The following is a 115,343-nucleotide window of genomic DNA, read 5'->3' on the forward strand; positions in this document are numbered from 1 at the left end:
CAGCACTGGCAGGGCCGGCACCAGCATGTGGATCGCCATCGATCCGAGCGCGGCCACGCTCGCCAGGATGGCGATCGTAGGCAGGCCGTGGCGGCCCCGGCCTGACCGTTCACGCAGCGGCCTGTGCGCGCGCGGCGACCGTCCGGGCGATGAGCGTCAGGCTGGCGCACAATGCCGCGATGCCGACCAGCAGGAGCGTCGGCGGCGTGAACGAGCCGGTTGTTTCCTTCAGGTATCCCATCATGGGGGGCACGGTGGCTCCGGCAAGGCTGCCGGCCATGTTGATGACGACGATGCCCATTGGCAGGCTTGCGGGCTTCAGCATCCGCGTCGGTATTGCCCAGAATGCCGCGACCGTGCAGCCGGTGCATGCGCCCCCGATGATCAGCGCGATCAGTCCGGGCAGGCTGGCGCCGGCCCAATCGGCAACAAGCAGGCCGAGTCCGCCGAAAAGTGCGGGCACGGCGACGTGGAGATAGCGTTCTCCCGTCTTGTCCGAATGGCGCGCATTGAGGACCAGGCCGATGCCGCTGGCCGCCCACGGTAGCGCGACGACCAGCCCCGTGGCGCCGGCGCTCAGGCCTGAAAGGCCTTTCACGATCTGCGGCAGCCAGAACATGATCCCGTAGTTGGAAGCCAGGATGCAGAACCAGATGGCGCAGCACAGCCAGCCGACCGGATCGCGCAGCACCGCCCAGCGCGCGCCGGTGGCGTGCGCGTCCGGCATGGCGCCAGGCTTCGACGCGCCTTTGATGTTGCCGCGGATCCACGCGCGTTCCTCGGGCGTAAGCCAGCGGGCATCGTCCGGCGAATCCGGGAAATGCAGCCATGCGAATGCCGCAAGCGCGAGGGCCGGGAGCGCTTCGGCCAGGAACATCAGGCGCCAGCTTGCCATCCCAAGCGGGTGATCCAGATCGAGAAGCAACCCGGAAACCGGCGCGCCGATGACCTGGGCCACCGAGATGGATGTGATGGGGATGGCGAGGATCGATGCACGGTACCGCTCGGGTGCCCACTGGCTCAGATAGAGCATCGTGCCCGACGAAAGGCCACCTTCGGCGAAACCGATCAGCACGCGCAGGCCATACAGTTGCCATTCGGTGGAGATCATCGCCATCGCGCAGGACGCCAGCCCCCACGCGGCGGTTATCGCCGTGAGCCAGCGGCGCATCCCGATGGCCTCGTACAGCAGCACGCTGGGATATTTCGCCAGCATGTAGCCCACGAACAGGACGCCGGCGCCGAAGCCGTACTGGGTGCCCGACAGGCCGAGGGCGCGGTTCATATCGAGGGCGGCAAACCCCACGTTCGTGCGGTCTATCGCGCCCATCAGCACATAGAACGCCGCCGGGACGACCAGATGCAGCAGTACCTTGCGACCCACCGATCGTTCAACGGCGGGCACGCCCTGCGCTTCGTGGTGCTGTTTCACGCATTCTCCCCATTTTATCGGCGGCATCGGTGTCCGTGAGGGGCGATGATAGCGCTTGCATATGCATTCGTCGATACTTATGCATCGCGCCATGAAAACCACCGTTCCGCAGGATTTCGATCCAGAAAAGCCCGAGGACTTCGACAGCGCGCATCGCGAATATGCGCGTTTGCGACGGGAATGTCCGGTGGCGCACACCGATGGCCTGGGTGGCTTCTGGGCGTTGACGCGTTATGACGATGTCAAGCGTGCGGCCTCGGATTCTTCCACGTTCATCACGTCTGTGCAGAACGTGGTGCCCAAGGTGGCGTACACGGGCCGCCGGCCTCCGCTTCACCTCGACCCGCCCGAGCACACGCCCTATCGTAAGGCTCTTAATCCGCTGCTTTCGCTGGAAAAATCGGAAGCTTACGCGGACAAGGCGCGGGCGCTGGCGCAGCGGCTGCTGACCCCCATGGTCGCGAAGGGTGGCGGCGACATCTGCGTCGAATTTTCCAGCTATCTGCCGGTCCATATCTTTGGCGAATGGATGCGCATGCCCGATGCCTGGCTCGATACCCTGCATGACGCGGGCCGGGCCTTCATCCTGGCGGTTCATTCCAACACGCCGGAGCGGATGAAGGAAACCAGCTTGCGCCTGTATGAAATGGCGCGCGGGCTGATCGCCATCCGGCGCGAGCAGCCGCAGGACCCCGAAATCGACCCGACGAGCGCGCTGCTGGCCGCGCGGCACGAGGGTGAGCCTTTCCCCGAGGAACTGCTGGTCGGCACGGTGCGTCAGGTTCTGGTGGTCGGCATGGTCGCGCCGATGGTGATGATCGGCAACATCTGCGTCCATCTTTCGCGGGACCCGGAGTTGCAGCAGCAATTGCGGGCGGACCCTTCGCTGATTCCGGCCGCGATCGAGGAATTCCTGCGCCTTTACACACCCTATCGCGGCTTTGCGCGCACCGCCGTGTGCGACGTGGAAATGGGCGGACGGACGATTCCGGCAAACGAGGCCATCGCGCTCGTCTATGCTTCCGCCAACCGGGACGAGGAGGTGTTCCCCCAAGGCGACACGTTCATCCTCGACAGGCCCAACATCGCCCAGCACCTCGCCTTCGGGCGGGGGCCGCACAATTGCCCCGGCGTGCACCTGGGCCGGATGCAACTGCGCGTGGCGCTGGAGGAGATCCTCGGTGCGACGAACAGCTTTTCGCTCGATGGTCCGGTAACCGTGAGCCGCTGGCCGGAAATCGGTGCGCTTTCCGTTCCCTTGCGCTTCGCGTAACGCGATTGCGCACCGGGGGCGGGGCGGGCTAGGCAAGGCGGATGAACGACGTTCCCGGCCGATCACCCACGCTAGACGATGTCGCCGCGCATGCCGGGGTTTCGACGGCGACCGTCAGCCGCTTCGTGAACAATCCGTCGGTGGTTGCGCCCGCAACCGCCGACCGCATCCGCGCGGCGATCGCCGCCACCGGCTATATTCCCAACCTGCTCGCCGGGGGGCTTGCGTCCAGCAAGTCGAAAATGGTCGCGGTGCTGATCCCTTACCTGACGGACTCGATTTTCAACGACACGATCCAATCGATGGTGGAAGAACTGTCGGGAGCGAGCACTACCGTCATGCTCGGGCTTACGGGCGTGTCGGCCCGGCGCACCGAGGATCTCATTCGCGCGGCGTTGAGCCGCAGGGTGGATGCGATCATCTTTACCGGCCCGGTCACGCCCGAAGTCGAAGCGATGGTCCGCCGGTCGCCTGCCTTGTTCATCGAAGTGTGGGATCTGCCCAAAGAGCCCATCGGCCTTGCGGTCGGATTCTCGCACGAGGCGGCGGGGCGCGATGTGGCGCGCTTCCTGATGTCGCGCGGTTACCGCCGGCCGCATCTGGTGACGGCCAGCGGCACGCGCGCGCAGATGCGGCGCGATGGCTTTTTCGCCGAATGGCCGGCCGCCGAGGGCAGCGCTCTCACGGAATCGAGTGTGGAGGTTCCTTCGCGGTTTGGTCATGCGCGCCGCATCTTCGCCGAAATCCGGCGCTTGCCGGACATGCCCGACGTGGTGGTTTGCGGTTCGGACTATTTGGCGCAGGGAATCATCGTCGAGGCAATGGCGGCCGGATTGCGCGTGCCCGAGGATATTGCCGTGGTGGGTTTCGGCAACAGTTCGATCGCGGGGGAAATGCGGCCGACGATCACGTCGGTCGAAGTCGATGGCGCGCGGATCGCGCGCGAAGCCATCGCCGCGATCCGCAAGCATGGCAGCGGCGAGCCATTGCGGGAACGCTGGATCGACGTGGGATTTCGCCTGATCGCCCGCGAAAGCGCCTGAAGGCGGAGGGGGGCAGGGCCGCGTCGCCGCGCCTACCGGTAAAATTCGCTTTCGATCTTGGAAAGCGTGACGAAGCCGTCCTCGATATGCCTGCGCATGGCCTGTTCGCTGGCATCCGCATCCCCGGCAAGCAGCAGTTTCACCATGTTCTGGTGGTCCGCGTTCGCGGTGCGCAGACGTTCGTCGTCGTAAAAGCTTTCGAACAGCAGGCGATGGATGGGCACGTTCAATCGCTGGAGAAGGTCGGCAATCACCGAATTGCCGGAACCTTCGACGATCAGCCGGTGCCATTCCACGTTCAGCCGTCCGAAGCGTTCGGGCGCCCGATCTTCCACGCAGCGGTCGAGGGCATCCTGAACGGCGCACAGCCGCTCTTTCTGCTCCGGCGTTGCCTGTCGCGCGAAATCGCCGGCGCAAATGCCTTCCAGCGCGACGCGCGCGCGATAGATCTGGCGTACTTCTTCCAGACTGGCATTCTTGACCGACGCGCCGCGAAATTCCTCGATCTGGACCAGGCCTTCGCCTTCCAGCCGCTGCAAGGCCTCGCGCACTTTCGATCGGCTGGCGCCGGTCTGCCGGATGATGTCGACTTCCACGAGCCGCTGGCCGGGGACGAAACGGCCAGCCCGGATGCGATCGCGGACCCAGTCGGCGATTTCGGACCCGGTGGGGGCCCGGAGAGACGGATTTTCGACCATATCCGTCGTTTTCCAACCCCGGACAATATTGTCAACAATATTGTGATCGATTTTTCCGTTGCCTGCGGCGTCGGGATCGCCGATCAAATTGTCAACAATTTGGAGAGGCGCCATGCAGGCGATTCGGTGGGTAGCGGTGGCGGCAGCAGCCGCAATTGCGGTGCCCGGCAACGCTGCCGACTATCCTGACGTACAGCGCAGCTCGCTTTATGTGCCCGTTCGCGATGGCACACGCCTTGCCGTGAACATCTATCGTCCGGCGGGCGGCGGCGGGGTGGAAAGTGCGCCGCTACCGGTGATTTTCGTGTTCACGCCATACCGTGCCCGCTTCGTTGGACAGGACGGCAAGGTCAACGAGGTGGCGTTGAATGATCGGATGGCGCTCCGGTCGCTCATCGCGGCGGGCTATGTCGTCGCCGTGGCCGACATCCGCGGCAAGGGCGCGTCTTTCGGCAGCCGCCATGGTTTCCAGGACCGGACGGAAGCCCGGGACGGGTACGATCTGGTGGAATGGCTGGCGCACCAGCCGTTCTCCACGGGCAAGGTCGGCATGATCGGCTGTTCGTATCTGGGCGGGGCTACGTTTCACACCGCCACCACGGTGCCGCCATCGCTCAAGGCGGTTTTCATCGGCGCCTCGGATCTCGACAAGTATGCGTTCGTCAAGCGAGGCGGCATAACCGCGCAGTTCAACACGCGGCCGGACGAACCGCTGAGCGAGGATCTGGCAAGCGTCCCGGTCGATGCCGACGCCAACGGCATGCAATTGAAGGCCGCCGTCGCCCAGCATGCGGCCAACACGCCGATGGCAGCCCTGTGGTATGGCATGCCCTATCGCGACAGTGTTTCGCCGCTGACCGGCAATGCCTTCTGGAACGAAGCCAGCGTCTACAACTATATGGGCGCCATCCGGCGGGCCGGTATCGCCACCTACTTCTGGAGCAACTGGCAGGACGAACCGACCGCGCAATCGATTCTGAGCGCGGCCAACCTCCCCGGCGCGAAGTTCCTGGCTGGTCCCGGCAGTCATTGCGTGCCGCCGCCGGGGTTCGATTTCACCGGCGAAGTCCGCCGCTACTTCGACCATTACCTCAAGGGCGTCGACAACGGCATCGAGCGCGAGCCGCGCGCGACCTACTGGGTGGAAGGCCTGGAGGGGAAGGGCGGGTATGTCCGTTCCCGGTCCTTGCCGGGCGAGGGCGTGAAGCCCGTCTCATGGTTCCTGGACGGAGGCAGAAGCGGCTCTGCCCGGTCGGTCAACGATGGCGTGCTGGCTTCCACGCCGGCCAATCGCGGCACCGATCGCTTCACGGTGCGCTATGACCTGCCCGACCCGGACTACTTCGCTTTCTGGGCCAGGCCCATGGATGACAAGGGACTGAGCTACACCAGCGCACCTTTGACCCGTGCGATGAAGCTGGTCGGCTATCCGGTGGTGCGCCTGAAGGTTTCGGCCGACAAGCCGGATGCCAACGTGTTCGTCTATCTGGATGAAGTGGCCGCTGACGGCAAGGTCGAGGTCGTCTCGTTCGGCCGGCTGGCGCTGTCGCACCGCAAGCTGGCCGCCGCCCCTTACAACACGCTGGGCCTGCCGTGGCATTCCGGCCTGCAGCGCGACGTGGCGCCGCTGCCGGTGGGGCAGCAGGCCGATCTGGCGATCGACCTTACACCGGTTTCACGGATCGTGCCGGCCGGCGCGCGGTTGCGCGTGACGATCGCCGGCGCGGATCCGCGCCAGCGCAATCTCAAGCAGATCATGCAGACGCCAGCGCCCGTCATCGCCGTCGAACGCGGCGGGCGCGGGACGTCGTGGATCGACCTGCCAGTCGCCGATTGAGCATCATTGGAAGGAAAGGCCGCGCAGCCGGCCGCGGGGAAGGAGTAAGTCAACATGAAGGGCAATAAGATCACGCGTTTGCGGACAGCGTTCTGTATCGGCAGCTGTGGCCTGGCGATCGCGGCAGTGCCCGCGATGGCCCAGGACGCCGCGCAGGACGAACCGAGCAGCGCCGAAATCATCGTCACCGGTAGCCGCGTGCGCGGCGAGGCGCCGGTGGGCTCCACGGTCACCACCCTGGGGCGGAAGGAAATCGAGGCGTCCAGCGCGGTAACAGTCGATCGCATGGTCAAGGAAATACCGCAGGTATTCGATCTGGGTGTTTCGGAGAATTCGCGCGGCCAGTCCGGCGGCAGTGGCAACATCACTTACGGCAACTCGGTCAACCTGCGCGGCATCGGCCCCTATGCGACGCTGGTGATGATCGATGGCCACCGGGTGACCAACAACAGCCGATCGATCGATCCTTCGGTCCTGCCTTCGCTGGGCGTCGAACGGGTCGAGGTCGTGGCGGACGGCGCATCGGCGATCTACGGTTCCGATGCGGTTGCCGGCGTGGTGAACCTCATTCCGCGCCGGTCGCTGGATGGAGGCGAGGTGTTCGCGCGTGCGGGCATCGGCGGTCGCGGCGATTTTCACGAATATTCGCTGGGTGCGGCGCTGGGCAAGGTGTTCGAGCGCGGCCAGATCATGGTGGCTTACGAACATGTCGAACGCTCCAACCTGAGCGGCGATAACCGTTCGTTCTTCACCAACAACCAGACTCCGTTCGGTGGCGCGGATTACCGCATCGCACGCTGCGCGCCGGGCAATATCAACGCGAACGGCACAACTTACGCGATACCGGCGGCGGGCGTGACGCAGGCGACCGCGGGTGCGCTTGTCGCGGGGACGCTCAACAAGTGCGACGAACTGACCAACCAGGACTTGGCGCCGCGGCAGAAGTATGATTCCGTGAACAGCACCGGGCGGTACGACCTTACCGACTGGTTGAGCGTCTTTTACGACGGATTCTATTCCAAGCGCGATTTCTACCGGAAGTCCGGGTTCACCAACGCCCGCATAACGGTTCCGCAGACCAACGCATTCTTCGTGCGCCCGGCTGGCTTCACCGGCACCAGCTACACACTGGACTACAACTTCCGCAACGACCTGCCGACCAACGATTCGTTCGGCTATGCCGAAAGCTGGCAGATCACGCCCGGCATCAAGGCAAAGCTGCCGCACAACTGGGAAGTCGAGGCACTGTTCGGCTATGGCAAGACGCACGATTTCTCCGGCTCCTACTTCGGGCTGAACAATGGCGCGCTGACGGCCGCGCTGGCCAGCAGCGATCCGGCCACCGCGTTCGATCCCTATGGCCTGGGGCGCACCAGCGCGGCGGTCCGCGCTGTCCTTGCCAACCAGATCTTCCTCGCGCCGACCAACGGGCGGTTGAAGACGTATGAAGGGCGCATCAACGGGCCGCTGTTCGCGCTGCCCGGTGGTGAAGTGAAGCTGGCGGGCGGTTACGAACGGCAGGATTTCACCGTGGGGCTGGGATCGGCGCGCGGCGCTCCGACCACGCCGATCGTGTTCCGCAATTTCGGACGCAAGGTCGATTCGGTCTATGGCGAACTGTTCGTGCCGGTCTTCGGTGCGGCCAACGCGATGCCCGGGTTTGAACGGCTCGAACTCAATGCCGCGGTGCGTTACGACAAGTACAGTGATGTCGGCGGCACCACCAATCCCAAGTTCGGGATCAATTGGGAACCGGTGCGGGGCCTGAAACTGCGCGGCAGCTATGGCACGTCGTTCCGTGCGCCGACGATCCCCGAAATCTACGGCAACTCCAACAACCTGTTCGGCCAGAGCTATCAGAACCCGGCCGGCGGAGCGCCGTTGCAGGGGTATGCGCTGTCCGGCCCCAACCTTAACCTGAAGCCTGAAACGGCAACCACCTGGTCCATCGGCGCCGACTTCGACCCCACCCCGACGCTGCACTTCGGCATCACGTACTGGGATGTGAACTATCGCAACCAGGTGCTCGCCAACCTGTCGAACCTGACCATTCTGGGTAACGAGGCGCAGTATGCCGGCACCAACATCATTCTTCGCGATGCCGCCGCCGCCGCCCGGGTTCAGCAGTTGCTGGCGCAAGGCGTGGCGCTGGCCAGCGGATCGTTTCCCGGCGGCAACCCTGCGAACGTCACTCTGTACGTGGACGGGCGCAGCCAGAACCTTGGCGTTTCGATTACCCGGGGCATCGATTTTACCGGCACCTGGACCAAGGACGTTTCCGACAGGGATACGCTGACGTTCAACGTGTCGGGAACCTATCTCACCAAATATCGCGTCGCCGTCACGCCCACGGCGCCGCTGGTCGATCGCCTGAACGTGATTTTCAATCCGCTCAAGTTCAAGGCGCGCGCCAGCATCCTGTGGGATCATGGCCCGGTCAGCGCGCGCGTGCTGATCACGCACGTCGGGGGTTACAAGAACAACCTCGCGGTGCCCGTGCAGTCGGTGGGGAGCTTCACGCCGGTCGATTTTTCGATCAGCTGGCGCATCGGCGATCAGAAGGCGACGGGGTTCTTTGACAAGGGCATGACTCTGGGCTTTGAAATGCGCAACGCGTTCGACCAGAAGCCGCCCTATGTGAACCTGGCGCCCAGCGGCAACGGCAGCGGCGGGTATGACGCCACGGCCGCCGATCCGATCGGCCGGCTGTTCGCGATCAGCGTCCGCAAGGCGTTCTGACGATCGCGATGAGGGGGGAAGGCGGCGTGAACCGGGAGGCGATCTCCATCGTGCTGGCGGGCGATCTCGTTCTTGATGAACCGGACGCACCCTACTGGCTCGACGGAATCGCGCCTGCGGTTCGCGCCGCCGATCTCGCCATCGGTCATCTGGAAGTGCCACACACCGCGCGCGGAGCCGAGATGAAGGGGGACGTCCCGGCGCCCGGCGCGCCGCCCGAAAATATCGCGGCGATCGCCGGGGCGGGGTTCTCCATGGTCAGCCTTGCCGGCAATCATATCGCCGACTGCGGTGCCGAAGGCATAGCCGATACCATTGCCGGGCTTGATGCGCACGGCATCGCCCATGCCGGGGCGGGGCTGACACTGGCCGAAGCGCGCAAGCCGGCCGTGGTGGGCCGTAACGGCCGGCGCATCGCGTTGCTCAGCTACAATTGCGTCGGTCCCGAAAGCGCCTGGGCCGGCCCGGACCGCGCTGGCTGCGCGTGGTTGCCGATCGAAACGGCGGACGGAAGCCCGGTCGCGCCCGCGGCGAACCTCGTCGCGTTGACCGACGCGGCGGTGGCGATCCTGCGCGAGGACATTGCCCGCGCGCGCACCGTGGCCGATCTGGTGCTGGTGGCGCTGCACAAGGGCATCGTCCATACGCCCGCGCGGCTGGCCCCCTACGAACGCGCCGTGTCGCATGCGGCGATCGACGCCGGGGCGGATGTCGTGATCGGTCATCATGCGCATATCGTGCGTGGCGTCGAATTCTATCGCGGGAAGCTGATCTTTCACGGCCTTGGCAACGGGTGCGTCGTCACCCGCGCGCTCAGCCCGGCGCAGGATCATCCGGCCCGCCGCGAATGGGCGCAGCGGCGCAAGGCGCTGTTCGGTTTCGAACCCGATCCGGCCTATACGCTGGCGCCGTTTCACCCGCAGGCGGTGAACGCGTTCCTGGGACGGATAGATTGGGGCGCGGATGGCGCCATCGTGCCGGCGATCATCCCGGTCGATGTCGAAGCGCCGGGGCGGCCGGTTCTGGCGCCGCCGGATCGGGCCGCAGAAATACGCGCCTACGTCGATGGCATAACGCGCGATGCGGGGATGCCCGGTATCCGGATCGATGCCGATGGGCGCGTGCAAGAGGTAGCGGCATGAATGTTCTTGCGCGCATCATGATCTGGACCGGCGGCACCGCGCTGATCGCGGCGGCCGGGCTCAATCTGTTGTCGGTTATCGGACGCCACACGGGCCTGCCGCTGAAAGGCGCGATCGAGCTTGTGCAGGTGGGCGTGCTGGTAGCCGGGACGCTGGCGCTCGTTGCCGCAACGCTGGCGCGCAATCACGCGCGCGTTCACCTTGTGCTGGACCGGTTGAAACCCGGCGGAGCGCATCTCGTCGAACGCCTTTCGATATTGCTGACGATGGCGTTCTATGCCGCTCTTCTTTGCGGGTCCGCGTGGCTCGCCAGCGATCTGTGGGGCAGCCAGGAAGTGAGCGAACTGCTCGGCGTGCCGTGGCGCTGGCTGAGGATGTTCCTCAACGCGGGCCTTGTCGCCGTGCTTGTCCTGCTTGCGCGTCAACTGGTGGAGCGCAAGCGCTGATGTTCGCCACGCCTGAAACCGGCCTGATCGGCCTTGTCCTGCTGTTCGCGTTGCTGATTTCGGGTGTACCGATCGGCGTGTCGCTGGGGCTTGTCGGCGCCGGCGGTTTGATCGTTGCGCTGGGCTTCGAACCCGCGCTGATCAAGGCCGGCGTGATCGTGGTGGAAACGTTGACACGCTACGAACTGGGCACGCTGCCGTTGTTCATGCTGATGGCGCATCTGTTCTTTTCGGCCAATGCCAGCCGCGACCTGTTCGATGCCGCGGCCAAGCTGGTCGGGCACAGACGTGGCGGGCTTGCCTATGCCTCGATCGGCGGGTGCGCGGGCTTCGGCGCGATCAACGGATCGAGCCTTGCCACCGCCGCCACGATCGGGCTCGTGGCCCTGCCGGAAATGCGCCAGCGCGGCTATTCGGACGCGCTCGCCACGGGAACGGTCGCGGCAGGGGGCACGCTGGGTCAGATGCTTCCGCCGTCCGGCGCGCTGATTGTCTATGGCATCATCGCGGAACAGTCCGTGGGGAAGCTGTTCACGGCAACGCTGATTCCCGGCATCTCGCAGATGCTGTTCTATTGCCTCGTCGTCTGGTTGCTGGTGCGCTGGCGGCCTTCGATCGCCCCGGCGAGCGAGCGGGCGACCTGGCGCGAACGCGGGCAGGCCATGCTGCGCATCGCGGACATGCTCGGGTTGTTGTGCCTTGTGCTGGGCGGGATCGTGCTGGGGTGGTTCAGCCCGTCCGAAGCCTCGTCGATCGGCACCGTTGGCGCTCTGGCAATCACGGCCTGGCGGGGGCGCCTGACGCGGGAAGTGCTGTTCCGCGCCTTTTCCGAAACGCTGCGGACCAGCGGTCTGATCTTTCTGGTCATCATCGGCGCGCTTGTGTTCTCGACGTTCATCAGCGTGACAGGCCTTACCGATGCCGTCGGCCATTGGGTAACCGGCCTTGCCCTGGGAACGATTCCGACGCTGATCGTCGTGGCGGGGCTTCTGCTTTTGCTCGGCTCCGTGCTCGATGGCCTGGCGCTGATGCTGTTGACCACGCCGATCCTTTTGCCCGTGGTGGAAAGCGTGGGCATGTCGCCGATCTGGTTTGGCATCTTCATCACCCGCGCGATGGAAATCGGCTTCGTTCATCCGCCGCTCGGCATGAATCTCTACGTGATCCAGGGCGTCGCCAAGGACGTGAGCATCAACCGCATCTTCAAGGGGGTGATGCCGTTTCTCGCCAGCGACCTGGTCCATCTTCTTCTTCTGATCCTGTTTCCCGCGATGGCCCTGTGGCTGCCGGGCCTTTTCGGACAATGACCATGATTGCATCACTCGGCCCGGATTTGCCGCAAGACCTGCTTGCCGCCACAGGCGTGCATGCCGGTTTGCTTCCCTGGGACATCGACCGCGAAACGCCCGCCGCAGACCGCTGGCTGGAGAGCAAGTTTCCGCGCTGGACCTATTCCGTCCTGCAAGACTGGCTGGATGGCCGGCTCGACCACCTGGATGCCGTGGTGTTTTCCCGTGCCGACGATGGCGCGCAGCGCCTTTACTACTACATCAGCGAGCTGCGCCGGCTCGGCGAGGTCGGCGGCCCCGAACCGTTGATCTTCGATGTCGCCAAGATCGGACGTGCCAGCAGCGCACAGCACATGGTTGCCAGCGTGCGCAAGCTGGCCGAGCGTCTTGGCGTCGGTGAGATCGCGCTTGAGCGGGGCATCGCGGAAACCAACGTTCGCCGGGCGAATGCGACTGCTGCGGCGGATGCGCAGCCCGGGCGGGTCTGCCTGATCGCGGGTACGCCGCCCCCGGATCGCCGGCTGCATGGCATGGTCGAACGCGCCGGCTGGATCGCGGCCGGTGAAACGCTGGGCGATGCGTGGGCGGACCCGGGGCCGCCGGTCGAGGAAGGCACTGGCGATCCGTTCGCCGCGCTTGCTCGTCAGCTTCACGCGAGGCGCGCGGATGTGCGGGCGTTTTTCGATCGCGCGCAGGCGCTGGAAGCGCAGGCGGACGAATGCGGCGCATTGGCGGCGGTGCTGTGGTTCGCCGAAGAGGACGATGCCCGCGTCTGGCATCTGCCCGCGCAGCGCGATGTCCTGGCAAGGATCGATATTCCCGCGCTGATCCTGACGCGGCGCGATTGGCGCGCGAACGATGGCGTGGATGCCGAGATCGCCGCTTTCCTGCAGGGAGGCGCCGCATGAAGCCGCTTGCTGGCCATCGTGTCGCCGTGCTCGGCGGCATGGCGGAACGCCCTCTCGCACGGTTCCTGGTCTCGCTTGGGGCCGAGCTTGGCGGCGCGGTCGAAGGCGCCTCGTTCGTGATCGATGACATCGGGCTGGAAGGGCTGGCTGGCGTTGCCGTGCCGGACGCGGCCATTCACGTGTCGGTCACGCCTTTTGGGTCCGGCGGCCCGCGCTCCGGCTGGAAGGGTGGGGAACTGGTTGCCTCGGCAATGGGCGGCGCTTTGCGCGTTACCGGAGAGCCGGGACTGCCGCCGGTGAAAGAGGCGGGCGACGCCTGCACCTTCCACGCCGACATGGTTGCGGCGTCCGGCGCGATGGCCGCGCATTATGCGCGCGGCACGCACGGCAAGGGGCAGCATGTCGATGTCTCGATCCAGCAGGTCGCGTTCAGCCGCAATTTCAACGGCGTGCTGTGCTGGCAATTCGACCGGCGCAAGCTTGCGCGCGTTGGTGGAGCGCTGGCCTATGGCCAGGCCACTGTCCGCGCGATCTGGCGGCTGGCGGACGGCTGGTGCTTCCATTCGCTGATGACGGGGCGGCTGGGCGCGCCCGCCAACCAGGCGCTGTCCGACTGGATCGACGATGCCGGTATGCCAAACCCGCTGCGCGGCACGGACTGGCTGGCGTACAACCGTTCGACGCTGCCAGCGGAAACGCGGGCGATCTGGGAAGCCGCGATCGACGCGTTCTTCCGTTCGCGCACGAAGCGGGAAATCGCCATCGAGGGGCTGCGGCGCGGCATCAACGCGTGCGTGGCGAACGAGCCGTCGGATGTGCTGGCCGATCCCCATCTTGCCGCGCGCTCCTTCTTCGACACGCCATCGGGATTGCCCGACCGCTTTGCGACGTTCCGTCCGGGGGCCACGCCAGCGGCGCCCGCCGTCCATGCCGGCGCTCGCCCCGGTCCGCTTGCGGGCGTGCGCGTGCTGGATTTCGCCTGGGCGCTGGTGGGTTCGATCACGACCAAGACGCTGGGCGATCTCGGCGCCGAGGTGGTGAAGATCGAAAGCCGCACGCGGCCCGATCTGGCGCGGCTGGACGTGCAGGTTTCGGCATCGCAGGCCGGCAACTGGGACGATAAGCCCTGGTTCGCGCATCTCAATTCGTCCAAGCGCAGTGTTTCCTTGAACATGAAGAAGCCGGAGGCGCGCGAACTGATCGATCCGCTGATCGATTGGGCCGACGTCGTTGTCGAAAACTTCTCGCCCGGTACGATGAAGAAGCTGGGCCTCGACTACGATGCGCTGGCGGCGCGCAACCCGGGTATCGTCATGGTATCGGGCAGCGTATTCGGCCAGACCGGCCCGCTGGCGCAGGAATGGGGCGTGGACGGCACGGGCGGCGCGCTTTCCGGGCGCACCTTCCTGACGGGTTATCCCGATCGCGATCCGGTGATCCCGGGGGCCGTTCCGTATGGTGACGTGATCGTGCCATACGTGATGGCGGGCTCGGTCGCGGCGGCGCTCCAGCACCGGCGGGAAACCGGCCTCGGCTGCCATATCGATGCCTCCATGTACGAAATCTGCGTGCAGCAGATGCGGGACTATCTCGCGGCAGCCAAGCGTGGCGAACGCCCCCAACGGGCGGGCAATGCCGATCCGCGCGTGCTGTTCCAGGATGTGTTCCCGGCGCTGGGCGATGACCGGTGGGTGGCGATCACCGTTTTTGGGGAACAGGACCGGGCGCGGCTGGCGGCGATCGCCGGCACCGACATTGCGGCATGGACGTCCGTGCGGGAAGATCGGGCGATCGCGGCGGAACTGCAGGCGGCCGGCATTGCGTGCGGCGTGGTGCAGGATTGTCAGGACATGATCGATGCCGATCCGCAGCTGGCGGGGCGGGGTGCGCTGGTGACGCTGGATCATCCGCTGCTGGGGCCATTTGGCCATATCGCCACGCCGATCCTGTTCTCCCGGGATCGGCCCGCGCCCTTCCGCGCACCGCGCATGGGCGAACACGTACACGCCATCGCCCGTGACCTTTGCGGCCTGTCCGAAGCCCGCATCGCCGAACTCGAAGCGGCAGGAGTATTCCAATGAGTGAAGCCACCGGACAGCGCAGCCGCAAGGACCTGGCCTGCACCGCCGCCGCCAACGCCTACCAGAAGCAGTTCGGCATCGATCTGAAGCGCCGGGTGGTGGATGAAGGCGAACCTTTCGCCATCGTCCAGGCCGATACGCCGCACGAGATCTTTCACGTGATGGACATCCCGATCATCACCAACCAGTGGTGGTCGGCCTACATTTCGGCCAAGCAGCTTTCGAACCAGTACTTCGAAGTGATGGCGCGCCATGGCTTTCCGGAGAATAGCTGCAAGTATTGTTCGCTGGGTCTTGCCTGCACGCTGGCCAACGATCCCAAGTCCGCGCCGTGGGGCGGGTTGCCCAAGCCGACCGTGCTGGTCGCGCGGATGACCTGCGATTGCATCCAGCACGTCTTCGGCCAGTGGGCCGAGGCGCTGGGTAGCGAGTTCTTCCCGATGGAGGCGCCCGCGTGGGAGCACAAGGACCCGCGCTGGTTCGCGCATTCCCGCAACGACTGGCAGGAAATCTACGATGCCGACCGCATCGCGCTGATGGTTTCCGAGATGCGCGACCTTATCGCGCTGCTGGAAAATCGCACCGGCCGCAAGTTCGACGAAGCCAGGCTCCATCACCTGATGGAGCGGATCAACGAGCAGGAAGGGTATATCTGGGAGGCCGCGCAGGCGATCGGCCGCGCGCGTCCGTGCCCGGTATCCATCGCCGAACAGATGCCCAACACCATGATCCCGCAATGGCACCGGGGATCGGACTGGGCGGTGGATCATGCTCGTCGCTTCCGCGATGAAGTGATGGAGCGCATCGCCAGCGGGGCGGGCACCGCCGCGCATGAGAAGATCCGGTTGATGTGGATCGGTGCCGGGGTGTGGCACGACCCGGGCTTCTACCAGGCGCTGGAAGAGCGGCTCGGCGCCGTGTTCGTCTGGTCCATGTACATGCCGTTCGCCGGGCCGCAGTATATCCGCGAGTTGCACGGACGCCCGATGGATGCCCTGGCCAGCCGTATCTGCTCGATGAACGAGGTGTTGCACCTTCCGCCGTGGATGAACGGCTGGATGACCAGCGAGGCGGAGCGCTGCGGGATCGATGCTTGCGTCGTGCTGTTGCCGCCGGACAACCGGCTCTCGCAATCGGGCACGAAGATCACCGCGCAATCGCTGGAAGCGGCGGGCGTCCCCGTCCTTTCGATCGACGCGGACATGGTCGATGCCAAGAACTGGAATCACGACCGCATGGTGACGCTGGTTGCCGATTTCCTGGTCGCGCGGGGGCTTGCGTGAAACGCCTGGTGCTGGCCCTGGCAATGCTGATCAGCGCCTGCGCGCGGCCGGCTTCGCCGGGTGTGACCGAGCTGACCTATGCAACGCCGTACAGCCCGAACCATCCGTTCAGCAAAGCGGATCAGGCGTGGATGGCGTTCGTGGAGAAGCGCTCGCACGGCCGTATCCGGATTCGTCCCAGCTGGTCGGGCGCGCTCCTTTCGTCGGATATGTCGATGGAGGAACTCCGTCACGGTGTGGCGGACGTGGGGTTGATAACGCCGATCTACGCGCGCGGCGGCACCCATCTGCTGCGCATCCAGACCGGCTTCTACAGCGGCGCGGACAGCGTGGAATCGCAGGTGGCGCTCTATCGCTGCATTGCCGCTGCGGAGCCTGAAATCGGCCGCGAGCTTCAGGGCCTCAAGGTTCTGGCGGTTCAGGGCGGATCGCTGGCTGGCATCGTTACGACAAACCGGCAGGTGCGCAGCCTTGCCGATCTGCGCGGCCTGCGTTTGCGGGCGCCGACGGAATTGCTGACGGTGCTGGAATCGCTTGGAGCCGATCCCGTCAACATGCCGATGGCGGATGTCTATTCGTCCATGGCCAAGGGCGTGATCGATGGCGTGATCGCGCCAGGCGATACCTTCAAGGCTTTGCATTTTGCGGAAGTGGCCAGGTATTACAACACGCTGGCTGTCCCGCGCGGTGCCTATCCCGCAAGGGCAATGGGGGCTGCGCGCTGGAACAGCCTGACGGATGAGGAACGCGCCATCCTGACCGAAGCTCAACCCGTATGGGAAGCGGCGCTGGCGCGGGAAATCCGTGTCGCGCTGGACAAGGGTATGGAGGAGGCGCGCGCGCGGCATGTCGTGATCAGCGGCGTTTCTCCGTCCGAACAGGCGCGTTTCGATGCGCTTTATCTGCGGGATTCCGAAGCCAATGCCCGGGCGCTCGCGCGTTTTGGCCTTGATGGAATGAGAGCGTTTCGCACCGCGCGCGCCGCCGTGCGCGGCCGCGACCGGATCGAATGTGGGGGCAAATCATGAAACGATTGATCGTCCTGGCGGGGCTGGTCGCGACGATGGCGTCCGCGCAAGCGGCGGATGCTCCACACGGGCCGGGGGTTATCGGCGCGCCTGCGGGCGCCGGTGCCTGGCCAGCGGTCGCGGAAAGCCGCGCCGATGCGCCGGGCTATACGATCTACCGCCCGGCCCGCCTTCCGCGCCAGCGTTTGCCGCTGGTGCTGTGGGGGAACGGCGGGTGCAAGAACAATGGGCTTTCCGCCAGCCATTTCCTGCGCGAGATCGCCAGCCATGGCTATTTCGTGATCGCCAACGGCGCGCCGGGTGTGGAAAGTCCCGCACTGGATCGGCTGCCCGATGGCCCACCGGTCGCGTTCCCGCCGCCGCGTCCGACGCCGGACGAAACGACCGCCGGGCAGCTGGTCGCGGCGATCGACTGGGCCGTGCGCGCGGACCGGGCGGGATCGTTCAAGGGGCGGATCGATACGACCCGCATCGCGGTGATGGGGCACAGTTGCGGCGGATTGCAGGCGATTGTCGCCGGCGCGGATCCGCGCGTGAAGACCGTCATGGTGATGAACAGCGGTGTCTATAATCGCGGGAACACCGGCATCAGCGGCGTTCCCGTGACCAAGGATGATCTGCGCAAGCTGCATACGCCCGTTGCCTATATCCTGGGCGGACCGACCGATATCGCCTATCCCAACGGCACGGACGACGTGAATCGCATCGATCACGTTCCCGTGTTCTACGGCAACCTGCCGACCGGGCATGGCGGCACGTACCAAATGGTCAACGGGGGCGAATATGCGCGCGTCGGGGTGGCCTGGCTTGATTGGCAGTTGAAGGGCAGCAAGCGCGCCGGCGCGATGTTCGCGGGCGATCCCTGCGGTCTTTGCGCGGGAACGGGCTGGACCGTCGTTCGCAAGCAATTTCCGGAGAAACCATGACCAAGCCGCTTGCGGGCATCCGCATCGCCGATTTCAGCCACGTCATGGCCGGGCCTTACGCATCCCACTTGCTGCGGCAGATGGGGGCAGAGGTGATAAAGATCGAGCCCAAACGCGGCGACGGGTTCCGTTCCTACGGCTCGGATCGCCGTTTCGACGGCATGGCGCCCGCCTTCATCGCCGCCAACGCGGGCAAGAAATCGATCGCGCTCGATCTCAAGGACGAAGCCGATCTGGCCATTGCCCGCGCCATCGTTTCGCGCAGCGATGTGCTGCTGGAGAACTTCCGCCCGGGGGTGATCGCGCGGCTGGGACTCGGTTATGATGCGGTGCGCGAACTGCGCCCCGATATCGTCTATTGCTCCGTATCCGGCTATGGACAGGACAGCCCTCAGCGCGATTGGCCGGCGATCGACAACATCGTCCAGGCGACCAGCGGGATGATGATGCTGAGCGGCGAGGAAGGCGATCCGCCCGTTCGCGTGGGGTTCCCGATCGTGGATACACTGACCGGTCAAACGGCCGCGCTGGCGATCCTGTCCGGCCTGATGCAGCGCGAACGCGGCGGCGGTGGCAGCTATATCGATGTGTCGATGTTCGACGCCAGCCTCGCGTTCATGACATCTGCGCTGACGCCCTATCTCGTCACCGGTCAGCCAATGTCGCGCATGGGCAACACCGGTTACAGCGGATTGCCCACGGCGTCGCTGTTTGTCGCGCGCGATGGCCGTCAGATTTCCCTGGGCGTGGTGCAGCCGAACCAGTTCGAAGCCCTGGCCCGCTTCGTGGGTAAGGAAGAATGGCTGCGCGATGCGCGCTTTGCGACGGACGACGCGCGGCGTGCAAACTTCGATGCCATGAAGGCGGAAGTGGCCGGCGTGATCGCGACGCGGGATGCGGCGGATTGGGAAGCCGGCATGAACGCTGCCGGCATACCGTGCGGCGTGGTGCGCCGGGTGGACGAGGCTTCGGCGCTGGCCGGGCCGGGCGCCCTGGCGTCGCTCGCCGTGCCGGGGTTGCCGCTGGATGGCGATGTGCGCCTGCCGGGCGTCGGGTTCCGCATGGTGCCGGGCGAACCCTCTGTCGATGCCCCGCCGCCCAGGCTCGACGAGAACCGCGACGAGATACTCGCCTGGCTGGAAAGCACCTCCCAATAAGGGGAATGGATACCTGCGTGAGCCGATCGGATTTCCCGGTCCTGGAGGATGCATGCTTTCGGCCGCGCGCCTTTCATCGATGCGGAAGCGGTCGCCCGGTGGCGGGCCACCGGCACGATCAATGGCGGTTCCACCTTAGGGGGTGGCGTTCGATATTCAGGAGCGGACGAACCCTAAACCCTGGATTTGCGATAGTCGCGCGGGGTAAGGCCAAGGTGCAGGCGGAAGTGGCGGGTCAGCGTTGCGGAATCGGCGAAACCCACGGCGTGAGCGATCTCGGATATCGAAACCTTGGCGAGCCGTCTGTCCGCAAGCATCTGTTCGGCGCGGTGCAGCCTGAGCGCCAGAAGCTGCTGGCCGAATGACGTGTTTTGTGTGGCGAACAGCTGGTGAAGATAGCGCAGGGAAATGCGGTTTGCGGCGGCCACATCGCGGGCGGTGAGCGAATTTTCCGTGAAGCGCTCGCTCATGACCTGACGAAGAGAGCGCAGGAGCGCGGTCTTGTGCCGGCCGATTACCATGTCCGATCGTGGGCCGAGTGCCAGCGACAGGAGATTGGCCAGTTGTTCCGCAACCATGCCGTCCTCGACGGCGTTGTAGCGGATCTCGCGCGTGCCGACCGCGAGCAGGCCGTGCGACAGGGCGGTCTTCCAGTGATTTTCACACGTGCTGCTGGCGATCAGGGGTTTGCCGGGATCGGGGATGATGCGCTTCGCCCACGGCACCGGCATTTGCATCACGATGCAGGAACAACGTTCCGATGTGGTGAAATCGTAGCTCTCGCGCTCATCGATCAGGCACCAATCGCCTGCCGAAAGCTCGATCCTTTCGCCAAAACGATGCAGCACCATGCCGCCTTCATGGACAAGGTTGAGGTGGAAGCGGTTCTCGTTGCCGTCTGCGCGATGCGAAATGGCCTGGAAATCGGCATCGACCAGCGCGATCCGCGCAGGGCCGAGCGAGCGGATGGAAATGCTGGCGTTGAAATCGAGCTTGCGCCCGACATCAATGCGCATGTTCGAAAGGTGCGCGGCGACCTGCCCTGTCCAGAAGCTGCAGCGCTGTCCGATGGGCGCATCCGCCGTGTTGACGTGCAGTAATTCTTGCACCGGGTATTCTCGCTTTTCCCGATTTCTCCCGGAAAAGGAATAACACGAAGGCGCCATCGGTCGAAACCGGCCACGAGTGCACGTTTCACCCCGTATTTTGTGCACAGCAGGCCCTGTTTGTTGCCAACCGTCTCGACCTAAACTCCCTCCATAAGCCGGCGCCCCCGAAATGCGTCTGGCAGGGGAGGAACGCATGCGCTTCACGTCAGCAGTCAGTATCATCGCCATGGCCGTGCCGGGCCTTGTCCATGCCCAGGAAGCCGGCGGGCGATCCGCGGGCGGAAACGATGCCGGCGGCATTCAGGAGATCGTGGTGACCGCGCAGAAGCGTGCGGAAAGCGTGCAGGACGTGCCGATCGCGATTTCCGCATTCGGCGGAGCGGCGCTGCGCGAACGGGCCGTGGGCGATGTAGCGCAGCTTTCCAATGCGGCACCCAACGTCACGCTGGACGCGGGCACGCCGTTCTCCGGCTCCTCGTCCGTGCTGTCGGCGTTCATCCGGGGCATCGGCGCGAACGACTTTGCAATGAATATCGATCCGGGTGTCGGCATCTATCTCGACGGGGTCTATCTGGCACGGACGGTCGGCGCCAACCTCGATCTGCCGGATGTCGAGCGGATCGAAGTGCTCAAGGGGCCGCAGGGCACGCTGTTCGGCCGGAACACCATCGGCGGCGCGATCAGCGTGGTCACGCGCACGCCGGGCGACAAGCCCGCGTTCCAGGGCGATGTCACCACCGGGCGCTACAACCGGATCGACGTGCGTGGCTATGCCGATCTGCCGTTGAGCGACACGCTGAAGAGTTCGGTCACGTTCTCCGTCAAGAACCGTGATGGATACCAGAAGCGCATCCCCTACACTGCGGCGACGCCCTACGTCACCGACCGGGCGGGTTCTCTCCCGCAGAGCGGCTACCGGACGTCCGATCGCGAGGGCGGTCAGCACGAATGGACGATCCGCGCCAAGCTGCTGTGGGAAGCGAGTGACCGCTTCAAGGTGACGCTGGGCGGCGATTACATGAAGATCGACCAGTCCTCGATGGCCAATTCGGTGCTGGCGGTGACGTCGGGCGTGCCCGGCCCGTTCGCCGGCCTTGCCGCGAACAACATCCCCGGCACCGCGCTGGACGTGGCGACCGGCACCTCGGGGTTCCTGTTTGCCGGCCTTTACAACTTCTGCATCGGCGCCACTTCCGCCGAGATTGCCGCGCGCAACGCCGGCGCCTTGTGTGGGGTGCGGGGAACGCCGCTCAACCCGGGCGCGAACCTGCCCCCGCTCGCCAGCGTGAACGTCGACGGCAATCCGAACAACAACCGGTTGCCGTATGACAACCGCTGGGTCTCGACCGACAAGGATACCAGCTACGCCACGGGCAACAGCTTCTCCAACATGAAGGTCTATGGCTTCACCGGCGTGATGGACTACGACCTGTCCGACACGATCGCGCTCAAATCCATCACCGGCTATCGCAACATCAAGTGGGCGTCGGGCCTCGATCTCGACAATTCCCCGATGGCGATCCTGGAGCCTTCGTTCTCGCTGACGCAGAACCAGTTCAGCCAGGAAGTGCAGGTGATCGGCAGCGCGCTCGACAAGAAGCTGAACTTCGTGCTGGGCGGCTACTACTTCCGCGAGGAAGGCAAGATGCGGGACTTCGTCACGTTTTCGGAAGGCCTGCTCCAGATCATCGGGCCGAACGATCTCAAGACGAAGAACTATGCGGTGTTCGGCCAGGTCGACTGGCGCATCAGCGATCTTGTCGGCATCACCCTGGGCGGGCGCTACACGCACGAGGACAAGGACTTCATCGGCCGCCAGTCCGACGCCAACGGGTTCAACTACAAGCTGTTCAATTGCCCGGTCTATGGCGATCCCTGCCAGAGCGCGCTGGGCTTCCCCGTGCAGGGCGAACCGCTGCGCTATTACGTGGGCGGAACGCAAAAGAAGAAGTTCAACAACTTCGCGCCCAAGGTCGGCATCCAGTTGCATCCCACCGATGATGTGATGGCCTATGGCTCGTGGTCGCGCGGCTACAAGACCGGCGGCTGGACCACGCGCCTTTCCAACCCGCTGCCCTATGCGCCGGATTTCAACGAGGAAAAGGCGGAGAGCTTTGAAATCGGCGTGAAGTCGACCTGGCTGGATCGTCGGCTGCAACTGAACCTCGCGGCCTTCACCACCCGGTACGATGGCATCCAGCTCAATTTCCAGCAGGGCGTGAGCCCGACGGTCCAGAACGCCGGCACCGCGCGGATCAAGGGTTTCGAGGCCGAAGCCACGATCGCGCCCGCGGGCGGGCTCACGATCAACGCGTCGGTCGGTTACACCGATGCCTATTACACCAGCCTTCTGCCGCAGGCGATCGTCACGCCGAACCCGTTCCAGGCGGGGACCGTGGTGAACGGGGCTCTTCCCAAGACGCCCAAGTGGAAGTTCAACGTGACGCCGCGTTACAAGCTGGAGCTTGGCAACGGCGGTGCTGTCGTGCTGCTGGCCGATTACACCCGCACCTCGTCGCTGTGGAACGATACCGAGCGCACCTACCTGCTGCGCCGGCCGGGGCTGGATATCGTCAACGCCAGCGTGACCTATCAATCGCCGTCGGGGGTGTGGGACCTGGCCGTGGGCGGCACCAACATCACCAACACGCGCTACATCGTGACCGGGCAGGCGCAGATTTCCGGCGGGCAGATCTACGGCACCTGGAGCCGCCCGGCGGAATGGTACGCGAAAGTGGGCGTGAAGTTCTGATGTCTTGCGGTTCGGCCGCGCGGGTCGGTGCGAGACCGTGCGCGGCCGGGTCCGGGAACCTGCCTGGCAAGGTTCCCGGACCGCCCCGCACGCGGGCCGCTTCGTTGAATGGGGATGGAAAATGCTGATCCGCAATTGCTGGTACGTCGCGGGGTGGAGCCACCAGTTCGAGGCGGGCAAGCCCACCCAGCGCATGCTGCTGGGCGAACCCGTCGTCATCTGGCGCACGCAGGAGGGGGCGTTGGTGGCGATGGAGGATCGCTGCGTCCACCGCCTGGCTCCGCTTTCGCTGGGCCGCATCGAAGGGAACGCGATCCGCTGCCTGTATCATGGCCTGCTGTTCGACGCGGACGGGCGCTGCCGCGAGATTCCGGGGCAGGATGCCATTCCCGATTCCGCCTGCGTGCGGACGTACCCCGCAGTTGAGCGGAACAACTGGATCTGGGTGTGGATGGGCGATCCCGATCGCGCCGATCCTTCGCGGATCGCGCCGTCGAAAGCGCTGGACGATCCGGCGTGGGTGCTCAAGACCGGCGAATTGCACTATCGGGCGCACTATTCGCTGATCAACGACAACCTGCTCGATCTCACCCATCTGGCCTATGTCCATGCCGCCAGCTTCGGCGCGGACGAGGCATGGTCGCGCAACCGCCCCAGGGTCGAACCGATCGCGGAAGGGGTACGTTCGTCGCGCTGGATCGTCGGCACTCCGCCAACACCGCCCCTAGGGAAGGCGGCGGAGCATGAGCGGGTCGATATCTGGACATCCTACGATTTCGTGCTGCCCGGCGTGTTCCTGCTGTACAGTGCGCTGTTCCCGACCGGCAGCGCGGAGGCGTTCGGGTACGATGCACCCCCGGCGCACGCGCCTTCGCTGTTCGCCAATTTCACCAGCCAGGCGGTGACTCCCACCAGCGAAAGCACGACGAGCTATTACTTTTCCTGGGGGCCGGCGGCCGAGCATGGCGATGAAGCCATGGCGCAGGCGATGATCGACGTGGCAATCATGGCCTTCAACGAGGACAAGACGATGATCGAGGCGCAACAGCGCATCATCGATACCGATCCGGGTCGCCGTGTCATGCCCACGTCGGCCGACAAGGCGATCACGCTGTTCACAAGGCTGATGCAATCGCAGGACGGGTGAGACGGGACGGCGCCATTTCTGACCACGCCGCATTCCGCGTTGACCGCGCGCGGCCGGTGCTGCCATGGCTGTAGCCAATGCGCCCCAAGACGGACCTCATGGACATCACCCGCGCGCCGGATGCTTCGGACGGGCCGCAGTATATCGCGCTGCGCGACCAGATCGCGCTCAACATCGAGATGGGGCGGCTGAAGCCCGGAACGCGGCTGCCGTCCGAGCGCCAGTTCCAGACCGGCACCGGCACTGCGCGCGGCACGATCCGCGAGGCGCTGTTCCTGCTGGAAGCCGAAGGGCTGATCTACCGGCGCGACCGCAGCGGCTGGTATGTTTCTCCGCCCGCCGTCACCTATGACCCGACACGCTGGGCGGGGTTCATGACCTACGTCCGCGAACAGGGCCGAACGCCCGGCACCGAGACGTTGAGCAAGCAGAGCGTGCCAGCCTCGTCAGGGCTGGCCGATATCTTCCGCGTGGCGCCCGGCGCGCCGCTGCACGTGATCGACCGTCGCCGCACGATCGACGGGCGCCCGGTGCTGGTCGAGCGCATCACCGTGGACCCGGCGCTGGCGCCGGACCTGCTGGCGCATTCGCTGGACGGGTCGCTGACGCATATCCTCACTACGGTCTATGGCGTCACCGTCACCCGCAACCGCGTGGACATGCGCCCCTGCGCGCTGGTGCGCGACGCGGCGGACGGGCTGGGCGTGAAATCGGGAACGCCCGGCCTGCTCGTCGTCCGCACCAGCTTCGATGCGCAGGGCCGCGTGGTGGAATACGATCAGGAATACTGGCGGCACGACGCGATCCGGGTCCATGTGGACCTGACCGTGCGGCCCTAGCAGGTTCCCCTAGCCGAAGCGGAATTGCGCCAGCGCTGCCGGCAGATCGGCCACGGTATCGATCACCACGTGCGCGCCCGCCGCTTCCAGCCCGGCGCGCGCCCTGGCGATCCGTTCCGCGCGGTCCGCGGGATCGAGCGCGGCCAGTTCCGCCGCCGAAAGGCCGACACCGTTGCCGCTGGCGGCGATGCCAACGGTCCAGGTTCCGGCGGCCAGCCCCTCGGCAATGCCCACTTCCGCATCGTCCACCTTGACGCAGGCACTGGCCGGCCAGACCCCGAGTTCGACGAGATTGCGCCACAGCATCAACGGGGAAGGGCGGCCTTCCGCCGTTTCGCCCGCGCAGACCAGCATATCGGGGGCATAGCCCTGTTCCGCCGCGCGCGGCAGGATGTCGACCATCATGTCGCGCGTATAGCCGGTGCAGGAACCGATCTTGACGCCCGCCGCGCGCAAGGCGCCCGCCACAGCGGCCGCGCCGGGGATGAGTTCGGCGCACTCGGCCGCCGCCGCGCGCATCATCGGGCCGACGGCGGCGAACAGTTCTTCCACCGCCGCTTCGCCGGGCGCCTGGCCGTGGCGATCGGTCCAGGCCTGGCGGACGCGCGGCGCGGCGAGGATCGAGGCGATGTGGTCGCTCTTGGCCTTGCCCATGTCGGCGCGCGCTTCCGCCTCGATCACCGGCACGCCGGCGTTCTCGAACACCTTGCACAGCGCCACCACCGGTGCGCGGCAGCCGAAATCGATCATCGTGCCCGCCCAGTCGAACACCACCGCTTTAAGGCCCGGAACCATCATGCTTTCCCCTGACTGTCGAAAAGATCGCCGACCACGTCCTCGGCCAGCGCGAAGGCGGTGGAGGCGCCGGTGCCGCTGGTAACCACGGTCAGCCGCACGCCCTCGGCCGGCGCGCGCACGATCGAATGGCCGGCGGCGGAGGCATAGGTCCCTGTCCAGCGTTCGAGAACGGCGGGTGGCGCGCCCAGCACCGCCGCGTACTGGCGCAGCATCGCCGCATCGATCGCTTCCACGGAAAAGGGATCGGGCGTCGGCGCGTAATCATGGCTGTCCCCCACGACGAGGCTGCCATCGGCGCTCTGCACCGCGATCAGGTGGATGCCCCAGCCCAGCGCCTTCGCTTCCTCGCTCTCCAGCCGGGCGCGCAAGGCCCCCGCTTCGGGCAGCGCGGCATAGCCGAGATAGCGTACCATGCTGAGATCGCTCATCACCGGCGAGGGCAGGCGCCATTCGGGCGCGGCAAGGCGCAGCATCTGCAGCTTGCAGCGGCGGATGCCTTCCTCGGCATAGATCGCGGGATAGAGCGTCGCCCAGTCGTCCCCCGGGCACACGAACACCGCCTCGGCTTCCAGCACGGCGCCATCGGCGCAGATCACCCGGCCACTTTCGACCTGCGCGACCGCCACGCCATAGCGGAAGGCGACCCCGTGCGCGGCCGCCAGCCACGCCGAAAGCCGGGGGATCGCCTCGCGCGCTTCCACGCGCAAGTCGATCGTGCTGTGCAAGGCGCCGGCCGGGGCGCTCGCCTGCGGGCACAGTTCACCCACTTCCACCGCCGTCAGTCGCCGGCAGCCTTCGGCCATTTCGGTTTCCATGAACGCATCGAGCACGCGGCCCGCCTCGGCCCGCTGCGCCACTACGAGCAGGCCTTCCTGCTCCACGCGGATGCCCGCCGGCCCGGCGACCTCGCGCCAGATCGCGGCGCTGCGCCGGGCGAGGTCCCACACCCGGCCGCGTTCCTGACCGGTCACTGTGACGAAGCCGAAATTGCGGATCGACGCGCCATTGGCCCGCGCATCGCGGTCGATCAACAGCACGCGCCGTCCGCACCGCGCGGCCGCCAGCGCGTGCGCGAGGCCGACGATCCCCGCGCCCACCACGATCACATCATGCATAGCTCGCCTCATGCCTCCTGCGTGCCCGTTGCACGAAGGTCATGGCCGAACAGCATGTCAGAACCGCGACCGCCAGCGACGCGGCATAGGCGCAATCGGTGGTGAAGCGCAGCCAGTCCATGTGCGGGGCGGCCAGGTTGCGCCACACCAGCAGCGCCACGCTGCCGACATAGCCCGAGGCGTCCGCCACGTAGATCAGGAAACCCGCGTTGCCGGCGCGGCCCAGCGCGGCGATCATCCTGTCGAACAGCATGGCGTTGAACGGGGTATAGGCAAGATAGACGCCGGCCCCGGTCACGATCATCCAGGCCAGCGGTCCGATCAGCCCCACCCGGAACGCCAGCGTGCCCAGCCCCAGCGCTGCCGCGCCCAGCAGGATCAGGCCGTGCATGGCGATCAGCGCGCGCAGGTTGTCGCGCACCAGCATCAGCGCGCCCAACCCGGCGAGCGCGATCACCGCCACCGGCAGTTCGCTTTGCGAGAAGATCGCCGCCGATCCCGAATAGCCGAGCGCATTCCACAGTTCCGCGGCGAAGTTATCGCGGAAATCGCGGAAGGCGGTGAGCAGGATATAGCCGCTGACCAGCAGCGCCATGGTCACGCCGTGATCGCGCATGAATGCCGCGCGGTCGGCCTTGCTCATCGGCACGCGGGCGGTGCGCTCGGCCTCGTCCTCGGGCGAAGGGGGCGGCAGCCGTTCCAGCATAAACAGCGCCACCAGCAGCACGGGCACGAACAGCACGCCCGTCGCCGCTGGCATCCAGCGTTCGGTAATGCCTTGCTGCATCAGCAGCGTCGCCACCGATTTGACCATGCCGGAGGACAGGATGAAGCTGGCGCAGAGCATCGCCCCCAGCAGTTCGGACACGCGGCGCCCCTCGACATAGCTGAACACCAGCCCCCAGATCATGCCCAGCGGCAATCCGTTGAGGAACAGGCAGGGCAGGCCCCAGACCGGCGGCAGCAGTGCGAAGCCCACCAGCGCCAGCCACGAAGCGCCGATCAGCGCGGCGATGGCGCGGGCGCGGCCGGTGCGGCCGAATTCGGCGATGACCTTGATCCCGATCAGCTTGGACACGGCGTAACCCAGAACTTGCGCGATCAGCAGCGCGGATTTGTAGTCCAGCCCCAGCGGATGCAGCCCGACATCGCCGAACGTCGCCGCCGCGATCGGCTTGCGGAAGGCGTACATCGCGAAATAGGCGCTGAACGCGGCCAGTCCGCCCAGCAGCAGCATGGGCCAATCCGTGGCACGCGCGCTGGCCGCGCTACCGGAGGGGGAGGGATTCGCGGGGATCATGCATCTGGTATGGACCAGATGTGAGGCAGTAAGGTGACACCTGGCCGTCAGCGATGGCCGCGCGTTTTCGTGCCGATGCTGGAGGTCCACGGGTGTCGGCGAGTGCTGGAAGTCGTTTGGGGATGGGTTTTTGATATGCATTAATGACAGGGGGGCGTCGCAAGGTTATGCGCGCCGGCGATGACCCTCGTGCGTTCCTTCCTGATGCGGCACCGCGCCTTCGCCATTGCGCTGGTCGCGGCAGCGCTGTGCCTGAAGGCACTGGTGCCGGCGGGGTACATGCTTGGGCAAAGCGCAACCGTGCTCACCATACTGGTGTGCGAAGACGGCACGGGCAGCCATGCCGCGAAGGACGTGGTCGTGCCGCTGAAGCGTGACGGGCCCGGTCCGTCCCCGCAGCAGCACAAGGGCGAATGCCCGTTTTCGTCGCTGTCCATGGCGTCGATGGCCGCGCCGGGGCCGGTGCTTCTGGCACTGGCGCTGGCCTTCATCCTGGCGCTGGGCTTCGCGCCGGTCCGACAGCCGGCACGCAGGCGCGCGGATCGCATTCGGCCACCCTTGCGCGGTCCGCCCGCGCGCGCCTGATTTCTTCCGCGTTCGTCTCATAGGCTGCCGGCGTCTGCCGCCGTCAGCGAAAATTTTGCGCGCCGCTCTTCGGAGCGTGTGACCGCGCGTTTTGCGGGCTGCCGGCCTCTATCGGGCCGCCCCCTGAAAGGAATATCATGTCGTTTTGCGTTCGCCCGCTGCGGGCCTTTCTTGGCGCCACGTCGGCGCTCCTGCCCCTTGCCGTCCACGCGCAGGAGGCCAGCCAGCTTCCCCAGGTCGATGTCGAGGCGGGCACCCCGGCCGATGCCGTCGCCTCAGCACCAGTTACCGGCCGGACCTTGTCCGAGGCGGACATTCGCCGTCTCCAGCTTTCCACCAGCGACACGGCCGCGCTGCTACGCTGGATTCCCGGCGTCAGCGCCAACAGCGGTGGCGGCTTTTCGTCGATGCCGGTCATCCGCGGGCTGAACGAACAGCGCCTGCGGATCACGGTGGATGGCAGTCCGATCGATTTCGCCTGCCCCAACGACATGAATTCTCCGCTGTCCTACACCGATCCCCAGTCGATCCACGCGATCAGGGTCGTGCCCGGCGTCGCGCCGGTCAGCATGGGTGGGGACAACATCGGCGGGATCATCGCCGTGGAAAGCGCCGCGCCGCGCTTCGCCACCGGCGGCGGAACGCTGCTGACCGGCACGATGTCGGCCTTTTATCGCTCGAACGGCGATGGCTTCGGCGGCGCGGCGCAACTGACCGTTGCGGGCGAGCGGCTGAGCGCCACCTACACCGGCTCCTACACCCAGTCGGACCGTTACAAGGGCGGGGGCGATCTGGGACTTGTCCGCTCCACCGAATTCGCCAAGACGGATCAGGCGCTCGCGCTGGCCTATCGGAGCGACATCGGCCTGTTCCGTCTCAAGGGCGGCTACCACTTCTCGCCTTACGAGGGCTTCGCCAACCAGGCGATGGACATGGTCTCCAACACGTCATGGTTCCTCAACTTCGGATACGAGGGCGAGTTCGACTGGGGCTCGGCGAAGTTCACCGCGGACTACCGGGATACCGACCACGAGATGAACTTCCTCAAGGACAAGATGCCGGCCAACATGCCGATGAACACCGAAGTGCACACCTTCAGCACCGCGCTGAGGCTGGAATTCCCCGTCTCCCGCCATGAAACGCTGCGCCTTGGCGGCGAGTATCATCACCAGTGGCTCAACGATTACTGGCCGCCGGTCGCCGGCAGCATGATGATGGGGCCGAACACCTATCTCAACGTCAATGCCGCGCATCGCAACCGGCTGGGGGCGTTCGCCGAGTGGGAGCGGCACTGGAGCGATCGTCTTTCCAGCGTCGTGGGCGTTCGTCTCGATCACGTCACCATGAACACGGGCAATGTTCAGCCCTATTCCACCAGCATGATGAACATGGACGATGCGATGGCGGCCATGGCGTTCAATGCGGTGTCCCATGCGCGCAAGAACGACAACTGGAGCGCTTCCGCGCTGTTGAGCTACGCACCCGCCAGTGGTGTGGCGATCGAACTAGGCTATGCCCACAAGGCGCGCTCGCCCAACATCTACGAGCGCTACACCTGGGGCCGGGGCGCGATGTCCAGCCGGATGATCGGCTGGTACGGCGACGGCAACGGTTATTTCGGCAATCTCGACCTCCGGCCGGAACGCGCGGACACGGTAAGCGCGGCGATCGAGTTCCAGGGAGCGGCGCAGGACTGGTCGCTGCGGATTGCGCCGTACTACACCCACGTCAACGACTACATCGATGCGGTGTTCGTCAAAAAGCTGACGGGCAGCATGATGACGGCCTTCCCATGGGTGCAGTTGCAGTTCGCCAACCAGGGGGCGGAGTTCTTCGGCGTGGACGTGTCCGGCCATGCCACGCTGCGCAAGGGCGCGGACCGCGACGCCACCACGCTGACCGCCTCGCTGGCCTACGTGCATGGCCAGAATCTAAGCGATGGCGGGCCGCTCTACCACCAGATGCCGCTCGACATCAAAGTGGGGCTGGAACACCGGCAGGGCGCTTTGGAAGCCGGCGTCGATTTTGAATGGGTCGCCGCCAAGAACCGCGTCGATGCCACGCGCAACGAACCACGCACGGCCGCCTATGCGCTGGTCAACCTGCGCGTGGCCTACACGCTGGGACCGGTGCGCCTGAGCGTCGAGGGCGAGAACCTGTTCGACAAGGCTTACAGCTTGCCGCTGGGCGGGGTTTCGCTGGGGGATTACAAGGCCACCGGTACGTTGCGCCCGGTTCCGGGGCGCGGGCGCTCGGTCAACGTCGGCGTCGGCGTAAGCTTCTGACCATGCGTGGCGGGGGAGACAGGCCTCGGCCATTGTCGCTGGTGGGCTTCGGCCCGCTGGCCCCGCGCGTGGTGGCGCTGGCCGCCACCACGCTGCTTCACGCGCTGGCGGTGGCGGCGCTGGTGGTCGCGTACGGAGCCCGCGAAACAGGCAAGACGGCGCAACCCTTGCGGCTGACGCTGATGACCCTTTCCGCTCCGCCGCCCTCCCGCCCGGTGCGGCCGTTGCACAAGCCGGCAGATGCACCCCGACGGTCGCCGGAGCGGCAGACCGCTGCCATTCCGGCCGCGCGTGCGTCGGCAGTGCCGGTTTCCGCTTTGCCGGCGTCGCCCGAAGGCAGTGCCTTGGCGCCTTTGCCTGTGCCGCACGCCGCGAATGCGGTTGTGGCCCAGCCCGAACCGCCTCCGCCGCCCATCGCCGAGCCGGCCGATATGATGGCCGCTTACCGCACTCTGCTTTCGCGCCACATCAGGGCCGGCAGGCCACGCGCTTCCGCGTTGCGGGGCACGGTCCTGATCGCCTTCCGGATCGATCGCGGCGGTACCCTGCTGGCGAGCGACATTGCCGGGTCCAGCGGCGATCCCAATCTCGACCGGATCGCCTTGCGGATGGTGCGGCAGGCGAGTCCGATGCCCGCACCGCCCGCCGGCCTGGCAGCGGCGCAATTGGCATTCGTGGTGCCTGTCGCGTTCCATTAGGCTGGTGCCGCGCGCGCCGCATAGCCTCGCCAGATGGCTGGCGTCGAAAATCACGACCTGCTCCGTCGATCCAATTGACTCGGATTAAATGAGCATTTAGGCGCTCGATTAAACAAGCATTTAAAATGCACCGAGGAGAGGCGCTCCATGGCCATCGATCCGCAAACCCCCATATTGGTCGGCGTCGGCCAGATCGTTCGCCATTGGGACGGTCAGGACATCGACGACGCGCCGAGTCCGCTGGGGCTTCAACTCGCCGCGGCCGAGCGCGCGCTTGCCGACAGCGGCGCGGGCGAAGCGCTGCGCCAGATGATCGATGGCGTGGTCGTGGTACGCGCCAATCATGACTCGATCGAGGGCGTGCGCCATCCGTTCGGCCGCTGCGCCAACCCGCCGGTCACGCTGGCGGCGGGATTGGGGATCGGGGATGCGCGCTGCATTTATTCGGTCGTGGGCGGCGACCAGCCACAGGCGTTGGTGAACGAAGCGGCGGAAGCGATCTTCGCGGGCGATGCCAAAGCGATCCTGCTCGCCGGGTCCGAGGCGATTGCGACGATGAAGCAGGCGCTGAAGGCGCGGCTGACGCTCGACTGGTCGTACAGCGTCGATGGTCCGTGGGAGGACCGCGGTCTGGGGCCGTCGCTCCTGACCGACTACGAGCGCGTCAACGGGCTGGGCATGCCGACGCAGACCTATCCGGCGTTCGAGCAGGCGCTGCGCGCAAGGCTGGGATTGGATCGGCCCGGCTATGTCGCGCTCATGTCCGAGCTGTGGGAAGGCTTTTCGGACGTCGCGGCGATGAATCCCTATTCGCAATTCCCGCAGAGCCGCTCGCGCGATTTCCTCGCAACACCGGGGGACGGCAATTATCCGATCGCCGAGCCCTATCTCAAATGGCACGTCGCGCAGGACGCGGTGAACCAGGGCGCCGCGGTTATTCTCACCTCGGTCGGCACGGCGCGGCAGGCCGGAATCGATCCGGCCAAATGGGTCTATCTGCATGGCTATGCCGCGGTGAAGGACCGGCCGGTCCTGGAGCGGCCCGATCTGTCGCGTTCGCGCGCCATCGAGGCGGCGCTGCGGGACGCGCTCGCGATGGCGGGCAAGACGGCGCGCGGCATCGAACAGCTCGATCTTTATAGCTGCTTCCCCTGCGTGGTGCTGCTCGCGGCCGAGGTGCTCGGGGTGGATTGGCGACACACCCCCTGCACCGTCACCGGCGGGCTGCCGTTCTTCGGCGGAGCGGGGAACAATTATTCGATGCATGCCATCGCGACGATGGCCGAGCGGTTGCGCGCGTCGCCCGGGCAATTCGGCCTGGTTCTCGCCAATGGCGGCTTCCTCTCGAAGGAAGCCGCCGGCGTCTATTCGACCGAGCCGGTCGAAGGCTGGCAACCGCGCCGCGACGATGGCGGGCAGCGCGCCATCGACAATGCGCCCGCGCCGACATTGCTTGCCGAAACGACCGATGCGGTGATCGACAGCTATACGGTGACCTGGAAGAAGGGGCAGCCTTCGCGCGGCTATGTCATCGCCTCGAACGAAACGGGGCGCATGCTGGCGCGGGTTCGCACGGGGCATCGCGCGACACTGGCGAGCCTTGCCGAACAGGATGCGATCGGCCGGTCCGTTCGCATCGTTCACGAAAAGGGGGTGAACTTCGTCGAACCCGCAGGCCGGCTTGGTGAGCCCCCACCGGCAGCGGGTCGGGCAGCGGGCCTGCCGGCACGGCGGTTCACGCATGTGCTGGTCGAGCGCCGTGGGCATGTCCTGGAGGTCACGCTCAACCGGCCCGAGGCCATGAACGCGCTCTTCAGCGCGGCGCATTTCGAACTGCACGAAATCTGGGATGATTTCGAGCGCGATCCTGACCTGTGGGTCGCGATCGTCACGGGGGCGGGCGACCGGGCCTTTTGCAGCGGCAACGACCTGAAAGTCACGGCGAAGGGCGGAGACATGTCGATCCCGCCGTCGGGCTTCGCGGGGCTCTGCTCGCGCTTCGACCGGACCAAGCCGGTGATCGCGGCGGTCAACGGGGTGGCAATGGGCGGAGGGCTTGAGATCGTCCTCGCGTGCGACCTTGCCGTTGCAACGGCAAGCGTGCGCTTCGCGCTGCCGGAAGTGAAGGTCGGCCTCTATGCGGCGGCGGGCGGCGTCCAGCGGCTAACGCGCCAGATCGGGCGCAAGGCGGCGATGGAACTTATTCTCACGGGTCGCCATTTCGGTGCCGCCGAGGCGCGAGAGCTTGGCGTCATCAACGATGCCGTCGAAGGCGATGCGATGGACGCCGCGCGGGCGCTCGCCGAACGGCTGCTCGAAAATTCGCCTTCGGCCATCCGCGCCTCGAAGGAGGCGCTCAACACACTCGAAAATCTGGAATCGCTCGAAGAGGCGCTGGCGGCCAACAGCCGCATTTTCGGGCGCCTGATGCGCACGCGCGATTTCCGCGAGGGCGTCAGCGCCTTTGCCGCCAAGCGCAAGCCCGAATGGAGCGGATCGTGATGATGGCAATGGACGGCAAGCCCATGCTCGAAGGGATCAGGGTGGTCGATCTGACCAGCGTCGTCTTCGGCCCCTATTGCACGCATATCCTTGCCGAACTTGGCGCCGAGGTAATCAAGGTCGAGGCGCCGGGCGCGGGGGATGCATTCCGCTGGTCGGGCAAGGCCGCGGCGACGCCGGGCATGAGCCCCGGCTTCATGGCCATCAACCGCGGCAAGCAGTCGGTTGCGCTCGATCTCAAGGCGCCCGACGATCTGGCCTGCATGAAGGCGCTGCTCGAAGAGGCCGACGTGTTCGTGCTCAACGTGCGCGGCAAGGCGGTCGAGCGGCTGGGGCTCGATTATGACGCGGTGCGGGGGATCAATCCCAACATCATCTATGCGCATTGCGTCGGGTTCGGACAGGACGGCCCCTATGCCGACCTGCAGGCCTATGACGACGTGATCCAGGCCGCGACCGGGACGGCAACCTTGCTGCCGCGCGTCGATGGCGATCCGCGGGCGCGCTATCTGCCGTCGCTGATTGCCGATAAGGTCGCGGGCCTCCATGCCGCCTATGCGGTGCTCGCGGCTGTGGTCCACAAACTCCGGACGGGTGAGGGGCAGAAGGTGGAGATCGCGATGTTCGAAGCGTTCAGCCATTTCATGCTGCTCGAACATATGGCCGGGCTGACCTTCGATCCCCCGAACGCGCCCGTGGGCTATTTCCGCCAGATAGATCCCGACCGGCAACCCTTCCCGACGCGCGACGGCTTTGTCAGCATCGTGCCCTATACCGACGAAGCGTGGCCGCGCGTATTCGCGGTGCTCGGAAATTCCGAGTTTCTGGAGGACGAGCGGTTCGCGACCCGCAAGGCGCGGACGGTCAATCTGCCGCTGCTTTACCGCGAGATGGCCCGGCTGACCCCGGCTTTCTCCACGGCCGAGCTGGTCGCAAAATGCCATGCGGCGCAAATCCCGGCGCAGCCGGTGCGCGATATCGCCGATATCATGGACGATCCCCATCTGGCGGCGACAGGCTTTTTCTCGCGTCAGGAGCATCCGAGCGAAGGGGGCTATTTCGCGATGGAGCATCCGGTGCGCTTTGCAAAGCCGCTCGAATCGGCCAAGCGTCATGCCCCGCGGCTGGGTGAACAGTCGGACCGGATCCGCGCGGGGCTGAAGAAGCAATGACAGGGGCAGCATGGCCGAGGACGTGACCGACCAGCCGGCAACGGCGCAGCGTATCGTCGATGCGGCGCGCGGCCTGATGATCGAGCGCGGGCTGCTCGAAGTGTCGATCGCCGACATTTCGGAGCGCGCCGGCACCAACGTCGCGCTGGTCAGCTATTATTTCGGCAACCGCGAAGGGCTGATGATCGCGATCATCGAGGGCGATGCACGGCGCGCCTCGGCGCATCTCGAACGCCTGCTCGCCGCTGATATTTCCCCGGCGGCAAAGATGGAAATCCATATCAAGGGATTGATCGAGGCTTACTTCGAACGGCCTTATCTCAATCGCCTGCTCCAGAAACTGCTGCGTGAAGCGTCGCCCGCAGCCTCGGCGAAAGTCGGTGCGACCTTTGTGCGGCCGGTGATCGAGGCACGGCGGGCGATCATCGCCGAAGGAATCGCGTGCGGCGCGTTTCGCGCGGTCGACGCCAACCTGGTGAGCTTCGCAATCGACGGCGCCTGCGCGCATCTCTTTTCGTCGGTGCAGTCGCGGCACACGATCCTGGGCGATGGTTCGCTCGATCATGACCTTGTCGAACGCTACGCTGCAACGGTAAGCGAACTGATCGTTGGCGGGCTGCTCGCGCGTTAATCGGCGAGCGCGTCCGGCGTTGTTCACCGCGCCGTCGATCCGCCGACGACGAGAATGACTCTGTCCCGCAGCATGCGATCAGGCGGCGCGGGCGATCTGCGGCCGAGCGGTGCCGTCGCCAAGATAGACGCCGGGGGCTGTACCCAGCAGTTGGTCGCGCTCGAACGTCTGCACGCCGTTCACGAAGATCTGGCGGTATCCGCCGGCGCGCGCCTTGCGCCGCCAGTCGCCACCGGGTTGGTCATGAACGACGTCGAACCGGTCCTGGTCGAAATAGAGCTCGGCAAGATCATAGACGAGAATGTCCGCGGCCATGCCTTCCAGCAGGGCGCCGCGATCCTTGATGCCCATCGCGCGCGCGGGCTGATAGGAAAGGCGGTAGTGCATGTCCTCGAGCGAGAGGAAATGATTGTCGCGCACGAGCCACAGGATCAGGTCGGTGGTCCACTGGCCTCCGCTGAAGTTCTTGGTATGCGCCCCGCCGTCCGACGCGCCCGCGAGAACGCGGCCGTTCGACAACAGATCGGCGACTTTCGCGGGGTCGATCGCGATGCCGGGCGTCTTGAGTTCTATCCGGAGATCGCTTTCGAGCGCGGTGTCGATAAAGGCATCGACTTCGGTCTTGCCTTCGGCGGCGGCTATCTCGCCCAATGTCTTGCCGAGATAGTCCTTCGCGTCGTTCGAGCCTTCGCCCATTCCGATCACGGTATAGTCGGCCAGCCCGCCCGCGGTCGCCTCGAACATGACCGGGTCATAGCTTTCGTTGAAGCGGCGGCGGAATTCGGGATCGAGCAGTTTCGCGCGCTTGTCGGCGGGGTCCTTGCAGAAGGTCAGCTCGCGATAGACGTCGAGTGCGTCGAGCGAACAGCCGGGTGAGTTGAAGAGTTCGGTCTCGTTCCAGGCGCGGCAGATGACGGTGGCGGCGTACATCTCGACGCCTTCCTCTTCGTTCATCGCGTCCAGCCACGCCATGCTTTGGCGGTGGAGGTCTGGAGTATATTCGCTGACCGAGAACACGTTGTGCAGGATCGGCCGGCCAGTCTCGCGCGCCAGCTTTTCGCTGATGCTTCGGTCGCCGACCGGGCCGATCTGCGCGATGACCTGGATGATCCCTTCCTGCCGGTCCCGCAGCGCGCTTGCCATGGCGACGGCATCGTCCGGATGCATGATGTCGGTCGGCATCGCTGATCCGTCGATGTCGACATGGTTGTTCTCGTGCCCCATGAAGCTTAGCGACAGGCCGCACGCGCCGGCATCCATCGCCTCGTGAACCAGTTCCTTGATCGCTTCGATTTCGGGCGCGGTCGGGCGGCGGTGCTTCGCGTCCTCGCCCATCACATAGAACATCACCGCGTTGAGCGGCAGGAACATGGTGAGGTTCACCGCCTTGGGTGTCCGCCGCATCGCCTCGACGAGTTCCGGGAAGGTTTCCCATGACCAGGGGAGGGCGGTTTGCATCTGGATCGCGGGAACCTGCTCTGTGGTTTCCATCATGAGCATCGCGCGTTCACGATCCTTCGTGTGGACGGGGGCGAAGCCGAAGCCGCAATTGCCGGTAACGACGGTGGTGATGCCGTTCTCGCCGGCGTTCGAGCAGGCCGGGTCCCAGAAGATCTGCGCGTCATAATGGGTGTGGGTGTCGATATGACCGGGGGCGACGATCAGCCCGTTGGCGTCGACGACGCGCGCGCTGCCGGGATCCGCAATGTACCCGATCCGCGCGATTTTCCCGTCCTTGATTCCGATGTCGGACCTGAAGCGCGGAAAGCGCGTGCCGTCGATGATCGTCCCGTTCTTGATGACGAGGTCGAATCCGTACATGACATTTCTCCCGGTATGTCGTTATGCGGGATGAATGCGACAAAAAATAATTTTCGTCAAATTTTGAGAGTTTCTGCGGGTTGGATGATGGACAACGAACTTGAAACTGACGTCGCGCGCCGGACGCAGGCCCGCATATTGGACGCCGCGAATCAGGTGATCGCGAAGGTCGGGTACAAGCGGTTGCGGATGGAAGCCGTGGCCAAGGGTTCGGGGATCACGCGCCAGACGATCTACAATTACTTCCCGAACAAGCAGCAACTCGCGACGGCGGTACTGCTGCGCGAGGGTGCGCTGGTGAACGAGCGCGCGAAGAACAACATTCCGGACAATCTGGAAGGGGAGGCGCTGCTGTCGGCCGCGGTGCTGGCGCTCGTCGATGCGGCACGCGCCATGCCGATCTTCGAAGGCCTCTTCGAGGAAGGCTCGATGGGCTACGTCAACGAACTGGCCGAGCACTCGCAGGTCATCGAGCGGATGATGCACGACTATTGGGCGCCGGTGATCGAACGGATCGCGGCGACGGGACGGGGACGCACCGATATTTCGGTCCAGCGGATCGAATGGTGGCTGAGCTTCGTCTATCGCGCGCTGCTTCAGCGCCCCGCCGAGGATCTCGACGATCGCGCCAGCATGGACGCGCTGGTCCGCGACTTTCTGGCGCCGGCGGTGATGGCGCGCTGATCAGGCCGCGATCGGCGTGACCGTCACCGGGATGCCGTCGATAAACGTCGTTCCCGAAACGCGCTCGACCGCTTCCGGACCGAGCCCGAGCAACAGGTTGATGTTCGCGCCGGGCAGGGTATTGGCATGGCGCCAGCCGCCATTGTGCCCCCATCCGTGCGGATAGCAGACCGCCCCCTCGATCACGTCTTCGGTCACTTCAACCGCGACTTCGACGGCGCCATGTGCGTTCGCCACGCAGGCGCGGCCGCCATTGCTGAGGCCGTGTCGTGCGGCGTCGGCAGGGTGGACGAGCAGCGCCGGCCTCTGCGAACGCGCCAGCTTTTCGGGATTGTGCATCCAGCTGTTCATCGACTTGAGCTTGCGCTGGCTGAAAAGCTTGAGCGCTCCGCCGTCGGTTGTCGCGGCCTGCTGGGCGGCGAAGCGCGCGAATTCGTCGGCGACGATCGGATGCCAGAGGCGGATCTTGCGATCGTCGGTGGCGACATGGTCGGCCCAGCCGCCATAGGTGAGGGGCAGGTCGAGCATCGTTCCGTGCGGCATATCCGCAAGCTTTGCGAAACTGAGCGCTTCGTTCCCGCGCCGTTTGCCGAGCGGGCCATGGCGGAGCGCAAGCTCGACCAGCGTCAGCGGGGTGATCGCCATGCCCTGCCGCTCCAGCCAGCGCAGGCCCGGAGTCGGTGCAATCGAACCGAGCCCCATGCGCGCGGCGAGATCGCTGAAAATCGCCAGTTCCTCGCGCGCCTCGCCCATCGGCGGCACGGCGGCGCGGGCGTACTGGAGATAGGGCCGCACCATGTGCGACAGCCCGATCAGCGGGATGTCGTCCTTTTCGAGGAAGGTGGCCGCGGGCAGGATATAGTGCGCGAAACGGTTCGTCTCGGTCACATAGAGATCGACCGAGAACAGGAGATCGAGCGATTCGAGTGCCCGTTCGAGCCGTTCGCCCCCCGGCGCGGACAGCACAGGGTTGCCGGCGATGACCATCATGGCGCGAACCTGGCCCTCGCCCGGTTGCAATATGTCGTCGGGCAGCGCGGCGGCGGGCATCAGCCCCGCAACGACCGGCAGGTTGCCGATCCGCGTGCGGTGCTCGCGATAGCCCGAAAGCGGTTCGGCGCCCTCGGCAAGCGGAAAGGCGCCGAAGGTTGACCCGCCCGGCTTGCCGAACTTGCCGCCCGCGATGTTGATCGCATCGAGCAGCAGGTTGGCGATCGTCGAGAAACGGCCGCGGCACAGGCCGACCCGGCCGTACATCGCGGCGCGCGGCGCGGCTGCAAAATCGAGCGCAAGGCGTTCGATGGTGTCGCGCCGGATGCCGGTGGCGGTCGCGGCCTCGTCGAGATCGACCTGGGTGACGGCCGTGCGCAGATCGTCCCAGCCGGTGCAATGCGCGGCAAGGAAGGCGTCGTCGACCGTGCCTGCACCGATCATGACCTTGAGCATCGCTGCGTGAAGCCATGCGTCGGCATCGGGCTGGATCGCGATATGCTCGTACCGCTTCGCGGTTTCGGTCCGGCGCGGATCGATCACGATCACCCGGCCGCGCTCGGCAATGGCGTCCAGATCGTGGCGCATCCGCGGCGCGGTGAGCAGGCCGCCGTGCGATACCAGCGGGTTGGCGCCCGTCATGATCAGGAAATCGCAGTTCGGCAGGTCCGGGATCGCGTTGCGAAAGGCGACGCCATAGAGAATCCAGCTCGCGAGGTGGCGCGAAGTGCTGTCCTGTGACCCTGCCGCGTAGAACTTGCTGCTGCCGATCCTTGCAAGGAACCATTGGCTCGACATGAACGTGTCGGTCGAAAAGGCGCCCGGATTGCCGAAATAGGTCGCGACCGCCTGAGGCCCGTGCGTGGCGATGATCGCCTTCAGCCGCGTCGCAATATCGTCGAGCGCCTGATCCCACGAAACCTCGGCAAATTCGCCGGGGCCGCCGACACGTTTCAGCGGCCGCAGCACGCGGTCGGGATCATTGGCTATGTCGATGATCGCTGCGCCTTTTACGCAGATGTGCCCCTGCGTGTGCGGATTGTCGCGATCGGGTGTCAGCTTGACCGGGCGGCCGTCCTCGACCGTCACCACCGTCCCGCAGAAGGCCTCGCAGAGCCGGCAGAAGCTTGTCGTCTGGGTCCGAATCGGGGCGTTGCTTGCCAATTCCCTCTCCCTCCAATTCGCCGGAAACCTGCGAAATCGCCCGTTTAAATGAGCATTTAAGATGCATGTTGACAGAATAAAATACGACGAATATCTATTTTTGTCGTGTCGGGGTATGAGCTACAGCGGCTCGGACTGGCAAGCGGAAAGATGAAGCGAAAAGCTTCACGATCTGGAGGGAGACGAAGATGCGTAAGGCTGTTCTGATGGCCAGTGCCGCCATCGCCACGATGAACGTTTCGCCGGCTTGGGCGGAGGAAGCCGGCGCGTCGGCCGCGGAAGACGGTGTGACCGCCGACAGCGGAGGACTGGCCGATATCGTCGTGACCGCGCAACGCCGGTCCGAAAGTCTCCAGAAGGTTCCGGTCGTGGTGACCGCGGTCGAGCCCGAAGTGCTCGAGGCGCGCAACGTTTCCACCCTGCAGGACCTGCCCAAGCTGACGCCGTCGCTGACCGTCCAGAATCAGGCGAGCAACGTCACGCCGTTCATCCGCGGCGTCGGCTCGACGGTCACCGGGGCGGGGCAGGCGGCCAGCGTCGCCACCTATGTCGACGGGGTCTATATCGCGACCCTGACAAGCGCCGCTTTCGACCTCGACAATGTCGCGCAGGTCCAGGTGCTCGAAGGGCCGCAGGGTGCGCTCTATGGCCGCAATGCGACCGGCGGCGCGATCGTCGTGACGACCAAGACGCCACGGCCGGGCGATCCCATTTCGGGCCGTTTCCGCGCGGGTTACGGCAATTACAACAATCGCGAGGCGTCGGGGATCGTTTCGGGCGGGCTTGGCGGGATGTTCGCCTTCTCCGTCAACGGGTCGATCCGCAAGCGCGACGGGTACATCAAGAATCTCAACGCCCCGGGGGCGGGAACGAGCAACGCCGACTTTTACGATCGCGACTCCAAATCGATCGGCGCGGTTCTCGTCTTCAAGCCATCGGAGCAGTTCAACCTCGTGCTCCGCGCGCAACATTTCGAATCCGACGATCGGTCGGGGCAGGGCTATCAGGCGGTCGGGCTCGACCTCAACGTGCTGGGTACGGGCCTCAACGGATCGCAGCTTTACTATGCCGGCTTTCTGCAGAGCTTCGGCGTTTCGCCCGCCGATGCGTTCGCCGCGGCGGCGAATTTGCGCTTCAGCGGTGAACATGGCGCGACTTACGAAAACGAGGCCAACGGATCGACCCGCGGCATATTGCGGCCGGGGCCGGCGGGCTCCTTCGTTCAGCTCAATGCCGAAACCTATTCGGCGAAAGCCACGCTCGATCTCGGGTCGGTAGAAATAAGCTCGTTGACGGCATACCAGACGGCGAAGTCGTTATCGGCGACCGAGATTCTGTTCGCGGACCCGAAGAGCTATCCGGCGGGCTTTCAAGGCGGCTCCGTCGGCTTCACCGGGGATTTTCCGTCGCGCACCTGGCAACAGGAACTGCAGGTCGCTTCGGTGAATTCGCCCGTTCAGTGGATCGCCGGCATGCTCTACCTCGACGCTGCCGGCGATGTGTTGCTCACCGGCGACCTGCCGCCGCTGTCGGCGCTGACCGCCGACAATCGCTGGCAGAACAGGTCCATTGCCGGCTACGGCCAGATCACCGTGCCGATTACCGACAAGCTGAGCATAACCGCCGGCGGCCGCTATACCGACGAGAAATATACCAACACCGATTTCCTGTCGCTTGCCGATCCCAGAAACGTTTTCGGTATCCCCAACCAGGGTCGACAGGTGCTGAAAGGATCGAAGTTCACCTATACCGGCCGCATCCAGTACGATACGGGCAGCATCCTGCTCTATGCCGGCGTTTCGACGGGGTTCAAGGGCGCGACCCTTTCGAACACCAATCTGCTCAGCCCCGGGGTGAAGCCCGAGACGATCACCTCGTTCGAAGGTGGCGCAAAGATCCGCTTGTCGCCCGATGCGCGCCTCAATCTCGGCGCGTTCCACTACAACTATGGCAATATCCACATTGCCTATACGGACTCCGCGAGCGGATCGAACATCCTGGTCAACGGCACCGGGGCCAAGATCACTGGCGCGCAATATGATCTGCTGTGGCGGGTCTCGCCGATGTTCACCCTGCGCTCGAACGGCCTGGTCCTCGACACCAGCTATGATCGCGACGTGGCGTCGGCGGGCGGGGCCGGGGTGCTGTTCATCAAGGGCAACCGGCTGGCGGGTGCGCCGAAGTTCGTCGTCTCGCTGGGCGCGGACGTCAAATATCCGATCGGTGATGGCGAACTGAAGCTGTCGGTCGATGCATCGCACAACGCCGGGTACTATTTCGACGCCGAGAATCTGACGGGCACGGGCGGGGCGACGGCGCGCAGCATGCAACTCGTCGACGCCAGCCTGACCTATACAGCGCCCGATGACCGCTGGCTGGTTTCCCTGTACGCCGCGAACATCACCAACGAGAAATACTTCGACAGCGGCCTGCCGATCAGCGGGATCGTCCGCAACGCGCGCGCCGCGCCGCCCGCGACCTATGGCGTGCGCGTGGGGTTCAATTTCTGATGGTGACGATCGCGCCGCCTATCGACGACGACGCGATCGTCGCACCCGCGACCTATGCCGATCCCGATGCCTATGACCGTCTCTTCGCCCGGCTGCGAGACGAGGACCCGGTCCACTGGACCGAGCCTTCGGACTATCGACCGTTCTGGAGCGTCACCCGGTTCGCGGATATTCAGGACGTGGAGCGGAACGCCGCGCAATTCCTGAACGCACCGCGGATGATGTTGCGGCCGGTCTCGGTCGAGCAACAGGTGCGCAAGCTGACCGGCGGCAGCGCGCTGATGCTGCGCGACATCGTCCATATGGACGGCCGCGATCACATGGCGCACCGCAAGCTGACGCAGGCATGGTTCATGCCGGCGCGGCTGAAGGCGCTCGAAGAGGATCTGCGTGCGCTCGCGCGGCAGTTCGTCGGCCAGATGGTGGAGCGTGGCGGAACCTGCGAATTCGTCGATGATGTCGCGGTCTGGTATCCGCTCCGCGTCATCATGCGTATCCTGGGCGTGCCGGCCGCGGACGAGGCGCGGATGCTCGTCCTGACGCGCGATATCTTCGGACCCGACGATCCTGACATCCGCAAAGGCCCCAAGCCCGATCTGGCGGCGACGATCAAGGGCTTCTTTGACTATTTCGCCGAGCTGACCGAGGCGCGGCGCCGCGATCCGTCCGACGATATCGCTACGCTGCTTGCGACCGCGACGGTCGACGGGCAGCCAATCGGCACGCTCGAACTGATGTCCTACTACATCATCATCGCAACCGCCGGGCACGATACGACCAGTTCGACGATCGCGGGCGGGCTGCTCGCGCTGCTGCAGAACCCGCCGGAGATGGAGCGGCTGCGCGCCGATCCCGCGATCCTTGCCGCGGGCGGCGTCGACGAGATGGTGCGCTGGGTAACACCGGTGAAGCACTTCTTCCGCACCGCGGTCGAGGATTGTGAGCTGCGCGGAAAGACGATCAGGGCGGGCGAGCATCTGATGATGTGCTATCCCTCGGCCAACCGGGATGCCGACGCCTTCCCCGACCCGTTCCGTTTCGACCTCTCGCGCCCGCCGAACCGTCACCTAGGGTTCGGCTATGGTCCGCACCTCTGCCTCGGCCAGCATCTTGCCAAGATGGAAATCCGCATCTTCTTCGAGGAATTGCTGGCGCGCGTCGATGCGATCGAACTCGCTGGTGATCCGGCCTGGGTCGCTTCCAATTTCGTCAGCGGGCTGAAGCGTCTGCCAATCGCCTACAAGGCGCGATAGGGTCGTTCCATGATCCGGATGCTGTTCTGCCTTCATCGGCTGCCATCGCTCAGTCTCGAAGAATTCCAGACCTACTGGCTGGAAACGCACGCGCCGCTCGTCGCGCGGCATGCGCCGACCATCGGCCTGGCGCTTTACCGCCAGCATCACCGGCTCGATGATCCCGTGCTCGGGGGCCTGCTCAAGGGAAGGCTGGCCGATCAGCCCTTCGATGGCGTCGCCGAACTCGGCTGGAACAGCGAGGCCGATCTGCTCGGCAGTGGCCACGACCCGGCGCGGCGTACCGCCAATCGCGAACTGTTCGAGGACGAGCAGCGCTTTATCGACCTTCCGCGCTCGCCCATCTTCTTCGCGCGCTCGCACACGATTGTGGGAGGTTAGACCGCGCGCGCATCCCGGCGTGGCCGGAGCGGCAGCTATCCGACATGATCGGCTTGGCAAAATATGCCGACCGTCAACCCATTTCAGCAGCGTGTGCCCGGCCCCCCCCCCGATCTTCGAAGCCATCGATGTAATCGACGAACTTTGCCCAGTGCGGTACCGGAAGATCATGAGCTCATGACGGCTTTGCCCGAACCTTTCCTGCGCTGCGAATGGCCGCAAAGTTCGTCCGATCGCCACCGGCCGGAATGAGAGCGGGTGTGTTCACACACCTGCGAGATAGGCTGCGCAGGCAAGGTCCTGTACGATCGAGCCGAGCGACTTGTAGATCGTGACGTCCGCCTGGCCCAGGCGCCCTGGCGTGTCGCCATTGAGGACGTGCCCGATCTCCGCCAAGACATGATCGTCCGTGACAAGTCCTGCCTCACGGGCGTTCAGGAACTCGGCGCCCTGTGCCAGAACGCCTTCGCGGTGGTCGGGGAAGAACCGGGCACGGGCGACCAGTGCGTTATCGATCTCGGCCGGACCGAGCCGGCTGGAGCCTACCACGTTGACATGCGCGCCGTCGGGGATGTCGCGCGAAAACAGTATGGGCACGTCGGCCGCGGTGACCGTGCAGATGATGTCGGCCTGTGCGACCGCGGCGGGAACGTCCGGTGCGCTACGCGCGCACAGTTGCAGCTCGCGTTCCACGCGGCAGGCAAGCGCCGCCGACCTGGCCGGGTCGCGCCCCCAGATCGTGACCCGCGAGAGCGCGCGAACATGGCGGATCGCGGCAATGTGCTGCCACGCCTGCTCGCCGGTACCCAGCACGGCCAGTTGGTGCGCGTCCCTATTCGCCAGGGCGTCGGTCGCGACGGCCGATGCGCATCCGGTGCGGATGGCAGTCACTTCGCCGCCTTCAATCACCGCCGTCGGGGCACCGGTTGTGCGGTCGAAGATGACGATCACGCCCTGGTGCGAGCGGCCGCCCGGCGCATTGGGGAATATGCTGACCACTTTGACGCCGAAGCCGGCACCGTCCATCGCGCCGGGCATCACCCCGAACATGTCCCCTTTGCCCAGATCGATGATCCCGCGCAAAAGCTGCCGCGTGCGCCCTTCAGCCAGAGCGATCATCGCTTCGCGCACCAGCGCGATGCAGGTGACGTGGTCGAGTCGGCGTGCGACTTCTTCGCGATCGATCAGCTTCACCCGATCACGCGCCCCATACGGCTTCGGCATAGCGCACGAAGTTCAGCCCCATGATCTTCTCGATCCGCGCCTGGGTCCAGCCCTTGCCCTTCAGCAAGGCAATCAGGTCGCGGAACTGCTGCGGCCCGCGCAAGTCGACGACGAAGGGATAGGTGTCCGCCCGCTCTCCCGCCGCGCTGATCCCGGCTGCCTGACGCTCCGCGATCTCCTTGGCGAGCGCGGCCTGATAGGCAACGAGGTCGTCGATCTGCGTGACCGATCCGTCGGTTCCGATGCCAACGTGATCCTCGCCGCAGACATTCACGGCATGGTCGAGATGCGCGACGACATCGGCAGCGCGGGCGTGTCCGGTGGGATTGAGGAAGGGCATGAAATAGATGCCGACAAAGCCGCCACGCTCTGCGACCAGACGAAGCTCCGTGTCCGTCTTGTTGCGGGGCAGGTCGGTCAGCGCACGGCATCCGGTGTGATTGATCGAGATCGGCTGGGACGAGACCCGCGCGGCATCGAGGCAGGTCTGTTCGCCGCTGTGCGACAGGTCGACCATTACGCGGTTTGCGTTGCATCGCGCGATCACTTCGCGGCCGAGTGCGGTGATGCCGCGGTTCTCCGGCGCCATCGATCCGTCGCCGAGCAGGTTGGCGGGGTTATAGGTCAACTGGAATACGCGCACGCCAAGCCCGGCGAAAATATCCACGCGCGATGGGTCCTTGCCCATCATCGCGCCGTTCTGGAAGCCGTAGATCAGCCCGATGCGTCGTTCCTGCGCGGCGCGGCGGATGTCCGATGCGGTATAGACCTTGAGCACATCGCGCGCGTGCTTGCGGACCAGCGCATCGGTCGCGGCGATATCGCGCACCGAAAGTTCAAAGGGATCCTCCTCGCCCGAGACATAACCCAGCGTAACGTTGATCGCCGTCAGGCCCGACGCATGCGCTTCGGCCATTACGCGCGGCGAGAGGTCAGGGACGAGATTGCCGTGCGGATGGTTGGGATCGTCCATCCCGCCGAGCGCATTGACGATAAGCATTGTATGTCCTTGCGCGCTCGCCTTGCCCGCAACGCCCAGCGCGGCGACCGCTGCGGTTCCCGATGCCGCGCCCAGAAATGTGCGCCTGTCAGTCGTCATTGTCGTTACCCATCTCGTCGGCCGTTACGTGGCGATAGTCTGCCCGGCGGTATTCGTGACCGCGCTTTACCGTCATCTGCACGCTGCGGATATTGCCGATGTCGGCGACGGGATCGGCAGACAGCACGACGAAGTTCGCGAGCTTTCCTGGTTCGAGCGTGCCCATGTCCTGTCCCTGTCCCATCGCCCGCGCGCCGACGGCGGTGGCCGAATGGATCGCAGCAAGCGGAGGCATGCCCACATCGCGGACGAGGAACTCGATTTCGGGAAAGACATCGGGCCACTGGCTTCCGGCACCCGCTACCGAATCCGTGCCGGCGGAGATCGGTACGCCAGCGTGCCATGCCTGTCGCGTCAGACGTGTCGTGGTCGGGCCGGTGCAGCGCAGCGCCTTGCGTTCCGGATGGGCCGCCCGCTCCTTGTCATAGCGCACGAACAGGCTGCCGGTCGCATCGAGGATCGTCCCGCGGCGCACCATATCGGCGAACAGACCAGCCATGACCGGGTCATCGGGTTGCTTTAGAAGGTTTTCGTGGACCGGTGTGTGATCCTCATAGGAGGACAGCATGACCGGCTCGGCCTGATAGGCGAGGTAGCAGACGTGGCTCACGGAATCGACGCCCGCGTTGATGACATCGGCCGGGCGGGTGGGGAAGACCGCGCTATGCGCCCACACGAGCATGTGCTGGCGATGCGCTTCATGCGTGATCGCGGCGATCAGGTCGGACGGCAGGTCGGCGTAGATTTTGATCGCCGCGGCGCCGGTGCCGCGTGCCATGCTGATGGCGTGCACGATGTTGGTCTGCTCGTCGATCGCCTGCATCCACGGCGCGGTTCCCGGCGTATAGCCCTTGCTCACCGAGCCGACGCGGGGGTCGGCGAAGAAGGGGCGTCCGGCAAACACGGCGACATAGGCGATGTCAGGCGCTGGAATTTCTCCGAAGCGTGCCTCGCGTGCCAGTTCGCCGACCAGCCTGATGTCGTCTGCCATGTCGCGCACCGCGGTCACGCCGCCAAAAAGATCGCGCCGCAGTCGCGCGCGCGCCCTGATTGGCTCGGGCGGCGTTGCCATGTGCACGTGACTGTCGATCAGGCCAGGGATGACGAAAAGGCCGGATAGATCAACATGTCGCGCGCCGGGTCCGTCCCGCCCAGTCGCGCTACCGTGCGGGACGATCGCGACGATGCGTTCGTCCGAGACGATGATGTCCTGATGCGTACGCGCCGGTGCGCCGGTTCCATCGATGACGGTTGCATCGGAATAGACGGTGTCGTGCATGGGTGGTGCGGCTCGGCTCGCTACCGCATGGAGAAGGGAGATGCCTGAAAAGGCGAGGGCGATTGCTCGCAATGGTCGCAGCTTCATCCCTAAAGCATTTCAGTGGTGGAGATTTTGGTCAATGGCGATGCTGGCTCAACCAGCATGCCTGCGCTCGACAAATGAACGAATGCCGTTGTCGAAAAGCGATTTTCGATCCTTGATTCCTTTGTCGCCGACCTCGGAGAGCGGTTATCCCCAAAGCGCAATCTCTCCGCGCGCTAGCGTTTCCGGACCTCCTGAAAGGTCTGCTCGCGGTAAAGCCCGTTGGCGGACGAGGTGCCGAACAGCATCGGTGGCTGGCCGGTCCCGCCGCGTGCATTGAACATGGTGCTGAGGTGAACCCCGCCGGTGCGACCGTTCCAGTGCCCCCGCGCCGGCATGCCCACCTCGAGATAGCGGCCGCCCATGCCGAGGACGACATTGCCGAAACCTTCGAGGTCGATCGTGTGCGTGCCGAGCGCGGCGGCGTCGAAGGTCACGCGCGCATCGCGCATCGTCATGCCGTCGAGCGTCACGCCGAAGCGCGCATCCAGCGTCAGGGGGCGGGCCAGTTCGCCGTCCCGGATGACGAAGCCGGTGCGGTTGCGCCTGCCTGAAAAGGTGATCGATTCGCTCATGCTGAAGATCAGGTCGGGGCCGAACGAACCGACGAGCCAGAAGAAGGTTGCAAGCGCGGCCTCGGGATCGTCGTGCTTGCGCACCCCCCAGCTGTGATCGCGGTGCCCGAAGCCGTCGACCGTCCATGTCCGGTCACCGATCCGCATGGTTCCGCGGACCCGCCCCGCAACCTCGGTGTGCATCGCCGCGAACTTTTCGCGAAAGCCGCCGGTCAGGCCCGACAAGGCCCAGGCATCATAGTGCGGATGAAGATTTTCGACATGCAGATCGAGCGCGCAATCATCATCCTTGGCGGTCCAGCGATTGGTCGCGCTGACGAAGGTCGCGGTCAGAAATCCGTCGATCGCAAAGCCGTTCGCGAAGCGGTCGCCCTCGCGCATCGGCACGTCGATCCGCGAACGGTTGTAGCCGACGCCCGGCGCCACGACGCCGAACGTGCAATTGCCCGTCCCCAGGTTGGGGTGGTGGCCGATCCGGATGAAGCCACCCAATCCCTGCTCGATGTCCTGAAAGCAGAGAACGACGCTTTCCTGCCAATGCGCGTCGGGTTCGGGGGCGTGCGGCCACTCGTCCTCGACCGACAGGACGATGATATCCCCGGCGGGAATCATGCACCGATCCCCGGAACCAGCGCCGCGAGGCGCTTGCGTGTCGCGGTCCAATAGGTGCGTTCGATGTCTTCGAGTTCAGGAGGAAGGCGGCTCATGCCCATCGAGGCGAAGACCGCCAGGCGCCATTCGCCCAGCACCTGTGCGAACTCCCAGTCGTCGAGCTTCCCGCGCGCCTGCCGGTAGGCCGCGATCATCTCGTCGGGCGTCGGAATGCCATCGACGGGCGGCGCGAGCAGCGCGAAATGAGCGATCCCGGCAATCTGATAGGCAAGGTCTGCTTCCCCGACGCCATGGTGCGCCAGTTCCCAATCGAGCAGGGCCACGACCTTGCCGTCTTCGCCGTACATGAAGTTCGATATGTTCGCGTCGCCGTGCGCCAGTTCGGGGGCGCGGTGGCGCGGCGCCTGCGCTGTCAGCCAGTCGGCGACCGTCTCCAGCGTCTGGCGAATGTCGCGGTAGAAATCCGCCTTTGCATCCTGCGCGGCAGGAGGGATCGTTCGCCGCAGCTCGGTCAGTGTCCAGCCGATCTCGCGATCGAGATAGTGACCATCGCCCCCGCGCTGCGCGAAATGCCCGTCGGCGAGTCCCGCGGGGGAGGTCGCATGCATCAGCGCGAGCGTCCGCGCCGCTTCGAGCAGCATGGCGTGTCGCCCGGCTGCGTCCACGGCCATATAGGGGCCTTCGTTGAACGGCATGGTGCTTGGCGCGATCCCCTCGATCCGTTCCATGAACAATCCGGGCTTGCCGTTCACCGCGCCATCGGCGTCGAGCCACAGCGCTTTCGGAACCGGAAGCCCGCGCGCCTGCAGGCCCTGCATGATCGAGAACTGGGGGGGCAGCGCGTATTGGCTGAAGAACGCGCCGCCGAGATCGTAACGGAACACGAGCCGCAGCGGCGCCTTGCTTTCGCCCGCGATCTCGGCATCGAACAGGATCGTCCCGCTGGAGGCGCCGGCCGAACGGCGCCCAGCGTCGATCCGGATAGCGCCGACGTTTGCGCCGAGCGCCGCCTGCCGGTTCAGAAAGGCCCTGAGCCGTTCGGCGACTTTCTCGTCGTCTCCGCCCTGCGTTGCCCCGGTAATCGCCCGGCTTGCAGCGAGCGCGCTATCGTCGACCATCCATCTCTCCCGCGCCGCCGTGTTGCGACCCGAACAAGAAATGTGACGAAAAGATATTTTTGTCAAATTATCAAAACCGGATCGCGACGCCTGGACCGCGCCGGTAATTGGTCCTGACGCTGGCAAGGTCCATGCCCATCGCAGCCCTGTCATGGCCGCGCCCGCTTCGAGTTCCAAACCTGCTGTGCTATCGAGCGGTTCTGGCGTGGGAGGCGTGCTTGCAGTTCAACCGCAGAGATCTGTTTTTCGGCGCGGCCTGTGTGGGGACGGGTCTTGCCGTGTGGCCTGGCCTTGGCGCATCTGGCTTAGGCTGGGCGCGCGCACTGGCCCAGGAGGCGGCAGACCCTTTGCGGCTGTTCGATCCCGAGCTGCGCGAAGCGGCGCGCGGGATGTTGCGCCAGACGTTCCCACCACCCACGCGAGAGACGCTGCCGGCGATGCGGGCCTCGTGGGCTCCCCCGCCCCTCCTCGATGCGCCCGCGCCCTCCGTGGCGTTGCGGACGATCCCTGGCCTGGCCGGGGCGCCTGATGTCGCGGTCGAGGTCATCGGCGCAAAGCCTTCCACATCGGGCCGTCCGGCCATTCTCCACATCCATGGCGGTGGCATGATCTCTGGCCGCGCGAGGAACATGACCGCGTTCTGCCAGACCCTGTCGGCGGAATTCGATGCGGTGGTGGTCAACGTCGATTATCGCCTGGCTCCCGAAACGCCGTTCCCCGGCCCCGTGCTCGATAACTATGCCGCGCTGGAATGGATGGCGGCGAATGCCGGACCACTCGGCATCGATCCCGCACGGATCGCCGTGATGGGGGAAAGCGCGGGCGGAGGGCTTGCCGCGCTGGTCGGGCTTATGGCGCGCGATCGCGGCAAGGTGCGCGTCTGCCACCTTGTCATGCTTTATCCCATGCTCGATGACCGCACGGGATCGACGCGAACCGCGCCGCCACATATTGGCACAGTCGGCTGGTCGGCTCAGGCGAACCGGTTCGGGTGGTCCTGCTTTCTCGGCGTTCCCGCAGGATCGGCCAAAGTGCCTGAAAACAGCGTCCCCGCTCGCGTTGCCGACATGGAGGGGCTGGCCTCCTCCTTCATCGGCGTGGGCGCGCTGGACCTGTTCGTCGAGGAAGATCTCGATTTCGCGCGACGGCTGATCGCGGCCGGGGTGCCGACGCGCGTTCACGTCACGCCCGGCGCCTTCCACGCTTTCGATTTCGTGGTGCCGCAAGCCCGCGTTTCCCGCGAGTTTACGCAGGCCTGGAAATCGAGCCTGCACGCCGCGTTTGGCGCGCCGGCCTGATCACGGGCCGCTATTGCCCGAGATGCTTGTCGAAGAACTTGAGGATCACGTCATAGGCTTCCCGTGATTCCGGCATGTTCGGCTTGTAGAAGAAGCCGTGGAACAGGCCTTCCCAGACGTGAAGGTCCGCATCCACGCCCAGAGCCACCATGCGGCTGTGCGTCCTGACGGCGGAGCTCAGCTCGAATCCGCGCGTCGCGGTGATGATCAGCGTCGGCGGAAACTGCCGCAGCACTTCGTCGGACGATCCGGGGGACACGAGCGGATCCCTGGGATCGGCGCCCGCGAAGTAGGGCAGGGAGGTCCATGGCGCATCGGCGCTAGGGGGCCATTTGGGGGCCGGGCGGGCTTCGCCGACAGCGGCCGTCATATAGTCCGCGTCGCCCCCGAAGCCGTTGGCCGAGGTGGTGAGGCCGGCGCAGAAGATGCCGACGGCCCCCGGCCTTGGCAAAGCGTGCTTCTGGAACCAGGCGGTCGCCATGCCCGTCAGCATGCCACCGGCCGAGCAACCGTAGATGCCGATGTTCGCGGCGGGATAGGTTTTCAGCAGTTCGCGATAGACCTGCGCCACGTCCTCGCTGGCGGCGGGGAACCGGTAGGCCGGTCCCTGGCGGTAATCGACGGAAACCACGCGCACGTGTCCGAGTGCCGCCACCGGAATCGATTCGAGTTCGGCACATGCGGGAAAGCAGCCCATGAAGCCGCCGCCGTGCAGGTTTATCAGCACGCGGCGCGCGTTCTTCGGGGCAATGCCGGCCTTGGGCGCATAGTCGAACACGCGGACACCGCCGAGCCTGCGTTCGGTCATGGCATAGGCGAAAGTGGATTTCGCTTCGGCGAGATAAGGCTCCATGAACACCGGGACGCCATTGTTCTGGCGCACCTGTTGCGGGTTCTGCATCGCCTTCAGGTGATCGGCGACATAGCGCTTCGCTTCCGGGCTGAGCATCACCGATACCGGCACCGTCATCGCGGGAACGTGGACCGTTCCGTCGTCCTCGACACGGACTTGCGGCGGCGGCGTGTCTTGCGCGTGAATCGAGGGCGAACCCTGAAGGAAGGCCAGCAGCGCCACTATCGCGCGCAGCATCCTGCTTGCACCCTTTGCCGGTCTGGTCATGCGCTCGATCCTCTCCTGCGCGTTCGTTCAATTCGTGGGACGGCTTTCTGCCGGCCGCGCCGTGATGACGAAAGCCTGCGTAATCGATTGCATTATCCGTCGCAAGGTGTAAGAAATCGATTACGCAGAGTGCGCTCCCGCTTGAAGGAGCGAATGGCCGAGAGGATTGCAGGTGGGTTTTACGCGACGAACGTTCGGCATCGCCGCGCTGGGAGCGACAGCCGCACCGGCGATATTGGCGGCTGGAGTTGGCCGCGCGGGAGCGAGCCCCGCGATCGCGAGTGCCGATTCGGACGGATTGGCCATGGTCGATCCGGAACTTCGCGAAGGCGCGAAGCTGATCCTTTCCCGCCCGTTGCCCAATCCGCTCGATCACACGGCGATCCTTGGAATGCGGGCGAAAGCGCCGCCCCCACCCGCCGCGCTGCCGTCGCCCGCGCCGGCGGTCGAGCTTCGGCGGGTGCCCGGTGCGCAAGGCCAGCCGGATGTCGGCGTCGCGGTGATCGGGGCGCGGCGCGACGGTGCGCGGCGACCGGCGGTGCTGCATATCCATGGTGGCGGCTTCATCGTCGGCCGGATGGAGGACACTTTTCCCGCATCGCAGACCCTTGCTGAGGAACTGGATTGCGTGGTGGTGGAAGTCGATTACCGGCTATCACCCGAGACGCGGTTTCCCGGGCCGCTGGAGGATTGCCATGCGGCCCTGGTATGGCTGCATGCCAATGCCGAAGCGCTGGGCGTCGATCGGAATCGCATTGCGATCAAGGGCGAAAGTGCTGGCGGCGGGCTTGCCGCTATGCTGGCGATCGCCGCGCGCGATCGCGCGAGCGTGCCGTTGTGCTATCAGGTGCTGATCTATCCGATGCTCGATGATCGCACCGGCAGCATCCGGCGTGTTCCGCCGTTCATCGGAACGATCGGTTGGAACGAGGCGGGCAACGCTGTCGGTTGGACCAGCCTGCTGGGGCAACCCGCGGGCATGGCCTCGGTGCCGCAGGGCGCAGTGCCGGCGAGAGTGGAAAACCTGGCCGGCCTGCCGCCGGCGTTCATCGGCGTGGGCGCGATCGATTTGTTCGTCGATGAAGACATCGCCTATGCGCAGGCGCTGATCCGGCAGGGCGTGCCGACGCAGATGCTGGTCGTTCCCGGCGCTTACCACGGTTTCGATTTTATCGCGCCGGCATCCCGCGCGGCCCGGACGTTCACCGCTTCGTGGAAGCTCGCCCTGGGGGCGGCTTTCCTGAAGGCGAGTGGGGACCGGCCCGGGGCATAGCGGTCGCAGGGGTGTTTGGCTTCCGTGCATGGTTTGACATCAAATGCGTAATCGATTACTCAACTGCAAAACAAGGGAGGGTATCATGAAGGCTCACCAGCATATTCAATCTCTGCACACGCGCCTGCTATGCGCTGTTGCGATGGCAGCTTGCGGGGCGGCGTGCGGGATTGCTCCCGCGCACGCGCAGGAAACCGCCGCCGACAAGGCGAGCGACACTGCCAGCGCAGAGGAAATCGTTGTCACCGCGCTGAAGTCCGGCTCGGTCCGGCTCGACAAGGTGCCGCTCGCTATTCAGGCGTTCAGCGGCGATACGCTGAAGCAGCGCAACGTGCGCGACGGGGCGGACCTGATCCAGTTGATCCCCGGTGCATCGCAGGCGCAGGAAATCGGTGCCGGCTATCGCATCTTCTCGTTCCGTGGCTCGGGCGCCGGCGGCCCGATCGGCGATGGCCTGATCGGCTACTACCTCGATGACACACCGTTCGGCGTGCCGAACAACCAGGCGGCGCCGCCGGTCCAGTACTTCGACATCGATCGCGTGGAAGTCCTGCGCGGGCCGCAGGGCACCCTTTACGGGCTTGGCTCGTCGGCCGGCACGATCATCTACCACACCAAGAATCCCGATCTCGAGAAGATCACTTACGCGGGCGAGCTGGAGCTTTCGGGCACGCGCGAGGCGGGCGATCCCAACTACCGCGGGGCAGGCGCCTTTTCCGTTCCGCTGGTGCCGGGCAAGCTCGCGCTGCGCATCAGCGGTGGCTATGACCGCCGCGCGGGCACGGCCGACATCTATTCGGGCGCGCCGACCGGCACCCCGCGCGAGAAGGACGCCAACTACGTCATCTCCAAGGATATCCAGGCGGTGCTGCTGTGGAAGCCGGACGAACTGACGACAGTGCGCGCGCGGGGCTGGTACTTCAGCACGGACCAGAAGTACCTCAACGTGATCAACTCGCTTGATCCGCCCTATGCCGCGTACCAGGGCGACGTGGTCGGCTATGACCGCCGGCGCGCGTGGTACGTCTCGAACACGATCGAGCGCGAGATCGGCGATTTCACGCTGACCAACGCGACATCGTACCAGAAATCGCTGCCCGGCGGTTTCCAGGTAGGGCTCAACCTGGGCGCGCCGCTGGGCATCGGCGTGTTGAACAACGGCGGCGATGCGCGCAGCTTCGTCAACGAACTGCGTCTTGCGACAAACGGTGCCGGCCCGTTCAAGGGCGTCGCGGGCGTGTACTACCAGAACGCGCGCAGCCTCTATACGTTCAATCTGACGTTCCCGACGCTGGCCCTGAACGGGCGGACGATCACCAAGACCGAAAACGCGGCGGTCTTTTCCGAAGTGAGCTACTCGCTGTTCGGCGGAAAGGTCGTGCCGCTGGTCGGGCTGCGCTACTTCAAGGATCACCGTTCGTCGGATTCGGTTTCGAACGGGGTGGGCGTGACCAGCAAGGCTACGCCCGATGCGCTGACCTGGCGCGCGAACCTGGCGATCAATCCATCGCCGAACTGGATGCTGTTCTTCAACGCGGGCACCGGTTTCCGCAGCGGCATCCTGCAATCGAAGGCGCAGGCCGACGCGGTGATCGCCGATGGCGTGCCGAGCAGCATCTCGCTGACGCCCGACAAGCTGCGCAACCTGGAAGTGGGGACCAAGGGATCGCTGCTGGATGGCGCGCTGCACGTCGCCGTCAGCCTCTACGACATCAAGTACACGAACATCCAGAGCGCCTTCAACACCTCGATCGGCCTCTCCGCCTTCGCCAATCTGGGCGACGGCAAGGCGCAGGGCATCGACATGGAACTGTCCTGGCGCACCCCGCTGCGGGGCCTGACGCTGAACGCCATCGGCAACGTCAACAATTCCAAGTTCACGCGCGTCCTGCCCGCCTTCTCGGGGGCCGATCCGCGGATTGCCAATGGCTTGCGCCTGCTCAACACGCCGACGCACAACTTCCGTCTGGACGCGACCTACGAGCATGACATCGGCCGCGCCGTGCTCTTTGCGACGAGCTCCGCTACATTCGTGGGCCGCTCGCGCCTGGGAGATGCTACGGTCAACGAGATCAACCCGTATGAGCTCTATCAGGCGAGCATCGGCGTGCGGTTCGACCGCTACGAGGTGCGCCTGTTCGGTGACAACCTTTCGGACCTGCGCGGACCGACCTCGGCGAACGGCCCCACGCTGCTCGCAGGGCCGCGCCCGCGCACGATCGGCGTGACGTTCCGCCTCAATACCAACTGACCCGAGACGCGGCGGCACCGGCTCCAGCGGGAGAAGGTGCTGCCGTTCCGGGGGCGGGAGCCTCAGCCATGGCGCGGCGTGATGACACCAGCGAGGGACTCGATCGTCGGGGACTGATCAAGGGCGCGGTGGCGGCGGGCCTGGCGCTTGGCTCCGCGCCCGCGGCTGCTTCCGCCGCCGGGAGAGGCGAAAGGGCCACGAACGGCATGGTTCCCGACGACGGGATCACGACCGACCCGGCGCTGGTGACGGCGCGCACGGTCAACGGACGCATTCGCGGATATCGCCAGGGCGGCGTCCTGATGTTCAAGGGCGTACCCTATGCCGCGTCCACCGCCGGGGCAAACCGCTTCCAGCCGCCGCAGCCGGTCAAACCGTGGCAGGGCGTTCGCTCCACGCTGCACTACGGCCCGATCGCGCCGCAGGACAAGGGAACCGGACGGTTCAACGATGAGGAAGCCTTCATCTTCCGCTGGAACGATGCGGTGGAGGATGAAGACTGCCTGCGGCTCAACTTGTGGACCGCCGGATGCGACGACGCGCGCCGCCCGGTGCTCGTATGGCTTCACGGCGGCGGTTTCGCGGCCGGTTCGGGGCATGACATTCCCGCTTTCGATGGCGAAAATCTTGCGCGCACCGGCGGAGCCGTGGTCGTCACGCTCAATCACCGCCTCAACGTCCTTGGCTTTCTCGATCTTTCCAAATGGAGCGAAGACCTGCGGGATTCGGCCAACGCCGGGATGCTGGACATCGTGGCGGCGCTGCGCTGGGTGAAGGACAATATCGCGGAGTTCGGGGGCGATCCCGCGCGCGTCACCGTGTTCGGCCAGTCCGGCGGCGGGGCCAAGGTGAGCGCGCTGATGGGAATGCCGGCGGCGCGCGGCCTGTTTCACCGGGCCGCCATTTTCAGCGGCTCTTTCGCGCAGTTCAACACACCGGAGCGCAGTGCCAGGCTTTCCGCGCTCCTGTTGCAGGAACTGGGCGTGCGCAAGGTTGATCTCGCGGGGCTTCGGGCCATGCCCTACGCGACCTTGCGCGCCGCTGCCGCGCGCGTGGCCGCCCGGGTCAACCCGCCGTTCGATGGGTTTCTCGACGTTCGCCGCCTGCCGCAAATGCTGAACTTTGCCCCGGTCGTCGATGGCAGGACGATCCTGCCCGATGCAGTCGATCCGGCTATGCCTCGGACCATGCCCGAGGTGCCGTTGATCATCGGATCGACGCTCAACGAGTTCGTGACCGGCATCAACAACCCCGACGTGAACGATCTGGATGTCGAAAGCCTGCGCGCCCGGGTCGAGAAATTCGCGCCCGGCCGCGCCGGACCGGTGATAGAGGCGTTCCGGCGCACGGCGCCCGATGCGGCGCCTTTCGCTCTATGGTCGCGGATCGCCACGGCCCCGATCCGGCAGGCGGTGATCGATCAGGCGCGGCGGCGTGTCGCGGCCGGGGCTGGAGCGACTCATCTGTTCTGGTTCACGTGGCAAACGCCGATCCTTGATGGACGGCCGATGGCGTTCCACTGCCTCGATATTCCCTTCTGGTTCGGCAACGCCGGGAAGTGCGCCTCGATGACCGGCGGAGGTCACGAGGCACTCGATCTGGCTGCCAGGATGTCGGGCGCGCTGCTGGCCTTTGCGGCAACCGGCTCGCCCGATACGCCGGCCTTGCCGCAATGGCAGGCGGTTTCGGCCGCCAATTTTCCCTCGCTGCGTCTGGACGGTTCACCGCGCATGGATGCGGAAAGCGACGCGGACGCGCGCGCCAGCCTGCGGTGAGGCGGAGCAGGCCATTGGCCGGTTGCGCAACCGCGTGTAGGTGTTGCGCCGGGGTATCGAGGGCTTGCGCCTGAAGGCTTGGAGCCGAGACACGAAGGATCAGATGGTCAGCGTCAAGAATCTCAAGGAATTTGCCGAACTGGCCGGTGTGTCGACGGCCACGGCCTCGCGCGCGCTCACGGGGTCGGGCCGCGTCAGCGACGAAACGCGCAAGCGCATTTCCGCGCTCGCCGAAAAGCTCGGCTACCAGCCCAACATCGCCGCCCGCAACCTGCGCACGCAGCGCACCATGACGATCGGCGTGCTCGTTCCGCTGGGCCACGAAGCATTGCAGCACCTTTCGGACCCGTTCTTCAACACGATGACAGGCTTTCTCGCCGATGCCTTCGCCGAGAACGGATACGACATGCTGCTGTCGCGCGTGCTGCCACGCAACGACCGCTGGATGGACCGCTTCATCGCGAGCGGCCGGGTCGACGGGATCATCGTCGTCGGCCAGTCGGACCAGTTCCATATCATTGAAACCGTTTCGCGCCGCTATCGCCCGATGGTCGTGTGGGGCGGCCATTCGCCGGGCCAGCATCACTGTTCGATCGGTTCGGACAACCGGCTGGGCGGGCGGCTGGCGGCCATGCACCTTGTCGAACGCGGTTGCAGGCGTATCGCCTATGCCGGGCCGGTGGACGGTTCGGAATTTGGCGAACGTATCGATGGCGCCCGCATGGCCGTGCTGGAAGCGGGTCTGACTCCGTTGCAGGAACTTCCGACGCACTTCGAGCCCGATGCCGCCTACGCGGATGTAAGGCAGAAGCTGGAAACCTTGTCGGAGATGCCCGACGGGATCGTCGCCGGCTCCGATGTCACCGCGATCAGCGTGATCCGCGCGTTGCGCGATCTGGGGCGGCGGGTACCGGACGATGTCCGGGTTATCGGCTACGACGGATTGCCGATCGGTGAGCATATGTCGCCCCCGCTCAGCACCATCGACCAGCAACTGCGCCACGGCGCGCAGCTTCTGACCGAAACCCTGCTGCGGCGCATCGGCGGAGAGGAAACGGCGTCGCAGCAGATCGAGCCGCGGTTGATCGTGCGCGCATCGAGCTGAACGGGCCAGTATCGCCCAGCCTATCGGCTCAGCCTATCGCTCAGGCGACCACCCGCGATGTCGCGCCATCCAGCGCGATCCGGAAGAACGGCGCGGGATAGCCGGCGAAATGGGCTCGGCGCTGGCTGGCCTCGGTGATCGACGCCATGTCGCCGATGCCCGGGTAATCGGCGAAACCGATCACCTGCAGATCGTTCATGACCCACCAGCTGTATTCCTGCGCGGGGCATTGCTCGGGTACGCTCGCAACCAGCCCCGTCCCGTTGAGCAGCGTGAACGGTCCCAGCGGGGTCGGCGCCACCGCGCCATAAAGACCGGTCGGCCCGGCCGCGCCGTCCTCGGCGAAGACCTTGCCCTGTGTCGACCAGAACAGGTAATAATTGCCATCCACCGCGCGCATGTGCGGGCGTTCCAGCTCGTTGTTCAGCCCGGCCGCGTTGAGCACCGGCGCCCGCAGGGTCCAGCCGGAGGTTTCGCCCTCGCTCGCCGTGGCGACGCCGATGACGCCGGTCCAGCGCGAGGAAGAACGCGCGCACGATCCGGTGAAGAACAGGAAGTCTCCGCCGCCGCGCGGATCACGAAAGAACCCGGGATCGCGGAAGCCGAGGATTTCTCCCGCCCGCCCTTCCGTCTGGTCCGCGACCCTGTAGTGCCGGCCGTCCGCGATGATGACTTCCGTCAGCCCGGACCAGCCGGATAGCGCAAACGTGCCATCCAGCGCTTCGAACCCGCATTGCGCCGCGAACAGCCGTTGTTCCAGACTGGGCGGGGTGACGCCGCGCCGCCCGGCGGCGGTGAAATAGACGGTGAGCAACCCGGCCGTCTCGTCGAGAACGGCCGAGCCCGACCATTCCCGGTCGCCCGGCGTAAACCCATCGGGAAACACCGGCTGGTGCAGGGTCCAGCGACCGCCCTTCTCGCTGGCGAGATGGATGCGCGCGATGGCATGGCGCGCATCCGGGTCTTCTCCCGCCCGAGCGGTCAGCACCATCCACAGCGCGGCGCCGTCGAAGCGCGGAAGCGAGCCATCAGCCCGTTCGACCGGCCACATGTCCCAGAGGTCGAAGCCGGGCACGCGCGCGGTTTCGTCCAGAGTGAAAGCCGGGATGGTGCTGTCGGATGTCAGGGCGAGGGAGGACAGGTCGGCGGCGGTCCACATGGTGGAATCAGGCATACCACGATTGCCGTTTGCGGTGACCATGGTCGCCATACTGAAATATTCCTCTCGCTTGCCTTGGCGAGGATCGGTCCTCGCGTAAACGTTACACTAAAATTCTCGAACGGCGCCTGTGTCGCTGTCGGAAGCGGCCCGCTTCCGCTTATGTCCGTATTGGAAACCCCGTAATTTTGCCGTTCCCTGGTTGATGGCAATTCGTGCTGGCCAATCCGCGCGACCGATCCTAGGATAGAGCAATCGATTACGCAATCGTGCATTTTCAGGGGGTGACATCGGTTCCGGGAGGTTGGCGGACGTGGTCGGCAGTGGCAGGATGGCCGCCGGTGGCGTGCCGCCCGGTCCTGCCTGTCGCGGACTGAGGTTGTATGCCGGAGTCGGATGGTCGGAAGCTTTCCGGCCTGCCTGTTGCGGGAGAATGGAATGGAATGGCCGATCAACCGCAGGCAGGTGCTGCTGGGGAGTGGAATGTTGCTGACGAACGGGCCGGTGCAAGCCGCCAGGGAAGCCCTGAAGATCCCGCAGGGCGCGGGCCAGTTGTCTGCCGCGTGGCTGGAGGCGCCTGCACTGCCGCTTTGGGAAGGGCAGCCGCCCGGCGCGCCGAAGGTGGCGCCGTCGAAGTCCGCCACGCTAGATCCCACGTTCATCACCGGGGTGATCCGGCCCGAAATGCGGGTGTTCCGTCCGCAGAAAGGCAATGGTCGCGCCCTGCTGGCGATCCCGGGCGGCGCATACAATTTCGTGTCGAGCCGCAACGAAGGACTGGACGTTGCGCGGGTGTTCACGGGGCTGGGCTACACGGTGTTCGTGCTGGTCTATCGCTTGCCGGGCGAAGGCTGGGCCGATCGCTGGGACGTGCCGCTGCAGGATGCGCAGCGGGCCATGCGCCTCATCCGGTCGCGGGCCGAGCACTTCGGCATCGACCGGTCCGTGGCCGTGGTGGGATTTTCAGCCGGCGGGCATCTGGCGGCCTCACTCATCACCAGCGGAAGCCAAGCGGTCTATGAAGCGCGTGATGCCGCGGACGAGCTGGACCCGGTGCCGAGCTGCGCCGGCCTGATCTATCCGGTCATCGCGGTGACGCCGCCTTATACGCATGCGCTTTCCGCGCAGACACTGCTCGGCCCCGCGCCGGAGCCAGCCTTGATCGCCCGCCGCTCGCCTGCGCAGCATGTCGGTGCCGATACGCCGCCGACGTTTCTGGCTCACGCCATCGATGACCAGGCGGTTCCCTATCAGAACACGATGTTGTTCCTGGATGCCATGCGGGACGTGGGACGGCCGGTGGAAGCGCACCTGTTCGAGGAGGGCGGGCATGGTTTCGGCATCGGCCCCGCGAACGCGCCGGCGGGGCAATGGCCGTCCTTGCTCCATGCGTTTCTTGGGCGGCACGGGGGCTGAACGGCATGGCTCCGGTCAGGCGCCCGTCGGATTGGCGCGCGCTCTGGCCACCACGCGCCGAAGGTTCGCGATGTCGACCGCGCCGGGGATCAGGTAGGGGCCGACAAGGATGCCCGGCGTACCCTTGAGGCCCATCACGGTGGCATAGAGATTGGTACGGGTGATGGCGGCGTCGATATCCTTTGCGTGGATCGCAAGGTCGCCCTGCAACCTGTTCCAGTCGATCCCGGCCCGATCGGCTGCCGCGCGCACCCCTTGAGAGGTAATCCGCCCCGGCGTCTGCATCATGGCATCGTTGAACGCAGCGTGCCTGCCCTGATAGTTCGCGGCGATTGCCGTGCGGGCGGCTTCGACCGATCCCGCCCCGAATATCGGCCAGTCGCGATAGACGACCTTCACCTTCCGGTCTTCGCGCAGCAATTGCTGGATCACCGGGTGGATCTGCTTGCAGTAGGGGCACTGGTAGTCGGAGAAGAGCACGATCGTGACGTCCGCGCCGCGCGGCGCGACGGTCGGTACCACGGGATCGTTCTGCAACAGGGCGCGGATGTTGGCGGCGGCCTGCGTATCGTCGGTCCCGCGCCCGGGCGCGGCGGCCAGCGCGGCCCCGGTCGGCAGGAGCAGCGCCAGCGCGGCGATTGCGGCAAGGCCGGCGTGCATCGTGTTCTTCATGCAAGATCCTTTCAGACCGCTCGATAGCGGTGACCTACTCGTCCGGGTAGCTGGTTTCCCCTCTGGCGCCTGCGATAGTTCGCCCGGTTGGTGATGACGGGATGGCAGAGTGACGGTCGCAGGCGTCTGGGAGAACGAGTACGGCTCGCGCATGATCCTCGCGGTGGAGGAGAAGCCTGCGGGAAGCGGCGCGATCTGGGGCGTGTATGAATCGACCACCGGATCGACGGGCCGCTACCTCGTGACCGGCCGTCGGGGCGGGACCGCTTGCGGCGAGAAGGGCCAGCCGCTTGCTCTTGCGATCGCATGGCGTTCGGTCGGTGGCGATCCTGCCGATCCGAGCTGGCACTGGGCGTCGGCGATGGCCGGCCAGTATCATGGCCAGGATGGCGGAGCGCAGGTGACGGTCAATCATCTGCTCGTGGCATCCGGGGAGTTTCCGGGCCTGTGCGGCCCCGGCCTCTATTGCGACAAGCTCACCTATCGCAGGACTTCGGATACCCCCTATGCCGGGTTGCCGCCGGCGGGGGTGGCCGTTCCCCATCCGGCGTCGGGCGTCTGGAGCGGCGCGGACGGCATGCGGCTTGCCCTCCGCGTGCTGGCCGAGCCGGGTGGGCGCGTCGCGCTGGTGGACGGTTTTCTGGAGCAAGACGGGCGCGAAATCGCCATCACCGGCTTTGCCGATCTGGACGGGCAGGCGGAGGAAAGCGACCGGTGTGCGCTGGCGATCACCGCTTACGACGAGGCGCGGAACCGGACGGTCGCGATGGGCGGCTGGCTGGAGGGGGAGGCGGGGGCGCTCCTGCTGCAGGCACTGACCGGGCATGCCACGCCGTTGGACGGCGCCTACCTCCAGACCTCGCTTTGGCCACTGTCGCTGGTCCGGCGCGACGGGCCGTGACGTCGCTGCCGCCGCCACGGGAAGGGGAGGTTGCGCCGGAGCGCGGGGCGGCACACTATGCGGCGGCAAGCAGGGATGGCGCGGGGCCATCCGGCCAGCGTCGAGGGGGAATGCCCAGCACCGGAACCGCCAGTGACGCCCAGCGGATGCTCCAGCTCAAGCTGGAAGTGCCGCGCATGCCGTCGAGCGTGGTCCACCGCGCCCGGCTGATGACCGCGCTGGGATCGGTGGCGGCGAGCCGCCTGGTTCTCCTGACCGCGCCGGCCGGCTTCGGCAAGACCACGCTGCTGTCACAATGGCGCGATCACTTGCGCGACGCCGGCGGGCGCGTGGGCTGGCTGACGCTCGACGAGGGCGATGCGGACGTGCGCCGCTTCATGATCGGGGTGATCCGGGCGCTGGAAAGCGCCGATGTCGACGTGGGCGATCTGGTGGCGCAGGCCGACCGGGGCCTGACCGAGATTACCATCGACAGCGCGGTGCGCGAATTGAACGCGCGCCTGGCCGGCAGCGGCGCGCCGGTCACGCTGATTCTTGACGATTATCACCGCGCGTCCGCCCAGCCGCTCGACGGGTTCCTCGGGCAGTGGATCGCGCTGCTGCCCGAAGGCACGCGCCTGCTGATGAGCACGCGCCGCCGACCGGAAATCGGGCTGCACCGCCTGCTGGGCAGCGGCGCGGCGGTGGAGATCACCAGCGACATGCTGCGCTTCACGCCGTCGGAATCGCGGCAGGTGCTCGATGTCGGTCTGGCCGAAGCCGATCGCGACGCGCTGGCGGAACGGACCGAGGGCTGGCCGGTGGCGCTGCAGCTTGCCCGCCTGATCACCTTGCAGGGCCAGGGGCAGGCCTCCGGTGCGCCCGCTTTGGGCCGGCTGGCAACGCGGGGAGGGCATTTGTGGAGCTTCCTTTCCGATCAGGTCCTGCGCGGGCTGACCGAGGAGGCGGTCGATTTTCTGCTGGAAACCTCAATCCTCGAACGGTTCAGCGTGGAGATCACCGATGCGCTGCGGGGGCGTGACGACAGCTGGCGGATCATGGAGCAGCTGGAGCCGCTGCAATCGTTGCTGACACCGCTCGATGCCGACGCGATCTGGTATCGGTATCACCATCTCTTCGCCGATTATCTCCAGGCGCAGTTGCGCCAGCGCAGGCCGACGGCGGTGCCCGCGCTGCACTTGCGCGCCTCGGAAGCATTCGAACGGCGGGGACTGCTGGACGAGGCGGTGCGCCACGCCAGCCTGGCCGGCGATTTCGCGCGCTGCGCCGAACTGGTGGAGCAGGCGGGCGGCTGGCGGCTGGTGCTGTTCGGCGGGATGGGACAGCTCAACCAGCTGCTGGGTTTCATTCCTCCGGCAGAGCGCCTGTCGCACCCGCGCCTGCTGCTGGCCGAAGCCTACGTGAAGCTCAAGATGGGTCTGCTGCGCGAGGCGCGATCGACGTTCGATCTGGTGGCCCTTGATCCGGGTGCGCCGGCGGGTGACTGGCCTGCTGGGGACTGGAGCCTGCTGAACGATTACGAGCGCGATACCCTCAACATCAACGTCCTGATCCGCACGTACGAGGACAATACCGTCGACGTGCCGTTCCTGTCGTTCTTCGAGACGATGCGGCAGCGGATGCCGGATGCCGACGGACTGACGCGCGGCGTGCTCGATTGCGCGGGGGCGGTAGCCAGCCTGTGCGCGGGCCAACTGGCAAGGGCGGAGGATTTCGCGCGGCAGGCGATGGGCGCGATGCGCTCGGTCAATTCGGTGCTGGGCCTCAACTACTGCTTCCTGCACGCGGGCCTGTCGTGCGCCTATCGCGGCGAACTGCGCAGCGCCACCGCCTATCTCCAGCGCGCGAAGGCGATGGCGGTCGAGAACTTCGGCGCGGACAGCGGCCTGAAGGCACTGGCGGAGACGCTGCTGGCGCTGGTCGAGCTGTGGGGCGACGGGCGGTTGACGATGACCGCACAGGAGCTTGACGAGGCGTTCCGCCATGTCTGTGATTACGATGGCTGGTTCGAAATCTATGCCGCCGGGCTGGATAGCCGCTTCCGCCTTGCCTGGCAGGCACAGGATAGCGCGGCCATGGACCGCGTGATTGCTGATGGCGATGCGCTGACCCGCGCCCGCGGGCTGGAGCGGCTGGCGAGCATCGTCCAGGCGCAGCGCCTGCTGCGCCATGGTGCGGCGGGCGAGACAGCACAGGCGCAGCCGCTGGCGGAACACCTTGCCGCCCGTTTCCCCCTCGGCATCTGGCGCGACAATCCCGTCCACTGGCGCGCCGGCGTGGACGTGGCGTTCGCACTGGGAACGTGGCTGGCGATCCGCGATCCGGCGCAGGCGCGCGAACGGGCGGGCGACATGCTTGCCTGTGCCCGGGCGATCGGCGCGCGTCCCTATGAAGTGCGCGCGCATCTGCTGCTGGCGCGCATCGCCGCGCTGGGCCGGCGGCCTGACGATGCCATGGGCCATTTGCGCGAGGCGGTGGAGCGCGCTGCCGGTGAAGGGATCGCGTTGCCGTTCTTCGAGCAGCCCGAACTCGCGCCGCTGATCCGCCGGCTCAAGCGCGCGCTGTGGGACGGCGGCGGCAATCCCGTCGAGGCCTCGTTCCTGTCCTCTATCGACGAACGCATGGCGGAGACCGGCCCGGCGGACGGCAGCCCGATCGCGGTGCTCAGCACGCGCGAGCAGGAGGTCGTCGCCGAGCTTTCGCGCGGACTGACCAACAAGGAAATTGCCCGCGCGCTCGACATGACCGAGCACACCGTCAAATTCCACCTCAAAAACATCTTCGCCAAGCTGGGCGTGGACCGTCGCGCCCACGCGCTGTCTGCCTTGCGCGACACCGGCTGGTCCTCCCGCGCCTGACTCTCCGCCCGCCGCCGGACCTCCCCGTTCGGGTAGGTCTGCCGCCGCCTCCACCGATGGGTAGCTACTCTCCGGGGCAGCTTGTTCGTGACCACTCGATGACGGACCTTGCCGGAAGAGACACAAATCCGACCAAGGGGGGTCCAATGTCCGTTCGTAGCACGATACGCCTGTCCGCCTGCGCCTCGGCGCTCGTCCTGTCCGCCGCCGGCGTGGCCCACGCGCAGCAAGCGCCGGCGGAAGAGGCCGCTGCCGCGCCTGCCGATCCCAGCCAGATCGTCGTGATCGGGCGTGGCCGCCTGGAAGCGCTACAGCAGGCGCCGCTGTCGGTCACCGCCTTTTCCAGCCAGGCACTGGAGGATGCGCGGGTGAAGGGCGTGGCGGATTTCATCGGCATCACGCCCAATATCTCGATCGTCCAGTCGCAGAGCGCGGGCAATTCGTTCGTCACCATTCGCGGCATCTCGCAGGTCCGCAACGGCGAAAGCCCGATCGCGGTGGTGACCGACGGCATCCAGCAGATTTCGGCGCGCCAGTTCACCAGCGACCTGTTCGACGTGAAGCAGATCGAAGTGCTGCGCGGCCCGCAGGGCGCTCTTTACGGGCGCAACGCGATCGGCGGCGCGATCATCATCACCACCAAGCAGCCGACCAACGACTTTCATCTCGACGCGCAGATTTCCGCCGGCAACGGCAACGACTACCGCGGCGAGGTTTCGGTCAGCGGGCCGATCGTCAAGGACAAGCTGCTGTTCCGCCTGGCCGGCAGCGCGCGCAATTTCGGCGGCCTGCTGCGTAACGACTATCTGAACCAGACGGTCGACTGGGTGCATGACCGCAACGTGCGCGGCCAGTTGAAAGCGTTCCTGACCGATACGCTGACCGCGGACCTGCGCGCGAGCTACAGCCACACCAACGCGATCGGCGATCAGTTCCAGTATCAGGGCGCCAAGTTCGCCTCGGACACATCGTGCTTCCTCGATCCGGCCAATCCCTTCGGTGGTCCCGCGCCCGATGCCGACCGCGTCAGCCGCCGGTTCTGCGCCAACAACCGAGGCCGCAATTTCCGCGAGCTGACGGATGTATCGCTGAAGCTGGAGAACAAGGCGGACTGGGGCACGATCACCAATGTCCTCTCCTACATCAACATCAAGGAATACCTCGAAGGCGATCAGTTCCCCTACACCGCCAGCCGCAACGTGTTCGGCACCGACGGCACGCAGACGCAGTACGAAACCGTCAAGGCCTGGCAGAACGACCTGCGCATCTCATCGCCCGATGGCGGCCGCTTCCGCTGGATGATCGGTGCCTACATCCTTGGCACCCGCCGGTTCATCTCGACCACGACGGGGCAGGACAACGGGCAGGGCATCGTCAGCATCTACAAGGCGCCGCAGTACAGCAATCCGATCAACCCCACGCTGTCGTTCCTCGCTGATAACAACCGCAACACCGCCTATGCCTTCTACGGCAACGTCGCCTATGACCTGACCGACAAGCTCGAAGCCGCGGTCGCGTTCCGCTACGATCACGATCACCGCCACCAGATGATCGATCCGCTGAGCAGCGCGGGCGTTCCCGCCGGCTGCACGGTGGCGGCCACCACCGCCTGTGCGCGCGTCGCCAATTTCAGCAAGGCACAGCCCAAGGTCACGCTGAACTATAAGGCCAGCCCGAACCTCACGCTGTTCGCCGACTGGGGCATCGGTTTCCGGTCTGGCCAGTTCAACCAGGCCGGCGCGGCGTCCGCCGCCAACCTGCCCGGCGCTTTCGACCTGGCCCGGCAGGAAAGCGCGGAAACGACCGAGGCCGGCTTCAAGGCGACGCTGCTCGGCGGCCGCCTGCGGATCAACGGCACCGCGTTCTACACCGCTGACAAAAACCCGTTCTACTTCGTGTTCGTGGGCGCGGTGGGCGCGCAGATCCTCGTCAACGTCGACAAGGTCGATCTCTACGGCGGGGAAATCGAGGTGGCCTTCACCCCGGTCAAGGGCTTGGACCTCTACGCCAACTACGGATACACCCACAGCCGGATCAAGCAGTTCACGTTCAATCCCGCCGATGTCGGCAACTGGGCACCCTATATCCCGCGCGACAGCGGATCGATCGGCGCGCAATACCGCTTCCCGGTGTCCGATGGCCTCAACGTCTTCGCGCGGGGCGAGATGGAACACCACGGCAAGCAGTACTGGGACCCGGAAAACGCCACGGCGCGGTCTTCCTTCCAGCTCGTCAACCTTCATGCCGGGCTGGAGGACGCCAGCGGCAAGTGGAGTCTGACCGGGTTCGTCCGCAACCTTGGCGACAAGAAGTACAACGCCGAGTTCGTCAGCGGGGGCTTCGTCCAGCCGGCCTCGCCGCGCACCTGGGGCTTCGAGCTGCGGACGAGCTTCTGAGGGAAAGGACATGACCGCGAACGTCCATCACCGCGAGGCGCCGGCCACGGCGCCGCTCAGGATCCTCTGGGTCAATCCGATCAACCAGCCGGGCTATGACGCGCCGATCGCCGACCTGATCGGCCGCGTCAAACTGCCCAATGCCGAAGTCCATGTCGTTTCGCTCGCCATTCCCGAGCCGGTCGCGCTGACCAACCTGGAATGGCGGGTGTTCGAAAGCCGCATCTGGTTTCCGGTGACGGCGATCGCGCGCTATGCCGCGACCCATGGCTTCGATGGCTATGCCATCGGTTGCTTCTACGACACCGCGCTGGACGAGGCGCGCGAGATTTCCGGCGATGCCGTGGTCTGCGCGCCGTGCCAGTCGGCGCTCCAGATCGTGTCCAACCTCGCCAACCGCTTCTCGGTCGTGATCGGCGTCGAGAAGTGGAAGGTGCAGATGGAAGATCGCATCCGCCACTACGGCTATCATGACCGGCTGGCCTCGTTCCGCACCATCGGCCGCCACGTCGATGAATTCCAGCAGGATACCGCCGCCACCGAGGACGCCATCCGCCGCGCGGTGCGCGAAGCGGTGGAGATCGACAAGGCCGAGGCGGTGATTCTGGGCTGCACGATCGAATTCGGCTTCTACGCGCAGTTGCAGCGGGAGTTCGGCGTCCCAATCGTCGATGCCGTCTATGCCTGTTACAAGGCGACCGAGGCGGCGGCGCTGGCCAAGGTGCAGTTCGGATGGAAGCCCAGCCGGCGTTACAGCATGGCCCCGCCCGGCGAGGAGCGGCTGGCGGCCAGCGGCCTGTTCGCCGCGCCGCCGCCGATCGGCAACACCGTGATCGTGCCCCGCGCCTGACCGCGCCGCACTTTCCCTGATTCCTTCCCACCGGGGCCTGGCGACAGGCCCAACCGGAGAATTTCCCGTGCGTGCAGCAAGCGACGTCGGCGGCACCTTCACCGACCTGGTCTATTATCCCGTCGATCCCGAGACCGGCCGCCCCGGCGCGGTGCAGGTGGCCAAGGCGGATACCACCCCGCCCGAATTCGAACAGGGCGTGATGAACGCCATGGCCAAGGCCGGCCTTTCGCCCGCCGCGCTCGATTTCTTCGCGCACGGCTCCACCGTGGTCATCAACGCGCTGACCGAGCGCAAGGGCGTGAAGACCGCGCTGATCACCACGGCGGGCTTCCGCGACGTGATCGAGATCGCGCGGGGCAACCGGCCGGACCTGTTCAACTTCAACTTCCGCAAGCCCCGGCCGTTTGTGGACCGCTATCTGCGTGCCGAACTGGCCGAGCGCAGCAACTTCCGGGGGGATCTGGTGAAGCCGGTCGATCTCGCGCCGTTGCCCGCGCTGCTCGATTTCTTCCGGGCGGAAGGCGTCGAGGCGATCGCGGTGGCTTTTCTCCACGCCTATGTGAATCCCGAAAACGAACGCCGCACGGTGGAGGCGATCCGCGCGGCCTGGCCCGGCGTGGCCGTGCTGGCGAGCCACGAGGTGAGCCGCGAATGGCGCGAATATGAAAGGACCAACACCACCGTCCTGTCCGCCTATGTCTCGCCGATCGCGCGGCGCTATATCGAGCGGCTGGAACAGCGGCTGGCCGACGGCGGCTTTGGCCAGAAGCCCTACATGATGCAGTCCAACGGCGGCATTGCCACCGCGGCGGCGGCCAAGGCGAACCCGATCACCATGGTCGAATCCGGACCCGCCAGCGGCATCTACGCCGCCGCCCATGTCGGCCGGGCGATCGGCGAGCCGAACCTGATCGTGCTCGATATCGGCGGCACCACGGCCAAGTGCACGCTGATCGAGGGCGGCCAGATCAAGGTCTCGACCGACTACTACATCGAGCGCGACGGCAAGTCGCCCGGCTATCCGGTGCAGACACCCGTTTCCGAAATCGTCGAGATCGGCAACGGCGGCGGGTCCATCGCGTGGGTCGATGCCGGCGGCAAGCTCCATGTCGGGCCGCAATCGGCCGGCGCGCGCCCGGGGCCGGCGGCCTATGGGCGCGGCGGCACCCGTCCGACCACGACTGACGCCAATCTCCTGCTGGGCCGCATCGATCCGGCCAGCTTCGTCGGCGGGGAGGTGGAACCGGACTGGCAGGCGGTGGATGCCGCGTTCGCGCCATTGTGCGACCAGCTCGGGCTCAGCCGCGCGGAACTGGCGCGCGGGGTGATCCGCATCGCCAACGCCAACATGACCACCGCGCTGCGGCTGGTGTCCACCAACAAGGGCTACGATCCGCGCGATTTCGCGCTGATGGCCTTTGGCGGCGGCGGGGCGATGCACGCGGTGGCGCTGGCCGAGGAGCTCAAGGTGCCGCGCGTGATCATCCCGGTTAACTCCTCCGTGTTCTCGGCCTGGGGGATGCTGCTGACCGACTTGCGGCGCGACTATATCCGCACCCGGTTGACTCCGCTCGCGCCCGGCAGCATCGACGCCGTGCGCGCCATCTTCGCCGAAATCGAGGCGGAGGCGCTGCGCGATTTCGCCGGCGAAGCGGGCGATCGCGCGCCGCTGTTCGAATACCGGGCGGACCTGCGCTATGCGGGGCAGGAACATACCGTGGGCATCGCCTTCCCGCTCGATGGCGATGCGCCGGTGGACGCCGCGATCGCGGCGTTTCACGAGGCGCACGAGAAGCGCTTCACCTACCGGCTCGACGCGGCGGTGCAGCTCGTCAACTTCCACCTTGTCGCCACCCTGCCGGTCGACAAGCCCGACCTTGCCGAGCGGGCGGTGACTGGCCTGACGCTGGCGGATGCGGTCAAGGGCACCCGGCGCGTCGATTTCGACACGCACGGCGTGCATGACGCGACGATCTATGACGGGCTGCGGCTGGAGCCGGGGATGGCGTTGTCCGGCCCGGCGGTGATCCAGGAGCCGGCCGTTACCCTGCCGCTGCCGCCGGGCGCGCGTGCCGAAGTCGATCGCCTTGGCAATTACCATGTCCATCTTCCCCAGCCCGAAGGAGCGCGCCCGTGAGCACCGATCCCTTCACCCAGGAAATCATCAAGGACGCGCTCGTGGCCCTGGGCGACGAGATGTTCAACGCGATGATCCGTACCTCGATGAGCCCGATCATCTACGAGACGACCGACTTCGCCGTGGGCGCGACCGACGCGCGCGGCAACCTGCTGGCGCAGGGCAACGGCGTGACCGGCTTCCTCGCCACGCTCGATACCGCCGTGCAGAGCACGCTGGAGCACTGGCCGCTCGACCGGATCAGGCCGGGCGACATCTTCGTCACCAATTCGCCCTACGAAGGCGGCGGCACGCACCTGTCGGACGTGGTGATCCTCTATCCGGTCTTTGTCGACGGCCGGCTGATCGCCTGGACCGTCAACAAGGCGCACTGGACCGAAGTGGGCGGCACTTATCCCGGCAGCGCGACCACCGCATCGACCGACATCTTCCAGGAAGGGCTGCACCTGCGCTTCCTCAAGCTGTTCGACGAAGGCCGCATGAACGAGGCGCTGGTCGAGTTGATCCGCACCAACGTTCGTCTGCCCGACAGCACCATCGGCGACATGCACGCGGGCGTGGCCGCTTGCCGCGTGGGCGGGCGGCGGATCGTCGAACTCGCCGCGAAATACGGGGTCGACGATCTGCTGGCGGCGATGGATTCGCTGCTCGACTATGGCGAGCGCATGACGCGCGAGGAGCTGAAGAAGCTGCCCAAGGGCGTGTTCACCGCCGAGGACGTGGTGGAAGAGGACGGGCACGGCAACGGCCCGTTCGTGATCAAGGTCAAGGTGACGATCACCGACGACCGGATGATCGCCGATTTTACCGGCACCAGCGGCCAGGCGCCGGGGCCGATCAACCTGTCCTACGCCGGCCTCATCACCGGCGTGCGCTGCACGTTCAAGGCGGTCACCAATACCGAGATTCCGGCCAACGGCGGCTGTTTCCGCGCGCTGGAGGTGATCTGCCCGGAAGGCACGATCCTGTCGGCGAAAAGCCCGGCGCCGGTTTCGATCTACTATGAATCGCTGCTGGGCGCGATCGAGGTCATGTGGAAGGCGCTGGCCCCGCTGATGCCGCACAAGCTGCCGGTGGGCCACCAGCGTACCGTGGGCGCGACGTTCATTTCCGGGCTTCTGCCCGGCACTGAAGACCTGTTCGTGATGGGCGAGCCGCTGGTGGGCGGCTGGGGCGCGGGCATCGATCACGACGGCGATGCCGGCCAGTTCTGCGCCGCCAATGGCGAGACGTTCAACATCCCCATCGAACTGGCCGAAAGCCGCTACGGCTTCGAGATCGACCAGTATGCCTTGCACGACGAGGACGGCGGCGCGGGCGAATACCGTGGCGGCAAGGGCGTGGTGCTGGACTATCGCGTGACGGCGAAGGAAGCCTTCCTCACCTATTCCGCCACGCGCACCACCTCGCGCCCGTGGGGGCTGGCCGGCGGTGGCGAAGGCTCCACCAACCGCGCCGAGATCCTGCGCCGCGATGGCTCGGTGGAGACTTATTCGATGGTCACCGGCGCGCGGGCGGTGGAAGGGGAGATCTTCCGGCTCGTCAGCGCGACGGGTGGCGGCTATGGTGATCCGATGAAACGCGATCGATCCCGCCTGCTGGCCGACCTGCGCGATGGCTATGTCACGTCGGAGCAGGCGCGGCGCGATTACGGGTTCGATCCGGCGGCATGATCGGCGGATCGACCATCGCGGCCGAACTGGCCACGATCCAGCCGTGGGCGGATCGCGCGCCCGCGATCACGCTGGCGGAGCGGCAGGCCCGGATCGAGCGTGCCCGCGCGGCCATGGTCGATGCCGGGGCGGATGCGCTGCTGGTGGGGGCGGGGCTCAGCCTCTCGTACTTCACCGGGATCGGCTGGGGCATGATCGAACGGCTGGTGGCGATGGTGCTGACGCCGCGCGGCAAGCCCTACATCGTCTGTCCGGCGTTCGAGCAGGGGTCGCTCGAGGCGATCCTGACCCTGGATGTCGATCTGCGGTTGTGGGAGGAGCACGAAAGTCCTTCCGCACTGGTCACCGCGATCCTGCGCGAAGCCGGCGCCACGCGGCTGGCGATCGATCCGGCGCTGCCGTTCGGCATGGCGGAGAGGGTCCGGCTGGCGGCGCCCTCTGCCTCGGTCCTCGATGCCACCCCGATCATCGACGGGTGCCGGGCGATCAAGTCGGAGCCGGAACTGGCGCTGATGCGGCAAGCCAAGCGGATGACGCTGGAAGTCCAGCGCCGCGCCGCCCGCGTTCTCGCCCCCGGTATCCGCGCCAGCGCCGTGCGCGGCTTCATCGATGCCGCGCACAAGGCGATCGGCAGCGCCGGCAGCACGTTCTGCATCGTCCAGTTCGGCGCTTCCACCGCCTTCCCGCACGGCTTGCCGCAGGACGACGAACTGCGCGAGGGCGACATGGTGCTGATCGACACCGGCTGCGCGGTGGAAGGCTACAATTCCGACATCACCCGCAGCTACGTTTTCGGCAAGGCGGATGACGAACAGAGCCGTATCTGGGACATCGAGGCCGAGGCGCAACGCGCGGCGTTCGACGCCGTGCGCCCCGGCGTGCCCTGCGCCGCGATCGACGCGGCGGCGCGGGCGGTGCTGGAACGGCACGGACTGGGTCCGGACTACCGCCTGCCCGGCCTGCCGCATCGCACCGGCCACGGCATCGGCCTGTCGATTCACGAAGGTCCCTATCTCGTGCGCGGAGACGAGACGCCGCTGAAGCCCGGCATGTGCTTTTCCAACGAGCCGATGATCGTGGTGCCGGGCCGGTTCGGGGTGCGGCTGGAGGATCATTTCCACGTCACCGATCACGGCGCGCGCTGGTTTACCGAGCCTTCGCGGGCAATCGACGAACCGTTCGCCTGACGGGGCGCCTTGCCTTGCGGCATAGGCTCAAGTCCTTACGATTGCGGCATGAACGATCCCGATATCAGGAAATCCTGCACCCGCTCGCTATCGTACCATGGCTTTTCCGGACCGCGCGAACAGCTTCTCGCGCTGGCCGACTATGCGCCCGAGGATGAGGCCGCGGATGTCTATGGCGCCGGTGGCGCCGTGGCGCGGCTCGAGGAGCGCACGGCCGCATTGCTGGGCAAGCCGGCTGCACGGTTCTTCATCAAGGGCATGACCGCGCAATACTGCGCGCTCCGCGTCCACGCCGACGCGCGCGGGACTGACACGGTCGCGATGCATCCGCAGGGGCATATCGCGTCGGACGAAGGGGACGGGCTCGAACGCGTGGCCGGCCTGAAGGTTGTCCGCCTCGGCCGCTATCAGCCGTTCGATCTTGCCGCGCTGCAAGCCGTGGAGGAGAAGCTGGCGGCGGTGGTCGTCGAACTGCCGCTGCGCCGGTCAGGCTATTTGCTGCCGCCGCTGGACGAATTGCGGGCGATGTCCGCGTGGTGTCGTGAAAAGGGTATCCCGCTGCATTTCGATGGTGCGCGGCTGTGGGAAGGGGCGGCGGGGTATGACGTCGCGCTGACCGATCTCGCCGACCTCGCGGATACGGTCTATGTGTCCTACTACAAGGGGCTCGGCGGCCTGGGCGGCGCGGCGCTGGTTGGCGATGACGCCTTCATCCGGCGTCTCGCGCCATGGAAAACCCGCTTCGCGGGCAACCTCGCGACGGCCTTTCCGCAGGCGCTTTCGGCGCTGGCGGGCATCGATCAGCATCTGGCCCGCATGCCCGAATATGTCCGCCGCGCACGCGATCTGGCCGAGGTGTTGGCCTCCGACGGGCGGATCATCGTTCACCCGGTCATTCCCCACGCGAACAGCTTCCAGCTCCTGCTGCCGGGAACGCCCGCCGATCTGGACCAGAGACACGCGGCGTTCGCGCGGCAGCATGGCGTCTGGCTGTTCAACGCCTTCACCGAATCCCCGATCGAGGGACGCTCGATCGCCGAAGTGGTGATCGGAGCGGCGTCCGATACCTGGGAGAACGGCGAAGTCGCGCGCTGGATCGATGCCTTGCTGGCCGCCTAGACATTCGGGCCATCGCGGCGGGCTGATGCCGCGATGGCCCGACCGCGTCAGAACTTGACCTTGGCTTCCACCGCCCAGGTCGCCGGCTGCGCGCGGAACCCGATATCGGTATCGGACCCGGAATAGGCCTTCGGGTTGTAGTCGCTGTAATATTTCTCGTTGAAGATGTTGCGGCCGCTGAAATAGAGGCCCCAGCGCTCGTTCTCGACGCCCACGCGCACATCGACGAGGTTCATCGGGTTCTGCACCTGGCGGTTGTCCACCTGCCAGTACTTGCGCCCCTTGTGCGCATAGTCGAGCCGCAGCAGCAGCCCGAAATCGTCGGTCAGCGGGCGGTTGTACTGGAAGCCGGCATTCATCGACCAGGTCGTGGTCTTGGGCGTGTGGTTGCCCACGGAGGCGGGATCGACCACGTTCTTGCGGATGTTGGTATCGGTCGTGCCAATGGCGCCGAACAATTGCAGGCCCTTGGTGGGCAGCGCCTGCATTTCCAGCTCGACACCCCAGATATGCACCTTGTCGATATTGCCGATGATCTGCGAGGCCGTGGCGACATCGATGTAGAAATACTGGAAATCCTTGCTGACGGCCTTGTAGACCGCCCCGTTCAGGATCAGGCGGCGATCGAACCAGCTCGTCTTGAAGCCGGCCTCGTAGTTCGCCAGCTTTTCCGCGCGGAACACCGGGATGCTCACCGTGGGCGCGTTGAACCCGCCCGAACGGAAGCCGGTGCTGTACGTCGCGTAGACGAGCTGCCGGTCGTTGAACTTGTAGGTCAGCGTCGCCTTGGGCTGGACGTTGTCGAAGCTGGTCTTGCGCACCACGCCCGATGCCAGGTCGGTCTGCCGCCGTTCGTCCCGATCGTAGCGCAGCGCACCCGACAGGGTGAGGTGATCGCTCAGGTCGTAATCGACGTTGCCATAGACGGCATAGGCGTTGTTGCTGTTGTCCTCGCTCAGCCGGATCAGGGCCAGCGCGGGATTGTCGATCTGATCGCGCGATCCGTTCAGGTCGATGAAGGCGCGGGTCAGCAGGCTGCGCTTGGTGTGCAGGTAATAGCCGCCGAGAATCCAGCGGAACGGCCCCTTGCCGTTGGAGACGAGGCGCAATTCCTGGCTGGTCAGCTTGACGCGCAGGTCCTGTCCCTGGCCGGCCTGGATGCCGAAGCCGAGGAAACCACCCGGATTGTCCACCGGATTGCCGAAATCTAGATCGCCGCGATAGCTCTCCTTGATGTCGGTATAGGCGGTGATGCTGGTCAGCGTGGCGGCGCCGAGATCGAGATCGATCTTGGCCGAGGTATCGAACAGGTGGCCGAACGTCAGGCCTTCGATGTTCGAGCTGGGCAGCCGGAAATCATTGGCCAGCCCGGAAGGGACGCGGCTGTCATAGATCGCGCCGGCGCGGAAATCGCGGTAGGAGGCGCGCAGGTCGATCTTCAGGTTGTCGCTGAGCGAGGCCTTGAACTTGCCGCGCAGTTCCCAGTCGTGGTCGATGAAATCGACGTTCTTGTTGCTGTAGGTGTTGCGGATGCGCCCGTTGTCGGTCTTGTACGATCCGGCGACGCGCAGGCCCGCGTCATCGCCGACCGGGGTGGAGAGCGAGCCGGTCACGTCGATGGCGTCGCCCCGGCCATAGCTGGCGTCGAGCGCGCCTTCCATGTGGTCGGACGGGTCCTTGGTGATGATGTTCATCGCCCCGCCGATGGCGTTGCGTCCGTAAAGGCCGCCTTGCGGTCCCTTCAGCACTTCGATCCGCTGGATATCGAACAGGTTCATCCGCAGTTGCTTCTGGCTGTTCTGGGGAACGCCGTCGACGATCACCGCCACGGGCGAATCCGCATTGTTGATCTGCGTGACGCCGCGCACCACCACGAACGAGTTGAGATAAGTGAAGCTTTCGTCGAACGAGACGTTGGGCACCAGATTGACGAATTCGTGCGTGGATTTGATGCCCGCGTCGGCGATCTTTTCCTCGGAGAACGCGGCTACCTGGATCGGCACGTTCTGGAGGTTCTCCTGGCGCCGCTGCGCGGTCACCACGATATCGCCAAAGCCCTGGTTCTGCGGCGCTTCCTGCGCCATTGCGTGCGTTCCGGCGGTCAGTCCGGCAATTGCGATGGCCAGCCGGCCGGCGCCCCTCATGTTGTTCGTTCCCATCGTCTTTCCCCTTTTTATGCCCCGTGTCGAGCGATGCCTATCTCCGGGTATCCCCTCAGCTCCTTGTCGCGTGGCGTGCCGTACGTGCGCTTGCTGTGCGCCAGCCCGGCGCGGACCAGGCCGTCCGCCATGCAGACCGTGGCCGGGACCGGATCGATCACCGGCAGACTATGTCCGTGGGCGCGCAAGGTTGCGGCAATGGCCTGCGCGCAGCCGAGGAAGCCTGTGCAGCCCAGCACGATGGCGTGCGCGCCATCCTCCTCCACGGCCGCCCGCGAAGCCTGCGCCAGTTCCGTCGTCAGCCGTTCGGGCGCGGCTTCCAGTTCGAGCACCGGAATGCCGATGACCCTTACGGACGCGAGCTTTTCGCCCACGCCATAGACCTTCGCCAGATTCTCGATCATCGGCACGACCGAATCGAGCACCGTCACCACGCTGAACCGGTGGCCGAGCATGGCGGCGAGATGCATGGCGGTCTGCGCCGGCCCCAGCACGGGAATGGACACCACCTCGCGCGCGGCCTTCAGCCCCGGATCGCCCATGCAGTCGATGACAATGGCGTCCGCGCCCGCACGTTCCGCCCTGATCGCCTCGACCACGATGCCCGGGACGGCCATCGCCTCGTCGAATTCGCACTCGATAGAGGCCGGGCCGGTCGCGAGCAGCGACTGGGTGATCACCAGATCGTCGCGCATCAGCGGTGCCACGTCGTCCAGCGTGCGGATCCCTTCGGTGATGACGGGGGTGATGAGGTGCACTCGCATCACGCGCACTCCCCGATCAGGTCGCGGACGGGCACGTAGTCCTCGTCCAGCCCGAAGCATCGCGGGCCGACCACGTCCAGCGCGTGCGGCGTGGTGAGGATCGGCGGCGCGCTGCACGCCACCACGGCGACGCGCTGGCCATAGGCAAGCCGTTCGGTGGGAATGGCATGCGCGGTTTCGGCATCGACGATGGTGATAAGATCGGGGACGATGCCGCGCAGTTCGCCGTTGACGTGCACAACGAGGTTCTCGTTCTGGAATCGGACTTCAGCCACACCAGTCGCCGCATCCGCCCCGCCCATGGCGGAGATCGTGCAACTGCCGAACACCCAGCCGCGCGTGGTATCGCGTTCGAGGCTGGTGATCTTGCCCCGGAACACCACCGCCGCGTCCGAATAATAGGCGTGGGCGCGCAGGGCATCGATCAGGCGATCGAGCGGCGGGCGGGGATCGCCGCCGCGCGCGATCGCTTCGCCGATCCCGATCGCGCCGCTCAGCGTCAGCGGCACGGCGGCGCGGCGCGCCTGCGCCCCGGTCATCGGATAGCACGACATGCACACGCTGGCGCCCATCACCGCGGCGACGGGGCGCGCCAGTTCCTCGGCTTTCAGACCTGTGACCGTCTGGTAGAGTACGCTGTTGCCGTGCTCGTCCGCGATCGTCATCGGGGCGCAGGCCACGCCCTCGATGTTGAAGCTGGTCATCTGGAGCGCGGGGAAGGCGCGGCCCATGCCGTCGGCATCAACGATCGGCAGCCCGCGCATCGCCGCGTAGGCGACCGGCATCATCGAATTGCAGCCGCCGATTTCGGCGGAAATGATCGCGGTGGCGGTGCGGCCCAGGAAGCGTTCCAGCACTTCCACGGCGCGGTGCTGGTCCTCGATCGAGAACAGCTTCTCGATCATCACCGTCGGCGCGCCCATCGCAGCGGCGACGAACACGTTGTCCTCGTCCTTGAGATCCTCCGGCCGAACGATCGGGACGGGGCCGTATTGCGCGATCGCCTCGCGGCACAGGAGCGAGCCGAGATAGGGATCCCCGCCGCCGCCGGTGCCCAGGAAGGCCGATCCGATCGCCAGGTGTTCGATATTGTCGAGCGTGATTTCGCGAACCATCACCGTACCTCCGCAAGCGCCAGATCGCCGACCGCGCGGCAGACAACGCGGGTTGCCCCGCCCGGCAGGTATTGCAGCGGGACCGCCTCGATGTTGACGATCTCCACCGTGACGGCGTTGGCCCCGGCGGCGATGGCCTGTTCGGTCGCCTGCGCGCGGGCATCGGCAAGCGCCGCTTCGCGGCTCGCAGCGTCGGGCGCGTTGTAGATGCGGTCGATCTCGCCGCTGACCTGGCCGATGGCTGCGCCGATCGCGTTGGCGACGCCGGCGTGTTCGGGGCGCATCATGTCGGAAACGCCCTGCGGCGTGGCCGAAACCAGCACCGATCCGCCGCCGACAAGGATCATCGGGATATCGCCCGGCGCGGTTTTCATGCGGTCGATGGCATCGTCGATCAACCGGTCGATCGCGCCGCGCGCTTGCTCCACCAGCGCGGTGGGCAGGTGGGCCACCCGGGCGGGATCGCCGAACGTCGCCTGTCCGCTCGCCACCGCGATGTCGCTGGTGGTGAGCGTTTCGCCGCCGAAGATCAGCCCCTCGCTGCGCAGGCGGAAACCCACCGAATCCGGCCCGACGGTGACGCCGTCCGGCGTCTCGCGGACAAGGCTGCCGCCGCCGAGGCCGATCGAGAGAATATCGGGCATGCGGAAGTTGGTGCGCACGCCGCCGACGTCGACATGGACGGTCGATTGGCGCGGGAAACGCGCGATCAGCACGCCCACGTCCGACGTGGTGCCGCCGATGTCGACCACGATCGCATCGCTCGCGCCGGTCAGCCACGCCGCGCCGCGCAGGCTGTTGGTGGGACCGGCGGCGAAGGTCAGCACCGGATAGCGCTGCATGTGGTCGGCGCTCATCAGCGTGCCGTCGTTCTGGCTGATGTAGAACGGCGCGGCGATGCCGAGTTCGGCCAGCGCGCGCCGGAACGCCGACGTGATGGTGGCGGCGAGCGGGCGCAGGCTGGCGTTCATGATCGCGGCGTTCTCGCGCTCCAGCAGGCCCACGCGGCCGACTTCGGACGAGAGCGAGACTTCCATCCCCGGGGCGTGCTGCGCGATCAGTTCGGCGGCGCGCGTCTCGTGCGCCGGGTTCAGCTGGCTGAAGATGCAGGAGACGGCGATCTGGCCGATGCCCGCCGCGCGCGCTTGCTCGACAGCGGCGAGGATGGCGGCTTCATCCAGCGGGGAGATTTCGCGCCCGTCAAATTCGAAGCCGCCGCGCACCATCGCCGATCCGCCGCGCACCACCGCCTTGAGATCGTCGGGCCACGCGGTGAACGGAGGAATGCCGCGCCCGGCGGGGAAGCCGATGCGGATGGCGAACACCGGCACCAGTTCGCGGCGCTGGATGAAGGCGTTGGTGAAATGGGTCGTGCCGATCATGACGGCGTCGATCGCGTCCGGCGTGATCGCGCATTCGGAAATCAGCGCGGTGATCGCTTCGGCAATGCCCGAACTGACGTCCTTGCTGGTCGGGCGTTTCACTGCCCCCAGCACGTTCTTGCCTGATAGAAGAACGGCATCGGTATTCGTGCCGCCCACATCCACGCCAATCCGCATTGAAGCCCTCCGCTGGTGGAGGACAGCTTTCCTGCGCCGTGGCCGGTGCGCAACGCGCCCGGCTGGGAGGGGAAGGGTTCTACATGGTAGTCATGAGATAGTGCATCGGATTACGGCACTACTCGGATTAGTAGTCAGGCGGATGCGAACCGCCTGCCAGCGGCAATCGCCGAGACCCGGTCGTGGACGCCCAGCTTCTTGTAGATGCTTTTGAGGTGATAGCGGACACCGTGTTCGGAAATGGCCAGCTGGCGTGCGATCCGCTTGTCCGAACCGCCGCCTTCCAGCAGCCGCAGCACTTCGCGCTCGCGCTCGGACAGGGCGCTCGCGCCGGCACCGCCCCGGTCGCGCAGCCGGTTGCCAAGCGTTTCCGCAAACGCGAGTCCGACCTCGTCGAGGCGGGCCTCCTCGCGCAAGCGCGCCAGCGGAGTGGCGAGGAGAGGGCCTGCCATGTCGCGGAATATCTGCCTGGTCCCGGTGCGCGCGCCGATCGCGATGGCCGCGCCCAGCAGATCGCGCGCGCGGTCGTCCTCGCCATCGATGCAGGCGGCGCTGAAGCGGGCGAGCAGGAAGCGCAGCCGCGATCGTTCGAGCCCGCGCGCGGCCGCACGCTCCAGCGCGGTTTCGAGAAGCGCGTCGGCCAGGTCGCGCGCACCATCGGCGCGCAGTTCATAGAAGCGGGCCAGCGTATACACCTCGTGCTCCTGCCAGCTGGCCGTCGGCCCGGGCTCCGGCGCGATCCAGCCCGGGGGAACGGGACTTTCGTTGCCCTGCATCGCTTCCTCGCCGACGATGCACAGGCCAATCCCCGTCACCAGATCGGCCACGCGCGGCAGGCCTTGCGCGCGCAGCTTGCCGACTTCGTCCTCGATGGCGCGCAGGGTGGTCCCGAGGCCATGGTCGATGCGGTTGAGCCGCACCATCGTTTCATAGGCCAGGAAGTAGATGTCGAACCAGGCTTCGGCGTCGGGCATCCTGTGCGCGGACTTGCGGACCGAATTGCGCGCGCTCGTCAATTGGCCGGCTTCGTACTCGATCGATCCGGTGAGCGCGGCGATCACCGTTTCCACGCCCACATCATGCGCGAAGCCCTGCTGCCAGTGACGGCGCGCCTCCGACATGCAGGTACGCGCCTGCTTGAGCCTTGCTTCGGCCAGGTGGATCGCGGCTTCGTGCATGAACAGAAACATGACGTTGTAATGCGAAGCGGCCAGTTTGGCCTGTGCGCGCGCGTCGATCAGGCTGGCCCTCGCCACATCGAACCGGGCGCGCTGCGAATTGAGGATGCACGAAAGCGTCGAGAGGAAACTGCGCAGGGCGGCGTCTTCGGCCTGCTCGGCGGTCAGGCCGCGCAGCAGTTCAAGGTCGTTCGTCCGTTCCAGCGAGCAGCCATAGACCAGCAGCGTTACGCGCACGATTTCCAGATCGCGCGCCAGCGGATCGGGCGGGCCGATCCCGGCCTGCGCCATTTCCGCCGCCAGCGTTTCGTACAGGTGCTGCGCCACGCGGATGCGGCCGCCCTTGAGGTGGACGATGCAGTCCATCATCCGCAGCACGAGCGAGGCAGCCACGTCCTCCACGCTGGATTTCTCGACGAGTTCGCGCAGAACGGGAAAGCCGTGGACGATCCAGATGCGCAGCGCGCCATGCGCATCGGCATATTCGCGGATACGGCCGGAATTGCCTGCCATCCGGGCCAGCGTGGCAGCTTCGGCAAGCTGGCCCGTGCCGGAATAGTGGTCGGCCATGGCCAGCAGAAGGCTCTCGCGGTCCTCCCCCGCGCCTGCGGTCTGTGGTCCGTCGCGCAGCAGGACGCGCAAGGCGGGATGGAGGTGGATGCGCTGGCCCTGCCGGTCGACCAGACCTTTCAGGCGATAGGCGAGATCGGCGACGACCGTGTCTTCCCGCCGCTGGCTGTCTATCGCTCGCAAGGTCGCCAGATCGGGCGCATCGAGCCAGCTTGCGTGCGTCAGCGCGGCGCATTCGGCCGGTGCGAACGACGCCAGCACTTCCTGCGCGATGAACGTGCCGAGTCCACTTTCGCGCACGATGTCGAGATCGCTCCAACTTGCCGACACCTCGCGCGCGGAGGCGGCCCAGCGGGTCAGCACGTCCAGCGCCACCGGCCAGTCGCCGGCCAGGGCCTGGATGCGGGCGCGGATCGCCGGGCGCAGCGAGCCTTTCAGTGTGCTGGCGATATCCTGCGGGCGCAGGCGCAAGGCATCGGCGTCCAGCACGTCGATCGGCGTCCGCAGGGCCATGCGCGCCAGCGGCAGATCGCCGGGCTGGTGGATCGTGAAGATCACCCGGCGGCCGGCGCGTTCAAGGTCGATCCGGTCCAGCACTTGCGCCAGCAACCTGCCGTCGGCCGCGCCGGCGTCCTCGATCACGGTGACCGGCGCCTGCCCGGCCAGCAACCCTTCGGCCGCCGCCTGCGGATCGCGGCCATGTTCCCACAGGCCGAACACCGCGATCCCGTCCGTGCCCGCGCTGTGCAGGCGCTGCGCTGCCGCCTGCGCCAGCCGGCCCTTGTAGAAGCCCGGAGGGGCGCACAGCACCACGACCGGCCCGCCGGCAACGATGCGCTCCACCAGTCTGCCGAAATGTCCGTCCGTCGGGGAAAGTTGCATATGCGGGGTGTACCACCAGGCTGTGATGCCATGGTGGTACTACCTGGTAGGAAATCGGCCAAGCCTTGTTCAGATGTCCGCCGTCCCGGCAAACAGGCTTGCGGTATGGCCGCCGATCCAGACCTGGCCTTCGCCATCGGACTCGACCGTGATCCGGCCATCCCGGCCCAGGCACGCGCCTTGCGTAACGTGGTAGGGCGCCTTGACCTGCTCTTCGCCGATCAGCCATTGCGCGACCGAAGCGTTGAGGCTGCCGCATACCGGGTCTTCGATCAGGCCGCCGAACGGATCGCTGAAGAACGCGCGGATCTCGTAAGCGGCGGGATGACCCTCGGGATAGGACCCGACCACGCCGAGGTCGATCGTCGCCCCGTGCCAGCGCACGGGATCGAGCGCCAGCACCGCTTCCGCCGAGGCCAGCCGCACGGCGACCCAGCCGGGGCCGTTGTCCACCCAGCGCGAGGCAAGGATCGCGTCGCGCGGAATGCGCAGCACGGCGGTGATCTCGTCGAGCTTGTCGTCCTCGACCGCGCCGGACCGGATCGTCGGCGGGGCGGCGAAGGCCAGCGCAGACCCGGCGCGGCGCACGCGCACCAGCCCTGCGCCGCATTGCTGCACGACCTCGTTGGCGTCGCGCGGCGTTCCGCCCGCCGCCAGCCAGGCGTGGCAGGTGCCGAGCGTGGGATGCCCGGCGAATGGCAGTTCGCGCGCCGGGGTGAAGATGCGCACGCGATAGTCCGCAGCCGTGTCGGTCGGTGGCAGCAGGAAGGTCGTTTCCGAGAAGTTCAGCCAGCGCGTGATGCGCAGCATCGTGTCAGGATCCAGTTCCTCGGGCGTGGTGACGACCGCCAGCGGATTGCCGCTGAACGCGCCGGTGCCGAACACGTCGACGATCTGGAAGGAATAGCGGGTCATGCATCAAGCCTTTCGCAGCGAGAAATGACGGGCGCCGGCCACGCAGCCGATCACCAGAACGAGTACCAGAACCATGTCCATGCCGACCGGTTCGTGCAGCAGCAGCGCGGCCAGGCCAAGCGCCAGCAGCGGCTGGACGAGCTGGAGTTGCCCCACGGCCGCGATGCCGCCCAGCGCAAGGCCGCGATACCAGAACATGAAGCCGATCAACATGCTGCCGAGCGAGACATAGCCAAGACCGAGCCAGGCCGGCGCACCGACCGCGCCCCACACCGGCGCCGTGGCCAGCGCCAGCGCGCCAAGCGAGACCGGCAGCGTCAGTGCAAGCGCCCAGCAGATCACTTGCCAGCCGCCCAGCCGGCGCGAGAGCACGGCACCTTCGGCATAGCCCAGCCCGCAGACGATTACCGCCGCGATCATCAGCGCAACCCCGGTGGGATCGGCGCGCAGCGAAGGCGACCAAGCGTAGCTCCCCACGCACATCGCGCCGAGCGCGGCGAACAGCCAGAACCGCCGGTCCGGCCGTTCGCGCGCCCGCAGCACCGCGAACGTCGCGGTCGACAGCGGCAGCAGGCCGGTGAAGATGATCGATGCGGACGCGTTCATGTGGCGTAGCGCCACGGCGGTGAGCAGGGGAAAGCCTACGACCACACCCAGCGCTACGACAACCAGCGGCACCAGATCGCGCCGTTCCGGGCGGGGCTGGCTCAGGACGATCAGCAGCGCCAGCGCGATCAGCCCGGCGATGGCGGCGCGGGCGAGCGTCAGGAACAGCGGATCGAGATCGATCACCGCCGCGCGTGTCGCCGGCAGCGATCCGCTGAAGATCACCACGCCGATCAGGCCGCTGAACCATCCTTCGAGCGATTTCTCCATAAGTCCTCCGGCAACCTCCTTGCCTCGGAAGCGGCGATGGGCGACAGGGACAATCCAGTAAGGTTGAAACAAACTGTACTGGTTCGATCGGCAATAAGGTTTCGGATCATGGCCTCATCGCAAGGCACGCTCGTCGAACAGGTCATGGGGCAGGTGCGCCGCCAGATCGCCTCGCGTGCGCTGCCGCCCGGGGCGAAGCTGCCTTCGATCCGTAGCGCGGCGGAAGCGGCGGGCGTGTCCAAGTCGACCGTCGTTGAAGCCTATGACCGGCTGGCGAGCGAAGGCACCGTTTCGGCGCGGCGCGGATCGGGGTTCTATGTCGCGCGGCAGGGCGAGCCGCTGTCGCTGGCCGACATCGCGCCCCGGTTGGACCGGGCGATCGATCCGCTGTGGGTCTCGCGCCAGTCGCTCGAAAGCCCCGGCGAACTGCCCAAGCCCGGCTGCGGCTGGCTGCCGCCCGCATGGCTGCCGGAGGAGGAGGTGCGCCGCGCGCTGCGCGCGATGGCGCGCGATGGCGGTGGCGCCCTGGCCGATTACGGCACGCCGCTGGGTCTTCCCGCGCTGCGCCAGATCCTCGCCCGGCGCCTGGGAGAACGCGGCGTGCATTGCGGCCCCGGCCAGATCATGCTGACCGAAAGCGGCACGCAAGCGATCGATCTTCTCTGCCGGCTGCTGATCGCGCCCGGCGATACCGTGCTGGTGGACGATCCGTGCTATTTCAATTTCCTCGCGCTGCTGCGCGCGCACCGCGTCACCGTGGTCAGCGTGCCGATGACGGCGGAAGGACCGGACCTTGCCGCGTTCGAACACGCGCTCGTCACGCACCGTCCCCGGCTCTACATCACCAATTCGGGCGTCCACAATCCCACCGGGGCCACGCTTTCGCTCACCACGGCGCACCGGCTGCTGCGGCTGGCGGACGCGCACGACCTGACCATCATCGAGGACGACATCTTCGCCGATTTCGACGAGGAACCCGCTCCGCGCCTGGCCGCGCTCGACGGGCTGGAGCGGGTGATCCAGATCGGCAGCTTTTCCAAGACGCTGTCGGCGGCGGTGCGCTGTGGCTACGTCGCGATCCGCGCCGACTGGATGGACCGGCTGGTGGACCTGTCGATCGCCACGGCCTTCGGGGCCGGGCGGCTGTCGAGCGAACTGGTGTTGCGCGTGATCCAGGACGGCAGTTACCGCCGCCACGTGCAGACGCTGCGCGCCCGGCTACGCAAGGCCCGGCGCGCCACGATCGAACGGCTGGGCGCGCTGAACATCGTGCCCTGGATCGAACCGCGCGCGGGCATGTTCCTGTGGTGCCAATTACCCGGCGGGATGGACGCCGCAGAATGCGCGCGTGCCGCGCTGGCGCAAGGGGTGGTTCTGGCCCCCGGCGACGTTTTCAGCCTGACGCGCACCGCGCCCGATTTCATGCGCTTCAACGTGGCGCAATGCGTGGCGCCGGGCGCGGCCGGCCTGCTGGAGCAGTTTTTCGCGCCCGGCTGAGCCGCCTACAGCCGTGAAGCCGTGTCGCCGTGGCCGGGGACGAACCGGCGCGCGGAAAAGCTGTGCGGCACGTCCGCGCTGCCACCATAAAGCTCGTGGTGCGGCGCGGCCTCGGCAAAGGCGCAGGCCAGTTCGAACAGGTTGTTCTGCGCTTCGTCCATCTCCTCGAGCGGAACCTGTTCGAGGAGATCAAGCGCGGCGCGCAGGCGTGGCATGAACGCCGCGTAGAACCCCGCGAAATCCTGCGCCGAAGCGCTCCAGCGGATGGCGCTGCGCGCATTTTCCGTGGCGCGTGCCCAGTGTGCCGCAAGCTCGGTCAGGTCTTCGAAGCCGGCGGGCAGGGTGATGGTATCGGTCATCGGGATGATCCTTTCCGTTCAGGCGGCGAGATAGCGGTCCAGCGTGCGCGCCGCGTGCCGGATCAGGAACTCCTGATCCATGAGCTGCATGGTATCGACCGCGCCCGAACGGATGCCGGTGAACGTGTCTTCCATCGTCGCGGTATCTTCCAGCCAGGCGTTGCGATGCAGCGCGTTGACGTGCAGTTGCGCCACCCGTTCGGCCGCGTTGCGCGCTGGACGGAAGTAGTTGATGCCTTCCCACAGCGTCCGCCCGTGGTCGAGCGGCCAGAACTGGTGGGTGAAGAAGGCCATGCCCGGATAGCCGCAGCCGGCGGCGAGATGGATCAGCAGGTTGGGAAAGACGTTCGGCAGTTCGAACTGGAAATCCGCGCGCCGCGTCGGGTTGATCCCGGGCGGAACCTGCTCGGGATGCGGGGCATGGGCTGCGCTACCGTGGAGCACGCGCGCGCATTCGGCGGTGGAAGCGGCGGCTTCCATGCCAAGGCCGTAAATCGTGGACGAGGCGTGCGGGCCGATCAGCTTGAAATCGGAATGTTCGATCCCGCGAAAGCCCGGCAGCGATCCGGCGTGGATCGTGGGGACGTGATAGCCTTCGGAAAAGGCATAGAGTGCGACTTTCCAGTTGCATTCGAGCACGGTGGAATAGCGATAGGCCGTCGTCGCTTCGGCATAGGGATAACCGCCGAACAGCGTGCCGAAATCGCCGAGATATTCCGCCAGCGTCTGTTCGGGCGGATCGGCCATGTTGATGAACACGAAGCCTTCCCAGGTATCGCAGGCGATCTCGCGCAGGCCGAGGCAGGCCTTGTCGAGCGTACCGAAATGGTCCTCCAGCGGCACCGAGCGCAGCGGGCCGTCGGTGCCGAAGACCCAGCCGTGGAACCGGCAGGTGACGACGCCGGCGCGCGCGCGGCCGAAGGTTTCGGCGTCCGAGGTCGGCACCACCTTGTTGCCGCGATGGGTGCAGACGTTGTGGAACGCGCGGACCACGCCGTCCTTGCCGCGCACGATCAGCACCGAGGCGTCGACGACCGGCAGGTCCTTGACCTTGTAGTCACCGATGGCGGGCAGCTCCGACGTGGTCGCCACCTTCAGCCAGGTGCGGCGGAATATCTTCTCCCGCTCCAGTTCGTAGATCGCCGGATCGCGGATGGCGTCCACCGATACGGGGTCGGTGCCGAGTTCAGCGCGGATCGCGGCCACGCTGCGGCCGAGGTGGGCGAACGTCTCCGCGCCCGGCTTCAGCGTGGTGCTGGCGGGGTCAGTCATCGTCGAGGTGTCCTCTCTGTGGTCGGTTTCAGGCGTCGGCGAGTGCCCCGGGCTTTGGCGACCAGCCCGCGGGATAGTGGGAAATGAGATCGGCGATCAGTTCGAGATAGCTGAAGCGCCATTGGCCCCGATCGGACCGCGCGGTGGCGAGATAACGCCCGCCGATCCAGTAGGCGCGTCCGCTGGCCGCGGTGGCGACCTCCCAGAGATAGAATTCCACGTCGGCCACCGTGCGATCGGCGGCCAGTTCCACCTTGGGAGAGACGAGGTAGTGCAGCGTCCAGCGGAAACCCGCATCGGCATTGCCGGCCACGCCATCGGCAATGGCATCGCGGCCCTGCAGATCGCCGTAGTGGTCGATGCGGAAGGTGGCATCTACGGTGAATAGTGGGCGCAGCGCATCGGCGGACGGGCCGCTATCGAACGCCCGGCCCAGAGCGCCGATCAGGTCGTCGATAGCGCGCCGCGCTTCGAGCCGGGCGATCCGGTCCTCAAGCGACGATGGTTCTGTCATGATGCCGGGCCTTTGATGAACGAGCCGGGGCGGCGGAAGCGGACGGGATTGCGCCGGGCCGCTTCCGCCACGGGGTCAGAACGACGTGCGCGCGCTGAGGTACCATTCGCGCGGACGGCCGTAGACGCCCTCGATGATACCGCCGAACGAGTCCGCATAGCCGGAGCCGAGGTAGAGCGCCTTGGTCAGGTTCTTGACGCCCAGCGTCACGCCCCAGCGCTTGTCCTCGTCACTGAAGCCGATCGAGGCGTTGACGAGGTGATAGCCCGGCTGGACCAGTTCCGGCGTGTTGACCGCATCGTTGTAGACCGTCGAGCGATAGGACCAGTCGATGCGCGGCGTGAAGGTGCCGATGCCCGCGGCCTCGATCGCATAGGATGCGCCGGCGCTCAGCGTCCACTTGGGCGCGTTCTGCAGCCTGGTCGCGGTCGTCACGCCCGCGCTCAGCGCGCGCAGGTCCACCTGACGGTACTTGGCGTCGAGATAGCCGATGCCCGCCTCGATCGACAGCGCCGGCACCGGGCGCGCCAGCATTTCCAGCTCGAAGCCCTTGATGCGGGCCTTGGCGGCGTTCTGGATGATCGGCGCGAAGCCCAGCGTGGGATCGTTCACGGTGATCTGCAGGTTGTTGTAGTCATTGAGGAAGACCGCGCCGTTCAGGCGCAGGCGCCGGCCGGCGAGATCGCTCTTGAAGCCCAGTTCGTAGGTCCTGCTGGTTTCCGGCTTGAACGAGGGGATGAAGGCGAACGGCGGGAACACGCGCTGGGTAAAGCCGCCACCCTTGAACCCTTCGGAGTAGGAGGCATAAGTCAGCAGCTCCGGGCTCCAGCGGTAGGAAAGGCTGACCATCGGCGTCCATGCCTTGTCCTTGATCGTCGCGCGCTGGCCGAGCGGCCCCATCAGCGGATCGCCGTTCTTGAGCCCGGACCCATCGGGGTTGTAGGGCGCGCCGGTCAGGAAGCCGGCTTCGACGACGTACTGGTTGGCGTTGCCGAACGTCTTCTTGTCCTGCGTCCAGCGCACGCCGGCGGTCAGGTTCAGATCGTGCACGATCTCGTAGGTGCCCTGGCCGAAGAAGGCGAGGCTCTCCCCGTCAAGCACCGCGCCGCTCAGGAACACGGCATCGACGATGTTGACGAGGTCCCTGTGGTTGCCGTGCTCGCTCGCATAGTAGCCGCCCAGCACCCAGTTGAACTTGCCGTCCAGCATCTTGCCCTGAAGCTGAAGTTCCTGCGAGAACTGGTCCTGCTTCCAGTCGCTGTTGGTTTCGACGATCGTGGCCGGGCTGTGATCGGAATCGCGTGTCCAGAAGCCCGTCACCTTGCGGTAGGCGGTGATCGACTTCACCGCGATTTCGGGCGAGATTTTCCACTCGACCGTGCCCGATGCACCCCAGATGTTCACGTCAGAACCGGATTGGTACTTTCTGGGGTTTCCATTGGTGAAAACGCTGGAAATCGACGTGAAGGTGCCGCCGTGGCGGTAGGGGCCGACCGCCCACTGGCTGTTGAAGCAGCGCTGGTCGCTGAGCCGGGCGGGGTTGGAAAGATTGGTACAGATCGCCGCTGCGCCGGAATAGAGCGCGTTCCACACTTGCGCGGCGGGTGCGTTTTCGTTGATCTTGAGCGCGACGTTGGGCGCCGAGTTCTCGCGGGTCCGCGATCCGTCGACGGCGAGGTCGATGGTCACGTTGCTGGACGGTTCGAGGCGAAGCGCGAAGCGGCCGGCAAGGTTGTCGGTATCACCCAGGTCCGGCGCGCCGGGAACGATGCCTTTCACATAGCCGTCGCGGCGGTGGTAGAAGCCGGCGAAGCTCGAATAGACTCCCTGCGCCAGGGGAACGTCGATGCTGCCCTTGATCTGGAAGCGGTTGAAGCTGCCGGTTGTGGCTTCGATATTGCCGTTCAGCGTTTCGGACGGCTTCTTGGTCACCACGCTGACCGCGCCACCGATGGTGTTGCGGCCGAACAGGGTGCCCTGCGGGCCGCGCAGCACTTCGACGCGCTCGATATTGAGCACATCGAGCACGTTGCCCACGCCGCGCGAGATATAGACGCCGTCCAGATAGAGACCGACGCCGGGATCGGCGGAAAGCTGGTAGTCGTTCTGGCCGATGCCGCGGATAAAAATGGCGGCCGTGGCGTTGCTGGCCGAAACCGGGACGGAGCTGTTGAACTTCACGTTGGGCGTGAAATCGCCGATCTGCGTGACGTTCTCGATGCCGCGCGCGGCAATGCCTTCGCCGGTCATTGCCGAGATCGAGATCGGCGTATCCTGCAGCGATTCCGCGCGCCGGCGCGCCGTTACGGTGATCGTTTCGACGCCGGTGTTCGCTTCCTCGGCCGCGCCGGCCGACGTTTCGGCGGATGCGGACTGGGCGTGGGCGGCAACGGCGGGCAGGGCGAGGCCCAGCAGCGATGCGCCTACAAGCAGCCGGAAGGTTCGCGTGGTGTGATGGACCGTCAGGCCGGCAGGACTAGCCGGCGTGTTGTGCTGTGTCATGATTGAATTCCTCCCGATGTGATTTCCCCGATCCGGCCTTCGCGCTCTGTTGGATGGATCTACGCGATATTGCCGGAAGCTCCGCCTGCCCACGGGACGCCGGCAAGCGTCTTCGTGACCCTATTATGCAACATCATCGGGGCGCAGGCGCGCTAGCCTCAGGGCGCTGGAAGAAACACCTCAGCGCGATCGAATGGTGGCGGGGAATGAAGGAATTGCGGGTTTCGCCGGGATCGATGGGGCGTGGTTTGATGCGGTAGCTGGCTATTCGGCACGGCACGGGGATAGCCCGCAAGCGGCGGAGCCCCCCATCATGGCGGCACATACCACGGTCCGGCCATGCCCGGACAGAACGAGGGAGCGCCATGTCGAAGACCGTCGAAATCAAGCGCAGCGGAGCCACTGCCAAGGACGATCCGAACTGCTTCAACCGCCTGCACTGGGCGCTGGAGCCCGTCGCCCGCGCCAATCCGGGGGACTATGTCGTCTATGAGACGCGTGACGCGTTCGACAGCCAGTTCGATTTCGACACCACGCCTGAACAGGTCGCCGCCTGCGATCTCAACCGTGTCCATCCGATGACCGGCCCGGTCCATATCGAGGGCGCGGAACGGGGCGATGCGCTGGCGGTCACGATCGTCGACATCGCGCCGTCGGACTATGGCTATACCGCGATTGTGCCGGGCTTCGGCTATCTGCGCGATGTCATCTCCGGCCCGTTCATCGCGAACTGGAAGCTGGATAGGCTCTGCGCCGTTTCCGAGCAGATCCCCGGCGTGCGCATTCCGATGTGCGCCTTCCCCGGTTCGATCGGTGTGCTGCCCGGCGAGCCCGAAGTCGCCGCCGCGCTGGAGCGTGAAGGCGCGCTGGCGGCAGCGGGCGGCTTCGTGCTGATGCCCGATCCGGGCCGCGCCGTGCCGGAAAGGCTGTTCGGCGAAGGCGCTCCCTATGCCGCCGAAGGCCTGCGCACCGTGGCCCCGCGCGAGAACGGCGGAAACATGGACATCAAGGCGATGCAGGTCGGCACCACGATCCTGTTCCCGGTTCTCGTCGACGGGGCGGGCCTGTGGACCGGCGACATCCACTTCGCGCAGGGCGATGGCGAGGTCTGCGGCACGGCCGTGGAAATGGCCGCGCGCGTGACGCTGAAATGCGAAGTCATCAAGGGTGGCGGCAAGGACATCGTGTTCCCGCACGTCACCGGCGGCAGCCAGCTTCGCAACACCGAACCCGGCCGCTTCCACGCCATCGTCGGGATGCCGGTCAAGAAGGCGGGCGAAGTGCCGCCGCACCTTGCCTATCTCGACAGCCCGAAGGTCGCCGCGCTGACCAACCTGTCCGAAGACCTCTCGCTCGCCGCGCGCGACGCGCTGCTGCGGATGATCGACTGGATCGCGACCAACAAGGGATACACCCGCGAACAGGCCTATGCGATCTGCGCCGCCGCCGTGGACCTGCGCATCGGCCAGCTTGTCGACGTTCCCAACGTCATCGTTTCGGCGGTCCTGCCGCTCGACATCTTCGTCGAGTGAGGCGGGACACGCGCATCCATTGGAGAGAATGGCCATGAACATCCAACATCGCTGGCTGGAAAAGTACCCCGAACTCGGCTCCGGTCCGATCCCGACCGAGCCTTACATCTCCCCCGCCTGGTACGAGCAGGAGAAGGAAAAGATTTTCAGCAAGGTCTGGCTCTGCGTCGGCCGCGCCAGCGAAATTCCCAAGGCCGGGGACTACAAGGTCAAGCGGATCGAGGCTGCCGGTACGTCGGCGATCATCATCCGGGGCAAGGACGGCGTGGTTCGCGCGTTTCACAACATGTGCGCGCATCGCGGCAATACGGTGGTGACCGAGATCGGCGAGGAAACCTACGGCAAGAGCAAGGCCGCCGTCGTTACCTGCCGTTTTCACGGCTGGGTCTATGGCGCGGACGGCGCGCTCAAGAGCGTGCCGAGCGAGGAACGGTTCTATTCGTGCTTCGACAAGGCGCACAACGGCCTCACCGAAATCGCGTTGGGGGTGTGGGAGGGGTTCCTCTTCATCAACGTCGCCCCGCAGCCCGAACAGACGCTGGAAGAATACCTGGGCGACTATGCCGAGCACTTCCGCGGCTATCCGTTCGACGAGATGGACTTCGGCTTCACCTATCGCACCGAGCTGGCGTGCAACTGGAAGGTGGCGCATGATGCCTTTGCCGAAGCCTATCACGTCGATACGATCCACGCCGGCTCGTTCCCGAACGTGTTTTCCACCGGCCTGCAGAACGTGAAGCTGATGGGGCCGCACCGGACTTGCGCGGTGTGCCTGACGCTGGACGCCAAGCCGACGCCGGTTTCCGCCGTGGCCAACGCGATATCCGGTGCGAGCCTTGTTTCGCGCCGCGGCGAATCGATGCTGCCGAAGACGATCAATCCCGATCATCGCGGCGATTTCGCCTTCGAGCTGAGCGTCATTTTTCCGAACACGCTGCTGCATGTGTCGGAAGGGATCTGGTTTACCCACCAGTTCTGGCCGACCGCGCACAACCGCACCGTGTGGGAAGGCCGCTATTACGTGCGTGCGCCCAGGACCAACGCGGAACGCTGGGCGATCGAGCATGCGATGACGCTCCAGCGCAACGCCTGGCTCGAAGACACCGCCACCATGGAAGATACCCAGCGGGCGATGGAATCGCGGGCGAAGACGCAGCAGCACCTGCAGGACGATGAAATCCTCATCCGCCATAGCGCCGCCGTCGTCGACCAGTACGTCAACGCCTGAACAGGACGCAGATCATGACCCAGCTTTCGCTGCCCGCGGATTTCGCGGACCTTTCGCCCTGGCTCGAATGGGCATTGCCGACGGCCGACGAACGCCAGACGCGCCGCCGTACTGCGACGCCGCAGGCGCTCAAGGCGTTCTACGATGCGACGTTGCCGCGTCTTGAAGCGATCCTTGCCGAAGTGGACAAGTATCCGCTCGGCGGGCTGCCCGAAGCGCTGCAGCCGCTCTACAACATCGCGCTGTCGCTGGCCGAAGTCGCGCCGCACCTGGAACTTTACGGCGGCGCGGTCGGCGTGCCCTATGCCTTCGAGGAAACGCGCTTCGTGGCGGTGCATGGCGCGCAGCCGACCTGGCAGGGCCTTCAGCCGATGGCACATCCCTGACATGGCGGAGCCCACGTCCGGCGAATACAGGCTGGCGCGGCTGGAGGCGCGTGCGGAGATCGGGGATCTCGTGGCGCGTTACGCGTTGGGGGCGGACCGCAAGAACGATCCCGCGATTCTCGGTCCGCTCTTCGCCGCTAATGCGGTGTGGTCGGCCGAAGGGTTCGCCGATCTCGTCGGCCGCGATGCGATCGCGGTGGGCCTGGCCGGTCTTGCGGCCGACAGGGTGCTGTGGTCGATCCATTATATGGTCTCGCCGCTGATCGAACTGGCGGCGGACCTGCGTTCCGGGCGCTGCCACTGGTACTTGTGGGAGCTGTGCACGATGGCTCCTGCGGCCGGTGATCAGGGGCACGCCAGCCCGACCGACACCTGGTTTGGTGGCTGGTACGACAGCGATGTGGTGCTTACGTCCGAAGGATGGCGCTTTTCCAAAGTGAGGCTCGATGTCCGCCTTCAGGGCGAGGCCGTGCCTTCATGGCAATTCAAGAAACCGGTGAACTTGTGACGATCAGACTCTGTGCAACCCGTGACATACCCGCCGGCGAAGTCATCCGCGTCGATCTCGACGACGGACGCGCGCTGGCCGTCTACAACCTCGATGGCGAATTCTTCGCGACGGACGATCTGTGCACGCACGGCGATGCCTCGCTGGCCGAAGGCGAAGTGGACGGCGGCAAGATCCTCTGCCCGTTCCACATGGGCAGTTTCGACATCCGCACCGGGGAAGCGATCGGCGCGCCCTGTTCGATCGCGGTCAGAACCTATTGCGTCTCGGTGTCGGGCGGCGACGTGGTGATCGACGCCTGACGGCGGCGCATTGCGCGAAAGGCAATCCACCCTTGCGACAGGGGAGCCCCCGGCTTCCCTGTCGTCTTTTGCCGATCGGGCCGGATAGGAATTTTTGCAGAAGTCATCTGTTCAAATGAATGATTTCCTCCTATATCATGCATATGAAAGGAGAAGGCATGGCGACCCGGTTTGAAAGCCCGCCGCGCGGCGATGCGGAAATCCTGACCTCCGCGCTGGGGCGGATCGCCGATTTCTGGAATTTCAGCAACACCAAGCTGGCCACGGTGCTCGGCGTGTCGGCCGCCACGGTCTCGCGCCTGCGCAGCGGTCGGTCGGTGCTCGATCCGGCTTCCAAGTCCTATGAGGCGGGCCAGTTCCTGCTGCGGTTGTTCCGCAGCCTCGATGCGCTGCTCGGCAGCGACGATGCTGCCGCGCGGCGCTGGCTGGAAACCGCCAACCTCGATCTCAATGCCCGCCCGCTCGACCTGATCGACAGTTTCCGGGGCCTGATTTCCGTGTGCGATTATGTGGACGCCTACCGCGCTCGCGTCTGAAGCCCGGCCATGGCGGGGTGATGCCTGGCGGGTGGTGGAAGCCCAGCACCGCATCTCCACCAACCGTCTGGCCGATGGGCTGGCGGATCAGGCGCGGCTCGAAATGCTGGCGGACGCGGTCAAGCCCGATCTGCCGCCGGAAACGCGCGGGCTGCACTACCTGCTTGCTTCGCCCTTCCGTTATGGCCATCGCAACGAAAGCCGCTTCCGCCGCGCGAACGAACGCCCCGGCATCTTCTACGCGGCCGAGCGCGAGGCCACGGCCATCGCTGAAACGGCTTATTGGCGCTTGCGTTTCTTCCAGCGGTCCCCCGGGTTTGTACCGCCTTCGACCACGAGCGAACACACCAGTTTCACCGCCGCGCTGGCGACGGCTTCGGCGCTCGACCTGACACTTCCGCCTTTCGACAACGAAGCGGCGCGCTGGATCGATCCGTTGGACTACACGGCCTGCCAGGATCTTGCCGCGCAGGCGCGCGAAGCCCGGATCGCGCTGATCCGCACCCGCTCCGCGCGCGATCCCGGTGGCGGGTGCAATCTGGTGCTGTTCGATCCGGCGGCCTTCGCGCGCCAGCAACCGGTGATCCGCCGGACATGGCACTTGCGCCATGAAGGCGGCCGGCTGCTCGCTCTGGCGGCCTTTCCGGCGGAGGAGCGCTTTGTCTTCACCGCCGCCCAGTTCGGGCTTGGCTGAGATGCGCTTTCGCGATCAGCGGCCGGACATGCGCTTCAGCGTCATCGACGGCCGCTCGCCGAACCGTTCGAGGTAATCGCGGGCGAATTTCGACAGGTGGGTGAAACCACAGGCCAGCGCAACTTCTGTGACAGAAACGCCGGTATCGGCGCCCTCGCGCAATTGCCGCCGTGCCAGATCGAGCCGGTGGTTCTTGAGATAGAGCATCGGCGTGGTGTTGCGGAAGCGCCGGAAGCCCGCATGGAGCGACCGCGCGCTGACACCGGAAACGACGATCATTTCTTCCAGCGTGATCGGCGCTTGCGCGTGTTCGTGGATGAACTCCTCGACCCGGCGCACGTAATAGGGGGCGGGGCACGAAGCCGGCGCGTCGAACAGGTCGGAATGGTTATGGGGCACGGCGGCCAGCAACAGCCGCTGGAGCGTCTCCTCTACCGCGCCGCTTGCCCGCGCATGGTTGAACCCGCTCAACCCGGTTTCGATGCCGGAATCGAGATTGTCGCACACGGTGCGAACAAGCTGCGCGAACGCGGCGGCCGCGCCTTCGAGCCGAACCGGTTGCGGCGAGAAATGAAGGTCGCCCGGCCGAAACCCCAGTTCCTGCGCCAGAATGGCCTCCAGCCCGCTCTTGTCCATCTTGACGGTGAAGTGCTTGTAGCCGTCTCCGAACATCTGCCGGACCTTGGCGTCGGGGCCAAGCACGCACATCTGGCCGGGGTGCAGCTCGAAGGTCGCGTTATCCTGCGTGATCTGCGCGACGCCGCGCAGCGAGAACTGGACAAGATAGAGCACGTCGGTCGGCGGGATGTTCACCACCACCCGGCCATAGGGGTTGCCGTAGTCTGTGGCGTTGAACGTGACCGACTTGAGCGAGGCCTGATGGTGCCGGAAGGCAAGGGGCGGGTTGCCGCCTTCCACCCGCAGGTCGTGCGGGCAGAACATGCGGCTCATGTGATCATGAACCTCGTTGATATCGCGTGTCGCGAGGCGCGTCAGGCTGGGCAGCGGAAGATCGCTGCCATCCCAAGAGCGGACAGAAGTCATGGCTGGGATCATTATCGTTGGACCTCCGCTTGAGCTGGTCGATTCCGCTCCCGATTCACGCTGCTTCGAAGACGTTGTCGATGATCCTCTCCGGCGGCGCAAAGCCCTTTCTACTATGGGACAGGCCAAGGTCGATCAAAGTTTCGCACGCCTTGAATGCGACGAGACCCGGATTGAGCACCGGCACGGGCAGGTGCGCGGCGAGATAGGCGTGCGACTGGTGCATGGTGGTCGATCCCAGCACCAGCACGTCCGCCCCGTCCTCCTCGATCGCACGACGCGCGGCGTCCATCAGCAGCGGGAAGACGCTGTCCTCCTTGCCCGCCAGCAGTTCGGCGGTATCGGGGCGCACGCCGATCGAGCGGATCGCGGCGAGGCGGTGGTGCAGTCCCTGTTCGGTCAGGACCTTGTCATAGAGCCAGCGCCAGTTATCCCACATCGAAAGGATCGCGAATTTCTTGCCGAGCTGGCAGGCGAGATGATAGGTCGCCTGTGCCGTGCCGACCACGGGGATGGTCAACCGCGACCGCAGCGCCGCCACGCCGGAATCGCTCATCGAATTGATGCAGACCGCGCTGAAGTCCTCCTCCTCCGCGCGGCATCCCGCCTCCAGGCAGAAGGCATCGGCGATCGTGCCTTCATAGAGGGAATCGAGCGTCGCCCCGCCGCGCGCCGCGCAGGCGAACTCGATGGCGATGTCCGGCCGGACCAGCCCGGCGGGGATCTGGCTGGCGAATGCGGCAAGGGCTTGCTGCGGCACCGGCACGGGAACGATCATCTTGATGCGATGGGTCATGAACGGTTCTCCGGGTATCGCCTTGCGCCAGCGCTCCCTGCGGCGCCGGGTGGCAAAATTTCCCTGATTCCGGTAGAAGCGTGATGCCTGAGGTTTGCCGCGTCCAATACTGAATCTGCGCCACTTCATACCTAACAGGTATTATATCCCATCGAAGTGTCGGGTTCGCGCGGCCTGTCCGTTGCCGGCGCGGATCGTGTCGAAATTCCGCACTCAGCGGTCACCGGTTGCAGGGGCGGGATAGCGTTCCGGCGCGGCGTTCCCGCAGTCTTCTCATGCCGTGGCGCGACAGGGAGGGCTGTGTGGAACGCGAATTGCCTGAAGGGTTTGAAGATCTTCTGCCGTTCCTGGACTGGGCAAGACCCACCGAGCGGGAACGCAACGACAAGCGCTGGTCGTCCTCGCTCGAAGAGAGCCAGGTGTTCTACGATACCATGCTGGAGCGCAGCCCCGCCGCCTTTGAATATTTCGGACAGCGGCCCCTGTCGGAAATCGACGGGGCGGATCGCACTCTTCTCGACATGTGCCTTGCCCTCGCGGAATGTTCCGCCACGATCGAGATGTATGGCGATCCCGCGCCCAAATACGTCTTCCCGATCTCCCGTTTCGTCCCCACGCATGACGCCTGGCCGCTGGCCGGCAAGGGAGCCGCCGCATGAGCACCGCACCGTGCCGTTTCATGGATCGCTATCCCGAAGAGGGCCGCGGCCCGATCCCGGTCGAGCGCTATACCTCCCAGGAATACTTCGATCTGGAGCGCGAGCGGGTGTTCCGCCGCAAGTGGCTCAACGTCGGCCGCGTGGAACAGGCGCCCAATCCGGGCGATTATTTCGTCGCCGACCTCAAGATCCTCGACACGTCGCTGCTGGTGATCCGCGGCAAGGACGGAGAATATCGCGCGTTCCACAATATGTGTTCGCACCGTGGCGCGCCGGTGGCATGGGATGCGGAAGGGTCATGCCGCGGCTATCTGGCCTGCCGCTTCCATGGCTGGGTCTATGACACCACTGGCAAGCTGGTGCAGATCACCGATGCCGAGAACTTCCCCGGCGTGAACCCGGCGGAAAATGGCCTCACGCCGGTTCATTGCGCCATCTGGAAGGGCTTCATCTTCGTCAATCTGGCGGACCGGCCCGAACAGACGCTGCTCGAATACCTGGGACCGGTGGCGGACGAGATCGGGCGGTTCGACTTCGAAGGCTATACGCCCGCGTTTTCTTACCGCATCGACGAGCAGGTCAACTGGAAGACCCTGCAGGAAGCCCAGCTCGAAGGCTGGCACTTGCCCTACCTGCACGAAAAGACGCTGGCACGCGCGGTCAAGATCGATGGCAACCAGTATCGCCACACCGCGATTGAACTGCATGGTTTGCACGGCGTACTGGGTTCGCCGCCGCCCGATTCCTTCACGCCCCCGCCTACCGCGCTGCTTGCCAGCCGTTTCGGCACGGGTACGGTGCAGGCCTTCGGGACCAAGGTCGAAAACGCCGGCGAAGGCTATCGCTTCCGGGGCTCGTTCGATTTCTGGCACATCTTCCCGAACTTCTTCGTCGGGCTGCTGAACGGCTTGTTCTTCACCTTCAACATCTGGCCGGTTGCGGTCGATCGTAGCGTGTGGGAGATCAAGGGCTATTATCCTCCGGTGCGCACCGCCGGGGAACTCTTCGCGCGCGAATATTCCAAGATCGGCCTGCGCGATCCGATGATGGAAGACTGTTTCACCCACGAACTGATCTGCGCGCAACTCAAGTCCGGCGCCAAGAACCACATCTTCTTCCAGGACGAGGAGATGCTGGCCCGGCACCTCAGCAATGGCGTCGATCGTTGCGTGCGGGGCCTGGCCTGAAGGGCCAGTGTCTTAACCGGATTGCAGCGCAATAACGGGTTTACCGCTCCGATCGCGCCTTTGAAGACTGCGGAAGGCGTCCGTTGATGCGGCGAAATCGTGTTTGCAGATGGGCGGAGAGGCAAGTTCGCCGCGTGCGATCCGGTCCAGAAGGGTCTTGACCCGTTCGGCAAAGCGGTCCGGTTCGCTTTCGGCAAAATCGCGGATGTCCACGCCCAGCAGATCGGCATTCTTCAGCAGGGCCAGATTGACGGGCAACGCGGGAATCCCGCCGGCGGCAAAGCCGATGACGAGGTGGCGCCCGCGCTTGGCCAGACTGCGAAAAGCCGGTTCGGTCAGCGGTCCACCCAAGGGATCGACTACCACGTCCGGCGCCTTGCCCGACAGGACCGTCCGCAATTCATCCCGCCAGCCCGGCGCGGACAGATCGACCGTCGCCATCGCACCCCTTGCCATGGCGGCGTCCCGTCGATGGTCAGCAGAAACGCCGGCGACCGGGATCGCTCCGTTCGCCCGGGCGATTTGCATGGCTGCGCCGCCCACGCCGCCGTTCGCGCCCAGAACGAAAACCGTCTCGCCGGGCTGCAGGCGGCCGCGCACGTTCAGGGCGTAATCGGCTGTGGCGTAATCGAGCACCACCGCGGCGGCGGTCTCGAGGGGTACGCGATCGGGCACCGCAACAAGGGCGCCGGTCGGGACCGTGCAGTATTCGGCAAGGCCGCCACCCATCCGCCAGGCGACGACGCGCTGGCCCGCCGACCACCCGGTCACCCCTTCGCCGACGGCATCGATCGTGCCGGCGATCTCGCCGCCGGGAACATAGGGCAGCGGGGGTTTCCACTGGTACTGGCCAGCGATGAGCAGCCCGTCGACGAAGCCCAGGCCCACCGCGTTGACGCGCAGACGCACTTCCCCGCTCGCCGGTTGCGGCACGGGCGCTTCATCCAGCACGAGCGCATCGATACCATCGAGACGGTGGACCGCGACGCGCTTCATGCGGGCGCATCCCAAGTGGCCTTAAGCGACATCAGGCCACGAAACAGGAAGTTTTCGCGCCAGTGGGCATTCGCGCTATCCACGCGCATGTGCGGCAACGTGCGCGCGAGGTGTTCGAAAGCGACGCGCGCCTCGATCCGGGCCAGTTCGGCGCCCACGCAGAAGTGGATGCCGCCGCCGAAGGTCAGGTGACCAGCATCCCCGCGCGCAATGTCGAAGGCATCGGGATCGGCGAACTTGCGCGGATCACGGTTGGCTGCGCCGATCAAGGTCAGCACCCGTTGCCCGGCGCGGACCGGGTGATCGCCGATCGTGGTGTCGGCCAGCGCGGTGCGGTAGGTGGCGATCAGCGAGCTTTGGTGGCGCAGCGCTTCCTCGCAGGCGCCCGATGCCATGCCGCCGGGGTCAGCAACCAGCCTGGCCCACTGTTCGGGATGAGCGTGCAGGGCGTGAAGGCCATTGCCGATGATGTTGGCGGTGGTTTCGAAGCCCGCCCCGAACAGGCCGATCGTGACGGTAATCGCCTCATGCACCGACAGCCCGTCCGGCTCCTGCCCGGTGCGGGCCAGCGCGGTGAGCAGGTCATCGCGCGGGTTGGCAAGGCGGTCGGCGAATTGCGCCTCGAAGAAGGCTTCGAGTTCCAGGATGCGGCGGTTGGCGAGCGCCAGTTCGGCGGGACTCAGGATGCGCGCCTCGAACACAGTGAAGGCTTCCGGGATGGCCGCGATCAGCTCGGCCATTTCGGGGGCTTCGTAATCGATGCCCATCAGGTCGCAGATGACCATGACCGGGAACTTGTAGGCGAATTCGGTAATCAGGTCGGCGTGGCCGCGCGCCTGGAAACCATCCGTCAGCTCCCGCGCGATTTCACGGATGCGTGGCTCCATCGCGCGAACCCGCTTCGCGGTCAGCGAACCCACCACCAGATTGCGGATGCGCGTATGCTGCGGCGGGTCCTGCATGATGAAGACTTCGGATAGCCAGCGGTAGGCGGGATTGGCCAGTACGTCGAAGTCCGGCCCATAGAACAGGCGCAGGTTCGCCGCGAAATCGCCGGTGCCGAAATCCGTGCGGTTCATCAGCACATCGCGCACGTGTTCGTGCCGCGAAACCACCCAGTAGCCATATTTGGACCAGTGGAACGGATCGCGTTCGCGCAGGGCGGTGAAAGTGGGCCAGGGATCGGGGATCAGCGCCGGGTCCGAAGTATCGAGCGGAGGGATGGTCGCTGCGGTATCGATGTCCATGCCGTTCTCTCTCCCCTTTCAACCCGGTTGTTTGACCCCGCCGCGCGTCAGGCGGCCTGTTCGGCCTTGTCCGTGGGCGTTCCGGTGAATCTCAGGTCTTCCGCCTTCGCCTCGCGCGTCATCCGCCAGAAGGCATCGTTGCGCCAAGGCGTGATGGCGATCACCCGGCCGCGCGAATTGCGATACCAGTTGGTGGCGCCGGGATGCGTCCACACCAGCTTTTCGTGCGCCGCGTCGATCTTGGTCTTGTAGTCGCCATAGACGTCCTCGCGCACCTCGACCGCGTCCGCGCCCGATTTCACCAGCGCCTCGATCACGCGGGTGGCGTAATGCGCCTGGTTTTCGATGTTGCGGATCATGCTGCCGCCGTGGCCGGAACCGACGTTGGGGCCAAGCAGGATGAAGAAGTTTGGAAAGCCCGGAACCAGCGTGCCGAGATAGGCGGCGGCGTTGTCGCCCTCCCAGAAATCGCGCAGCACGCGCCCCTCCCGCCCGATCACGTCATAGGAGCCGAGCACGTTGGCTGCCTGGAAGCCGGTGGCCAGGATCAGCACGTCCGCCTCGAACGCCTCGCCATCCTGCGCGATCAGTGTGGTGCCGCGCACTTCCGCGAGGCGTTGCGGCACGAGCCGCACGTGCGGCTTGCGCAGCGTGCGATACCAGCCGTTGTCGAGCAGCATGCGCTTCGCGAACGGGGGATAGTCGGGCAGCACCAGCGGCAACAGGTCCTGCCGTTCGCCCAGCTCCTCGCGCACGTAGCGGGTGAAGAACTCGCGATGGCCGTCGTTGATCGCGTTGACGGCGCGCGCCGGTTCCGCCCAGTCGGGATCGCGGAACAGCGTGCCGTGCACGCGATCATTGAACGTCCACGACAGGCGCTGTTCCACCCACGCGCGGTATAGCGGCACCACCTGCATCAGATAGCGCACGCCGGTCGGCACGGGCTTGCGGAACTGGGGGAAGGGCGCGGCCCATTGTTTGGAGCGCGCGAATAGCGTCAGCTCGGCAACCTCGTCGGCAATCGCCGGCACCACCTGCATCGCCGAAGCGCCATTGCCGACGACAGCTACGCGCTTGCCCTTCAGGTCGATATCCTGCGGCCAGTCGCTGGTGTGTACGATCTGGCCGGCGAAGCCGGAGAGGCCCTTGATGTCGGGCACGACCGGCATGTTGAGAATGCCCACCGCGCTCATCACGATGTCGGTGTGGTGGATTTCCTGCTGGCCATCCCCGGTGCGCACGGTGACCTGCCACTGGTTCCGGTCCGCCAGCCATTCGGCGCGCTCGACCTTGGTGCCGAAGCGGACGCGATCATAGAGCCCCGTCTCCCGAGCGGTTTCAAGCAGGTAGTTCTCGATCTCGTCGCGCAAGGGGAAGAAGGCCGACCAGTCGTTGGGGCGGAAAGAGAAGGTGTAGGTCAGGTTCGGCGTGTCGACACCGCAACCGGGATAGCGGTTTTCCCACCAGGTGCCGCCAAATTCCGTGTTCTTTTCGAAGATCGTGTGCGCGATGCCCATTTCGCGCAGGCGCACCGCGGCGACCATGCCCGAAATGCCCGCGCCGATGATGATCGCCGTCAGCGGTTTTGCCGGGCGCGCCGGTTCCGGCGCGGGATCGAGGTGCATCGTCGCGGCGACGATGTCGCCATATTCGGGCGGCACGGCCTCGGTCATGGCGACGGCCAGCATCGCGGCGAGGTCGGCATTGGCGGGGCGCGGCAGCGCGGGTTCTTGCCCTTCAGCCCAAGCGACGATGGCGGTCCATGCGGCGTCCCTGATCTCGCGCTGGGTATCCTCCGGCAGACCGCCGCTGTCGTTGTCGTCCAGCCCCTTGCCCCGGCGCGGCGCGTAGGGTGGTTCGAGATAGCGCCGGTCGCCGGTCAGCTGGACCAGCACCATCAGCAGGGCAGGGATATTGGCCTCATCCACGCCCTGCCGCAGCAGCGCGCGGTCGATTGTAGCGGCGGCAAAGGGGCGGTCGGTGATCTTCGGAGCGGTCATGGCAATCCTCGTTGGCCGCACGTTCGGGCGAGCATCATACCTATAATAAGAAATATCTACCGATCAGTATATAGAGTCAATCGCAGACCGGTGTTAGCCGGCGAAACTCTCCCGCCGCACCCGCATTCCGGCCTTTTCACGGTCCCAAGTGTCGCCCGTGATGCCCTGCGCGCGCAGATCCCCTTTCAGCACCTTGGCCGAAGGCGTCTTGGGCAGCTCGTCCAGCACGCGGATATAACGAGGCACCATGAAATAGGGCATCCGTTCGATCAGGAAGCGGGCGAGTTCGGGAACGTCGATCGCCTGCCCCGGCACCGGCGCAACGATGACCATAACCTCGTCCTCGGAGAATTCGCTGGGCACGGCGATAGCCGCCGCCTCGCGCACGGCGGGATGAGCGCAGACCTCCACTTCGACTTCGAACGAGGAGATGTTCTCGCCGCGCCGGCGGATCGCGTCCTTCACGCGATCGACAAAGTAGAAATAGCCATCCTCGTCGCGGCGGAAGGCGTCGCCGGTATGGAACCAGCCGTTGGCCCAGGCCTTGGCGGTCGCTTCCGGGTTGCGGTTATACCCGCTGTTCATTCCCCAGGGGCGGTCGGTGCGCACCAGCATCTCGCCGATTTCGCCCACTGGCACTTCGCAATCGTTGGCATCGACCAGCCGCACTTCCACGCCCGGCCGCGCGCGGCCACAGGTGCCGCGCTTCACCGGGTTGGCTTCGGATACGATCGGCGAGGAAATCTCGGTCATGTTGAAGATGGTGTAGATGTCGATGCCGAAGCGCTCGGTGAAGGCGGGCGCATCGTCGGTCAGCGGAACCATGAAGGCCTTGCGCACGGTGTGGTTGCGGTCCTCGGGCGAGGGCGGGCGCTTCATCAGGAACGTGGCCATCACCCCCAGCAGGAAGACGACCGTGGCCCGCGTGCGCGCCGCGATTTCCCAGAAGCGGTCGGTCGAAAAGCTCTCGACCATGGCCACCGAGGCCCCGCGCGCCAGCATCACGAACGGCGGCCCCATGCCGCCGATGTGGAAGATCGGCGCCACGCACATGTAGCGGTCGTCCTCACCCACCATCGGCCAGGATTCGGGGCCGGCGTTGGAGAACATGTGCAGGTACGAGGACAGCACGCCCTTCGATGGACCCGTGGTGCCCGAGGTATAGATGATCGACTGGATGTCCCACGGCTGGATCGGCCGCTCGAGTGCGGACACGGCATCGCCGTCCAGATCATCGAAGCGCGTGACGTCCAGCCCGACGTCCGGCGCAGCGCCTTGCGTCGTCAGGACCAGCCGGCGCAGCGCGGCGCGGTCGATTTCGCCAAGCCGGCCCACGAGATCGGGATGGGCGATGATGAGATCCGCCCCGGAATTCGCGACGACGTGGGCGAGCAGGTTGCCGCGGTAGGCGGTGTTGAACGGCACGAACACTGCGCCAAGGTAGTTGATCGCATAGAACGCGAGCAGCGCATCGCGCCCATTGGGCAGCCACACCGCCACGAAATCGCCCTGCCGCACGCCCAGCTTCTCCAGGCCCGCGGCCTTAGCGATAGTGCGGCGGCGCACATCGGCAAAGGTCCATTCCTCGCCGTCTTCCCAGACGACGTGGACCTTGTCCGCGCGTTCGCTTGCCCAGCGGTCGACGAGATAGCGCAGCACGCATTCGTCGCGGTTGGGGATGCGCGGATCGGTGAAATCGCGCGCGGTCTTCGGGTTGGTATCGGTCATCGGTCCTCTCCGCGCCCGGCTGGCGGGCGTCTGAGGACAGCGGTCAATCCAGGCCGATCAGCCGCAGGCAGGCCTTCATGGCCTGATCCGCCACTGCATCGCCAGACCGACTGCTGCCCGGGCGGTAGCAATAGGTAATCCAGCTGAGCAGCCCGCCGATCCAGATCGACATTGCCGGCGCATCGGGCACGGTGATGTACCCGTCGCGCACGCAATCCTCGATCATCTTGCCGATGCGCAGGTCGAATTCGTGGCGCAGGCGCAGGATGCGCTGTGCGTCCGTCCGGTCAAGGTTCATCATCTCGCGCTGGTACACAACGAGATATTCGTTGCGGTCGATGATGATCTTCGCCACTTCGCGCAGCGAGGCCTTGAGCAGGTCTATCGACGTCCGTTCCGTTTCCGCGATCCTGTCCAGGGCGGCGAGCGATTCGGTAACCCCGAGTTCGCAGATGGCGCACAGGATCGCCGCCTTGCCCTTGAAGTAGGTGTAGAGAAACGGCTTGGTCGCGCTCAGCCGGTCAGCGAGCATTTCCAGCGTTGCCGCCTCGTATCCCTTTTCGAAGAACAGCGCGGCGGCCTCTTCGAGAATACGGGCCTGCTTGAACGCGACCACACCGGTTCTGATCTCGCGCCCGGTGGGCGCGGCGGTGCTGCGTTGGCGCGGCTTGGCGGCAGTGCTGGACTTGGTCATGCGGCCTTTCTCAGAATTTCCAGGATATCGGCGGGCGAACGCACCGGCCGCGGATTGGTTCTCCCCCATATATCAAGCATGGTATATTCCGCTACCTGCTGGAATCGATCTTCGCCCACGCCCACGTCCGCCAGCGTGCGCGGCATGCCGAGGCTGCGGATGAACGCGTCCAGCGCTTCGGACGCCGTGCCATGGGTATTGCCCAGGCACTGCAGGATGCGGCCTTGCCGGCTGGCATCGTGCTCGGCGTTCCAGGCCAGCACATAGGGCGACATCACGCACGACGTGTAGCCGTGGGGAACGTCGCAGGTTCCGCCCAGAATATGGCCGATGGCGTGGCTGGCTCCCATGGGCACGCCGCCGATGATCGAGATCATCGATTGCCACGCGCCGATCTGGCATTTCAGCCGCGCTTCCATGTCCTGCGGGTCCGCCTTGGCGCGGCTCAGCCCCTCGACCAGCAGGCGCAGCGCGCTATCGGCCAGCCCGTCGGCGAAATCGTTGGAAAGATGCGAGGCAAGCGTTTCGACCGCGTGGTCGACCGCGCGCACCCCCGTCGAGAGCCACAGCCATTCCGGGGTATAGACCGTCAGGGCGGGGTCGAGCACGACCATCACCGGCGCCATGTTGCGATGTTCGTAGCCCTGCTTGTGCTGGATCGCCTCGTCCGTGGCGCCGGACAGCGCGTTGAATTCGCCGCCGGACAGTGTCGTTGGCACGCAGATGACGCGCACATCGGGGCCGACGGTCAGGGGATTGATGACATTGCCACCATCGTCGACATAGACGTGCAGCGGCTCGAATGCTTCGACGCTGCGGACATCGTGCTTGAGCAGCAGCGCGATGATCTTGGCGCTGTCGGTGACCGAACCGCCGCCGACCGAAACGATCAGATCCGCACCGGCCGCCCGCGCGGCATCGGCGGCGCGCAATACGTCCGAACGCGGAGCGTGCGGCGCGATACCGCTGAACGTGGCGGCATGGCGATCGCCAAGCGCGTGTTCGATCGCGGCAATCTCTTCCGTTTTCGTGCGCAGGGTCTCGGACGCCAGAATGAATACGCGACGCGCGCCCATCTTCTCGGCCTGGTCGCGGATCGCCTCGCGGGCCGGGGTGCCCATGGTGACCCGTTCGGTTTCGGTAAACGTCATCTCGCTGGCTCTGACGCTGCCCACGGCTTTCTCCTTTCTGCGCGCCTGTCCGCCCTTTGGCCGGCGCTTGCGCATAGAGTGCCACGAGAAGGCATTACCCGCTAGTATATTTTTCGACCTATGATAAGGACTGTGCAAAGATAGTGGCCTGACAAAGTGTAGGGCGCCCTTGCCATGGCGCAACTGGGGAAGAAGAACAGATGGATAATGCCGGCGCTGTGCCCTTGAAAGACAACGCCGAGGGTGCGGAGCGCAACGGCATGTCACATGCGAGACCGCCACAGGGGCCGCTTGCCGGAATCCGCGTGCTGGAATTTGCCGGGCTGGGGCCGACGCCGTTCAGCGCGATGTTGCTCGCCGATTTCGGGGCGGACGTGCTGCGCGTGGAGCGGATCGGCCACGTGTCGGCCGCCGGCGGGGACGAACGCCACAACTACCTCAACCGCAGCCGCCACACCATCGGGCTTGATCTCAAGAGCACACAAGGCCTGGCGCTGGCGCGCGATCTTGCGTCCAGGGCGGACGTGCTGATCGAAGGCTTCCGGCCTGGCGCGATGGAACGGCTCGGGCTCGGCCCTGACGCGCTCTGCGTGCTCAACCCGAGCCTGATCTACGCACGCATGACGGGATGGGGACAGACCGGACCGCTGGCGCATACGGCCGGGCACGATATCAACTATCTGGCGCTGACTGGCGGCCTGGAACTGATCGGTCCGCCGGACCGTCCCCCGCCGCCGCCGCTCAACTTCGCGGCGAACTTCGGCGGCGGCGGCATGGTGCTTGTCGCGGGCATCCTCGCCGCGCTGGTCGAGCGGTCGACCAGCGGCAAGGGGCAGGTGATCGACGCGGCGATGATCGATGGCGCGTCGCTATTGATGACCCAGGTCTTCGCCTGGACCCGCATGGGCATCTGGCGCGAAGGGCGCGGTGGCAATCTGCTCGATGGAAGCGCCTATTTCTACCGTTGCTACGAGACTGCCGACGGACGCCACATGGCGGTCGGCGCGCTGGAGCCGCAGTTCCACGCCTTGTTCGTGCAGGCGCTCGGGCTCGATCCGGCCGAGTTCGCCGATCACCTGAATCCCGCCCACTGGGAAGCGCGTGCCGCGCGTATCGCGGCGATTTTCCGCACGCGCACGCAAGCGGAATGGACTCGCGCTTTCGAAGGCATCGATGCCTGCGTCACGCCGGTGCTTTCGCCGCAGGAAGCACTGTCCCATCCGGCGAACCTTGCCCGGGGCGTGCATGTTGGCCCGCCCGACGCGCGGCAGCCCGCGCCCGCCCCGCGCCTTTCGCGCACACCGGGCGCCATGCGGTCCATGCCGGCGCTGGCGGGAGAAGGCGGGATCGCCGCGCTAGAGCAGTGGAACTTCGACAACCATGCAATCCGCGCATTGACGGAAGCAGGCGTTCTGGCAGCGAGCTAGGGTCAGAACCCTGGCTCGTAACCTCCTAAAGCGGGTTGAGCACGGGGCGAAAGCCGCTGCCCTCGCGCAGCACCCGCGCCATGTGGCTGCCGCCGAAGTGCGCCGGAATCAGCAGCGCCTCACGCGACGCGGCAAGGTCCAGCACCTTGCGCCGCGTCTCGCGCGCCTGTTCGGGTTCCTCGCAAAAAATACTGTTCCATTCGGGGCGGTAGATCTGCGCCGGATGATGGACCACATCGCCCACGAACATGGCGGTCTCTCCACCGCTGGCGACTTCCAGCATCATGCTGCCGGGCGTGTGTCCGGGGCAGGAGCGCAGGATGAGGCCATCGTCAACCTCGAAGCCATCTTCGGCCCATTCGGCGCGCCCGGCCTCGATGATCGGGCGCACGCTGTCATCGAACATGCCGGCGTTGACCGCCGCGCCGATCCCGGCCGGGCCGGCGGCCTCGTCCTGCGGGTCCCAGTAAGCGCGGTCGGAGAGTGGCAGCACATAGCGCGCGTTGCGGAAGGTCGGTTCCCAGCGCCCGTCCACCAGCCGCGTGTTCCAGCCGACGTGGTCCACATGGATATGTGAGCAGACCACCACGTCGATGTCCTCGGGCTGGAACCCGGCCGCGGCCAGGTTGCCGAGGAAGTCGGTTTGCAGGTTGCCGAAGATGGGCAGGTTCGGCCGGTCCTTGTCATTGCCCGCGCCGGTATCGAACAGGATGCGCTGCCGGCCTGTATCGAGCACCCAGCTTTGCAGGAATGCAAAGAGCTTGCCGCTGGCCGGATCGTAGTATTCCGGCGCGAACTCTTCGGCATGGGGCTCCCATCCATCGGACGTGAACCCCGCGAACAGGTCCGCCGGAGGCGAAAATGTACCTTGCCACTCTTCGATGCGATGAACCTTCACGGTTCCAATATCAAAGCGGTCCATCTCGCCTCCGGTCCGATTTCCGTCAGAAATTGAAAGCGGCGGTCACTCCGTAGGTGCGGGGCGGCATGACCGAGCCGACGCGGACGTAGGCGAAGGTCGCCGCCGTGATGATGTTGTTCGAGATGACGAACTTGTTGGTCAGGTTCTTCACCCACGCGCCGATCGAATAGCGATCGTTTGGCGAATGCCAGGTCAGGCCGGCGTTCGCCATGGCATAGGCGCCCTGTTCGGCATCACGGTTGTTGAATTCGGAGAAGTAGACTTTCGACTGCCACTTGATGTCGCCGTTCACCGCCAGTCGGCTGTCGTTGCCCAGCGGGATATCCCAGTTGATGCCGCCGCCGAAGGTGAAGCGCGGCGCGTTGGGCAGGCGTTTGCCGCTCAGGTCGACAAGGCCCGGATCAGTGGGGCACGTCGCGTAGGAAATGCCAGGACGCGCGGGGAAGCCAGCCCCGTAATAGGCGTTGCAGAACTTGGTGAACTGGGCGTTGAGGTAGGATGCGGAAAGGTTGATGCGGAAGTTGCGCGTGACCCGGCCTTCCAGCTCCAGCTCGCCGCCATAGTTGCGCGCGGTCGCCGCGTTGATCGTCTGCACGATCGAGTTGGCGTTGACGAAGCTGACCTGGAGGTCCTTGTAATCGTAATAGAACACCGCGCCGCTCAGCAGCAGGCGGTTGTCGGCCAGCTTCTGCTTGAAGCCCGCTTCGTAGCTCCACACCGTTTCCGGGTTGATCGCCGCATCGGTGCTGCCGATGTTGATCACGCCCGACTTGAAGCCCTTGGTGACGCTGGCGTAGAGCAGCGAGGTGTCGCTGGGCTTGAATTCGAGCAGCACCTTGGGCGTCACGGAAGACCAGCCCTTGGCCTTGTCGGTCGGAATGTTCACGCCCAGCGCGTCGAAGCGGAAGTAGCCGACGCCGTTGCGGTGCTCGTAGTTGTAGCGCGCGCCGGCGGTCAGCTTCAGCGTGGGGCTGATGTCGACCGCGCCCTGCAGATAGACGCCCACCGCATCGATCTTGACGGTGCCGTTCTGTTCGTAGGCGCCGTTGTCAAAGGTGTTGGCCGGAAGGCCGAACAGCACGCCCAGATTGACGGTCGGCACCAGCACTTGCCCGGTGAGCTTTTCGTGGAAGTACATCGCGCCACCAAGCAGCGAGAAGCCGTTGCCCTGGTAATTCACCGTCATTTCCTGGCTGAAGGCGCGGCTCTTTTCGACGTAGTTGTTCTGTCCGGCAAGATTGACGTCCGAGACGTCAAGATCGTCCCGCTGGAAGCGATCGAACGTGCGATAGGCGGTAATGGACTTTACCGTCGTCGCGCCCAGATCCCAGTCCAGCGTGCCGGTGATGCCATAGCCCTTGCGCTTGTTGATCGCTTCCTCGTCGGAATAGATATTGCGCAGGTTGGGCTTCTGATTGCGGGCCGCGTAATAGTCGAAAATCGATTTCCCGCCGATCAGGTTGTGGAATACCGCGGCTTCGGGAATGACTGACGGCCCGAAGTAGTGGAACGCGTAATTGTTGTCGTCTTCGTGGAAATGATCGCCGACGATGGTCGCCTTGAAGTTATCCGCCAGTTTGGCAACGATAGTGCCGCGCAGGGAATAGGCATCGCGATCGTCCACCGGCTTTCCGGTGAACAGATTGACGCCGTAGCCATCACGCTTTTCGTACTTCCCCGCCAGGCGCACCAGCAGTTTGTCGCCCGACAGCGGACCGCCCACGGCCGCTTCGATCACCTTCGAGTCATAATTGCCGTAGGTTGCGCGCAGGTAGCCGTCGAGTTTTTCGGTGGGCAGTGCGGTCACGAGATTGATCGCGCCCGCCGTCGCGCCGCGGCCGTAGAGGATCGATTGCGGTCCGCGCAGAACCTCGATCTGGCCCAGGTCGAAGAATCCGCTCAACTGCTGCGCCGGGCGGGCAAGGATCGCGCCGTTCTGCAGGAAGGCAACGGCGCCTTCGCCGCCCACGTCGAAGTTGTTGAGGCCCACGCCACGGATGAAGGTACGGTTGACGCCGAACTGGTCGCCGATCGAGACGTTCGGCACCACGACCTGAAGGTCGCCGATGTTCTGGACGCCGCCAGGCCCGATATCGGCGGCGGTAATCGCGCTCACGGCCGCCGCCACTCTGCCCAGGGTCGTGTTCTGCTTGGTGGCCGTTACGATGATTTCCGCGGCGGACGGCGCGGCCGTCGATCCATCCTCGGCGGCCTGGGCCATGGCGGCTGCCGGAAACAGCAGCGCGATGCCCAGAGGTGCATGGCAAATCGCTCGCAACCCAAGCTTCATCGGAACTCCCCCAAATTGCTTTGCCGTTCTTACGGCGCTTTGTAGCTACTCGTGGGTATATATTGCATTCTCTTGGTAATCAAGAGTGCTCGGGATCGATCAAATTGCACGTCACGCCGCCGCTGACGACGCCATCGGACGTCGACCCAATTGGTGTCGAAAACGAAGGATTTCAGAGAGATGGTCGTCGTGTCGTCTGCTTCACCGTAGCGCTTGACCCCGGCCTCGCAGGGGGAGGCTAGTCGTCGTACATTCCATGCACGTCGCGGCTGATGGCGATCAGTTCCGCCAGTTCCACGGACACGTCGCCCATGCGATGAATCATCATGATTGGCGACCGTGCGGTGCTGTCGGCGATCGGGAGATAGGCCACATCGTCGCGCCGGAAGCGCTGCACCGATTCCGGAACGATGGTGAAGCCGGCATGGGCTGCGACAAGGCCGATCGCGGTCTGGAGCTCGCGTACTTCCTGCACGCCGCTCGGTTGCAGGCCGGCATCATGAAAAATGCTGAAAACCTGGTCCGCATAACTCGGGCGGGCCGGGCGCGGATAGGCGATCAGGGTGTCGCCGATCAGGTCCGCCAGATGGACCGGGCGTTGCGCCAGCGCGAGGGGATGGTCGGCCGGAACCGCCGCCAGGAGCGTCTCTTCGGCCAGTACGATCCGGCGGATGGCCGGGTCCTCGAAGCGCAACCGGCCGAAGCCGGCATCGATGCGCCCTTCCTTCAACGCCGCGATCTGTTCGGTGGTGGTGCATTCTAGGACGGAGACGTCCACGTTGCTGGCGCGATCGCGGAACAGGCGGATCACTTCGGGCAAGGGGCCGAACAGGATGGAGCCGACGAAGCCGATCACGAACCGTCGCTGCCCCTGCCCGGTGAAGCGGCGCATCATGTCGCGCAACTGGTCGACGCCGGCCAGCAGTGGCACGGCATGTTCATAAAGCAGCCGTCCGGCCTCGGACAGCCGCACGGGGCGGGAATCACGATTGAACAGGTCGGCGCCGATTTCCTCCTCCAGCTGCCGGATCTGCCGGCTCAGCGGCGGCTGCGCCACGTTGAGCCGCTCCGCCGCGCGCGTGAAGTTTTGTTCGTTGGCCACGGCGACGAAGTAGCGAAGGTGCCTCAGTTCCATATCATATCCAAAAGGTATCAGGCCGGACCAAGACGATCTTTCACGCACGCGGGAGGAGTCAATAGGAGAGGTGGAATATATGGCGGTTGGGAAGGGAATCGGCCGTTGGCGACCATAGACGCGATTGATACCTGGATTGTCGATGTTCCGACGATCCGCCCGCACGTGCTGTCGATGACCTCGATCAGCCGCCAGTCGATGGTGATCGTGCGCGTGCGCTGCGCCGACGGGGTGTCGGGGCTGGGCGAGGGGACGACGATCGGCGGGCTTGCCTATGGCGACGAAAGCCCGGAGAGCATCAAGCTCACCATCGATACCTATTTCGCACCGCTGCTGGTCGGCGCGGATTCGGCGATGCCGGCCGCGCTGATGACGCGGCTGCGGCAGAACGTCGTCGGCAACCACTTCGCCAAGAATGCGGTGGAGACCGCGCTGTTCGATTGCGTTGCGCGGCGTGCCGGCGTGCCGCTCTCTGATCTGTTGGGCGGTCGGCAGCACGATCGCTTGCCGGTATTGT

The 115,343-nt window shown here is 65.9% G+C and carries 91 protein-coding genes (2 of these 91 running past the window's edge); 52 read left to right on the forward strand and 39 right to left on the reverse strand.

Annotated features, from left to right (window positions below; genetic code table 11):
- Together NMD1_RS01145 and NMD1_RS01150 are read right to left on the reverse strand one after the other, a co-directional pair.
- On the reverse strand, window positions 1-57 hold the 5' end (the start) of the coding sequence (locus tag NMD1_RS01145; protein ID WP_233497272.1) for an MFS transporter. Its footprint begins 1,122 nt before the window's first position; 57 of the gene's 1,179 nt are visible here — the first part of the coding sequence; the start codon lies at window positions 55-57; its stop codon lies off the left edge, out of view.
- A gap of 52 nt (window positions 58-109) precedes the next feature.
- Window positions 110-1,432, reverse strand: a complete 1,323-nt coding sequence (locus NMD1_RS01150; RefSeq protein WP_233497273.1) for an MFS transporter — start codon at window positions 1,430-1,432, stop codon at window positions 110-112.
- Between the two features lie 91 nt (window positions 1,433-1,523).
- Between NMD1_RS01150 and NMD1_RS01155 the strand changes: the two genes are divergently transcribed.
- On the forward strand, window positions 1,524-2,705 hold the full coding sequence (locus NMD1_RS01155; protein ID WP_233497274.1) for a cytochrome P450: 1,182 nt from the start codon (window positions 1,524-1,526) through the stop codon (window positions 2,703-2,705).
- A gap of 41 nt (window positions 2,706-2,746) precedes the next feature.
- Window positions 2,747-3,748 (forward strand): LacI family DNA-binding transcriptional regulator, encoded by a 1,002-nt coding sequence (locus tag NMD1_RS01160; protein WP_125953262.1) that lies wholly within the window; start codon window positions 2,747-2,749, stop codon window positions 3,746-3,748.
- A 32-nt stretch (window positions 3,749-3,780) separates the two neighbouring features.
- Here the strand turns inward: NMD1_RS01160 and NMD1_RS01165 are convergent, their stop codons facing one another.
- On the reverse strand, window positions 3,781-4,617 hold the full coding sequence (locus NMD1_RS01165) for a GntR family transcriptional regulator (RefSeq protein WP_233497275.1): 837 nt from the start codon (window positions 4,615-4,617) through the stop codon (window positions 3,781-3,783).
- Here NMD1_RS01165 and NMD1_RS01170 point away from each other — a divergent pair.
- From NMD1_RS01170 to NMD1_RS01220, 11 genes are read left to right on the forward strand one after another with little or no spacing between them, the layout of a single operon-like run.
- Window positions 4,559-6,283, forward strand: coding sequence for a CocE/NonD family hydrolase (locus NMD1_RS01170; RefSeq protein WP_125953263.1), 1,725 nt, complete (start codon window positions 4,559-4,561; stop codon window positions 6,281-6,283). The two genes, NMD1_RS01165 and NMD1_RS01170, sit on opposite strands and share 59 nt — an antisense overlap.
- 54 nt (window positions 6,284-6,337) lie before the next feature.
- Window positions 6,338-9,022 (forward strand): TonB-dependent receptor domain-containing protein, encoded by a 2,685-nt coding sequence (locus NMD1_RS01175; RefSeq protein WP_124808909.1) that lies wholly within the window; start codon window positions 6,338-6,340, stop codon window positions 9,020-9,022.
- Window positions 9,023-9,048: 26 nt separating this feature from the next.
- Window positions 9,049-10,164, forward strand: a complete 1,116-nt coding sequence (locus tag NMD1_RS01180; protein ID WP_233497276.1) for a CapA family protein — start codon at window positions 9,049-9,051, stop codon at window positions 10,162-10,164.
- A complete protein-coding gene (locus tag NMD1_RS01185) occupies window positions 10,161-10,610 on the forward strand; it encodes a TRAP transporter small permease (RefSeq protein WP_125953265.1) in 450 nt (149 codons plus the stop codon). The genes NMD1_RS01180 and NMD1_RS01185 overlap by 4 nt, the downstream gene beginning before the upstream one ends.
- Window positions 10,610-11,917: a TRAP transporter large permease gene (locus tag NMD1_RS01190; RefSeq protein ID WP_124808912.1), complete on the forward strand. Its 1,308-nt coding sequence runs from the start codon at window positions 10,610-10,612 to the stop codon at window positions 11,915-11,917. Before NMD1_RS01185 ends, NMD1_RS01190 begins: the two co-directional genes overlap by 1 nt.
- Before the next feature lie 2 nt (window positions 11,918-11,919).
- Window positions 11,920-12,807, forward strand: coding sequence for a hypothetical protein (locus NMD1_RS01195; protein ID WP_233497277.1), 888 nt, complete (start codon window positions 11,920-11,922; stop codon window positions 12,805-12,807).
- On the forward strand, window positions 12,804-14,888 hold the full coding sequence (locus tag NMD1_RS01200) for a CoA transferase (RefSeq protein WP_125953267.1): 2,085 nt from the start codon (window positions 12,804-12,806) through the stop codon (window positions 14,886-14,888). Before NMD1_RS01195 ends, NMD1_RS01200 begins: the two co-directional genes overlap by 4 nt.
- Window positions 14,885-16,171 carry a 2-hydroxyacyl-CoA dehydratase subunit D gene (locus tag NMD1_RS01205; protein ID WP_125953268.1) on the forward strand — a complete coding sequence of 429 codons (1,287 nt, stop codon included), beginning with the start codon at window positions 14,885-14,887 and terminating at the stop codon, window positions 16,169-16,171. Before NMD1_RS01200 ends, NMD1_RS01205 begins: the two co-directional genes overlap by 4 nt.
- Window positions 16,168-17,199, forward strand: coding sequence for a TRAP transporter substrate-binding protein DctP (gene dctP / locus NMD1_RS01210; protein ID WP_233497278.1), 1,032 nt, complete (start codon window positions 16,168-16,170; stop codon window positions 17,197-17,199). Before NMD1_RS01205 ends, dctP begins: the two co-directional genes overlap by 4 nt.
- Window positions 17,196-18,125: a hypothetical protein gene (locus tag NMD1_RS01215; RefSeq protein ID WP_233497279.1), complete on the forward strand. Its 930-nt coding sequence runs from the start codon at window positions 17,196-17,198 to the stop codon at window positions 18,123-18,125. The genes dctP and NMD1_RS01215 overlap by 4 nt, the downstream gene beginning before the upstream one ends.
- Complete coding sequence (locus NMD1_RS01220) at window positions 18,122-19,282, forward strand: CaiB/BaiF CoA-transferase family protein (protein ID WP_125953269.1); 1,161 nt, start codon at window positions 18,122-18,124, stop codon at window positions 19,280-19,282. Before NMD1_RS01215 ends, NMD1_RS01220 begins: the two co-directional genes overlap by 4 nt.
- Window positions 19,283-19,455: 173 nt before the next feature.
- On the opposite strand, the gene NMD1_RS01225 is transcribed toward NMD1_RS01220, so the two are convergent.
- Window positions 19,456-20,619, reverse strand: a complete 1,164-nt coding sequence (locus tag NMD1_RS01225; RefSeq protein ID WP_158453840.1) for an AraC family transcriptional regulator — start codon at window positions 20,617-20,619, stop codon at window positions 19,456-19,458.
- Here NMD1_RS01225 and NMD1_RS01230 point away from each other — a divergent pair.
- From NMD1_RS01230 to NMD1_RS01240, 3 genes are all read left to right on the forward strand, one after another.
- Window positions 20,585-23,143: a TonB-dependent receptor gene (locus NMD1_RS01230; protein WP_125953271.1), complete on the forward strand. Its 2,559-nt coding sequence runs from the start codon at window positions 20,585-20,587 to the stop codon at window positions 23,141-23,143. The genes NMD1_RS01225 and NMD1_RS01230 overlap by 35 nt on opposite strands.
- Before the next feature lie 121 nt (window positions 23,144-23,264).
- A complete protein-coding gene (locus tag NMD1_RS01235) occupies window positions 23,265-24,290 on the forward strand; it encodes an aromatic ring-hydroxylating dioxygenase subunit alpha (RefSeq protein WP_125953272.1) in 1,026 nt (341 codons plus the stop codon).
- A 98-nt stretch (window positions 24,291-24,388) separates the two neighbouring features.
- On the forward strand, window positions 24,389-25,129 hold the full coding sequence (locus tag NMD1_RS01240; RefSeq protein ID WP_124808957.1) for a UTRA domain-containing protein: 741 nt from the start codon (window positions 24,389-24,391) through the stop codon (window positions 25,127-25,129).
- A 9-nt stretch (window positions 25,130-25,138) separates the two neighbouring features.
- On the opposite strand, the gene phnX is transcribed toward NMD1_RS01240, so the two are convergent.
- From phnX to NMD1_RS01255, 3 genes are read right to left on the reverse strand one after another with little or no spacing between them, the layout of a single operon-like run.
- Window positions 25,139-25,927 carry a phosphonoacetaldehyde hydrolase gene (gene phnX, locus NMD1_RS01245; protein WP_233497280.1) on the reverse strand — a complete coding sequence of 263 codons (789 nt, stop codon included), beginning with the start codon at window positions 25,925-25,927 and terminating at the stop codon, window positions 25,139-25,141.
- Complete coding sequence (locus NMD1_RS01250) at window positions 25,924-27,042, reverse strand: TIGR03364 family FAD-dependent oxidoreductase (protein WP_233497281.1); 1,119 nt, start codon at window positions 27,040-27,042, stop codon at window positions 25,924-25,926. Before NMD1_RS01250 ends, phnX begins: the two co-directional genes overlap by 4 nt.
- Window positions 27,035-28,279 carry a DUF5690 family protein gene (locus tag NMD1_RS01255; protein ID WP_125953274.1) on the reverse strand — a complete coding sequence of 415 codons (1,245 nt, stop codon included), beginning with the start codon at window positions 28,277-28,279 and terminating at the stop codon, window positions 27,035-27,037. Before NMD1_RS01255 ends, NMD1_RS01250 begins: the two co-directional genes overlap by 8 nt.
- Window positions 28,280-28,522: 243 nt before the next feature.
- Between NMD1_RS01255 and NMD1_RS01260 the strand changes: the two genes are divergently transcribed.
- From NMD1_RS01260 to NMD1_RS01285, 6 genes are all read left to right on the forward strand, one after another.
- Window positions 28,523-28,927, forward strand: a complete 405-nt coding sequence (locus tag NMD1_RS01260; RefSeq protein ID WP_125953275.1) for a hypothetical protein — start codon at window positions 28,523-28,525, stop codon at window positions 28,925-28,927.
- A 137-nt stretch (window positions 28,928-29,064) separates the two neighbouring features.
- Window positions 29,065-31,212, forward strand: coding sequence for a TonB-dependent siderophore receptor (locus tag NMD1_RS01265; protein ID WP_125953276.1), 2,148 nt, complete (start codon window positions 29,065-29,067; stop codon window positions 31,210-31,212).
- A 41-nt stretch (window positions 31,213-31,253) separates the two neighbouring features.
- Complete coding sequence (locus NMD1_RS01270) at window positions 31,254-31,910, forward strand: energy transducer TonB (RefSeq protein WP_233497337.1); 657 nt, start codon at window positions 31,254-31,256, stop codon at window positions 31,908-31,910.
- A 147-nt stretch (window positions 31,911-32,057) separates the two neighbouring features.
- The gene (locus NMD1_RS21420; protein WP_125953278.1) at window positions 32,058-34,412 is read left to right on the forward strand and encodes an enoyl-CoA hydratase-related protein; all 2,355 of its coding nucleotides are present in this window, start codon (window positions 32,058-32,060) and stop codon (window positions 34,410-34,412) included.
- Window positions 34,412-35,584: a CaiB/BaiF CoA-transferase family protein gene (locus NMD1_RS01280; protein ID WP_233497338.1), complete on the forward strand. Its 1,173-nt coding sequence runs from the start codon at window positions 34,412-34,414 to the stop codon at window positions 35,582-35,584. The genes NMD1_RS21420 and NMD1_RS01280 overlap by 1 nt, the downstream gene beginning before the upstream one ends.
- 10 nt (window positions 35,585-35,594) lie before the next feature.
- Window positions 35,595-36,215: a TetR family transcriptional regulator gene (locus NMD1_RS01285; RefSeq protein ID WP_125953279.1), complete on the forward strand. Its 621-nt coding sequence runs from the start codon at window positions 35,595-35,597 to the stop codon at window positions 36,213-36,215.
- Window positions 36,216-36,293: 78 nt separating this feature from the next.
- Here the strand turns inward: NMD1_RS01285 and NMD1_RS01290 are convergent, their stop codons facing one another.
- Window positions 36,294-38,036: an amidohydrolase family protein gene (locus NMD1_RS01290; RefSeq protein WP_125953280.1), complete on the reverse strand. Its 1,743-nt coding sequence runs from the start codon at window positions 38,034-38,036 to the stop codon at window positions 36,294-36,296.
- A gap of 138 nt (window positions 38,037-38,174) precedes the next feature.
- On the opposite strand from NMD1_RS01290, the gene NMD1_RS01295 reads away from it, so the two are divergent.
- Entirely contained in the window at window positions 38,175-38,720 is a 546-nt protein-coding gene (locus NMD1_RS01295) for a TetR/AcrR family transcriptional regulator (protein WP_158453842.1), read from the forward strand.
- Here NMD1_RS01295 and NMD1_RS01300 read toward each other — a convergent pair whose 3' ends face one another.
- Window positions 38,721-40,874: a molybdopterin-dependent oxidoreductase gene (locus NMD1_RS01300; RefSeq protein WP_125953282.1), complete on the reverse strand. Its 2,154-nt coding sequence runs from the start codon at window positions 40,872-40,874 to the stop codon at window positions 38,721-38,723.
- Window positions 40,875-41,062: 188 nt separating this feature from the next.
- Between NMD1_RS01300 and NMD1_RS01305 the strand changes: the two genes are divergently transcribed.
- The 3 genes from NMD1_RS01305 to NMD1_RS01315 are packed head-to-tail and all read left to right on the forward strand — an operon-like array spanning window position 41,063 to window position 45,018.
- Complete coding sequence (locus tag NMD1_RS01305) at window positions 41,063-43,384, forward strand: TonB-dependent receptor (protein ID WP_125953283.1); 2,322 nt, start codon at window positions 41,063-41,065, stop codon at window positions 43,382-43,384.
- Entirely contained in the window at window positions 43,384-44,637 is a 1,254-nt protein-coding gene (locus NMD1_RS01310) for a cytochrome P450 (RefSeq protein ID WP_125953284.1), read from the forward strand. The genes NMD1_RS01305 and NMD1_RS01310 overlap by 1 nt, the downstream gene beginning before the upstream one ends.
- Before the next feature lie 9 nt (window positions 44,638-44,646).
- Complete coding sequence (locus NMD1_RS01315) at window positions 44,647-45,018, forward strand: EthD domain-containing protein (protein WP_124808933.1); 372 nt, start codon at window positions 44,647-44,649, stop codon at window positions 45,016-45,018.
- A gap of 264 nt (window positions 45,019-45,282) precedes the next feature.
- Here NMD1_RS01315 and NMD1_RS01320 read toward each other — a convergent pair whose 3' ends face one another.
- From NMD1_RS01320 to NMD1_RS01340, 5 genes are all read right to left on the reverse strand, one after another.
- Complete coding sequence (locus NMD1_RS01320; protein WP_124808934.1) at window positions 45,283-46,212, reverse strand: ornithine cyclodeaminase family protein; 930 nt, start codon at window positions 46,210-46,212, stop codon at window positions 45,283-45,285.
- Between the two features lie 4 nt (window positions 46,213-46,216).
- On the reverse strand, window positions 46,217-47,341 hold the full coding sequence (locus NMD1_RS01325) for a dipeptidase (RefSeq protein WP_125953285.1): 1,125 nt from the start codon (window positions 47,339-47,341) through the stop codon (window positions 46,217-46,219).
- Window positions 47,331-48,707 (reverse strand): amidohydrolase family protein, encoded by a 1,377-nt coding sequence (locus NMD1_RS01330; protein ID WP_125953286.1) that lies wholly within the window; start codon window positions 48,705-48,707, stop codon window positions 47,331-47,333. Before NMD1_RS01330 ends, NMD1_RS01325 begins: the two co-directional genes overlap by 11 nt.
- Before the next feature lie 173 nt (window positions 48,708-48,880).
- Complete coding sequence (locus NMD1_RS01335; RefSeq protein ID WP_125953287.1) at window positions 48,881-49,891, reverse strand: hypothetical protein; 1,011 nt, start codon at window positions 49,889-49,891, stop codon at window positions 48,881-48,883.
- Window positions 49,888-51,009, reverse strand: a complete 1,122-nt coding sequence (locus NMD1_RS01340) for a phosphotransferase family protein (RefSeq protein ID WP_158453843.1) — start codon at window positions 51,007-51,009, stop codon at window positions 49,888-49,890. The genes NMD1_RS01335 and NMD1_RS01340 overlap by 4 nt, the downstream gene beginning before the upstream one ends.
- Window positions 51,010-51,227: 218 nt before the next feature.
- On the opposite strand from NMD1_RS01340, the gene NMD1_RS01345 reads away from it, so the two are divergent.
- The gene (locus NMD1_RS01345; RefSeq protein WP_233497282.1) at window positions 51,228-52,307 is read left to right on the forward strand and encodes an alpha/beta hydrolase; all 1,080 of its coding nucleotides are present in this window, start codon (window positions 51,228-51,230) and stop codon (window positions 52,305-52,307) included.
- 10 nt (window positions 52,308-52,317) lie between these two features.
- On the opposite strand, the gene NMD1_RS01350 is transcribed toward NMD1_RS01345, so the two are convergent.
- A complete protein-coding gene (locus NMD1_RS01350) occupies window positions 52,318-53,427 on the reverse strand; it encodes an alpha/beta hydrolase fold domain-containing protein (RefSeq protein WP_233497283.1) in 1,110 nt (369 codons plus the stop codon).
- 172 nt (window positions 53,428-53,599) lie between these two features.
- Between NMD1_RS01350 and NMD1_RS01355 the strand changes: the two genes are divergently transcribed.
- From NMD1_RS01355 to NMD1_RS01370, 4 genes are all read left to right on the forward strand, one after another.
- Entirely contained in the window at window positions 53,600-54,700 is a 1,101-nt protein-coding gene (locus tag NMD1_RS01355; protein WP_233497284.1) for an alpha/beta hydrolase, read from the forward strand.
- 142 nt (window positions 54,701-54,842) lie between these two features.
- Window positions 54,843-56,951, forward strand: a complete 2,109-nt coding sequence (locus tag NMD1_RS01360; protein WP_125953290.1) for a TonB-dependent receptor — start codon at window positions 54,843-54,845, stop codon at window positions 56,949-56,951.
- Window positions 56,952-57,019: 68 nt separating this feature from the next.
- Window positions 57,020-58,726 carry a carboxylesterase/lipase family protein gene (locus NMD1_RS01365; protein ID WP_125953291.1) on the forward strand — a complete coding sequence of 569 codons (1,707 nt, stop codon included), beginning with the start codon at window positions 57,020-57,022 and terminating at the stop codon, window positions 58,724-58,726.
- A gap of 103 nt (window positions 58,727-58,829) precedes the next feature.
- Entirely contained in the window at window positions 58,830-59,831 is a 1,002-nt protein-coding gene (locus NMD1_RS01370; protein ID WP_125953292.1) for a LacI family DNA-binding transcriptional regulator, read from the forward strand.
- Window positions 59,832-59,871: 40 nt separating this feature from the next.
- On the opposite strand, the gene NMD1_RS01375 is transcribed toward NMD1_RS01370, so the two are convergent.
- Window positions 59,872-61,005 (reverse strand): glycoside hydrolase family 68 protein, encoded by a 1,134-nt coding sequence (locus NMD1_RS01375; protein ID WP_233497285.1) that lies wholly within the window; start codon window positions 61,003-61,005, stop codon window positions 59,872-59,874.
- 423 nt (window positions 61,006-61,428) lie between these two features.
- Here NMD1_RS01375 and NMD1_RS01380 point away from each other — a divergent pair, with 423 nt between their 5' ends.
- Window positions 61,429-62,406 (forward strand): alpha/beta hydrolase, encoded by a 978-nt coding sequence (locus tag NMD1_RS01380; protein WP_125953293.1) that lies wholly within the window; start codon window positions 61,429-61,431, stop codon window positions 62,404-62,406.
- 15 nt (window positions 62,407-62,421) lie between these two features.
- Here NMD1_RS01380 and NMD1_RS01385 read toward each other — a convergent pair whose 3' ends face one another.
- Window positions 62,422-63,078 (reverse strand): DsbA family protein, encoded by a 657-nt coding sequence (locus tag NMD1_RS01385; RefSeq protein ID WP_124808944.1) that lies wholly within the window; start codon window positions 63,076-63,078, stop codon window positions 62,422-62,424.
- Between the two features lie 109 nt (window positions 63,079-63,187).
- Between NMD1_RS01385 and NMD1_RS01390 the strand changes: the two genes are divergently transcribed.
- From NMD1_RS01390 to NMD1_RS01425, 8 genes are all read left to right on the forward strand, one after another.
- Entirely contained in the window at window positions 63,188-63,979 is a 792-nt protein-coding gene (locus NMD1_RS01390) for an avidin/streptavidin family protein (RefSeq protein ID WP_125953294.1), read from the forward strand.
- A 110-nt stretch (window positions 63,980-64,089) separates the two neighbouring features.
- Entirely contained in the window at window positions 64,090-66,837 is a 2,748-nt protein-coding gene (locus NMD1_RS01395) for a LuxR C-terminal-related transcriptional regulator (RefSeq protein ID WP_158453844.1), read from the forward strand.
- Between the two features lie 146 nt (window positions 66,838-66,983).
- Complete coding sequence (locus NMD1_RS01400) at window positions 66,984-69,233, forward strand: TonB-dependent receptor (RefSeq protein WP_233497286.1); 2,250 nt, start codon at window positions 66,984-66,986, stop codon at window positions 69,231-69,233.
- A gap of 10 nt (window positions 69,234-69,243) precedes the next feature.
- Complete coding sequence (locus NMD1_RS01405) at window positions 69,244-70,083, forward strand: aspartate/glutamate racemase family protein (RefSeq protein WP_125953295.1); 840 nt, start codon at window positions 69,244-69,246, stop codon at window positions 70,081-70,083.
- Window positions 70,084-70,150: 67 nt separating this feature from the next.
- Window positions 70,151-72,223, forward strand: a complete 2,073-nt coding sequence (locus NMD1_RS01410; protein ID WP_125953296.1) for a hydantoinase/oxoprolinase family protein — start codon at window positions 70,151-70,153, stop codon at window positions 72,221-72,223.
- Window positions 72,220-73,896, forward strand: coding sequence for a hydantoinase B/oxoprolinase family protein (locus NMD1_RS01415; protein ID WP_125953297.1), 1,677 nt, complete (start codon window positions 72,220-72,222; stop codon window positions 73,894-73,896). The genes NMD1_RS01410 and NMD1_RS01415 overlap by 4 nt, the downstream gene beginning before the upstream one ends.
- Window positions 73,893-75,083: a Xaa-Pro peptidase family protein gene (locus tag NMD1_RS01420; RefSeq protein ID WP_125953298.1), complete on the forward strand. Its 1,191-nt coding sequence runs from the start codon at window positions 73,893-73,895 to the stop codon at window positions 75,081-75,083. The genes NMD1_RS01415 and NMD1_RS01420 overlap by 4 nt, the downstream gene beginning before the upstream one ends.
- A gap of 48 nt (window positions 75,084-75,131) precedes the next feature.
- Window positions 75,132-76,202, forward strand: a complete 1,071-nt coding sequence (locus tag NMD1_RS01425; protein WP_125953299.1) for a low specificity L-threonine aldolase — start codon at window positions 75,132-75,134, stop codon at window positions 76,200-76,202.
- Window positions 76,203-76,249: 47 nt separating this feature from the next.
- Here the strand turns inward: NMD1_RS01425 and NMD1_RS01430 are convergent, their stop codons facing one another.
- The 7 genes from NMD1_RS01430 to NMD1_RS01460 all read right to left on the reverse strand — a co-directional run bounded on the left by NMD1_RS01430 (window position 76,250) and on the right by NMD1_RS01460 (window position 86,220).
- On the reverse strand, window positions 76,250-78,361 hold the full coding sequence (locus tag NMD1_RS01430) for a TonB-dependent receptor (protein ID WP_125953300.1): 2,112 nt from the start codon (window positions 78,359-78,361) through the stop codon (window positions 76,250-76,252).
- A gap of 14 nt (window positions 78,362-78,375) precedes the next feature.
- Entirely contained in the window at window positions 78,376-79,125 is a 750-nt protein-coding gene (locus tag NMD1_RS01435; protein WP_233497339.1) for an aspartate/glutamate racemase family protein, read from the reverse strand.
- Entirely contained in the window at window positions 79,125-80,240 is a 1,116-nt protein-coding gene (locus NMD1_RS01440) for a DUF917 domain-containing protein (RefSeq protein ID WP_125953302.1), read from the reverse strand. Before NMD1_RS01440 ends, NMD1_RS01435 begins: the two co-directional genes overlap by 1 nt.
- Entirely contained in the window at window positions 80,240-81,799 is a 1,560-nt protein-coding gene (locus NMD1_RS01445) for a hydantoinase/oxoprolinase family protein (RefSeq protein WP_125953303.1), read from the reverse strand. The genes NMD1_RS01440 and NMD1_RS01445 overlap by 1 nt, the downstream gene beginning before the upstream one ends.
- 134 nt (window positions 81,800-81,933) lie before the next feature.
- Window positions 81,934-84,429, reverse strand: coding sequence for a LuxR C-terminal-related transcriptional regulator (locus NMD1_RS01450; protein WP_125953304.1), 2,496 nt, complete (start codon window positions 84,427-84,429; stop codon window positions 81,934-81,936).
- Between the two features lie 69 nt (window positions 84,430-84,498).
- Complete coding sequence (locus NMD1_RS01455; RefSeq protein WP_125953305.1) at window positions 84,499-85,344, reverse strand: PhzF family phenazine biosynthesis protein; 846 nt, start codon at window positions 85,342-85,344, stop codon at window positions 84,499-84,501.
- Between the two features lie 3 nt (window positions 85,345-85,347).
- On the reverse strand, window positions 85,348-86,220 hold the full coding sequence (locus NMD1_RS01460; protein WP_125953306.1) for a DMT family transporter: 873 nt from the start codon (window positions 86,218-86,220) through the stop codon (window positions 85,348-85,350).
- A 108-nt stretch (window positions 86,221-86,328) separates the two neighbouring features.
- Between NMD1_RS01460 and NMD1_RS01465 the strand changes: the two genes are divergently transcribed.
- On the forward strand, window positions 86,329-87,717 hold the full coding sequence (locus NMD1_RS01465) for a PLP-dependent aminotransferase family protein (RefSeq protein WP_125953307.1): 1,389 nt from the start codon (window positions 86,329-86,331) through the stop codon (window positions 87,715-87,717).
- Between the two features lie 5 nt (window positions 87,718-87,722).
- Here the strand turns inward: NMD1_RS01465 and NMD1_RS01470 are convergent, their stop codons facing one another.
- The 4 genes from NMD1_RS01470 to NMD1_RS01485 all read right to left on the reverse strand — a co-directional run bounded on the left by NMD1_RS01470 (window position 87,723) and on the right by NMD1_RS01485 (window position 92,364).
- Window positions 87,723-88,076: a hypothetical protein gene (locus tag NMD1_RS01470; RefSeq protein WP_125953308.1), complete on the reverse strand. Its 354-nt coding sequence runs from the start codon at window positions 88,074-88,076 to the stop codon at window positions 87,723-87,725.
- 18 nt (window positions 88,077-88,094) lie between these two features.
- Window positions 88,095-89,348, reverse strand: a complete 1,254-nt coding sequence (locus tag NMD1_RS01475) for an SRPBCC family protein (protein ID WP_125953309.1) — start codon at window positions 89,346-89,348, stop codon at window positions 88,095-88,097.
- A 28-nt stretch (window positions 89,349-89,376) separates the two neighbouring features.
- Window positions 89,377-89,862: a nuclear transport factor 2 family protein gene (locus NMD1_RS01480; RefSeq protein WP_125953310.1), complete on the reverse strand. Its 486-nt coding sequence runs from the start codon at window positions 89,860-89,862 to the stop codon at window positions 89,377-89,379.
- Window positions 89,863-89,937: 75 nt separating this feature from the next.
- Entirely contained in the window at window positions 89,938-92,364 is a 2,427-nt protein-coding gene (locus tag NMD1_RS01485) for a TonB-dependent receptor (protein ID WP_125953311.1), read from the reverse strand.
- Between the two features lie 365 nt (window positions 92,365-92,729).
- Between NMD1_RS01485 and NMD1_RS01490 the strand changes: the two genes are divergently transcribed.
- The 7 genes from NMD1_RS01490 (at window position 92,730) to NMD1_RS01520 (ending at window position 97,550) form a co-directional block, all read left to right on the forward strand.
- The gene (locus NMD1_RS01490; protein ID WP_125953312.1) at window positions 92,730-93,896 is read left to right on the forward strand and encodes an acetamidase/formamidase family protein; all 1,167 of its coding nucleotides are present in this window, start codon (window positions 92,730-92,732) and stop codon (window positions 93,894-93,896) included.
- 34 nt (window positions 93,897-93,930) lie between these two features.
- Window positions 93,931-95,124 carry an aromatic ring-hydroxylating dioxygenase subunit alpha gene (locus tag NMD1_RS01495; protein ID WP_124808536.1) on the forward strand — a complete coding sequence of 398 codons (1,194 nt, stop codon included), beginning with the start codon at window positions 93,931-93,933 and terminating at the stop codon, window positions 95,122-95,124.
- 14 nt (window positions 95,125-95,138) lie between these two features.
- Window positions 95,139-95,510 (forward strand): hypothetical protein, encoded by a 372-nt coding sequence (locus NMD1_RS01500; RefSeq protein ID WP_125953313.1) that lies wholly within the window; start codon window positions 95,139-95,141, stop codon window positions 95,508-95,510.
- A gap of 1 nt (window position 95,511) precedes the next feature.
- Window positions 95,512-96,018, forward strand: coding sequence for a nuclear transport factor 2 family protein (locus NMD1_RS01505; protein ID WP_158453846.1), 507 nt, complete (start codon window positions 95,512-95,514; stop codon window positions 96,016-96,018).
- The gene (locus tag NMD1_RS01510; protein ID WP_125953315.1) at window positions 96,015-96,320 is read left to right on the forward strand and encodes a non-heme iron oxygenase ferredoxin subunit; all 306 of its coding nucleotides are present in this window, start codon (window positions 96,015-96,017) and stop codon (window positions 96,318-96,320) included. The genes NMD1_RS01505 and NMD1_RS01510 overlap by 4 nt, the downstream gene beginning before the upstream one ends.
- Window positions 96,321-96,478: 158 nt before the next feature.
- A complete protein-coding gene (locus NMD1_RS01515; RefSeq protein WP_125953316.1) occupies window positions 96,479-96,856 on the forward strand; it encodes an antitoxin Xre/MbcA/ParS toxin-binding domain-containing protein in 378 nt (125 codons plus the stop codon).
- The gene (locus NMD1_RS01520; protein WP_125953317.1) at window positions 96,828-97,550 is read left to right on the forward strand and encodes an RES family NAD+ phosphorylase; all 723 of its coding nucleotides are present in this window, start codon (window positions 96,828-96,830) and stop codon (window positions 97,548-97,550) included. The genes NMD1_RS01515 and NMD1_RS01520 overlap by 29 nt, the downstream gene beginning before the upstream one ends.
- A 15-nt stretch (window positions 97,551-97,565) precedes the next feature.
- Here the strand turns inward: NMD1_RS01520 and NMD1_RS01525 are convergent, their stop codons facing one another.
- Both NMD1_RS01525 and NMD1_RS01530 read right to left on the reverse strand, forming a co-directional pair.
- On the reverse strand, window positions 97,566-98,594 hold the full coding sequence (locus NMD1_RS01525; RefSeq protein ID WP_233497287.1) for an AraC family transcriptional regulator: 1,029 nt from the start codon (window positions 98,592-98,594) through the stop codon (window positions 97,566-97,568).
- Between the two features lie 55 nt (window positions 98,595-98,649).
- Window positions 98,650-99,390, reverse strand: a complete 741-nt coding sequence (locus NMD1_RS01530; RefSeq protein ID WP_125953318.1) for an aspartate/glutamate racemase family protein — start codon at window positions 99,388-99,390, stop codon at window positions 98,650-98,652.
- 314 nt (window positions 99,391-99,704) lie between these two features.
- Here NMD1_RS01530 and NMD1_RS01535 point away from each other — a divergent pair, with 314 nt between their 5' ends.
- Window positions 99,705-100,049: a hypothetical protein gene (locus tag NMD1_RS01535; RefSeq protein WP_233497288.1), complete on the forward strand. Its 345-nt coding sequence runs from the start codon at window positions 99,705-99,707 to the stop codon at window positions 100,047-100,049.
- Window positions 100,046-101,236 (forward strand): SRPBCC family protein, encoded by a 1,191-nt coding sequence (locus tag NMD1_RS01540; protein ID WP_125953320.1) that lies wholly within the window; start codon window positions 100,046-100,048, stop codon window positions 101,234-101,236. The genes NMD1_RS01535 and NMD1_RS01540 overlap by 4 nt, the downstream gene beginning before the upstream one ends.
- Before the next feature lie 12 nt (window positions 101,237-101,248).
- Here NMD1_RS01540 and NMD1_RS01545 read toward each other — a convergent pair whose 3' ends face one another.
- The 6 genes from NMD1_RS01545 to NMD1_RS01570 form a co-directional block, all read right to left on the reverse strand.
- Window positions 101,249-102,232 carry an NADPH:quinone oxidoreductase family protein gene (locus tag NMD1_RS01545; RefSeq protein WP_125953321.1) on the reverse strand — a complete coding sequence of 328 codons (984 nt, stop codon included), beginning with the start codon at window positions 102,230-102,232 and terminating at the stop codon, window positions 101,249-101,251.
- On the reverse strand, window positions 102,229-103,479 hold the full coding sequence (locus tag NMD1_RS01550) for a cytochrome P450 (protein WP_233497289.1): 1,251 nt from the start codon (window positions 103,477-103,479) through the stop codon (window positions 102,229-102,231). Before NMD1_RS01550 ends, NMD1_RS01545 begins: the two co-directional genes overlap by 4 nt.
- A gap of 47 nt (window positions 103,480-103,526) precedes the next feature.
- A complete protein-coding gene (locus NMD1_RS01555) occupies window positions 103,527-105,479 on the reverse strand; it encodes an NAD(P)/FAD-dependent oxidoreductase (RefSeq protein ID WP_125953322.1) in 1,953 nt (650 codons plus the stop codon).
- A gap of 93 nt (window positions 105,480-105,572) precedes the next feature.
- A complete protein-coding gene (locus NMD1_RS01560; protein WP_125953323.1) occupies window positions 105,573-107,207 on the reverse strand; it encodes an AMP-binding protein in 1,635 nt (544 codons plus the stop codon).
- 43 nt (window positions 107,208-107,250) lie between these two features.
- A complete protein-coding gene (locus NMD1_RS01565; RefSeq protein ID WP_125953324.1) occupies window positions 107,251-107,901 on the reverse strand; it encodes a TetR/AcrR family transcriptional regulator in 651 nt (216 codons plus the stop codon).
- The gene (locus NMD1_RS01570; RefSeq protein ID WP_125953325.1) at window positions 107,898-109,076 is read right to left on the reverse strand and encodes an iron-containing alcohol dehydrogenase; all 1,179 of its coding nucleotides are present in this window, start codon (window positions 109,074-109,076) and stop codon (window positions 107,898-107,900) included. Before NMD1_RS01570 ends, NMD1_RS01565 begins: the two co-directional genes overlap by 4 nt.
- 236 nt (window positions 109,077-109,312) lie before the next feature.
- On the opposite strand from NMD1_RS01570, the gene NMD1_RS01575 reads away from it, so the two are divergent.
- Complete coding sequence (locus tag NMD1_RS01575) at window positions 109,313-110,479, forward strand: CaiB/BaiF CoA-transferase family protein (protein ID WP_233497290.1); 1,167 nt, start codon at window positions 109,313-109,315, stop codon at window positions 110,477-110,479.
- Between the two features lie 25 nt (window positions 110,480-110,504).
- On the opposite strand, the gene NMD1_RS01580 is transcribed toward NMD1_RS01575, so the two are convergent.
- From NMD1_RS01580 to NMD1_RS01590, 3 genes are all read right to left on the reverse strand, one after another.
- On the reverse strand, window positions 110,505-111,377 hold the full coding sequence (locus NMD1_RS01580; RefSeq protein ID WP_233497291.1) for an MBL fold metallo-hydrolase: 873 nt from the start codon (window positions 111,375-111,377) through the stop codon (window positions 110,505-110,507).
- Between the two features lie 46 nt (window positions 111,378-111,423).
- Window positions 111,424-113,691 carry a TonB-dependent receptor gene (locus NMD1_RS01585; RefSeq protein WP_125953328.1) on the reverse strand — a complete coding sequence of 756 codons (2,268 nt, stop codon included), beginning with the start codon at window positions 113,689-113,691 and terminating at the stop codon, window positions 111,424-111,426.
- Window positions 113,692-113,929: 238 nt separating this feature from the next.
- Entirely contained in the window at window positions 113,930-114,826 is an 897-nt protein-coding gene (locus NMD1_RS01590) for a LysR family transcriptional regulator (RefSeq protein ID WP_125953329.1), read from the reverse strand.
- 105 nt (window positions 114,827-114,931) lie between these two features.
- On the opposite strand from NMD1_RS01590, the gene NMD1_RS01595 reads away from it, so the two are divergent.
- Window positions 114,932-115,343 carry the 5' portion of a muconate/chloromuconate family cycloisomerase gene (locus tag NMD1_RS01595; protein ID WP_125953330.1) on the forward strand. The gene runs 746 nt beyond the window's last position, so 412 of the gene's 1,158 nt are visible here — the first part of the coding sequence; its start codon is at window positions 114,932-114,934; the stop codon falls past the right edge of the window.

It is taken from the genome of Novosphingobium sp. MD-1, assembly GCF_001014975.1.
Classification (GTDB): domain Bacteria; phylum Pseudomonadota; class Alphaproteobacteria; order Sphingomonadales; family Sphingomonadaceae; genus Novosphingobium.

Bases quoted from the DNA above. Each gene is read 5' to 3' on its own strand.
- NMD1_RS01155 (WP_233497274.1), top strand. From the start codon at position 1,524: ATGAAAACCACCGTTCCGCAGGATTTCGATCCAGAAAAGCCCGAGGAC.
- NMD1_RS01160 (WP_125953262.1), top strand. From the start codon at position 2,747: ATGAACGACGTTCCCGGCCGATCACCCACGCTAGACGATGTCGCCGCG.
- NMD1_RS01170 (WP_125953263.1), top strand. From the start codon at position 4,559: ATGCAGGCGATTCGGTGGGTAGCGGTGGCGGCAGCAGCCGCAATTGCG.
- NMD1_RS01175 (WP_124808909.1), top strand. From the start codon at position 6,338: ATGAAGGGCAATAAGATCACGCGTTTGCGGACAGCGTTCTGTATCGGC.
- NMD1_RS01185 (WP_125953265.1), top strand. From the start codon at position 10,161: ATGAATGTTCTTGCGCGCATCATGATCTGGACCGGCGGCACCGCGCTG.
- NMD1_RS01190 (WP_124808912.1), top strand. From the start codon at position 10,610: ATGTTCGCCACGCCTGAAACCGGCCTGATCGGCCTTGTCCTGCTGTTC.
- NMD1_RS01195 (WP_233497277.1), top strand. From the start codon at position 11,920: ATGATTGCATCACTCGGCCCGGATTTGCCGCAAGACCTGCTTGCCGCC.
- NMD1_RS01200 (WP_125953267.1), top strand. From the start codon at position 12,804: ATGAAGCCGCTTGCTGGCCATCGTGTCGCCGTGCTCGGCGGCATGGCG.
- NMD1_RS01205 (WP_125953268.1), top strand. From the start codon at position 14,885: ATGAGTGAAGCCACCGGACAGCGCAGCCGCAAGGACCTGGCCTGCACC.
- NMD1_RS01215 (WP_233497279.1), top strand. From the start codon at position 17,196: ATGAAACGATTGATCGTCCTGGCGGGGCTGGTCGCGACGATGGCGTCC.
- NMD1_RS01220 (WP_125953269.1), top strand. From the start codon at position 18,122: ATGACCAAGCCGCTTGCGGGCATCCGCATCGCCGATTTCAGCCACGTC.
- NMD1_RS01230 (WP_125953271.1), top strand. From the start codon at position 20,585: ATGCGCTTCACGTCAGCAGTCAGTATCATCGCCATGGCCGTGCCGGGC.
- NMD1_RS01225 (WP_158453840.1), bottom strand. From the start codon at position 20,619: ATGGCGATGATACTGACTGCTGACGTGAAGCGCATGCGTTCCTCCCCT.
- NMD1_RS01235 (WP_125953272.1), top strand. From the start codon at position 23,265: ATGCTGATCCGCAATTGCTGGTACGTCGCGGGGTGGAGCCACCAGTTC.
- NMD1_RS01240 (WP_124808957.1), top strand. From the start codon at position 24,389: ATGGACATCACCCGCGCGCCGGATGCTTCGGACGGGCCGCAGTATATC.
- phnX (WP_233497280.1), bottom strand. From the start codon at position 25,927: ATGATGGTTCCGGGCCTTAAAGCGGTGGTGTTCGACTGGGCGGGCACG.
- NMD1_RS01250 (WP_233497281.1), bottom strand. From the start codon at position 27,042: ATGCATGATGTGATCGTGGTGGGCGCGGGGATCGTCGGCCTCGCGCAC.
- NMD1_RS01255 (WP_125953274.1), bottom strand. From the start codon at position 28,279: ATGCTGCTGCTGGGCGGACTGGCCGCGTTCAGCGCCTATTTCGCGATG.
- NMD1_RS01260 (WP_125953275.1), top strand. From the start codon at position 28,523: ATGACCCTCGTGCGTTCCTTCCTGATGCGGCACCGCGCCTTCGCCATT.
- NMD1_RS01265 (WP_125953276.1), top strand. From the start codon at position 29,065: ATGTCGTTTTGCGTTCGCCCGCTGCGGGCCTTTCTTGGCGCCACGTCG.
- NMD1_RS21420 (WP_125953278.1), top strand. From the start codon at position 32,058: ATGGCCATCGATCCGCAAACCCCCATATTGGTCGGCGTCGGCCAGATC.
- NMD1_RS01280 (WP_233497338.1), top strand. From the start codon at position 34,412: ATGATGGCAATGGACGGCAAGCCCATGCTCGAAGGGATCAGGGTGGTC.
- NMD1_RS01285 (WP_125953279.1), top strand. From the start codon at position 35,595: ATGGCCGAGGACGTGACCGACCAGCCGGCAACGGCGCAGCGTATCGTC.
- NMD1_RS01290 (WP_125953280.1), bottom strand. From the start codon at position 38,036: ATGTACGGATTCGACCTCGTCATCAAGAACGGGACGATCATCGACGGC.
- NMD1_RS01305 (WP_125953283.1), top strand. From the start codon at position 41,063: ATGCGTAAGGCTGTTCTGATGGCCAGTGCCGCCATCGCCACGATGAAC.
- NMD1_RS01310 (WP_125953284.1), top strand. From the start codon at position 43,384: ATGGTGACGATCGCGCCGCCTATCGACGACGACGCGATCGTCGCACCC.
- NMD1_RS01315 (WP_124808933.1), top strand. From the start codon at position 44,647: ATGATCCGGATGCTGTTCTGCCTTCATCGGCTGCCATCGCTCAGTCTC.
- NMD1_RS01325 (WP_125953285.1), bottom strand. From the start codon at position 47,341: ATGACGACTGACAGGCGCACATTTCTGGGCGCGGCATCGGGAACCGCA.
- NMD1_RS01330 (WP_125953286.1), bottom strand. From the start codon at position 48,707: ATGAAGCTGCGACCATTGCGAGCAATCGCCCTCGCCTTTTCAGGCATC.
- NMD1_RS01335 (WP_125953287.1), bottom strand. From the start codon at position 49,891: ATGATTCCCGCCGGGGATATCATCGTCCTGTCGGTCGAGGACGAGTGG.
- NMD1_RS01340 (WP_158453843.1), bottom strand. From the start codon at position 51,009: ATGGTCGACGATAGCGCGCTCGCTGCAAGCCGGGCGATTACCGGGGCA.
- NMD1_RS01350 (WP_233497283.1), bottom strand. From the start codon at position 53,427: ATGACCAGACCGGCAAAGGGTGCAAGCAGGATGCTGCGCGCGATAGTG.
- NMD1_RS01360 (WP_125953290.1), top strand. From the start codon at position 54,843: ATGGCAGCTTGCGGGGCGGCGTGCGGGATTGCTCCCGCGCACGCGCAG.
- NMD1_RS01365 (WP_125953291.1), top strand. From the start codon at position 57,020: ATGGCGCGGCGTGATGACACCAGCGAGGGACTCGATCGTCGGGGACTG.
- NMD1_RS01370 (WP_125953292.1), top strand. From the start codon at position 58,830: ATGGTCAGCGTCAAGAATCTCAAGGAATTTGCCGAACTGGCCGGTGTG.
- NMD1_RS01375 (WP_233497285.1), bottom strand. From the start codon at position 61,005: ATGCCTGATTCCACCATGTGGACCGCCGCCGACCTGTCCTCCCTCGCC.
- NMD1_RS01380 (WP_125953293.1), top strand. From the start codon at position 61,429: ATGGAATGGCCGATCAACCGCAGGCAGGTGCTGCTGGGGAGTGGAATG.
- NMD1_RS01385 (WP_124808944.1), bottom strand. From the start codon at position 63,078: ATGAAGAACACGATGCACGCCGGCCTTGCCGCAATCGCCGCGCTGGCG.
- NMD1_RS01395 (WP_158453844.1), top strand. From the start codon at position 64,090: ATGCCCAGCACCGGAACCGCCAGTGACGCCCAGCGGATGCTCCAGCTC.
- NMD1_RS01400 (WP_233497286.1), top strand. From the start codon at position 66,984: ATGTCCGTTCGTAGCACGATACGCCTGTCCGCCTGCGCCTCGGCGCTC.
- NMD1_RS01405 (WP_125953295.1), top strand. From the start codon at position 69,244: ATGACCGCGAACGTCCATCACCGCGAGGCGCCGGCCACGGCGCCGCTC.
- NMD1_RS01420 (WP_125953298.1), top strand. From the start codon at position 73,893: ATGATCGGCGGATCGACCATCGCGGCCGAACTGGCCACGATCCAGCCG.
- NMD1_RS01425 (WP_125953299.1), top strand. From the start codon at position 75,132: ATGAACGATCCCGATATCAGGAAATCCTGCACCCGCTCGCTATCGTAC.
- NMD1_RS01430 (WP_125953300.1), bottom strand. From the start codon at position 78,361: ATGGGAACGAACAACATGAGGGGCGCCGGCCGGCTGGCCATCGCAATT.
- NMD1_RS01435 (WP_233497339.1), bottom strand. From the start codon at position 79,125: ATGCGAGTGCACCTCATCACCCCCGTCATCACCGAAGGGATCCGCACG.
- NMD1_RS01440 (WP_125953302.1), bottom strand. From the start codon at position 80,240: ATGGTTCGCGAAATCACGCTCGACAATATCGAACACCTGGCGATCGGA.
- NMD1_RS01445 (WP_125953303.1), bottom strand. From the start codon at position 81,799: ATGCGGATTGGCGTGGATGTGGGCGGCACGAATACCGATGCCGTTCTT.
- NMD1_RS01450 (WP_125953304.1), bottom strand. From the start codon at position 84,429: ATGCAACTTTCCCCGACGGACGGACATTTCGGCAGACTGGTGGAGCGC.
- NMD1_RS01455 (WP_125953305.1), bottom strand. From the start codon at position 85,344: ATGACCCGCTATTCCTTCCAGATCGTCGACGTGTTCGGCACCGGCGCG.
- NMD1_RS01460 (WP_125953306.1), bottom strand. From the start codon at position 86,220: ATGGAGAAATCGCTCGAAGGATGGTTCAGCGGCCTGATCGGCGTGGTG.
- NMD1_RS01465 (WP_125953307.1), top strand. From the start codon at position 86,329: ATGGCCTCATCGCAAGGCACGCTCGTCGAACAGGTCATGGGGCAGGTG.
- NMD1_RS01470 (WP_125953308.1), bottom strand. From the start codon at position 88,076: ATGACCGATACCATCACCCTGCCCGCCGGCTTCGAAGACCTGACCGAG.
- NMD1_RS01475 (WP_125953309.1), bottom strand. From the start codon at position 89,348: ATGACTGACCCCGCCAGCACCACGCTGAAGCCGGGCGCGGAGACGTTC.
- NMD1_RS01480 (WP_125953310.1), bottom strand. From the start codon at position 89,862: ATGACAGAACCATCGTCGCTTGAGGACCGGATCGCCCGGCTCGAAGCG.
- NMD1_RS01485 (WP_125953311.1), bottom strand. From the start codon at position 92,364: ATGACACAGCACAACACGCCGGCTAGTCCTGCCGGCCTGACGGTCCAT.
- NMD1_RS01490 (WP_125953312.1), top strand. From the start codon at position 92,730: ATGTCGAAGACCGTCGAAATCAAGCGCAGCGGAGCCACTGCCAAGGAC.
- NMD1_RS01495 (WP_124808536.1), top strand. From the start codon at position 93,931: ATGAACATCCAACATCGCTGGCTGGAAAAGTACCCCGAACTCGGCTCC.
- NMD1_RS01500 (WP_125953313.1), top strand. From the start codon at position 95,139: ATGACCCAGCTTTCGCTGCCCGCGGATTTCGCGGACCTTTCGCCCTGG.
- NMD1_RS01505 (WP_158453846.1), top strand. From the start codon at position 95,512: ATGGCGGAGCCCACGTCCGGCGAATACAGGCTGGCGCGGCTGGAGGCG.
- NMD1_RS01515 (WP_125953316.1), top strand. From the start codon at position 96,479: ATGGCGACCCGGTTTGAAAGCCCGCCGCGCGGCGATGCGGAAATCCTG.
- NMD1_RS01520 (WP_125953317.1), top strand. From the start codon at position 96,828: ATGTGGACGCCTACCGCGCTCGCGTCTGAAGCCCGGCCATGGCGGGGT.
- NMD1_RS01525 (WP_233497287.1), bottom strand. From the start codon at position 98,594: ATGACTTCTGTCCGCTCTTGGGATGGCAGCGATCTTCCGCTGCCCAGC.
- NMD1_RS01530 (WP_125953318.1), bottom strand. From the start codon at position 99,390: ATGACCCATCGCATCAAGATGATCGTTCCCGTGCCGGTGCCGCAGCAA.
- NMD1_RS01540 (WP_125953320.1), top strand. From the start codon at position 100,046: ATGAGCACCGCACCGTGCCGTTTCATGGATCGCTATCCCGAAGAGGGC.
- NMD1_RS01545 (WP_125953321.1), bottom strand. From the start codon at position 102,232: ATGAAGCGCGTCGCGGTCCACCGTCTCGATGGTATCGATGCGCTCGTG.
- NMD1_RS01550 (WP_233497289.1), bottom strand. From the start codon at position 103,479: ATGGACATCGATACCGCAGCGACCATCCCTCCGCTCGATACTTCGGAC.
- NMD1_RS01555 (WP_125953322.1), bottom strand. From the start codon at position 105,479: ATGACCGCTCCGAAGATCACCGACCGCCCCTTTGCCGCCGCTACAATC.
- NMD1_RS01560 (WP_125953323.1), bottom strand. From the start codon at position 107,207: ATGACCGATACCAACCCGAAGACCGCGCGCGATTTCACCGATCCGCGC.
- NMD1_RS01565 (WP_125953324.1), bottom strand. From the start codon at position 107,901: ATGACCAAGTCCAGCACTGCCGCCAAGCCGCGCCAACGCAGCACCGCC.
- NMD1_RS01575 (WP_233497290.1), top strand. From the start codon at position 109,313: ATGTCACATGCGAGACCGCCACAGGGGCCGCTTGCCGGAATCCGCGTG.
- NMD1_RS01585 (WP_125953328.1), bottom strand. From the start codon at position 113,691: ATGAAGCTTGGGTTGCGAGCGATTTGCCATGCACCTCTGGGCATCGCG.
- NMD1_RS01590 (WP_125953329.1), bottom strand. From the start codon at position 114,826: ATGGAACTGAGGCACCTTCGCTACTTCGTCGCCGTGGCCAACGAACAA.